Source organism: Bradyrhizobium sp. JYMT SZCCT0428 (assembly GCF_018131075.1).
Taxonomy (GTDB): domain Bacteria; phylum Pseudomonadota; class Alphaproteobacteria; order Rhizobiales; family Xanthobacteraceae; genus Bradyrhizobium.
Genome location: NZ_JAFCLS010000025.1, coordinates 1 through 114955 on the forward strand (window position 1 = coordinate 1; position 114955 = coordinate 114955).

Genomic DNA, 114955 nt, shown 5'->3' on the forward strand with positions numbered 1-114955 from the left:
AGGCGCTCTTCCAGAATGCCGCGTGCTTTCATGAGTGCGTAAGCGCCGACCTTTTGATTACCCATGCGCACTACCTTTCCTGCGCGATGGCGATGCTCGGTGCGGCTGAGACCAGCACTAGCGCCGCCAAAGCCGCAAAGCCGAGTGCCCGACGTGTAATCCTGCGCATGACGATGGTCCTCCCTGATTTCACTAGGCGAAGTAGCGCTTCGGGTTGCCGCTCAGCGAACGACGAACCCAGATTATTAGCTTCTTGAACATTCCATGGCGCTGCGATCCTGAACCAGCGGGGCCAATGTCCGAGTTGGGTCATTCGCGTCGGTTTGGCCGGACCACAGCGACTTCCCATCTAGCCCGGTGAACGGACTCGCAGGATAGGCGGGCCTGTCTCAAAAGTGCGACCGGTTGCTCGTTCACTCAATTACCTTATCAGCACCCACGAGGAGCGCAGGAGGTACGGGAAGTCCCAGCTGCTTGGCTGTCTTGAGGTTGATGGACAACTCGAATTTGGTTACCTGGTAGATCGGGATGTCGCCGGGCTTTGCTCCTCGGAGAATTGCGTCGATGTTATTGGCGACACGCTTATACAATTCGATCAGATCGAAGGAATACGCCATTAAGCCCCCGGCCTCGACGGATTCGGTAAACGGGAAAATCGCCGGAAGAGTCGCGTCGCCGAGCAGCTTAGCGATCAAAGAGCTGTTTTGAAAGACCTGAGGCGACTCGAGGATCATGACCGCATTTGCACCGCCGCGGGAGATGCTCTCCACTGCCGCCCGAATGTCTGCTTCGCTGGTACCAAATTCTAGTAAAGACACAGCGAGAGGGAGGCCTGCCGTTTCGGCCGCTGCGCGGAAAGCGCCTGCGTTCGGCTGATTCCATTGCAATCGAACAGCGAGGCAGCCAAGTTTCGACATCGTCGGAACCATCTCGCGCAATAGTGCGATCCGTTTTCCATAAATGGATGAACCGGCGTCGACGGTCACTCCCGTGAAATTGCCGCCCGGGTGAGCCAGACTTTCGGCGAGCCCTTGCCTAACGGGGTCGCCAGTTATCCCTACGATCGGAATACGCGATGTTAGCTTTTTGAAGATGACTGCGTAAAGGGCAACGACGAAGATGACATCCGGGTTGCTCCGAACGACTTCCGTCGCCAGGGCTTCGGGATCGGACGTGTTCTGCTCTCGGCCGTAACTTTCGACCTTGAGGTTTTGTCCCTCGATCCACCCCAACCGTCGAAGCGCCGCGAATAAGGCTCGTGCAGATTTGCTTTCGCTATGGTCATGCAAGTGCGCGCTTGGCTCTGCTGGGCTGAAGATAGCAAGACGCTTGCTATTGGTGCTCTGCTGTGCCGCCGCAGAGAGCGGCCATGCCACCGCACCACACACGACACTGAGAAAAACCCGCCGCCTCATGGCTGCACCGGCTAAAGATAGATGATCGTCTGACGCAAGTTTAGCACCCCGGAGATGGCCCGGATGCTTAATTAGGCGACCAATGCCCGCTAAGGGTCAGTAGGGAGCATCCAGCGGCAGGCGGCTGAGGTCCGTTAAGGAACCTCAAATTGCCCATGCTCAACGTCCTCTCGGGCGTCAATAGCGGTCATCGGCGGGGCGCGGCCGCAGCAGCGCTGAAGAGCCAAGCTCCGCGATCGTAGTTGCCGTTGTTCGAGACGGTTTGCCGTTAATCTGCTGTTTTAGGATCGCCGAGGGTTTGAATACCACGACCCTGCGGGACGAAATGGTCGCCTCAGTTCCAGTTTTTGGATTGCGGCCGACGCGCTGGTTTTTCTTGCGCACGATGAACGAGCCGAACGACGATAGCTTAACGGTTTCGCGCTTCACCAAAGTATCAGTGATCTCGTTGAGCACCAATTCAACCATGGCCAACACTCGGCTCGCGGAAAGCCCACGGTCTGGTAAACGGCTTCGCAGAGATCGACGCGCGTGACGTTCTTTCCTGTCATGGATCTCACCATATGGTTTCAACCCTTTTATCACGCCCGGCTCGAGGCTCAAATGAGGTGTCGCTACGCCCTGTCCCGCATAGGGGTGTAAACTCGACAAATCCGGGCATTCCCGGGCCTCTAAACACCCCGATGGTAAGCAGTTTTTTGATGCAGGTCCAAGGCCGTCCATGTCCGGGTCGGATCAAAAGCGGTAATCGTCCTTGCGGTGGATGTCTGCGTTGTCCGAGCAAGCGGACATCATTTGCCTCTAACGTCGGATACTGGACAAGATCGATCCGGCCGGGATCAACCTGTTAGTCCGGAAAGAACCCTGTCGGCGCAGCGCTGGCAGATAGGCACACGGCCAAACATGGGATGCGGGCGGGTGGTTACGGCGGGATTGTCGCACTTGGCGAACCATGCACAGACCTCTTTGGTCGCAGGGCGATCAGCAATCCGCTCGGGCACCGGCTTGCCCGACAGGTCCGACCATTCGCCAAGCCACTCCATAACCGACAGCCGGTCGGCGCTGAAGACCGCCACGGACGATGAGAGCCAGTTCGATGCATCGCCGTCGCGGAAGTAGTAGTGGCCTTTGCCACGTGCCAGCTTCTCGGCGATGCCGCGCAACCGCAGTTCGCGGTTCACCTCTGCGACACGATTGGCCATCGTTTCAAACCCCCGCCCTGGGTGCTGCCCGGTTTCCTGCCCGCTCGGTAGAATGTCGTGTGTCTCGACGCTTGCCAACCCATGCGTATGATTACACGGGGGCGTCACCTTGGACAGGCAGACTGGGCTAACGCTTGGGCCGCTTGCTACAGCTTGAGGTCGCGCCCTTTCGGGCAGTAGTTACGCAGGGCGTCCTCGGGGTTGGCCTCTTGGTCACAGATTTTCTGGCACAGGTCGAACAGCTGCGCACGAGCGGGCCCATCATCGCAATTCCATTTCCCAGACCCGTTATCGCGACAGTTTATATCACCCCAATCGTTCGGGTATTTTTTTGGAAGTCTTAGAAAGTCGGGGCCGCCCCGCGCGCCGCTAGGCACGCCGCACCGCGTGAAGATTTTGGGGGCGAGCACTAAGGCGCAGCTGTCGAACACGCGCCCGATCCCATCGCACTCCTCGGGGGTGTAGTCGATGGCCAGAGCTGGCGTGGCGAGCAGTCCCAGGATCAGAAAAGCGTATTTCATCCCACCCTCCTTGGTTTTTGTGAAGCTACGGCTTGGGCCGCTTGCTCAGACTTATTGAGGGCATCGCGCGGGGTCTCGTCGCAGTTTTTGAGCATGTTCTCGACAGAACTGCACATCATAAACTGCCTCGACGGCGAGCCAGCTGCGGCTGGGTGATGAGCAGGCACAGGAAAACGACACCACGCAACATGGCAAAACCTCTCGGGGCGAACTTGAGAGGACGGTGTTGTGGTTACCGAGCGAACTATTGAGCTGCCCCTAACTTTGGAATTCAAAAAGAACGGGCCTCAGTATGCCTGCTCGCTGAGCTTGTTGCATACGTCGCATCCCTGCTATCGGCCTCCCGACTGCAACTTCCTTATCGCCTGGGTAGCATCCAGAATGCGAGGGAACACTGCCCATATTTCTTCGAATGTGAGACGATTGTGAAAATGCGTAAACAAGGGCTCAAGCTTTGTGTGCTTAGCTGCACTGTATAGAAGTACTGTGCCTGCGCGATGATGTTGTGGGATACGGTTGGGCTTGTTGGCAGCCCAACAAGACGCGCGCTGCTTGTACCGCTTGGCTTGATTTTCCTTCAATGTGTCCCCGAGGTGCTTGACCTCAATATGCAAAGCAAACTTGTCCTTGGGATTTCTGAAGAAGATGTTGAATATGTCAGTTTCGCGTCCTCCGACGCACCCTTCGCAGCCGCAACTCACGTGATGATTGTGTCGCCACCAAAACGGAGGATGGTGCCGTTCCCGCTCGATCTGCTCGTGCATTGATTGACAATCTGCGTCCGCCACAAATCGCGTCTTGGCGATAAACCAGGATCGAAATGTAGGATTATGGGCCAGCATCTCGGCGATTGGCTGAGCATGGGCAAATTCTTCACCGGTTGGGATGATATTGATCATTTTTCAACGATCCTTTGCATCTAAATTGTTGATTCATCCGGTGAACCGTTACCGAACTTGCTAACTTGATCGCTTCGCATCTGAAGCTGGTTCAAGAAGAACTGCTTTTCTCGTTCGCGTATCTGTTTCGCTTCAATTAGCCGGAGTTGAAACTTCTCCTTAAGTCGTCGACAGCTCGACGAAAGCGATTCGCGGATCCAATCATTGAAGAGCGCGATTTCAAGCTCTGGCCAAAATCCCAGCGGCAGCTCTTTTGGATTAGAATGAGGACCAGTTTTCGGCACCAAGTTTTTCCCATAGGAGTGGTGGCTGTTCGCAGAAAGAAAGTCCTGCATGACTTTCTCCAGCGTGGAAGCATTGACCGGCCACCAATAAACGGCGAACTCGTGGGATTGATGACCAAGGGTTTCAAGCTGAGGTCCCATGTCTAGACTTCTGCCAAATTCCTCAGACGCGTTGTGCAGCGCCTGCCAGCCCTGCTTGTTGCCTAAGCCGGCAAGAGAATGCCAACCATCATCGAGCCGGACTCCCACAGTGGGCCGGTACGACGACCGCACTAACGGATTGGCCTCTTCGTCGAAAGTGAAACCTGCCATGGGAACAATCGAGTATGGGAACGTAGTTGGACGATCGCGCTTCAAAATCTCCAACTCAACCCACGCACCAGTTTCAAACATAGCTTCGATATCTTGTTTCGATTTGCTCGGACCAATTACCAATCGCAGATCCGAAAAAACATCAACTCGCGCGTTTACCCTATGGAAGTTCTCAAGGGGTTGTTCGGGAAGCGCCCATTGCTCCTCCCTTGTTGGGCTAATCAGCTTAATTACTTCATTTATGGTGCTGTTCACGTCTGCAATCGGCTTCCTAGACACGTATAATGGACCATCGAAACTGTGACGCCTGGATCTAAACAGCGGAATGCGGGGGAGCGGAAATTGTATCCATGCTAGTTCTGCCTCGCCTAGGAGAACACCCGAGGAACCCGCTCCTTCCATCAATAAGCGCATTGCCCCTGCAAAATTGCCACTAACCTCATCATAGGTGCCTCGGACAGTCCCGACTTCTCGGAAAAACGCTTTCAAGTCTTCCGACTTAACCACGCTGTCCGCAACCAGATTGATCCATGATGCCAGTTCAGACGCGAGATCATTCGCAACTGTAGGTTCTTCAATCTGGCAATCCTTAAATGCCGCAAAAAGGACTTCATCGTGCGGCCGCTCCAAAACGTCGGCGAGCGCTTCCAGCAACCAGACATATTTTTGAACCTTCTTTGATACCGCGTCAGAGCCTTGTCGGCGAAGTAGCTCCGCTTTTGCTTGTTCACGGCCCCTATTCTCGTGCTTTAACCTCAGACGCTCCCAATGAGTTAAGTTGCCGCGTCCAGCTGCCTGCAATGCGCGTTTGACGTTCTCAGCGGTCTTTCCAGACTTTGGCAAATCCTCGCGTATTAAGCGGTCGATATATAGCGCAGGGCCAATTGGGTCGTACAAATCACGGAATTTTTTAGCAACTCTAACTGCTGCCACCAATTTGCCCTTCTGCAAAAAGTCGTCGTCAAGGGGCTTGCGAGTTTTCATGTCGATGACCTTGTGTCCTTCGGTATCGCTCATCGGGACTTCCTAACGATATGGCCGCGGTGACCCGAAGGATATCTCCAGCCCAAGCGGCGCCGGGTTTGATGTTTAACCGTGAGAAGGGCGCCGTCTCCCGCCTCGATGATGGTGATGCCCACCAGAGAGCTTTCACCTGCCGTACTCGCGACCATCCGGCTGACGCTGATTTGGCGGCAACCCTTTGCGGCAGGCTTGTCGATATCAGCGAGATGTAAGAGCTGGGCCACTCGACATAGTGGGATGCCTCGCTGCTGGCATCGCTTTCGTGCATGGGCGGTAAAGATGGTCATTTGCACCTCCTCGACTTCTTCGAGAAGGAATGCCTGAGAATATTGGGAACGTTAATCAAAAATAATGGGAAACGAACTTAGAAAAATTGGATTTTCGCCCGCCCGTCGTCGCTCCTAATAGCTTGACCCAACCTTGTAAATCGTTCTCTATTCGTTCACGTTACTGTTATCGTGGGACGAATGATGCCGGACAGCGGGAAGACGGCGTGGTCCGGTGCGATCAGGAGGTGGGGCAGTACATGCTTTAGGAGATAGCGGGGGAAAAGGCGAAATTGTTTCTTGTAAACAATCAGTTAACTACGTCACACAATGGCTACGCACGACTTTATTTTTTCGCAGGGAAATTGAACTTAGATGGCGGCTCAAGTATCTACTTAGTCAGGCTATGCCTGTAGGTCTTCCGTATGGGGGCCGCGCCGAAGGTCGGGTAACACCCGGCCTTTTGTGTTTTTAGGGTGCCTTTTCTGATTGAAGCTTTTTATTCCAAGAATTCCTGCCTTTTCGGCTGGTACTTGGTCCGTAATGAGTCTGCCGGCCTTCGCGATTTGATCGTAAACGTCATAGCCAGCCTCGTAACCTCCCCGCGCTATCGAGTAAATGTAGCTATTGGAGATTTGCATCAACGTGTTTGCTTTGTCTTTTCCTTCGATAGAAAGGAGGGTGTAAGCAAACTGCTCGGTTGTCATTGGTTCGTACTTCGCTGAATTTTTTTCATCGAAGGCAAGTCCGTTGAACCTCAAGTTGACGTAATAACTTTTAACTCGCTGGTTAGTGCCCGGATCGTCCATCTCGAAATAAGTTAAGTCGTCGTCCCTGCATTCGAGCAAGCTTCGCTGATCGCTCTAGGAGAATGTCGAAAGCGCTCCTACACAGGAGCCACTTAGTATCCCCCTCGCGCTTGCCATATCCACGACCGATGTAGCCAGGGCGGTCGATAACGCACGCCGTTCCTGAAACGGGCATATCGGCCAAGAACGTTCTGTAGGACGACCAAAAGCGGTTCAGCTCTTTTTGCTCCAACGTTCCCAGCCACGCAAAATTCTTCTTTTTCGCCCGCATGTCTGTGAAGTGGAGCGGCGCTTTGATTTTCGGCCATTGCTTTTTGAAGTCAAGAATAGCCCGCTTTACCGTCGCTAAATCTTCATCTGAGGATTCCGCCCAGAGCAAACCAGTCGTTTCCGTGCTTAGCTTCCGTTCCGGGCTTGTCAGGATGACGGGGCCGGACTCGTCAATGTAAAGATGAAGTAGCGGGTCTTTCGGTTTTCGTCGGCCATCGGCTTCTCGGTCGTACATGCGCACCTCGATAGTTGGCACTACAGTCATATAAACCAATGCGCCAACCGCTTCTGCAAATAACCTTTCCATTGCCGGGATACCGGATGCTGCAAGACAGCATCTGCAGTCATCAAATACTGTTGCTGACGCGGCGATTATTTTCACGCCACGCCTTTTCTCGGGCACAAGCTGACAGGTACAGACCTGCGCCATGGTAATGAATGCGGTACAGCGAACTTCGCCGCAATCTCAGCCGCCTTACCGTTGCTTGGCCAACTGCGCCTTCAGCGCCATCAGATCGGGCTTCTGTGCCGCCAATTCATTATTGAGCACGTCTGCCAACCATTGCAGTACCCAGCTCAGCACCTTCTGTAATTCGGCATCGCTTAGATCCGGATGTCGCCTGCGCAGTTCCTGCATGCCGTATGCTTGGGCGGCGCCAGAGAAGGTGAGCCGCAGCCCCGAAGGTAGCGGGTTCGCGAAGTATGGTCCTTCTGTCCGATTGATGGCATCAAAGCAGCCAGCGCGGCTCACCCACCATATTGGGGCAAGCTCGGCGATCGAATCTGCGAACTTATCGGTTGCCTGGGTAGTCAGCCCTTGCCCAATTGCTTCACAGAACGCGTGCGCAAAGGTCAAAGCAACGTCGGCGATAACGGTGCCGAGCCGCCGCTCGGCACGATTACCATCAAATCTGCACGCGCCGCCCGTTAAGTCTGGAAAACCATGGTGCTCTTCATAAGTGGCGATGGCGATGGCGGCACATCGAATTGGAAAGTCGCATGTGGTGCTGGTGGGCGCTGCTAGTTGCTGTCCCGCGTTGTTGAATATCCTGCAGACGTAAATAGAGCTGCCGTCGGCGCGCAAAGCTTGATTATAAAATGCGTATCCCACCTCGCGGTCGGTCTCGACGTGCTTGATCAGGAAGTAGTCTAGCTCTGGTTCCGGTCGATAGTGCATCGTCACGATTTCGTTCCTAATAGTTGGCAGTTCTTACCTTCACACCTTGAAAGGCTGCCGAGCGGCAGTCTCACGTGTCTCGCCGTCCCACCATAGTGGTTTCGCCTGAAACCCTGCGGTTGTAGCACTTGTCTCACTAGTCCCGGTTGGGGCGGCAGGCGGCGCGATAATGGCTCGCTCCATCTCCCCTGCCGATTATTTGGTGCAGTTCTCTGGTATTCAAAATCTGCTGGGACAACTGAGACAGCTGAGACAAACCCTTGATATGCGCGCTCATTTGCGTGAACCCCGGGTGGGTCAGACCTGAGACGGCCGGGACAGGGGTATGGCCTAGCCCCCAACGAACGAAAAGCTTCATTGCCGTACTCCTAGCCGTACATCGATCTTCAACTGCCACTCCTCGCCGGTCGGCACGTAGTAACCCCAAGGTCGGCGCCCAGTCGCACCCCCTGGCTTCAATTGCGGCGAACGTGCCTGTTTGTTTGGCCTGATCATCTCGCTTATGCGCTCGTTGAGCACTTCGTCGTACTCTCTGGGCTCTCCAACATCCTCAATTCTCTGCGCCTCGCCGATATCTAGGACCGTACCGTTTAAGGGGAGCCGTCTCCGCGGCCCGAACATTTCCACACACGCCTTGCCAAAACTGACCTCACTTACGGGACGCAGCCCCTGCTGCCTGCAAAAACCGCTGTAGGCGGTGCGCAGGTCTTCGGATGCGATCAGCTTGCTCAAATCGTGCGGGGCTGGCCCATATTGCCCCTGGACCCCAATCACCGCGTCTGCAACCACGCATGCCTGTGCCCACTGAGACACGCTGTCACCGCTCATGCGTTGCTGCTCGGCAGTCTCCGCTGTCTTGATGGTCATGCGAGGGTGCCAACTCCCCAATCGCAAATTCAGCAGCAGCCATAAAAACTCGCTCGTGCCGCCGTCGTCGAGGTCTCGATAAAGCGCGTCAAAATAAAATCCGTCGCCAACGTGTTCATTGCTCACGTCGTAGACGACATAGCGGCGATCCCGAACGCCGGCCGCAACGGCATGATCGTGGTTCGTAGTGGCGATAACTTTCAGGTGGTTTGGAACTTGACGGCAACTGCCAAACTTGCGTTCGATTTGAAGTACGTCGCCAGTGACCATCGACTTCATTTTGTCGGCAGACTTCAAGTCTCCTGCGAACAGGATTTCTTCGGCGAGCACAAAACATGCCGTTTCAAGCCAGTCGGTGAAGCGGCCGAGCAGACGATCCTTGTCGTCGACGAGATAACCATGCTGGTCAAAGACATCGAGCATTACCTTGCCAACCGTGCTCTTGCCGGTGCCTTGTTCGCGGCTTTTCAACACGAGCACGACACCAGCGTGCTTGGCCGGGTTTTGCACGGACCAAGCAAGCAAATGCATCAAGTACCTGAATTTTGGCTTGTCGCGTCTGCAGACTACCCTGTGCAGATGCCGTAAGAACCGGCGCTGCTTTTGCCATCCTTTGCGGGCGCTGACACCGAAGCCGCGCCAGAGATTGAATTCGTGCGGGCCAGCTGTGCCGCCGGGCTTGAAAACGAGTTCCCGCTCGTGCCGCTGCGAACTCTGTTTCCAATATGTCTCCGCCGGCGCCGGCTTTGCGACACCACGCCGGACAAAAATATTCTGAACCTCTAGCTTGAACTGTTCGTTCGGGGTGAACGTCGCCGATCCATCGTCGTTGATGCGAAAGATCGCGGTCTCCTGTTTGCTCTTGCCGATGAAGAAGTGTGCATTTAGCAGCGCGATTGCATTCGCCTCGGAGTAACTGCCGCCTTTTAAAAGTGGGCGGTTAACTGCCGGCGGCGAAGTGGCGTCGAGCGCACTGCTGCTCGTGAGCACAGATGCGAGGTTCTCGAATCCTTCTGCCGGGGCTGAAATCAATTCAGATTTTGCGAAGAGGCCGGCAATCAAACTATCAAAGGGAGCATGTTGCTGTACTTGGTCAGCAAGCAGCGCTGTTCTGGGGGACTTCTGCGCAGCGACGGCTATGGAACGGAAGGGACTGGTCGTCATTGCAGTGTTCCATCGTCGCCGGGAATGCATGCAGGGAGGTCGAAGTCCTTCACCAGTCGATGGTCGGCACCTAGATCGATTCGAATTACGAATCTCCCTCCGGCTGAGGTCGATTTTTCGGGCGAGCTACAAGCAACCTGGCGCAGTTCCTTTGCGGCTTCGATGCGGTGCCGGGGGGAAATCGCCTCGTTGTGCAGGATTTCGCTGAGGACGGACGGCGTATTGGCGAAGTGCCGCTGGGCGGCCTCTCGCGCTGCCTCACCATTGTGAATACGCCGTTCTCGTTCAGCTTTGATCGCATCCAAGAGCGGTGCATTCTTGCTCAGCTGAGACCACCTGTGCTCATCTAAGCCCCAAGTTTCCTTCAGCTCTTGGTCCGACCGCAAACCTTCGATATTGCGTACACAGTCCGTAACAAAGTCGGCATTGATTTCATCCCCGAGGTCGACGTTGTTGCCGAGGATGCGAAGGTGCTCGACCTCACTTGCGCCGGCAGCCTGAACCGTCCCGCGAGCCGCAGAAATAGGGCCGTCGCCAGATGATCCAACGTTGGCGCTGACGGTTAGCCCTTTTGGGTCAGCCCAATCGCCCGTAATATTTTCTCTAGGCGGGCTTTGGTGGACCGATCGCAGACTGGCGGGACCCTGCTTGCTCATGGCGTCCGCCCGGCACTCCCGCATGCCCTCCTCTCCGCCCGATCCGAAGTGGAAAGGATCCGTGGGCCAAGTTTTTCAAGAACCCAGGCATCAAGGTCATCCGGGCAATACAGCGGCACGCGGTTTAGGCGTCGAAAAGGTGGGCCCCCGCCGACACACGCCAGTTTGGCGAGCGTGGCCGGCGCTCGGTCTAAGCCGTAGTTTTCATGCAGATAGGCCGATGCTTGCTTCCGGCGGAGAAATCTCTGAGTGGTCATACGTCACCAAAGTCTGGGAATGCCCGGCGATAGGCGGGCGGTGACGTACGTCGTACTCGGCAATGGTTAGTTAAGGGTTAGAAAGGAACGGTTTGGTAACCATATTGTGAGCGGACGGGCGATTCAGGCGTTGCAGCCGAGTTTACCAATTCGGGAGTTCAAGCGGGACTGGCGCCGCCTACTCCGTAACGAAGTGGGATAATTTCAGCCTTTGTTTTTCCGTTGAGCGCAGAGGCGATGCGAGCTGCAACCCGATCGGCCGCAGCGACCAGTGCTGAGTCAGGCATGTGAGCGTACCGCGCGGTAATTCCCGGAACGGAGTGTCCCAGAAGTCCGGCAATAGTCAGTTCCGAAAAGCCCATCTCTGCCGCGGTGGCCGCAAAGGAATGCCGGAGCACGTGGACAGTGACGCCGGATAGGCCGGCCTTCAAGCAGATGCGCCTCAATATTTTTGGCAGGCCAATCAGATGGCCGTCACCGTGAGAGGCGGGGAAGATCCAAGGACAACCGTCCCGTACGGGCCGTGCCGCTATAAGTTCCAAGGCTTTCTTTCCGATCGGCCGAAGTTGTGCGCCGCTCTTTGTGTCCTCAAAGCGTATGCATCCGGCGCGGCTGTCTACCCATGAGCGGCGAAGCCCTAGGCATTCCATGCGACGCAAACCCGTCAACAAGAGTAAACGAATCGCCGACAGAGCAATTGCGTTCCCACCCCTAGCCTCGGCTTCGCGGATCGTCTGGCCGAGCTTGGCCATTTCCTCGATTGTCAGAAATCGTCGCTGTTTACGATCCGGTGGCTTGATTACGCCGCGCGCGGGATTTTCCTTGATGAGTTTGAGGGACCTTCTGGCGTATTCGAGGATCGTTGCCATCATTCCCAATGTGCGAGCGGCCACACCGGCACCTCCGGTGGCGACACCTCCGCGACCTTCCGTCTTGCGAGGCTTCGCGGTCTTGCCGGCGATGATGTCTGCCTTCATCCGTTCGATATCGGCGGTGGTCAGGCTGCGCACCGTAAACCGACCGATGAGCGGCTTTACATGGGTCTCAATCCTGCTTTGGTCCGCTGCCCAGGTGGATGGTTTGATCCGACCCTTAGACCCGGCCACGTACACGTCGCATAACTCTGAGACCGTCACGGCGCCGCGTACAGCATGACGTTCGGCCGACGGATCGCTGCCCTTGGCCGCCGCCCTAAGGGCGTCGCTGGCGAGAGTGCGTGCCTCGTCAGGCGTTAGCGTGCCGACCTTCCCGATCACGAGGCGGCGCGTTCGCCCCTCCTTGTTGCGATACTGCACCAAATAAGAGGCGGCGCCGCTCGGCTTCATTCGAATGCCAAACCCCTTCAGGGCACCGTCGCCGGCGTCCCAATGGAAAATGTCCTTACCACTCCGATCCGGTCGAAGCGCATCAACGGCACGCCTAGTAATCTTGGGCACCGGGGGCTCCTACGGTTGCTTCCCCAGCGCCGTGAATATTTCGGGGAAGCGAGGGGGAAGCGCGGGGAAGCAACAATAAGTAGAAGCTATAAATTTCCGGAACCCCTCGTCAATTAGAATAGCTCTTAATAATCAATAGCTAGTAAGCTTCGGTAACCTCGGGTAACCAACGGTAAGGGCATGACCCTAACCTTGCCAAGGTCGGGGTCGAGGGTTCGAGCCCCTTCGCCCGCTCCAAGATTTCTCGCATGCCAAAGCAATGATCGAACGACAAGCCGCCGTCAGGCGGCTTTGTCGTTTGTGGTGGCGGGCGACCTGCCGCCGCGGCCTGCTTCTTTCCACCGAACCTGCATGCCATCTTCCGGTACCAAGGATTGCAGCGTCGTATTGTGCCACGCCGCAAGGATCGTGACGCAAGCGGGGCTGACAATTGTTCGAACGTGGATATCGGCAGCGCCTCGAGGCGGACCTCGTCAAATGGGTCGCAGAGGGCGTGATTTCGGGCGACGCGGCCCATTCCATCCGAAAGGCGCGATTTGGCGAAGAGGCGGTATCGCGCCTGCCCGCCATCTTCGCGATGCTTGGCGCCCTGATGCTGGCGGCCAGCGTCAGCGCCTTTGTTGCCGCCAACTGGCAGGAGATTCCACGCCTGGTCAGGCTGGTCGGCATTCTCACGCTGATTGCGGCCTGTTTTCCCGTTGCCCTGCTACTCGGCCGACGCGCGATTCCCTGGGGTGCCGATGCCGCCGTGACGTTCGCCACGCTCTGCTTTGGCGCGGGCGTGGCGCTGGTCGGCCAGATGTATCATCTGCCGGGCGACTGGCCGGCTGGCGCGATGCTGGTGGCGATCGGCGCGCTCATCGCGGCCGCGTTGACGGGCAAGAGCGGGCCGCTGGTGATTGCCTTTGCGGCGATGACGGCCTGGTCGTTAGGAAGGTTCGACGACGCGGAATGGCGCGAAATCCACTGGCCTTTTTTCCTGCTGTTCGTTCCGGCGTTTGCGTTGGCGCTGGGCCGCGAAAATCGCCTGGTGGCGCATGCTGCAGCTCTGGCGCTGGGCGTCTGGCTGGCCACAATGATGTGGGCGCCGGCGGATCGCCTGATCCATGGCGGCATTGCGTTCGCGGTAGCCTACATCGCGATCGGGCTGCTGGCGCTGGACCGGGACTGGCCCGCCGAGTTCCGGGCGCTCTTGCCATGGGGCGGCTGGGCCTTCGGCGTGTTTCTCTGCTTTGAAATCGAACTCATCCTGGAAAAATCAGAACGCTTCGCGCACGCCATCGATGCGCATGTCGGCCTTGGCTATGCCGCGGCGGTGCTCGCGCTGGCGGCCCTCGCGGTACTGGCGCGGGACAGGGACAAGGGGCGGCTTGTGATCATCGCGGCCTGCGCCATTGGCTTGACGATTCCGCTGATGCTGGCGGGCGGCCCCGCAATTCCGAGCCGCGTGCTGATTCCCATCGCCGTGCTCGTCAGCGCGGTGGCCTTGATCGCAGGTGGCCTGCTGGTTGGCTTGCGGACATTTGTCATGGTCGGCTACGCGGTGTTCGGCGTTTCGATATTGATCCTGCTCTGGCGCACGGTCGGCACATTGCTCGACCAGTCCCTGTTCTTCCTTGCAGCCGGTGTCGTGCTGCTGGGCCTCGCCCTGGGGGCGCGCAAACTCGCAAGCTGGTCAAGACATGCCAATGAGCAACCCTCAGGGAGTGCAGCCTGATGAGTACCGTCGACAGCCTGATCGGGCGCGTGCCGTTGCTCCCGCGCTACATTCTCGCCGTGCTGCTGCTCTGCGGACTGATCCTCGCGATGGTCTATCAACGCGCGGAAATATTGCGAAACGGCCAGGAAGTCCGGCTCGAGATCGTGCCGGTCGACCCGCGCGACCTGTTTCGCGGCGATTACGTCATTCTCGATTATCAAATCTCGTCAGTTGACTTGCCAAAGGACGCAACGAGCGAGTTCAAACGGGGACAAAAAGTATTCGTGACCCTGCGGCCCGACGAGACCGGCAAGGCGAGGGCGGTCGCGATCTCATCCGAGCGGCCGGCGGTGTCCGGCGCGGATATCGTCATTCTGGGCAAGGTGGACGCGGGATCGGTCTGTCCGCCCAACGAGGCGGGGCTCAGGGTCTGCAAGCCCGGAATCCGCGCCGCGCTCGTGAAATACGGGCTCGAGAGCTATTTCGTACCGCAGGGCGAGGGCAAGAAAATCGAGACGACCGAAAAGGCGCGGCTCGAGGTGGTCGCGGCTGTGACGCCTTCCGGCCAGTCTGCGATCAAGCGTCTGCTGATCGACGGCAAGCCCGTCTATGCCGAGCCGCCGTATTGACGGGCGGCGCCCTGCCCGCGATATGCTTCTCTATTCGAAGAGAACGTGGCAACCTCTAGTACCGTAGGTTGCATGTTCAATTCATGCCGCGGGCGAGGCATGTCCCATGAGCCGAAAAATCATTCTGCTGTCCGACGGCACCGGTAATTCCGCGGCAAAAGTCTGGCGCACCAATGTCTGGCGCACCTTCGAGGCGCTGGATCTATCCGGCAACGACCAGGTCGCGTTCTATGACGACGGTGTCGGCACTTCCTCGTTCAAGCCGATGGCGATCCTCGGTGGTGCGTTCGGTCTCGGCCTGCGCCGCAACGTCATTGCGCTCTACAAGTTTGCCTGCCGGAATTATCGCGACAAGGACGACGAGCTGTTTGGCTTCGGCTTCAGCCGCGGTGCCTTCACGATCCGGATCGTGATGGGGCTGATCGACAGCCAGGGGCTGGTCAAAGCCGATAACGAAGCCGAACTGCATAGTCTCGCGAGTGCGGCCTACCGCGCCTATCGCCGGGATCGCTATCATGATCTGAGGCTGGAAGCGCCCTACCAGTGGTTCCGCAACAAGTTCGGTCCGCACTACCCGCCCAAGGAGGTTCGCAGGAACGTCAAGGTCAGGTTCATCGGCGTCTGGGACACGGTTGCCGCCTACGGCATGCCGGTCGACGAAATGACCCGCGGCATTCATAAATATCTCTGGCGGCTCGAGCTGCCGGGCAGGCATCTGGCCGCGGGCGTCGCGCGCGCCTGCCAGGCGCTGGCGCTCGACGAGGAACGCACCACCTTCCACCCGCAGCTCTGGGACGAGACCGCCGACACCAATGGCGGCGCGGCGGTGGCCGATCCCACAGCAAAGCGCTTCATCAAGGACGAACGCATCAGCCAGGTCTGGTTCGCCGGCGTCCATACCAATGTCGGCGGCGGCTATCCCGACGATGCGCTGGCCCACATCCCCTTCGTCTGGATGATTACCGAGGCGAGGCGCTGCGGGCTCAAATTCAAGTCGGATTATGCGGGCCAGCCGCCGAGCCCCGACCACATGATTGCCGATCCCGATACATTCAAGAACGCGATCTCGAAGCGAGACAAGGACGGACGGCTCTATGATCCGCGCAAGGGCCTTGGCGGATACTATCGCTACGGGCCGCGCAAGCTGGTGCCGGCCTTCTATCCGAAGAAGCTGGAAGACGACGAGGTCGACGTCATCAGCGCCAAGATTCACGAAAGCGTCTTCCGGCGCATCGAGAACAACGCGCATGGCTACGCGCCGGTCGGCCTGCCGCCATATTACGACGTCGTCAAGGAGGACGGCGAGATCGTCGCGCCCGACACGTTCAGCATCGCGCCCGCCACACAACCGTTTGAAACGAGCGCCGCCGCGGCGCAACGCGCGCTGGCGCAGGAGCATGTCTGGAATTGGGTCTGGCTGCGCCGCATCACCTATTTCGCCACCGTCGGCGCGACGCTGTGGCTGCTCGTCTTCCCGCTCCTCAGCAGCGCGCAACGCTACGATGAATATACCAGTCCGATCCGCTGGGTGTCCCACCTCGTGCGCTTTGTCGGCGGGTTCCTGCCGGACTTTGCGACGACCTGGATCGACGGTTACGCGCGCGCGCCGGGCTGGTTCGCCTTCATCGCTGTCCTGGTCTCAGGCCTGCTGGTTCTGTCCTCGAAGATCGCAGGCCGCACGTCGAACCTGATGGCCTCGATCTGGCGCAAGTCGCAGGAAGCGCCGCAAGGGCTCCCTGACAACTGGATCTATGATCTGCGCAGCAGCCCGCTTTACATCCGCATCCAGGACACTTTGAAGCAAAGGATCGCTCCGGGCTTCTTCGCAGCGGTGTTCGTCTATCTCGGATTTGCGCTTGTCAGTCATCTTGCTTACGACGGCTGGGACATGGCGGGATATACCTGTGTGCATCGCGATGGCGATCCAAAACCCGTGGTGCTCGCCGTCAACCAGACCGCGCGCGTCGAATTCAAGACGTCGGATTTGTGCAAGGCGACGGGCATCCTGCTGCAGCATCGCGGCCGCTATTATGTGACCATTCAAGCCGGCGGCAAAAATGGCGAAGACAAGCAGTGGTTCAATGGCCTTGCCCGCATCGGCACGCCGGTCGGGGGCTTTTCCAGCAAAGAGCGGCCGCAATGGTACGAGCGTGTCTATCTCTCGCTGTTGCTGCCGATGCGGCGGGAATTATCCAAAGACTGGTTTCGCATCGTGCTGCGATTTGGCAATGTCGGCGGCGAGGAGGACTCCTACGAGCCCGATCCCTATGACGACATCATCCAGTTCAATATCACGCCGACGATTGCGCCAAACGGCAAGGAAGAGTTGTTCGTCTTCGTCAACGACGCCGTGATCGGCATTCCCGGTCTTTACGATTTGCTCTACCGCAACAACCATGGCACCGCCGTGCTGTCGGTAACGCGAAGAAGGTAACGGGACGGTCGCGCGCGAGGTGGACCACGATTTCGGCGATCCGACGACGCCGGCAATCGGCGTCACGCTAAATTGACCAAGCTTCGTCGCGGGCGGACGTTCGCTTGCAACAAATATTGCGGTGCAGCGCGCACCTTGCAAAAGTCCGAAAACAAAACCCGACGAAGAAAATTTTGCACTCAATCTAATTTCGTCTGACAGGGTAGCGCAGCCCGCGCTTTTCTCCTGAAATAGATGTGCTACCATTTTACGGTCTATTCCACCTCACCTGACCAAGTTCGTCTCTCGAACGTTCAAAATAATAACAGGCGCAGCCCCCAAGGCTGCATAGGGAGTGACGCGATGAAATCGGCTTTCCATCGATCTGTTCTTGCGCTCACGGCGATCCTTGTTGTCGCGGCGGCCAGCCAGGCCAACGCGCAACAGGCGCTGAAGAAATACGAATCCGGCACCAAGGAGTTCTGGACCAACCCGCCGCCCGACTGGTTCCTCGGCGACGAGACCGAGGCGCAGAAGGGACAGGCGCCGCCGTCCGGCCCGCCGACCGGCGCGACCGACGCCGAACTCGCCAAGCTGATCCCGAAGATCAAATTGCCGGCGGGCTTCAAGATCGAGGTCTACGCCTCGGGCGTGCTTGCGGCGCGGCAGATGGCGTGGGGCGACAAGGGCACGCTGTTCGTCGGCTCGTTCGGTCTCGGCAACGTCTATGCGATCAAGGACAATGGCGGCAAGAAGGAGGTCAAGACCATCCTGAAGGGCCTCAACATGCCGACCGGCCTCGCGTTCCGCGACGGCGCGCTCTACGTCATCGCGGTCGACAAGCTGATCCGCTACGACAACGCCGAAGCCAATATCGACAATCTCGGCGCCGGCAAGGTGGTGTATGACGACATGCCGTCCTACGCCGCGCATGGCTGGAAATACATCGCGGTCGACAAGGAGGGCTGGTTCTATCTGCCGTTCGGACCTCCCTTCAACATCGGCATTCCCCCGACCAGCGTCTCGCAGATCCGCCGCGTCGATCCCAAGACCGGCAACGCCGAAATCTATGCGCTCGGCGTCCGCAACAGCGTCGGCGGCGACGTCGATCCGCGCACCGGGCGGCTCTGGTTCACGGAAAACGCCCGTGACTGGATCAGCGACGACTTGCCGAGCGACAAGCTCAACATGATCACGAAGATCGGCGAGCATTTCGGCTATCCCTATTGCCACCAGGGCAATATGCCGGATCCGAAATTCGCGATGGGTCACAAGTGCTCGGAGTTCACGCCCCCCGTGCTCAATCTCGGCGCGCATGTGGCGCCGCTCGGCATGAAGTTCTATACCGGCAGCCAATTCCCCGCCGAGTACAAGAACAACATCCTGATCGCCGAACACGGCTCCTGGAACCGGAAAAAGTACCAGGGCGCCCGGATCAAGCGCGTAATCGTCGGTCCCGACGGCAAGAACGCCAAGCAGGAAATCTTTGCGTCCGGCTGGCTCGAAGGCGACCAGGGCTATCTCGGCCGTCCCAACGACATCATCCTCGACAAGGACGGCTCGATCCTGGTGTCCGACGACTGGGCCGGTGCGATCTATCGCATCAGCTACGCGAAGAAGTAGAGCGAAGAAAATAGTGGCTGCGGTTGCTCGGGAACGAGTGGCCGCAGCTTCGCGTTTGTGAAGAGAGTAATGGAACACGCTCTGTCATGCCCGGGCTTGACCCGGGCATCCATCAAACAAGATTCTCTTGGAGGCCGATGGATTGCCGGGTCAAGCCCGGCAATGACAGCAGAGGATTTGAAATGCGACTTGCATTAGCCGGGACCCTACTAGCAGCAGCGATGATCTGCGGCCCCACCCATGCCGCCGATATCGTCGCCGGCAAGGCGAAAGCCGAATTGTGTGTCGGCTGTCACGGCGAAAACGGCATTTCGCAGATGGAAAACATTCCCTCGCTGGCCGCGCAGCCGGACATGTTCATCCAGTGGCAGTTGGTGTTCTACCGCGCCGGTGCCCGCAAGAACGAGCAGATGCAGCCGATCGTCGAGCAGCTCAACAACGAGGACATCCGCAATCTCGGCGCCTATTTCGCGCAGCTCCCGCCGCCGAAGGCGCCGCCCGACGACAAGCCGGATCTGTCGAAGAAGGGCGCGCAGGCGGCCGTGGGCGGGCGTTGCGCGTCTTGCCACCTGCCAGACTACGCCGGCACCAAGGCGGTCGCCCGCGTCGCCGGGCAGCGTCAGGATTATCTCAGCAAGGCGCTGCACGACTACAAGTCAGGGGTGCGGTCCGGCGGTGGCATGGCGGCGATGGCGAGTGTCGCCTATTCCCTCAGCGAAGAAGAGATCGAGGCGCTGGCGCATTATCTGGCGCATTTGTGATTGCTGTCGTCCCGGCGTTCGCCGGGACGACAACGAATAAAACCTCACTCCCGCTGCTTTTCATACGCCTTGAGATGGGTGTAGGCGATGCGCAGTTTTGGCACTGGAATTTTCGCGGCGTCGGCGCGGGCGACGAGGTCGCCGATGACGTGATCGGCTTCGACCGGAAAACCTCCCTTGATGTCGCGGAACATCGACGCTGTCATCGGCGAACCTTCGGCGGTCAACAGGCCCTGCGTACGCTGGAAGAACGGGCCTGCAGGCTCGTGACCTGCGGCCTTTGCGATCGCGCTGGTTTCATCGAGCATGCCGAGCAGGAAATCCCTGCCGCCCGTCACCGCCAGGATGTTGCCCACGGACGTGCGCATCAGGCAGGTCGAGGCCGCGAGCGAGGCGAGGAATACCCACTTCTCCCACATGTCCTGCATGATGTGTTCGCTCGCAACAGCGCCAATGTTGCCGCTGGTGAAGATTTCAGAGATCGCACGGACGCGATCCGACATCTTGCCGTCGCGTTCGCCGAAATTGAGTGACTGCATCGGCGCCAGCTGCACCACCTCGCGCGCCTCGTTGAGCGTCGCGGCAATCGCGCAGAGGCCGCCCAGCACACGCTCCGCGCCAAATCTTTCGTCGAGCACGTTCAAGTGCAGCATGCCGTTGAGCAGCGGGATGATCGAGGTATTTGGACCAACCGCCGGCGCAAAGGACTTGATCGCGTCCTCGAGGTCGAACGCCTTGCAGCTCAGCAGCACCACGTCGAATTTTTCCGCGAGCTTGTCGGCCTGCACCGTCGGCGGATTTTTCAGCGTGACGTCGCCGGCAGGGCTCTTGATGACGAGGCCGGCGGAGGCGAGTTCGGAGGCCCGCTTCGGCCGCACCAGGAACGTCACGTCGCGCCCGGCCTGAAGCAGCCTGCCGCCGAAATATCCGCCGATGGCGCCGGCGCCGACCACGAGAATGCGCATTCTTAAACTCCTTCTTGTTCTTGCTTACTTGAGCCAGAGCGCCCGAAACACACTCTCGTCATGCCCGGCCAGCAGCGCGAAGCGCGTCTTCGCGCTAGTTCCCGGGCATCCACATCTTAACACTGCAGAAGCAAGCAAGACGTGGATGGCCGGGTCAAGCCCGGCCATGACGAATTACCACTTCTCCCCGAACGGGCGAATCTCCAGCTCGAACGTCCAGGCGCTGCGCGGCTGCTGGTAGAGCTGCCAATAGGACGCCGCGACCGAGGCGGGCGGCATCAGCAAATCCGGATTGTCGAGGGCTTCCTTGCCCCAGAGCGCTTCGCGGCGCTCGCGCACCCAGGCGGTATCGACGCCGGAATCGATGATCAAATGCGCGACATGGATGTTCTTTGGCCCGAGCTCACGCGCCATCGATTGCGCCACCGCACGCAGGCCGAATTTGGCGCTGGCAAAGGCCGCAAAACCGCTGCCGCCGCGCAGGCTCGCGGTGGCGCCGGTGAAGAAGATGTTGCCCTGGCCGCGCGGCAGCATCAGCCGCGCCGATTCCCGGCCCGCGAGGAAGCCGGCCCAGCAGGCCATTTCCCAGACTTTTCGAAACACGCGGTCGGTGGTCTCAAGAATCGGGAAATTGACGTTGGCGCCGACATTGAAAATGCAGACCTCCAGCGGCGCGTGCGCGTCGGCGTCGTTGAGGAAGGCACCAACCTCGTCCTCCTTGCGCGCATCGAGCGAGCGCGCTACGATCGACCCGCCGGCTGCCTCGATCTCCTTCATCAGCGGCTCCAGCTTGGCGCCGTCACGCCTTCCGGCGAACACGGTGAAGCCTTCGGAAGCGAATTTCTTGGCGATCTCGCCGCCGATGTAGTCGCCGGCGCCGATGACAGCGACGGTGGCGTTTCGTTTTTGCATTGGTGAACTCCACATCTGATTCTGTGGCGCCGTCATTCCGGGGCGATGCGAAGCATCGAACCCGGAATCTCGAGATCCCGGGTTCGCTTCGCGCCCCGGGATGACGATTACGTCGTCATCTGCCCGAAACCATCTCCTCGACTTCGCGCAACTGTTCCTTGCCGAAGAACATCTCCTTGCCGACAAAGAACGTCGGCGAGCCGAATGCGCCGCGCTCGACCGCGGCCTGCGTGTTCTCGATCAGCTTTGCCTTCACATCGGCGTCCTGCGAACGGACGAGGAGTTTCGCCGCATCGAGGCCGGAGGAGGCCAGCGCCTTCGCCGCTATTTCCGGGTCGTCCATCTTCTTCGGCTCGACCCACATGTGGTGGAACGCGGCCTCGATATATTTTTCAAATACGCCTTCCATCTGCGCGGCGACCGCTGCTCGCATCAGGTTCAGCGTGTTGACGGGAAAGAACGGGTTCCAGATGTAGGGCTTGACGCCAAAGCGCTTGACGAAGCGTTCGGTCTCGATCGCGTGGAACTCGCGCTTGTTCTTGACGCCGGCGAGCGTCTCGGCCGGCGACTTGTTGTTGGTGGCCTTGAAGATGCCGCCGAGCAGCACCGGGATATATTCGAACTTCGCGCCGGTGCGCTTCTCGATCGCCGGGATCGCCTCATGGCTGAGGAAGGCGTTGGGGCTGCCGAAATCGAACAGGAATTGCGGATTGGTACTCACGGCGTTCTCCTGACGGCTTCTTATATGATTGTTATCATCCAACTGAGCCTAGCGGGTCGATGCTGTGAGATCAACAGATAGAGGGGACTGACGCCGTCAGCCCGCTCTATCGTTTTCGTGAAGTCATGTTCCCTGCGCGGCCTGGTCGCCGTAGGCGAGCCTGACGATGTGGTCGCGCACATCCACCGGCCAATCCGCGATCAGTCCGGCAAAGCGTCGCCGGTCGTCGGCGAACAAAGCGCGCGACGCTTCCTCGAAACTGGCGAGATTGCCGGCCATCGCAGACATGAAGTGGTAGGCCGCATCGCGCGCCGCGCGCAGGCGGTCACGATCGCCGCTGATGCGGCGGGCTTCATCCACCAGCTTGCGCAAGGCGACCGACGCGCCGCCGGGTTGGGTGTTCAGCCATTCCCAGTGCCGCGGCAACAGCGTCACCTCGCGCGCCACCACGCCGAGTTTGGGCCGGCCGCGGCCGCGCGGCTCCGCCGGCCCAGCCTCGGGAGCAGGGGCCGCGGGCTCGGCGCGTGGAAGCCTGGCGACGATCTCGTCCTCGCTGCCGCGCAGGTCCAGATCGAGCGGGCGGCCGCTGGCGTCACTGAAGATGTGAACCGCGCCAGACGGCCGGCCCGCGCGTTTAATGGCGAGCGCCACTTGGGCAAGGGAGCCGGTAATGAAGCGCCGCTCGCCCTCGAAGGCGGTAAAGCTTTGGGTCATTTTGCGTTTCCGAAAGGGCCACATGGGGTATTTATACCCGGGTATATTTAAAAGGTCAATATTACCCGGATAATTTTTGACCCTTGGCCCGACGTGGCGTCCTTTTGCCTAATGACTGGCAAGTCGCAAAACCTGCCAAGGCCTGATAGGGGAACATCCGCAATTCCCGGAGGGACAGCCATGCTGACGGTGCACCATCTCAACAATTCCCGCTCGCAGCGTGTGCTGTGGCTGCTCGAAGAGCTTGCCGTGCCCTACGAGATCGTGCGCTATCAACGCCAGGGCGACATGCGCGCGCCGAAAGAGCTGCGCGCCATTCACCCGCTCGGCAAGTCGCCCGTGATCACCGACAACGGCAACACCATCGCGGAATCAGGCGCGATCGCCGAATACATCATAGGCACTTATGGCAACGGCAGGCTTATTCCCCCAGCGAATACGCCGGAGCGGCTGCGCTACACCTACTGGCTGCACTATGCGGAAGGCTCCGCGATGTCGCCGCTGCTGCTGAAACTGCTGTTCACGCTGATGCCGAAACGCGCGCCGGCCCTGTTGCGGCCACTGGTGCGCAAGGTCTGCAATACCGCGCTGACCACGCTGGTCAATCCGCAGCTCAAGCAGCACATGGATTACTGGGAGGGCGAATTGGCGAAAAGCGAATGGTTCGCCGGCAACGAATTCTCCGGCGCCGACATCCAGATGAGCTTTCCGCTGGAAGCGGCCGCCGCGCGCGGCGGGCTGGAGGTCGGTCACCCCAAGGCAATGGCGTTCCTGGAACGCATCCACGCCCGTCCGGCCTATGCCCGCGCGCTGGAAAAGGGCGGGCCGTATGTGGTGGGGAGGTAGAGTTCTTACCTCTCCCGCTCTTGCGGGGTCGAGACGAGCGAAGCTCGCTCTTAGGTCGACGCGTAGCGTCGGGTGGGGGCTCTCTCCACACGAACAGTCTGAATCGCGGCGACACCCCCACCCCGGCCCTCCCCCGCAAGGGCGGGAGAGGGAGAAGAACTAAGGCCCCACCGCCGCGATACCAACCTGGCGAGCCCTCTGGTGTCGCCGGTCGGATCGACGTTGTCGCCGAGGCGCACGATGACGAGACGCTGTGACGGCATGATCACGATACGCTGGCCGAGATCGCCGGCCGCAAAGAAGGCGTCGCGGGGAATGCCGGATCGCACGCGTTCTTTGGCGTGTTCATGCTCGCTGCGATTGGTCCAGAACCCGGCGCCGTAGTCGGTGTCGAGTGTCGCGGCGGCCGAGAAATCCACCCAGTCCTCGTGCAGCAGGCGTTTGCCGCCGACAACGCCGTCATTGACAAACAGCAGTCCGAACCGTGCCCAGTCCCGTGCGCTCGCCAGCATGTAGGTCGATCCCTGCAGCGTGCCTGTCGCATCGAATTCCAGCGTGACGTTGCGCATGCCGAGCGGATTGAACAATTCGCGCCACGCAAACGCCAGGCTCTGCTCCGGTCCGCCGACGGCATCGCGAATGATCCGCGCCAACAGTTGCGTCGTCGGGCTGGAATAGGCCCAGCGCGTGCCCGGCGGCGCGACAAGCGCAGCCTTGACCGCGAAGCCGGCCATGTCGTCCTGCAGGTAGATCATCTCGCTGAAGCTGTTGGTTTCGTCGAGCGCCAGCCCGGTGGTCATGCGCAGGAGATGCTCGACCTCGATCTCGCGCCTGGGATCGCCGCGCCACTCCGGTATTGGCGCGGGCATCGAGGGGGTGACAAGGCCTTGCTGGGTCAGCACCCCGATCAAGGCATTGATCACCGACTTGGTCATGGAAAAGCCCGGCAGCGGGGTGTTGACGCCGATGCCGCTGGCGTAGCGCTCGGCGATCACCTTGCCGTCATGCACCACGACGACAGCCTTGGTGCGCCGGAACGGCGGTTCGGCCGACTCCTCGAAGGCGTGATCGAGCGCGGCTTTCAATGCGGGATTGGCCGGCGCCACGACATCGGGGCCGGCAATCTCGCCCAGCAACGGCGGCGATTTGGGTACCTTCAATGCGTCAATGTCGCTCCTGAGGATGTACGGCTCATTCGTTCCGTGCCGCAGCACACAGCCGAGCCCTTCATGATAGACAGCGCGGCTGCCAAACATCCACGCTGCCGACGCATCGACCGTTCCGGCCGTGCGGTCGACCCTGAACTGCAGCAGCGCGCGCACGCGGCGCAGCGAGGCACGCTCGATGGTTTCCGAAAACACGGTTTGCGGATCGAGCCCGGATACGAAGGTCTTGGCGCAGACACTGTGCGCGACCACGCCGGTGGCGACGCGGATCCTGCGATCGGGACGAAGCATGATGATGCAAGCCGCCCCCGTCACGGTCAGCAGCAGTCCGACAGTGGTCCAACTTCGCCAGCCCACACGCCTCTCCGTTGCCCGTCAGGTCCCGGCGCTAGGGCTTCGCGGCGGCGACCGAGGGCAGCGCCTGCACGGTGACACCGGGCGGCGGGACATCGTCATCGGGCACGAAGAAGTCCGGCATCAGCGGCACTGACTTGTCGACGCGGTAAGGCTCGAAATCGCGCACGCCGCTGGCGTAGAGTACCTTGTCGTCGATGCAGAATTGTCCCGTAAATTCGCGGGAGGGTTTGGTGAAGATGACGTAAGCGGCGTCGCCCATGATTTCAGGCGTGCGGCTGGCGCGCATCATCGCGTCGCCGCCGAGGAGATTGCCGACCGCGGCGGTCGCGATCGTGGTGCGCGGCCACAGCGCGTTGACGGCGACGCCTGCGGATTTCAATTCGCCCGACAGCCCGAGCACGCACATGCTCATGCCGAACTTGGCTATCGTATAGGCGGTGGAATGCTCGAACCATTTCGTCTTCATGTCGAGCGGCGGCGACAGCATCAGGATGTGCGGGTTCTCGGCCTTTTTCAGATGCGGGATGCAATATTTCGACACCAGGAAGGTGCCCCGCGTATTGATGCCCATCATCAGGTCGAACCGCTTCATGTCGGTCATCTGCGAATTGGTCAGGCTGATGGCGCTGGCGTTGTTGACGCAGATGTCGATGCCGCCGAACTCGGCCACGGTCTTTTCAATCGCTGCGATCACCTGCGCTTCGTCGCGGATGTCGCACAGCACCGGCAGCGCCTTGCCGCCGGCGGCGCGCACCTCGTCGGCGGCAGTGTAGATGGTGCCCTTGAGTTTTGGGTGCGGCTCCGCGGTCTTGGCCGCGATCGCAACATTGGCGCCGTCACGCGCGGCGCGCAGCGCAATCGCGAGCCCAATGCCCCGGCTGCCACCGGAGACGAACAGTGTCTTGCCTTTGAGGGATGTCATGGGAGCACTCCATTATCGACGCACGGTTAGGGACGCGCAAATGGTCATGCTCCCTCCCCCCTTGCGGGGGAGGGTCGGGGAGAGAGGTGGCGTCATCGGGACCGCCCGTGTGAACCCCTCTCCCTAACCCTCCCCCGCAAGGGGGGAGGGAACGCACCTTTGTTCGCGGCGACGCTTCAGAAAATCAATCCTACGCCGATGCCTTGATCAGGCAAATCGTCATCCCGGCGAAACCTACTGCCCCGCGGCTTCCGCGCCGCGGGTGCGCGGATCGGGGGCGCCGAGCAGGCCGGTGGGCGTCACGGCGATGGAATTGGCCGAGGTCTGGCCGAGCGGCACGATCACCTGATGCCCTTTGGCCTTCAGCGCGTCGAGCGTCTCCTGCGGAAAGCCGCGTTCCGCCCGCACTTCGTCGGGCATCCATTGATGATGCACGCGTGGCGCCGCCACGGCCGCCGCAACATCCATCTTGTAATCCAGCGCGTTCACGACGACCTGCAGCACCGCCGAAATGATGCGGCTGCCGCCGGGCGTTCCCGTCACCAGCACCGGCTTGCCGTCCTTCAGCACGATGGTCGGCGACATCGACGAGAGCGGCCGCTTGCCGGGGCCGGGCAGATTGGCCTCAAAACCCACCAGCCCGAAGGCGTTGGAGGCGCCGGGCGCGGCGGTGAAATCGTCGAGCTCGTTGTTGAGCAGCACGCCGGTGCCGTCGGCGACCAGGCCGACGCCATAGGGGAAGTTCAGGGTATACGTGTTGCTGACGGCGTTGCCACTGGAGTCGACAACCGAATAATGCGTGGTGTTGCTGCCCTCGCGTTGCGGGGTGACTTTCAACGCATCGGCCGACGGCGTCGCGCGTTCCGGGTCGATGCTGGCGCGTTGCCTCGCCGCATAATCCTTGGCGAGCAGGACCTGCATCGGCGCGTTGACGAAATCGGGGTCGCCGAGATAGCGGGCGCGGTCGGCATAGGCGCGCTTCATCGCCTCGATCATGACATGCAGCGAGGGCACGGAGCCCTGCTTCATGTCGGACATCGGAAAGCCTTCGAGGATATTCAGCGTTTCCAGCAACACCGTGCCGCCCGACGACGGCAGCGGCATCGAGACGATGTCGTAGCCGCGGTAATTGCCGCGCACCGGCGCGCGGAGCAGCGCCTGATATGATTTCAGATCGTCCGGCGTCATGATGCCGCCGGCATTGCTCACCGCCTTCGCCAGTTTTTTTGCGACCGGTCCTTCATAGAAGCCGCGCGGGCCCTGTTCGGCGATCGCGGTCAGCGTGGCTGCCAGATCAGGCTGGATCAGCCGGTCGCCGTCACGCAGCTGCTCACCATCGGGACGGGAGAAAGATTTGGCGGAATTCGGCCAGCGCGCCATCCGGCGATACATGTCGGAGAGCGTGTCGGCCATGTCGTCGGCGACAATAAAGCCGTCGCGGGCCAGTTCGATCGATGGCTGGATGATCTGTGCGAGGGTGAATTTGCCGGAGCCGTATTTTTCCAGCGCCAGCGCCAGGCCCGCCACGGTGCCGGGCACGCCGATGCCGAGCGCCGAATTGCGCGATTTGTCGGTGTCGGGTTTGCCGTCGGCGCCGAGATACATGTCGCGCGTCGCAGCGGATGGCGCGGTCTCGCGATAATCGATCGCGACGTCTTCGTTGCGCTCGGCGGAATGAATCACCATGAAGCCGCCGCCGCCGATATTTCCGGCGCGTGGATAGGTCACGGCCAGCGCAAAGCCGGTCGCGACCGCGGCGTCGACCGCGTTGCCGCCCTGCCGCAAAATGTCGGCGCCGATGCGGGCCGCGAGTTTTTCCTGCGCCACCGCCATGCCGTGCTGGGCGGATATGGCGCGAACCGTGGCAAGGTCCGGCGGTGTATAGAGGCGGCGTTGCTCCTGCGCATAGGCCGTTGTGCTTGACGCAACGACGAGCGTGATGGTCACCAGCGCGCTACGCCACTTATTCGTGCAGAAAATCATCCAAAATCCGCCGCAGTTGAGCCGGTGTGCCGCCTGGCAATAGCACACGCATGATAATCGCATGCTATATGGGTTCGAATTCGACGGGCAAAACGCCTTGTCGTGATCGATGAAGGAAATTCCTGCGTATGACGGTGATTGCTCCTCAGGCATCTGGCGCTGATATTCCAAGAACATATCCGCCCCGCGCCGCCGTCGTCAGCTGGATCTTCTTCGATTGGGCAGCCCAGCCCTATTTCACGCTGATCACCACCTTCGTGTTCGCGCCGTATTTCGCAGGCTTCGTCGCGCCGGATCCGGCGATCGGGCAGGCGCTGTGGGGATTTGCCACCGCGGCCGCGGGCCTGATGATTGCGCTGATGTCGCCGATCCTGGGCGCGATTGCCGACGCCAGCGGCCGTCGCAAGCCGTGGATCGCGGCATTCGGCTTGCTGCTGGTGATCGGCTCCAGCCTGATGTGGTTCGGAAAGCCCGGCGATCCCAGCATTATCCCGACACTGCTGCTGTGCTATGCGATCGCGAGCGTCGGCGTCGAATTCGCCACCGTGTTCAACAACGCGATGATGCCCACGCTGGTGCCGCCGGACAAGATCGGCCGGCTGTCCGGCACCGGCTGGGCCACCGGCTATGTCGGCGGTATCCTCAGCCTGATCCTGGTGCTCGGTTTCCTCGCCGCCAATCCGCAGACCGGACGCACGCTGTTCGGCTTCATGCCGCTGTTCGGCCTCGACCCGGTGACGCATGCGGGCGACCGCATCACCGGACCGTTGACGGCGCTGTGGTTCATGCTGTTCACGCTGCCGATGTTTTTGCTGACGCCGGATTATCCGGCGAAGCTTCCGGTGCGCGCGGCGTTGCGCGAAGGTTTGAGCGAGCTGAAGCAGACGCTGCGCGAATTGCCGAAGCAGAAATCGCTGGCGACGTTCCTGCTTGCCAACATGATCTATACCGACGGGTTGGTGTCGCTGTTTGCCTTCGGCGGCATCTATGCGGCGGGCACCTTCGGCTGGCACACGATCCAGATCGGCACCTTCGGCATTGTCGCGGCGATCGCGGGCGTGTTCGGAGCCTGGTTCGGCGGCAAGCTCGATGACCGCGTGGGGCCGAAGCGCGTGATCGCGATCAGCCTCCTGGTGTTGCTGCTGGCGCTCGCCGCCATCCTGCTGGTCGACAAGGATTCGATCCTGTTCGTGAAGGTGGACCCGCCCGTGCCCGGCGGACCATTGTTCGCCGGTGCTGCGGAGCGCGCCTATCTCATCCTCGGATGCCTGATCGGCGGCGCCGGCGGTCCGCTGCAGGCGGCGTCACGCACGCTGCTGATTCGCCTCGCGCCGCAAGATCGCATCGCGCAGTGTTTCGGGCTGTTCGCGCTGACCGGGAAGGTCACCTCGTTCGTCGGCCCGCTGCTGATCGGCGTTGTTACGGCGGTGACCGCGAGCCAGAAAGCGGGGATGGCGCTGCTGGTGGTGTTTTTTGTCGTCGGGCTGGCGCTGCTGTTGCGGGTAAGGGAATTACCCACTCGTCATGCCCGGGCTTAACCCGGGCATCCATCAATTTTGAAAATCTTTTTGCGTAGCGGATGGATTGCCGGGTCAAGCCCGGCAATGACAGGTGTGGCTCAATGCCGGAAATGCCGCACGCCGGTGAACACTATGGCGATACCGTGGTCGTCGGCGGCCTTGATCACTTCATCGTCGCGCATGGAGCCGCCGGGCTGGATCACCGCGGTGGCGCCGGCCTCGATGCAGGCCAGCATGCCGTCGGCGAACGGGAAGAACGCGTCTGACGCGACCACTGAACCCTTGGTCAGCGGTTCGGCGAGCTTCAGTTCAGCCGCCGCGTCCAGCGCTTTGCGCGCGGCGATGCGCGCGGAATCCACCCGGCTCATCTGGCCGGCGCCGATGCCGACGGTGGCAAGGTCCTTGGCGTAAATAATCGTGTTGGACTTGACGTGCTTGGCGACGCGGAAGGCGAATTTGAGATCGCGCAATTCGGCGTCGGTCGGCGCGCGTTTGGTTGCGACCTTCAGCGCCATGTCCTCGATCACGGCGTTGTCGCGGCTTTGCACCAGGAGGCCGCCGGACACCGTCTTGGCGGTCAGGCCCGGCTTGCGTGGATCGGGCAGGTCGCCGACCAGCAACAGCCGCAGATTCTTCTTTGCGGCGACGACAGCGATGGCTTCCTCTGTCGCGTCCGGCGCGATGATGACCTCGGTGAAGATTTCGGTGATGGCGCGCGCAGCGTCGGCGTCGAGCGTGCGGTTGACTGCGACGATGCCGCCGAACGCCGACGTCGAATCGCAGGCCAGTGCCCTTTTATAAGCGCCGAGCAGATCGCTGCCCTCGGCAACGCCGCAGGGGTTGGCATGCTTGACGATGACGCAGGCCGCGGTGCGGGCCGGGTCGAACTCGGCGACGCATTCATAGGCCGCATCGGTATCGTTGATGTTGTTGTACGACAGTTCCTTGCCCTGGAGCTGGCGTAAGGTCGAAACGCCCGGCCGCTTGTCGGGCGTCGCGTAGAACGCCGCGGTCTGGTGCGGGTTCTCGCCGTAGCGCAGCGACTGGATCAGCTTGCCGCCAAAGGCGCGGAAGTCAGGCGCGTCGTCTTTCAACTGCAGCGCAAACCAGTTCGAGATCGCGGCGTCATAGGCGGCAGTGCGGGCATAGGCCTTTGCCGCGAGACGGCGGCGCAGTTTCAGCGAGGTGGCGCCGTTGTTGGCGGCGAGCTCGTCGAGCACGGACTGATAGTCGCTGGCTTCGACGACGACGGCGACGTCGTCGTGGTTCTTCGCCGCGGCGCGGATCATCGCCGGACCGCCGATGTCGATGTTCTCGATGCAGTCTTCGTAGCCGGCGCCTTTGTCGACGGTCGCCTCGAACGGATAGAGGTTGACCACCAGCAGATCGATCGGCGCGATGCCGTGCGCCTTCATCGCATCCGTGTGTTCCTTGTTGCCGCGGATCGCGAGCAGGCCGCCATGCACCTTCGGATGCAGCGTCTTGACCCGGCCGTCCATCATTTCGGGGAAACCGGTGAGGTCGGAAACGTCACGGACCTTCAGCCCTGCCGCCGCGATCGCCTTCGCGGTGCCGCCGGTGGAGACCAGATCGACGCCGTGGCCTGCGAGCGCGCGGGCGAATTCGATCAGGCCGGTTTTGTCGGAAACGGACAACAGAGCGCGGGTGACGCGGCGGGGATGGTCAGTCATGGGCAAGATCCTCGGTTAAAGGGGGTGCCCAGGCGCGCGGCAGCTAGTCCCGCGCTTCCCGATGGTACTCCATCCAAGGTCGCCAGTCGCGCGAGCAGGGCTCGGTTAGCAGTTTTCGGCGCGTTTCACAACGGCAGGATCGGTCGTTTCTACAACGGCAATTCCGGCTCGCGGCGGGCGTTGCGGCGGGCGTTGGTGGCGGCGGCCGAGGTCGAGGAGCGCACAAAATTCCAGCGGATCGAGGTCGCCTGCCCTGAGTCCTGCCGGATCACGATCTGGGCGGTGCGGCGGGGGCCGTCATTGCCGGCCAGGAACACGCTGTCCTCGAGGTCGACCTTGTCGTCGAGCGCCTCGAAGGTCCAGACGTCGCGGTTGGGCAGCACCAGCATGACGCCGCGGGCGTCGGAAAGCCGGCTCGCCTTCACGGACGGGTGCAGGTGAAACCGCAAGGCAAAGTCGGTGCCGCTGCCCTTGAAGCGCGAGCCCGGTGCCGGCGACAGCGTGTCTTCGCCGTCGAGCCGCGCGCCGTCAGGCGCCATCATCAGCACGCGGCGGTGCACGACGCCGAAGCGCGGCAGATAGCCGTCATGCGATGTGGTCAGCATATCGCCGTTCTCCACAGATTCGCGATAGCTCTCCACATTGGCCGGGCCGCTGGTCACCGGCGCCCCCTGCAACAGCCGCTTCATCGCCGATATCTCGACGAACTGGCACGACGACGTCTCGTGATAGGTCAGGGTCGAATGCGCTGGGGTGCTGCGCGCAAAGGCGCGCCAATTGTCGCGGCCGGTCGAGGGCATTCCGCAATTGACGACGATCCGGCTCGGCCCGGAGGACAATTCGAACGCCAGGCAGCCGGCGTGCGCGTCCTGGCTGATATTCGGCGGCGGCGGCGCGCCGGTGTCCATGATGACGGTGGTGGTGCCGGCATCGAGGCGCTGAAAGCCGGTATGCGGCATGTGCGCCATCGGCACGCCGTGGGTGTCGTCATAGGCCAGCAGCGTCGCCACCAGATCGTTCGGCGCGTTGCTCATGCCGTTGAACAGCGCAAAGGCGCCGTCGCCATGGCGGAAGAAGCGCAGCATCGGCATCATGCGGTCGATCGCGTTCAATAGCGCCGGCGGCGGCGCGATGTTTCGAGCAGCAAAAGTTTGGCGCAGCGGCAGCATGTCGCTGAGCAGTTCGACAAGCGCGCCGGGATTGCGCGAGATGTGCCCGCCGTCGGGAAGGATCTGCCGCTGCAATTCGTCGGACAGCCGCCGGCTCGCGGAGCGGATATGTTTTGCCTGGTTGGCGAGGCACAGCGAGGCGTAGCAAAGCGCGATCAGCACCTGCACCCGCGGCACGCCGTCGGCGATGTCGAGCATGGTGTAGCGCAGATAGCGGATCTCACGGGTCAGCCCGCGCAGATATTTGCGATAGAACTTGCCGTCGGTGTCTCCGAGCACCAATGGCGCCTGCGACAACAGCGAGATGACGCGGCGCGCCAGCACATCAGCGCGGCGCTCGAGCGGCCGCTTGCGGCCGGGATTCGAAATCCAGTCGTCGACCAGCGAACGGGCGTTGGCGCGGGTCAGCGCGGTGTCGGCCGCGCGCAGATGGCGCAGCCAGCCGAAGCCGAGCAGCGCCACTTCCCAATCTTCCGAGGGCGGCTCGAGATCGAAGATCGAGCGGCCGTGACAGGTCACGATCTTGCCGGCGAACACGAAACGGCCTGCGTAGATTTCGGCGGCACGGGTGGCGTCGGCGGTGCGCAGATCATGCGGCGCGATGATCAGCCGGTCGGCGCGGCCCGGCCACAGCCGCGACAGCCCGACGGTACTGCCGCTGGCGCGCGCCATCACGCCCCGCGCAAAGCGGCTCGCGACCAGCGTCGTAATGCGTCTGCGTTGAGCGACCGACACGCCTAACCTTGATGGGAGGAGATCTTGTGGCGAATCCTTTGTAATCCGGAAACGCGCCCAAAACACCATCTTGAAAGTGCGCGAATCACCCGATGGTCGCGAAAAACAGGTGCAAAATCAGGATTTAACCAGCCGCGCGGCGTAAAATCCATCCAGCCCGCCAAGCCGCGGGTCGTCGTGGGGCAGATGGCAGGGCAGGGTACGCAGATCGCCGTCCGCCGTGACGATCTCGGCAAGGCCAGCGACTTCGCCGGCGTCGACCGGCGCGCGGCGCACGCCTGATTCGGTCGCGAGCAGCGCCGAGACCGCCTGCTCGCCTTCTTCCGGTTCCAGCGAGCAGGTGCAATAGACCAGCGTCCCGCCTGGCTTGAGCAGCGCGACCGCCTTCTTCAGCAAGCGGATCTGCAGCGCGCTCAGCGCCGCGATGTCGGTTTCCTGGCGCAGCCAGGCCACATCAGGGTGGCGCCGGATGGTGCCGGTCGAGGTGCAGGGCGCGTCGACCAGGACGCCGTCGAACGTGCCGTCGCCGCCGGGCCATTCGGCGCCATCGGCCACCACGTCATTGGCCTCAAGCGACAGCCGCGAAAGATTGTCGCGCAGCCGTGTCATCCGCGGCGCCGAACGATCGACCGCGGTGACGCGTGCGCCGCCTTGCGCAAGCTGGGCGGTCTTTCCGCCGGGCGCGGCGCAGAGATCGACGATGCTCTTGCCGTTGAGGTCGCCGAACAGCCGCGCCGGCAGTGCGGCGGCGGCGTCCTGTACCCACCATTGTCCTTCGGTGAAGCCGGGCAGCATCGTCACGGAACCCTGCAACAGGGTGCGCACCGTCCCGGTCGGCAGCGTTTCGCCGTGCAGACGGGTCGCCCATTGCGGCGCGTCCGACTTCACGGTGATGTCGAGCGACGGCTCATGGCCGATCGCAATGGCCATCTCGCGCGCCGTGGTCTCGCCATAGGCCGCGATCCAGCGCGCCAGCAGCCACGGCGGAATGTCCAGCGTCTGCGCCTTGACTTCGTCGATCAGTGGCTGGCCTTCGCGCGCGCAACGCCGCAGCACGGCATTGACGAGGCCGGCATATTTCGCGGCGCGTCGGTCCGATTGCACCAGCCGCACCGACAGGTCGACGGCGGCATGATCGGGCACGTCCATCCAGAGAATTTGCGCAGCGCCGATCAACAGCGCGCTTTGCGCGCGCGGCGCGTCGGTCGGAACGCCGCGATCGAGCAGGCGCGACAATAGATGACCGAGCGTACCGAGCCGCCGCAGGATCGTAGCGACCAGCCGCCGCATCAGCGCGCGGTCGCGATCGGCGAGCGATTTCAATCCGGGATGGGCGCCGGCCCCGTCGAGCTGCTCGTCGAGGGTGCGGTGCTTGTGCAGCACGCCGTCGAGAATGTCTGCCGCGATACGCCGCGCCGCGAGACCGGGAACTTCGGCAGGAACTGCGAATCTTGAAGGAGGCATGGAGAGGGAATATCTCGGAAGGTGCTGAACAGGGTTTCGGCGCATGCCATCGAAGTGAAGAACTTGGAAATGAAAAACTCCTTTGGCATGCGAATATGCCAAATGTAAGAATCACGCCGACGATTTCATGATTGTGATGTCGGCGTTGCGATCATCCGTTTGCTAATGAGATGCGCCGCAGGAAAGTTTTGCCGGAAATTTTGCCATGACCGACGAGCCCCGATCACCGTCTGCAGTTCTTCCCGGCGCCGCCCCCGGCAAGGTGCTGACGCCGGCCGCCCAGCGTGCGCTCGCCGAGGCCGAAGCGCGCCGGAAAGCTGCCGAAGCCACCACCGCTCCGGCGGCACAGAAGGAATTGCAGGGTCCGAAGGGGCCCGAACCGACCCGTTACGGCGACTGGGAGCGCAAAGGCATCGCCTCGGACTTTTGAGGTGAATTCGTCCTTGCCGGAATAGCCGACTCAGCCCACCATATTGGGAATATGTCCCCATATAAAAGAATAAATACTTATTGGACGCAGCATCGAAGTGGCCGGCGGCGCCGGTTCTCGGCGGCTTTGCCCTGGGTATTCGTGTTCGCGATCGCTGCGGCGTCGATACTGCCGCTGCGGCATTGGGTGCATTGGCCGTTCCCGCCTGCGGCTGACAGTCAGGCGGCGCGCGACGCCGAGACGATCTGGAAGAGCGCCGGCCGTCCCGACGTGCGCCACGCCGTCGACGTGATCCGGACCGTCGACGGCGACACCTTCGAGGCACGGGTGCATTTGCCTGACGGCCTTGCGCTGAACACGCGGGTCCGCCTGCGCGGCATCGACACGCCGGAATTGAAGGCGGCCTGTCCGCAGGAATTGCAGATGGCGGAAGCTGCGAGCGACGCGCTGCGCGGCCTGCTCCGCGAAGGCGCGGTCACGATCTCGAATATCGGGCCGGACAAGTATGGCGGCCGGGTATTGGCCGACGTGGCGACGAGGAAGACCACCAGCGTCTCGGCTGCGTTACTGGCCGGTGGTCATGGGCGCAGGTACAGCGGCGGTCATCGCAACGGCTGGTGCGCGAACGCGGGTGAATAGAAAAAGCCGCGCGGTTGCGCGGCTGATTTATCCGTTTGTCATTCCGGGATGGTCCGAAGGACCAGACCTCAGGTGCGCAATTGCGCACCGGGGAATCTCAAGATTCCGGGTTCGATGCTTCGCATCGCCCCGGAATGACGGAGACTGGTATCAGCGCGTCACCGTCACCTGCGTGCCGACCGAGACGCGCTGGTACAAATCGGTGATGTCAGCGTTGAGCATGCGGATGCAGCCATAAGAGACAAAGCCGCCGACCGAGCCCGGTGCGTTGGTGCCGTGGATGGCGTATTCGCCGCCGGCCAGCGTCATCGCCGCGACGCCCATCGGGTTGCTCGGCGAACCGCCGGGAATGACGTTGGGCATGTTCGGCTTGTCGCGCTTCACTTCGGCGGGCGGCGACCATGCCGGGTTCTGATACTTGCCGTCGATGCGGGTGGTGCCTTCCCACTGCTTGCCGGCGCGGCCGACGCCGACCGGATAGCGCACGGCGCGGCCCTGATCGAGAATGAGATAGAGGCGGCGCTCGCCGGTCTTCACGACGATCGTACCCGGCGTGTAATCGCCGCGGACGCCGACGATCTCCGGCCGCGCTTCTGCCGCCGACGACATCAAAATGCTCGCACCGATGGTGGCGGCCAGCGCCACCGCAATCCTCATCGACATCAATTTCTCCCGCCCACTCGCCCCCGTCAGGGGGTCCTCAAATGCCAACGCAAACCTATCAGAAATAGTGGTTTGCCGTCTCACCCACGCATTTTTAACCGCGTGTCTTAACCGGATGGTTTCCAAGCCGGCCGTGAGACCCGTTTCGATGGCGGAACCAAAGGAAATGTTGGAATTAAAGTAAATGACTTGAAAACAACACTCGTCTGGAAACGTCCCGGGGAGCGGTCGCCGCCCTGACGATCGCGTGAGCCGGCCAGGTCCGGGCGGCAGGGGCCTCGCCCAAAGGAGCGGCAGCAAGGGCGTCGGGCGGTATCGGGCCCCCAAACATGACGAAAAATTAAACCGGGAGCCCCGAACGCGGCGTCGCGACGACGCGGCTACTGGCTGCGGCCCATTTCCGGGGCGCAGGAGTTCGTCCCATGCGAGCGCTGGTTGAGATCATTTTGCTGCGCCGAGGCGTCCGCGCCGGCGGCGGTCGCCTCACAGCAATACTGGCCGCATTGCTGCTGGGGCTATCAGTGCTTTCGGCGAGCGCCGTGGCGCAACCCTCCTACGATGTGAGGGAGGAAGTTCGCGACGAACCGGTGCAGGCCGAAGCCCGCGCGGTGCTGTCGCAGTATGGACGCTTCGTTCAGCACGCCCGCTTCGGCGAGGTGTGGGTGCCGACGGTGACGCCGCGAGGCTGGCATCCCTACCCGCCGTGCCAATGGGTCAAGACCAAACAATATGGCTGGTACTACGACGACAAGACGCCGTGGGGCCAGATCGTGCACCACTATGGCCGCTGGTTCTGGGATCAGCAGATCGGCTGGGCCTGGGATCTCGGTTCGGAGTTCAGCCCCGGTTGGGTGGTGTGGCGGTCCAGCGCCGAATGGACCGGCTGGGCGCCGATGCCGCCGGACCAGGCGTTCCCCAACATGTCGTCCGATCAGTTCAACAACAGCGATCAGTGGATTTTCGTCGAGACCGCGAAGTTCAACGCGGGTTGCGACGCGACGCAGATCGCTCCGGTCGAACGCATTCCGGTAATTCTGCGCCAGACCAAATGGATCACGGCGTACGAATTCGTCGACGGCATCGTCGTCATCGTGCTGCCGCCTTACCTGATCGGGCCGTTCGTCCATGTGCAGATCGGATTGGGTCCGTGGCCGGCGTGGTTCATGGTCCAGATGATGAAGAACTCCAATTTCGTATGGCAGAAGACGTTGAACGCCAACGTCGCGCAAGTCTGCGCGCCGTCGAACGCGAAGTGAGGGAGCAATCATCATGACCCTCGCTCGGAAAATCTCGATCAACACCAGGACGATGCTCACGGCGATGTTCGTCGCAGCGCTTGCCGTCCTCGTGCTGTCAGCATCGGCGCCATCAGCCTTCGCACAAGCGCCCGCGCAGAGCTCTGCCCAAGACTCTGCGAACGTCGTGCCACAGCAAAGCGCGGCCAAGATGCAGGACGAATTCCGCGGCGTGCTCACGCAGTACGGACGCTTTGTCCAGCACGCCAAATACGGAGAGGTGTGGATTCCCACGGTGACGCCGCAGGGCTGGCGTCCCTATCCGCCCTGCAACTGGGTCAAGACCCCAAAATATGGCTGGTACTACGACGACAAGACGCCGTGGGGCGCGATCGTCCATCACTATGGTCGCTGGGTGTCGGACGCACAGCTTGGATGGATATGGACGCCGGGTGCGGAGTTCAGCCCGGGTTGGGTTGTCTGGCGCACGTCGCCGGAATGGGTCGGCTGGGCGCCGATGCTGCCGGACCAAGACGTCCAGACGGTTTCCACCGCCGACTTCAGCAGCGCTGCTTACTGGATCTTTGTCGAGACGCAGAAGTTCGCGCAAGGCTGCGACGGCGCGGCGCCGCCGCAGCAGATCCCGGTGCTGCTGACGCAGACGACCTACGTTACCGACGTCAGGCTCGTGTATGGAATCACTGTGATCGTGTTGCCGGGATACGTGGTCGGCCCGTGGATCGATATCGACATCTTCTTCTCGCCGTGGCCGGCCTGGTTCCTGGCGCAGAATTTGATCGACTGGAATTTCATCTGGAACAACCTCGCCGTCATGAGCGCGGTGGCTCCGGACTGCCCGCCGGTGAGCCCGAAGCAGGGCGGCGGAGCAAAACCGTTGCCGGTCCACAACCCCGTGTCGCCGCTGCCGCCGCGTCTTGATCAGCCGATCGACAATGGTCCGCCTGTCGTCATCGTGGTCCCGCCGGTGTGCCCGCGCGGCACAATCATGGATCATGGTGTGTGCCGGTTGCCGGATTTCTGCCGCCCGGGAATGGTGCGGGTGGGCAATCTGTGCGTCCTCCCGACGAGGCCCGATCCGTTGCCGAAGCCGCCGGTGACCGAAAATCCCTGCGCCGGGCTCACCGGCGTTGCGCTGCGGCGCTGTATCCACGCGCACCGGCCACATGGCGGTGACGGCAAACCGCCGGTGACGGGCCCGGTTACGGGTACCGGCGACGGCCGGCCGGTCGGCAATCCACCGTCGTCGAACGGCGGCCATACCGGACACAACCCGATTGGCGGCGCATCCGGGGCAGGCAAACCTGAAGTGCGGATTCCGAACGTGATCCGACCCAATGGTTTGGGTGACAATGTGCGGATCAAGGAGCCGGTGCAGTTGCCGAACCGGCTGCCGCCAACGACCTCAGCGCCGCAGCGGCCGAATCCCAGTCCGGTGGTGATGGCGCCGAGCGGCGGCCTCAACAAGACGACCGTGGGCTCCGCGCCGCAGACGTCGCATCGGCCGGTCACGTTGCCGGAGAGAAAGACGCTCGGACGGTGAGTGCAGACTGAAATGAAAAAGGCTCCGGTTATCCCGGAGCCCTTTGTATTGATTGCAGCCCTCCCACAGACGTCATCCCCGCGCAACGGCTTTGCCGTTGTCGCTGGAGGTGCGAGCGAAGCGAGCCTCGAAGGATGGGCCACGGGCCGTCTATCCTTCGAGGCGCGCAAGAGCGCGCACCTCCGGAGCGAACGCAATTGCGTTCGTCCGGGGATGACGGGTGTCAGAGCGAGTTAGCTGCTGCAGCCTAACTCGCCACGCGCTACGCCCCCGCGCCCTTCTTGTTCTGCCGGTTGTGCACGAGATCGTCGACCACGGCAGGATCGGCCAGGGTCGAGGTATCGCCGAGGCTCGACGGTTCGTCCTCGGCGATCTTGCGCAGGATGCGGCGCATGATCTTGCCGGAGCGCGTCTTCGGCAGGCCCGGGGCGAACTGAATGAGATCCGGCGAAGCGATCGGGCCGATGTCCTTGCGCACCCAAGCCACCAGTTCCTTGCGCAGCGCTTCGGTCGGCTCCTTGCCGGTCATGAGCGTCACATAGGCGTAGATGCCCTGGCCCTTGATGTCGTGGGGATAGCCGACCACGGCAGCTTCCGAGACCGCCTCATGCGCGACCAGCGAGCTTTCGACCTCCGCGGTGCCCATGCGGTGGCCTGACACGTTGATGACGTCGTCGACGCGGCCGGTGATCCAGTAATAGCCGTCGGCGTCGCGGCGGCAGCCGTCGCCGGTGAAGTACTTGTTCTTGTAGGTCGAGAAATAGGTCTGCTCGAAACGGGCGTGGTCGCCATAGACCGTGCGCATCTGGCCCGGCCAGGATTTGGCGAGGCAGAGATTGCCTGAGGTTTCGCCGTCCAGCACCTTGCCGTCGGCATCGACGATCTCGGGCACCACGCCGAAGAACGGCCGCGTCGCTGAACCGGGTTTAAGTTTTGTCGCGCCCGGCAGCGGCGTGATCAAAATGCCGCCGGTCTCGGTCTGCCACCAGGTGTCGACGATCGGGCAACGCTCGTCGCCGACCACGCGGTGATACCATTCCCAGGCTTCCGGATTGATCGGCTCGCCAACCGAGCCGAGCAGACGCAGACTCTTGCGCGAGGTTTTCTTCACCGGCTCGTCGCCGCCCTGCATCAGCGCGCGGATCGCGGTCGGCGCGGTGTAGAAGATGTTGACCTTGTGCTTGTCGATGACGTTCCAGAACCGCGAATTATCCGGATAGTTCGGCACGCCTTCGAACATCAGCGTGGTAGCGCCGTTCGCCAGCGGTCCATAGAGGATGTAGCTATGGCCGGTGACCCAGCCGACGTCGGCGGTGCACCAGTAGATGTCGCCGTCGTGATAGTCGAACACGTATTGATGCGTCATCGACGCGAAGACGAGATAGCCGCCCGAAGTGTGCAGCACGCCCTTGGGCTGGCCGGTGGAGCCTGATGTATAGAGGATGAACAGCGGATCTTCCGCGTGCATCGGCTCGCACGGGCATTCCGTCGTCACCATCTTGGCGGCTTCGTGATACCAGAAGTCGCGGGTCGGATTCATGTCCACTTTGCCGCCGGTGCGCTTGACGACGACGATCCAGTCGACGCCGCCGCTCTTGGCGATTGCGGCATCGACATTGGCCTTGAGCGGCACCTTCTTGCCGCCGCGCAGGCCTTCGTCGGCGGTGATGACGACCTTGGACTGGCAGTCGGTGATGCGCTGGGCGAGGCTGTCAGGCGAGAAGCCGCCGAACACCACCGAATGAATGGCGCCGATCCGCGCGCAGGCCAGCATCGCATACGCCGCTTCCGGGATCATCGGCAGGTAGATGGTGACGCGGTCGCCCTTCTTGACGTTCCTGGTGCGCAGGATGTTGGCCATCTTGCAGACTTCGTCGTGCAGCTGGCGGTAGGTGATATGTTTGGACTCATTGGGATCGTCGCCCTCCCAGATGATCGCGGTCTGGTCGCCGCGCTTGTCGAGGTGGCGGTCGATGCAGTTCCAGGCGACGTTCAGGACGCCGTCCTCGAACCATTTGATCGAGATGTTGCCGGGAGCGAAGGAGGCGTTCTCGACCTTATGGAACGGCTTGATCCAGCCAATCCGCTTGCCCTGTTCGGCCCAGAAGGCATTGGGGTCGGCGACCGAGCTCGCATACATCGCGCGATATTTGGCGTCGTCGATCAAAGCGCGCTTCGACCAGTCTGCCGACACGTCGTAAATCTTCTCGGACATTTTCCCCTCCGCTGATTGCGAGCCCTACCCGTAAGCGGTCGCAAGCCGTCTTGATTATTACGATGATTAGGCGTCGCAGGGGGCCCGGACAAGGCGGAAACATCTGCGACCTTGGTCGGTTCCCGCGCTCCCGCAGCGCCCCGGCCGGCCCGGTCGGGCCATCACTTTCGCGTTTGGGTGCGACCCAAAATCAACGTTATCGCGCGAATGGCTCCCATGACCGGTATCTAATAACCGGTAATCGCGGAATCGGGACTCGCAAAGGGGTTCGTTACCCCCTAAATGGCGTTTCCGGGGTGACAGGGCCCCGCCGGAACCAAGCCGTATCAAGCGGCATTACCGGAAGAACAGGCGGAGCAGGACAACGACGGTCATGATGGATCAGGTGAATTTCGAGGCTACGCGGCCCAATTCCGCTGATCCTGCCGTCGCTTTGGCAGAGGCGCTTGGCCAATTGCCGAAAGCGCCGCTGAAGGCGCCCGCCAAGATCCCCTCGCCGAAAGAAAAGCTCGCCAAGCATGAGCCGAAGATTACCGTCGAGTCGCTGGCGCAGGAACTCGGCCTCAAGCTCGGCGACCAGAACGAGCTGACGATCCGCCGCGTCAAGCGTGGCAAGACCTATTCATTTGTTCGCGCCAACGGCACGGCGATCCGCCACGCCGGCACGATCCGGCGCCTGAACTCGATGGCGGTGCCGCCGGCCTATCAGCAGGTGCGTTATTCTCCCGATCCGACCTCGCATCTTCAGGCGGTTGGCGTCGATGCCGCCGGCCGGCTGCAATACCGCTACCACGCCGATTGGGAAAAGGTCCGCGAGCAGCGCAAGGCCCATCGCCTGGCGCGCCTGGTGGCGGCCTTGCCGAAGATCCGCCGCAACGTCTCGATGCATCTGTCCGGCGACGAGCCGACGCGCGAGTTCGCGCTCTCGGCCGTGATCGAACTGATCGCGCGCACCGCGATCCGGCCGGGCAACGAATCCTACGCGCGATTGAACGGCACCCGCGGCGCCACCACGCTGCTGAAGTCCAACGTCACGCTGGAAGACGACAATCTGGTCCTGACCTTCAAGGCGAAGGGAGGCAAGGCCGTGCGCAAGGAATGCGACGCGGCCAAGCTCGTGCGCGCGATCGGCATCCTGCGTAGCGTGCCGGGCAAGCGCATGTTCCAGTATCGCGACAATTCCGGCACCGTGCGTACCGTCTCGACGACGACCGTGAACGGCTTCCTGCGCGAAATCGCCGGCATCAAGATTTCGCTGAAGGATTTTCGTACCCTGATGGCCTCGGCCGTGGTGCTGGAATCGCTGTCGCGGATTTCCCCGGCGGCCAGCGCCCGCGGCCGCAAGAAGCAGGTGCTGGAGGCGGTTCGGGCTGCTGCCGACGAACTGTCGAATACGCCGGCGATCTGCCGCAAGAGCTACGTCCACGATACCATCGTCACCGCCTTCGAGGACGGCATCCTCGAGCGCTTCGCGGCGACGATGAAGGGCTACCGCTCTCAGTCGAAGCGCGAAGCGCTGCTGGCGCAAGTGGTGACGGCTGCCGCGGCGGCGTAGTCGCGGCTGCCGCAGGGTGGGCAAAGCGAAGCGTGCCCACCATTTGCGATAATCACATGAGATAGATGGTGGGCACGGCGCAAAGCGCCTTTGCCCACCCTACACGCGCAGCCTCGGCTGCACGGCAACGGCCTGCGCGTCACGCGCGTCCTCGCCGGCCGTATGCGCATTCGACAAAAACACAATATTCCTGCCGCCGCGCTTGGCGTCGTAGAGGGCGTCGTCAGCCCATTTGGCGACCATTTCAGGTGCGGCACCTTCCTGCGCGAACGCAATGCCGAGGCTGATCGTCACCACGCAGGTCGAATCGTTGGCGGGATGGATTCCGGGATTGACGATGCCGAGCGCCTCCACCGCGCCGCGGATGCGTTGCGCGATCGTCCAGGCCAGATCGGGCGTGGCATGCGCGAGAACGACGAGGAATTCCTCGCCGCCATAGCGGAACACTGCATCGAGGCCCAACCGGACCGAGTCCTCGATCGTATCCGCCACCCGCCTGATGCAGGCGTCGCCAGCGGCGTGGCCGGCGGTATCGTTCAAGTGCTTGAACAGGTCGATGTCGGCCATGATGAACGCGATGCTGGCTTTCGGGACCGTCGGGTCGCGCCAGAGCCGGTCGATCAGATCGGTCGCCGAACGGCGATTGCCGAGGCCGGTGAGCGGGTCGCGCGTCGCCAGTATTTCCAATTGATGGTTGGCGCGCCTCAGCGCGTCGCTGCGATACTGGTTGCGCAAGGACAACAAGAAGGCCTTTTGACCGAGGATCGACTGGGTCTTGCGCGCGATCGTCGCCGCATACATGCCCATCGCATAGAAGATCGACGTTCCGATTGCTTCCTTGGATTCGATCGCGGGATTGAATACCTCAAAGCCGAAGAAGATCCCGATCGAGCAGATCATCAAAGACAGCGTCCAGATATAGTCGACGCTGAACACCACGATCGCGATCGTGTTGACGTACATGATGCAGGTGAGGAAGCGCTCGTAATTGCCGCCGGCCGCCACCGCGAGGAAGCCGTAAGCAATCATGACTGATGTCATCAACAGCAGCAGCGACAGGCCTTCGACCTCGGCGCTGCGCGGCTTTCGCCAGACCAGATAGGCACAGCCGTGCATCGCCGGAACCAGCAGGCCGCTGATGACGGTGGTGTGCATGATGAAGTCGGGCGCGAGCAGGTAGCTGATCGGAACGAACGCCATGCTGATCAGCCCGACCCAGACCATCCACGCGCGCGCGATCTTGCTGCGTTGCGGCCAGTCCTTCCTGCGATACGCGCGAACCATCTCGGGAGAAAACCGGATGTCCCGGGTGCGCTGGGACAGCAGCCGCTCGGTCTCGGCTTCGAGCGCCGGCGTCACGAGCACGTCCGCCGCGTCGTCGAGCGGCGTCGCGTTCAGGCTGCTGGAACCCGATCTCAAGGCGTATCTCTCCCGCTGGCGTGCTTGCCGCACGTCCAGGAGTTAGCGCCCGAAATGCTAAATTTCCCCTGCAAAAGCGATCGGGGAGGATTACGGGATAAGGAATGGTTAAGTTCCTAGATCGCGGTGCTCCAATACCTTTCAGTGGCGGTCCCGATACTTTGCATGGGGTTGTTTTCGCGATTTTGTGTCCGGCCCCGCCAGGTTCCGCCGATAGCGCGTCGGCACAGCGCGCAGCTTCCGAGAGGCGTTACATTCCGCCCATCTTGCAGACCATCTTCCATTCGTCCGCGGTGACCGGCTGCACCGACAGCCGCGAATATTTCACTAGCGCCATCGCGGCGAGTTTCTTGTCGGCCTTGATCGCGGCCATTGTCACCGGGGTCTTCAGCGGCTTGTCGGCCTTGATGTCGACGCAGACGAACTTTCCGGTCTTGTCGGTCGGATCGGGATAGGCCTCCTTGATGATCTCCGCGATGCCGACGATCTCCTTGCCCTCGTTGGAGTGGTAGAAGAAGGCGCGGTCGCCTTTCTTCATGGCCACGAGATTCTGCCGCGCGGTGAAATTGCGCACGCCGGTCCAGGCTTCGCCCTTGGCGCCCTTTGCAACCTGCATATCCCACGACCACACCGAGGGCTCGGACTTCACCAGCCAGTACGCCATTTATTCCTCCGCCTTGAACGGCCGCGTCAGCAGGCCCTCGATCGCGGCATCGATCGTCACCTTGCCGGCCAGGATCGCCGCGACCGCATTTGATACCGGCATGTCGACATTTTGCGAAGCCGCCAGCTCGATCAGCACGGGCGCGGTGAATGCGCCCTCCGCAAGCTTGTCGCGCGCGGGTTGCTCGCCGCGCCCGAGCGCGATGCCGAGCGCGAAATTGCGCGATTGCAGGCTGGAGCAGCTCAGGATCAGGTCGCCCAATCCGGAAAGCCCCGCCAGCGTTTCGGGACGCGCGCCGCAGGCGCGGCCGAGCCGGGCCAGCTCGCTGAAGCCGCGCGTGGTCAAGGCAGCCAGCGCCGAGGCGCCGAGCTTGCGTCCTTCAACGATACCGGCCGCGATCGCCAGCACGTTCTTCGCCGCCCCGCCGATCTCGACGCCGCGGATATCTGTGGTGTGATAGGGCCGGAAGGTGGCTGAACCGAGCGCCTGCACCAGCGCGATCGCCAGCGCTTCGTCCTTTGCCGCCAGCGTCACGGCGGTCGGAAGTCCGCGCGCCACATCGTCGGCAAAGCTCGGTCCCGACAGGATCGCAGGTATCGCGTCGGGGGCGGCTTCCGCGATCACTTCGGTCATGAATTTATGCGTGCCGCGCTCGATGCCCTTGGCGGTGGCGATCACCGGCGTCGCCTTCTTCAGATGCGGCGCCAGCGCCAGGGCCGCTTCGCGCAAATTCTGCGCGGGCGTTGCGATCAGGATAATGTGGGCGCCGGCCGCGGCCGCGATGCGGTTGGTGATTTCGATGCGCTGATCAAGGCGCATGCCCGGCAGCCGCGGATTGGCATGCGCCATCTTCATCTGCGCGGCGTTTTCGGCGTTGCGTGCATAGAGGATGACATCGCGGCCCGCGCGCGCCGCGACGGCCGCAAGCGCCGTGCCCCAGGCGCCCGCGCCGATCACCGCGACGGTGTTCTCAGACGGCATCTCTAAAATCCCGCCCTGGTGTTGGCGTAGCCCACTGGCGCCGCGGCATTGGCATCGAGCAGCCAGCGCGCGCGCGGCGGCGCATCCATCGTATCGGTCAGTCCGAGCGCCATCCGCTCGGCGCCGGCCCAGGCGATCATGGCGCCGTTATCGGTGCAGAGCGCCGGCGGCGGAATGATCAGCGTGGTCTGCGCTTTCGCCGCCACATCCTGCAGGGCGTCGCGGATCGCGTGATTGGCGGCGACGCCGCCGGCCGCGACCAGCGCGCGCGGCGGACCGAATTGCTCGTGGAACAGCCGCAGGCCGACGCTCAATCGATCGGCGGTGGATTCCAGCACCGCGGCCTGGAAACTGGCGCAGAGATCGCTGACATCCTGCGGCTCCAACGGCATCATCCGGCTGGCCTCGTTGCGCACGGCGGTCTTCAGTCCCGACAGCGAGAAATTCGCATCCGGCCGCCCGAGCATCGGGCGCGGAAACGCAAATCGTTTTGGATCGCCGCCGGCGGCCGCGCGCTCGACCTCCGGCCCGCCGGGATAAGGCAGCGACAGCATCTTTGCGACCTTGTCGAAGGCTTCGCCCATGGCGTCGTCGACGGTGGTGCCGAGGCGGACATATTTGCCGACGCCGACGACCGCCACGATCTGGGTGTGACCACCCGAGGCAAGGAACAGGCAATAGGGAAACGCCAGCGCGCAGGTCAGCCGCGGCGTCAGCGCGTGGGCCTCGAGATGGTTGACCGCGATCAGCGGCGTGTCGTGCACCATCGCGATCGCCTTTGCGGTGGTGAGGCCGACGATCACCCCGCCGATCAGGCCGGGACCCGCGGCGGCCGCGACCGCCGACAATTGCGCGTAGCCGATGCCGGCCTCTTTCATCGCGCTATCGACAATGCCGTCGAGCAGATCGACATGGGCGCGCGCCGCGATTTCCGGCACCACGCCTCCGAAGCGGGCGTGCTCGTCGGTCTGCGAGCGCACGATATTGGACAGGATCCGGCCGCTGCCGTCGCTCGCCCGCTCGATCACCGCCGCCGCGGTCTCGTCGCAGGTGGTCTCGATACCCAGCACCAGCATCGGCGTGTCGTTATCCAATTTGATCCCTTGCGTATCAGGTCAAAACAACGCTTCCGTAACCCGGTAGCATTACGAGGTCGCTAGGTGCAATCGCCGGCTAAAGCCGAAATATTTTGCGCCAAGACATTTTTTGGAGATCTGAGGCATGGCCGTTCTCGTCACGCGCCCGCATCCGGACGATGAGGCCACCGCCACCGCCCTTCGCACCCGGGGGTTTGAAGTGCTCCGGGCGCCGATGCTGCGATTTGAGGCGGTGCCGTTCCATGACGATGCCGATGCCCGTTACGGCGCCATCATCGTCACGTCAGCCAATGCGCTGCGCGCCATCGCGCCGCATCTGGCCGATAGCCGGCTGTTGAAACTGCCGCTGTTCGCGGTCGGTGAACACACCGCCTCGGCCGCCCGCGACGCTGGTTTCAGCGAGGTGATCGCGGCCAGGGGCGACGCCGGCGCGCTGCGCGATCTGGTGCTGGGAGCTGTGAAATCGAAGCAACTGAAGAAAGCCAGCACGCTGCTCTATCTGGCCGGCGCCGATCTCGCGCGCGATCTCGCGGGCGAATTGGGCGAGAAGGGATTTACCGTCGTGACGCACACGACCTACCGGATGATTCCGGCGTCCAGCCTGCCGCAGGAAATATGTGACGCTTTCGTGGCGAACCGGGTCGAGGCGGTACTGCATTATTCTCGCCGCAGCGCGCGCGCCTTTCTGAACGCGGCGCGGTCGGGCGGTGTCGAAATATCGGCGCTGGCGCTGCCACAATGCTGCATTTCCGCGGCCGTTGCCGCCGTCCTGCGCGATGCAGGCGCGACGCAGGTCACGGCGGCCGCCCAGGCCGACGAAAATGCCTTGTTCGAGGCTTTGAGCCGTGCTTTGCGGACCCGATTGGCCTAACCCCGTCCGATTCTGCTAGGTTCAGGGTAACTCACGCTAAGGGAACCGCTGCGATGGTCGACGACAGGCCCGGAAATCAGGGATCAGTGCCCGAATCGGAGCGGCCCAAGCGCGAGCCGCCGACGATCGATCTCGAGGCGTCCGAAGTGACCAGCGAGACCGCGAAAGCAGGCGATACAACGAGGGCGGATACCGCGGCGCCCGAGACCGCAGCGTCTGAGACCGTGGCTTCTGAGGCCGCAGCGTCTGAAGCCGCGGCGGCCGACACCGAGACTGCAACCGCGGCGGAACCGGCGCCGCAACCTGTGCCTGCGTCGGCGCCCGTCTCGCCCTGGATCGTTGCGCCCGTCTCCGGCGCGGTGGCGGCCGCGCTCGTGATCGGCGTCGGCTGGATGCTGGGCTGGCCCGCCGTTCAGCCGGCGGCAGCACCTCCTGCGCCGCAACTCAACGCCGCGCTCGACGGTCTCACCACGCGTGTCGCAGGCCTGGAGACGAAAACCAGCAAGCCTCCCGCGCCGGTGGCCGATCCCGCTTCCCTGGCACGGATTGATACGCTGGAAAAATCACTCACCGCGCTGCGCGGCGAACTCGCAACCGCGCGCACGCAGAACGAAAAACTTGCTTCCGCCGTCAACGAGGTGAAATCCGCACCGCGCGCCGACGGCGCACCCGCAGACGCGCCCGATCTTTCCGGGATCAACGAACAGATCGCGAAGATTGAAAGCGCCGTACAGGCGCAGGCCGCGGAGATCGCGCAGCAAGGCAGCAAGATCGCCGACAAGCCGGTCGATACGAAACCTGCCGACGATCTGCCGCTGCGCCGCGTGGTGGCGGCGGCGTTGCTCGATGTTCTCGTTCGAACCGGCGATCCCTATCCGGCGGCGCTGACCACCGCGAAAGCGCTGGCGCCCAACGCCGAAGCGCTGAAGGCGCTCGAGCCGTTCGCGGCAACGGGCGTGCCGAGCGCCGGCAAGCTCTCGGGCGAATTACTGACGCTGGTGCCGAAATTGTCGCCGGCGTTGCCGCAGGACACCGCCACGACTGGTTCGGGCATCGTCGAGCGGTTGCAGGCCGGCGCCGCCAAACTGGTCCGCATCGAACGCACCGATGTCGCAGGCAATGACCGCGGCGCGGTGGTAGCGCGGGCGACCGCGGCGGCGTTGCGCAACGATGCCAATGAAGCGCGACGCGAACTGAAAACGCTGGCGCCGGCCGATCGTGCCCTGGCGCAAGCCTGGCTCGACAAGGCCGACGCGCGCGATGCCGCGCTGGCCGCCTCCCGTCAATTTGCGGCCGACGCCATGGCCGTGCTCGGCAAACCGGCGCAATAAGGAATCCGATGGTCCGGATCATTCTGTTTCTGTTGTTGATCGCGCTCGGAGCATGGGGCGCGGCCTGGGTTGCTGAACAGCCCGGCGATGTCGTGCTGTTGTCGGGCAATCTGAAGATATCGACCACACTGCCGAGGTTCGTGGCGGGGCTCGGCATCGTCATCGTTGCGGCCGTCATGCTGTGGGCGATCCTGCGCGGATTGTGGCGCACGCCGGCGCGTCTGCGTCGCAATCGGCGCGAGAAGCGTCACGCTCGCGGCCGCCACGCGATCACGCAAGGATTGCTCGCCATCGGTCACGGCGATTCCACCGCCGCCCGCGCGCATGCCGAAGTCGCGCGGCGCCATGCGGCAGAGGATCCGCTGGCGCTGCTGCTGGAAGCGCAATCGGCGCAGCTCGATGGCGATCGCGAAGGCGCGCAGCGCGCTTTCCACGCCATGGCCGAGCGTGAGGATACGCGACTGCTCGGCCTGCGCGGCCTGTTCATCGAGGCGCAGCGCGCGGATGATCCCGTCGCCGCCGTGATGGTCGCCGAGGAAGCGCTGAAACTGTCGCCGTCATCGTCATGGGCGTCGCATGCCGTGCTCGGCTTCTGCTGCGCCAAGAGCGACTGGACCGGCGCGCTCCGCATCCTCGACAACAACCAATCCTCGGGGCTGATCGACAAGGCGACCTATCGCCGTCACCGCGGCGTGCTGCTGACGGCGCGTGCGCTCGAACTGGAGAAGGTCGATCGCGATCTCGCGCGTCAAAGCGTGATGGAGGCGGTCAAGCTGGCGCCGACGCTGGTGCCGGCCGCGGTGCTCGCGAGCAAATTTGAAAGCGAGGCGCATCAGGTGCGGCGTTCGATGCGCCTAGTCGAAACCGCGTGGCTGGCGCAGCCGCATCCTGATCTCGCCGATGCCTATGCCCATGTGAAGCTCGGCGATTCCGCGCGCCAGCGGCTGGTGCGCGTCGAAACGCTGGCGGCGAAAGCGCCCGGCCATATCGAGGGCGCGCTCGCGATCGCGCGCGCCGCGATTGACGCCTCCGAATTTACCAAAGCGCGCGAAGCGCTGGCGCCGTTCATGACAGCCCCGACGCAGCGCGTGGCGCTGCTGATGGCGGAGATCGAGCGCACCGAACATGGCGACAGCGGCCGGGCGCGGGCGTGGACCTTGCGCGCGGTGCGCGCGCTGCACGATCCGGCCTGGACCGCGGATGGCTATGTCAGCGATCGCTGGCGGCCTGTCTCGCCGGTCACCGGCCGCCTCGACGCCTTCCAGTGGCAGACGCCGGTCGCGGCCTTGCCGTCCGACAAGGGCCCCGCCATCGAATCCTCGCCATTCGAAGAGGCGATGCTGGCGACGCCGCGCCGCGCGGTCGTGCTCGAGCCGCCGGCTCCAGCCCCGGTCGAAAGCGCGCCGGCGGAACCGGCAGCACCCGTCGCGCCGGAGCCTGTTGTCGCGCCCGCAGCCGCGGCCGCCCAGGACAACGCGCCGCCGGCCGCCAGCGTCGAACCGGAACCGGCCCCTGCCGCGGAGCCTGAGCCGGCACCCGCACCGGCCCCGCCGCCCGCCCAACCGGCGCCAGCCGTCGCCGCGCCACTGTTTCGCGCCCGCCAGGACATCCCGAAGGCGGTTCCGGCGCCGATTCCGGCCGTGATTCCCATTGTCCGGGCGCCGGACGACCCGGGAATCGACGAGGACGGCCCTCCGGACGAATTCGCCCAGCAAATCGGCCCGCCCAAGGCCCAGGCCGGCGGCTGGCGGGGATTTTTGTCACGCTGGGGCGGGGAGTAGGCCCGGGGGCTGCGTTTTTCTTGCCAAGCCGGGCGCTGCCCGATATCAGGTGGCACGCGTTTTCGGCCCAGTTGCCGAACGCTTCGTCTGGTCCGCCGCAATAGCTCAGTTGGTAGAGCACGTCATTCGTAATGACGGGGTCACAGGTTCGAGTCCTGTTTGCGGCACCAGTCAACTATTTGAAATTGTTTGACTTACCTTGACCATTAAGTCGAAGCTTCGCGTGCCGAGTTTAAATGGAACCACCGCGTAACCACGGCAGGTTGGTGACCCGGCAACACGGCAAATAGGAAGCTTAGTGCCATCATCTTTTTTTCTAAGCTCTTTCGGGGTGTGACCCGCTCGCCAAGCTTTCCAAAAGCATGCAATCTGCGGCAGGGGCTGCTCACTGCATGACACCTACGGTTAACTTCGGCTTTTTGTCTACCCACGATCCAATGCTGGTTCAGCTTGGGGGACAGGCGGAGCGTTACTTCAGAGACGACCCTGCCATTTCATTATTCAAGCTCCGGCAGTTTGCTGAACTCCTCTCGAAAATCATGGCTGCGCGGCACGCTCTATATCGTGATGAGCGCGAGACGTTCGAGGAGACACTCCGAAAGCTCTATTTTGCAAATGTGATGCCTAAGGAAACGGCTGACGTTTTTCATTTTCTGCGCAAGGTTGGAAACACGGCTGTTCATGAGGCGAGAGGAACCCATTCGGACGCTCTCGCGGCCTTAAAATTTGCTCGACAGCTCGCAATTTGGTTTCACCGGACCTTACGGCAAGCAGTCGAACTTTAAGCCGGGACCCTTCGTTCCTCCACCAGAGCCGACTGATAGTACGGCGGAGCTTAAGGCAAGCATTGAAATCCTACAGCGAAGAATCGCTGACATTGAGAAGGCTTCTGAGCAGGCGAGGCGAGCCGCCGCCGAACATGCGAGCGCCCTCGAAAGTGCAGAGGAACGTCTAAGGCGCGAAGCCGAAGAGCGTGCGGTATGGGAAAGTCTTGCTCAAGAATTAGAAGTGGACAAAGTTCGACTTACCAATCGTCTGGCAGAGCTTCAGAAACCGCCGCCCGCGGCGTTTCAGGAAAGCGTGGCGCGGGATGCCCTCGTTCCGCGTCCGCGTCTTTCGGACGGAAACTTCTCGTCGTTTCCAAAGAGGCTTTCGGAATTGTCCAATTCCTTGAGGCTCAACAAAGCGACGGAATCAATCGCTGACCAGGATCAGGTTGCCGAGAGACTTTCCGCGTTACAAATCGAAGCCGAGAAAGTCCCGAAGACCGAAGTGCAAGCGCTTGTCGACCGAGGAGAGCGCGCTGCCGCTCAATACGATCTCGACGAGTCCGCGACACGGGCATTGATCGACCAGCAACTTCGGGATCGCGGATGGGAAGTCGACTCCAAGGCGCTTCGCTATGCTGAGGGGTCACGCCCTGTCAAAGGGCACAATCTAGCAATAGCAGAATGGCCCACGAAAAGCGGACCCACCGATTATGCCCTATTCTGTGGACTCACGCTGGTTGCCGTTGTTGAGGCAAAGCGCAAACGTAAGAATGTATCCGCAGCGATAGATCAAGCAGAGCGCTATTCGGTTGGGTTGGTCGAAAGCGCCGACTTCGTGTTCGCTGGTGGACCTTGGGCAGATCACCGTGTGCCCTTCGTCTTCGCAACAAACGGTCGCTCCTATCTAAAGCAGATTGAGACCGAGAGCGGCATCTGGTTCCGGGATACGCGCCGTGCCGCCAATCATCGCCGTGCACTTGTCGATTGGCCCACGTCTGACGGCCTTGGGGGCCTCCTTGCCATCGATCAGGATGCCGCCACACAAGCCCTCAAAACCCTTGGGACTGTGATCAAAGGCAAGCCGTCCAGCCCCGCCCAAGTCTTTACGATTGTCATGGAATCGATGTGTGGCTACGACTTCAATCGTGTGCTTGGGAAGACACTGACAGTGCCCGTGGATGTTGATGACGACGGACGCATGACTACGGGCTTCTGCCACATGATAGATGTTAACGACCCCAAGCGGCGCTGAATTTGATGACCTGCCGTTAACCCTTCATTAACCATGTCGGCGCACCCTGCGCTGTCCCTTCTGGAAACGAGTGTGCGGCGATAAGCCGTCTCCGCTGTCCCGGTGACGGCTTTGCCATTCCGAACCGTGGAGTAGAGCCATGTCTGAACCGGGCAAGGTGCAACTGGGGGTAAATTTGCTTTCCGCATTCACATCGACAATTGCCGTTGCCCTGGTCTTGGGCTTGCCAATGGCGGTCGCTATTATCTGGCTTTGCTCCTGATTTCTTCGCCTGGCCAGAGGGCAAGGCAGTGTTTGACTGGTGGAAATCGAAAAAGCCTTCGACGAAGTCCGCCGACCAGGGGCGCGCTGGCGGATCGCACGCGATCCTTGAAGAAATACGTAGCCGCGTTCCGCGATACCTCGACGATGCCGATAACGGCAAACTGATCTATCCGGCCTGCAAGCGGGCGCTTTCGGATCTGGATGGCGATATCGGCTCGGTCTGGGATCACACCCGACTCGAAGCGATGCGGTATGTGACGATGGTGCCAAGCCCGCAATTCGAGTTGCTGACCGGTGCGGAACGCCAGATCGAGATGATGAACGCCTACTTGTTTCAGCGCCCTCACGACGAGACCGTGATCGATTTCACTGGAGCTGCGACGACCGATTTTGCGATTGCTATTTTGGCCGGACTCAATTGGCTGACACATTGCGCCCAATTGTCCGGCGTTGAACCCAGCAAGCAGTCCGGCACGATTCGTAACTTTCGAAGGATTGTCACGTTGGCGCACCAATGGTGGCTCACCGAGGGAGCCGGCGAACGCGCCAGCCAATTGCTTGATAATGGCGAGCAGCCACCGCTGATGTTCTATTTGATTTGGAACGACTATACGCAACTCGCCAAGCACGTCGCGGCAGCCACCGTGTTTGGATCGTCCGCCAACCGTGCAGCAAAGCTGGTTGCACTTCCCGCCGGCCTCATTCCCCGTTTTGAGGCCGCGCAAGATCCGCTGGAGCTGGCCGACGACGCAGCACGGCCCCGCTAGTGGTTTGCGCGCCGACTGATTCGAATGCTGCTTGCGGCCGCCCCCGCGCACCGCACGTCCTTGCGTGACCTATCTCACATAACGATCCGCGGTCCTCGCCTAGTTTTCCCGCCACCAAAAACGGGAGAGACATCATGCGCAAAATCATTCTGATCGCAGGGTTCGTTTTGGCGTCTGCCGCCGCGCACGGAGGGGACAACCGGAGCCTCTCGCTGGCCGGAAGCGGCCTGCAGACGACTGCCCCGGCACCCGCCGCCAAGGCAAACACAGTTTCGCAGACCGCCGAAGCCCCGCGCGTTGCGGAAGTCCCGCAGGCAGCCGAAGCGCCAAAGGCGGACGCGCCGAGGACCGAGGCTCCGAGATATGTCGAGCGTCCCGCGATCGTCGAAGCCAAGCCTGACCGGTATCGCGACGAGCCGCGGTACAAGGACGAGCCCCGTTACAAGGACGAGCCGCGATATCGCGACGAACCGCGCTACAAGGATGAGCGGCAATACTTGGACTCGCGTCGATATGATGATGGTCCGCGATACGACAAGCCCCGCAGGTCACGCTACTGGACCGAACGGCGTATCATCAACGCGCTGCATCGACACGGCATTTACTGGTAATTCCAGAAAGCAAAACGCGCCCGCGGGATTGAGCCGGGGCGCGTTTTTGTTGTGGGCTTGACGCCGGCGGCGCCGACGCCTGACTACTCCTGAGCCGTCTGCACCACGCTGGCGATCGGGCGGCTGGCGACGGTCGGGACCTTGAGGTCCTTGACCAGCATCGCGTCATACTCGGCCAGGGTCTCGAGCTGCGCCTTGGCCTTCATCAGCACGACCTTGTAGCCACCGGCCTTGAGGCGGCGCAGCAGCGTCGGCAAGGCGGTCGCCGTATGCTTCTGCAGGTCGTGCATCAGGATGACGCCCTTGCCCTGCTTGTCGAGCTTGGTCATGACGTTCTGGATCACCTGGTCGGGACCCGAGGATTTGAAGTCGTTGGAATCGACGTCGACCGAGAACATCGAGATGTTTCGCGTACCGAGATAGGCCAGCGTGGGTTGGGTGTGTCCGAGCCCGGGGAAGCGGAAGAACGGCGCGGGTGCAGCGCCGATCGCCATCTTCACGGCACTAAAGCCCTTCTCGATCTCTTCCTTGGCCTGCGCTTCCGTCATTTTCTTGCTGTCGAGATGCGCGTGCGACCAGGTGTGCGAGCCGACGGTGTGTCCGGCGACGAAAACCTGGCGGAGGATTTCCGGATGATAAGTCGTGTGCTTGCCGACCGGGAAGAATACCGCCTTGGTGCATTCGTCCGCCAGCGCCTTCAGCACTGCAGGGGTGGTCGGCCACGGACCGTCATCGAAGGTCAGCACGACCTCTTTCTCGGTCAGGAAGTCGAACTGCTTGTATTGCAGGAAGCCGAACCCCGGTCCGCCCGTGGTGTCGATAATGACCGTGCGGCTGACGCCGAGCGCATCGGGATTGGCGCAAACCGGTTTTGCGGCCACCGGCGCAGCAGGTGCGGGCGGCGGGGCCGGTTTCGTGAGCGAAGCCGTTACCTCGACGTCATCCTTCGGCTTGGCAGCGGTGGCCGGTAACGGCTCGGCCTTGCGGGCGGCGACAGTTTGAGGGGCCGCATCAGCGCGCGGCGAAGAGGTCCAGAACCAAACACCGGCGATCACAGACGCCGAAACAACAGTGGCCAGCATCAGGCCTAACGCATTACGCATCGCTACACTTTCCACATAACGCAAGGGACACAACGCAACGGGCCATTAATGCCAATAAGGTCTTAACGCCTCCCCAACACGGCGCCGGGAGCCCAAGAAAGTTAGGGGCTTATCTCTGTGTGATGGACGTCACAGCGGGGTCGGGAACCCGGGTGCATGGTGCGGTCATCAACAACGGGCCCCGCATCCGCGGCGCCAATGGGAGCCGAAAATGACCGCTTTCTTCACCACCGTTCGCAACGTCAGTGTCGTGCTGGCCGTTGCCGCCTCGCTTTCCGCAGTTACTTCGACCGCGAGCTATGCCTTCAGCGAAGAAGCCCGCTCGCAGTGCACGGGCGATGCCTTCCGCCTCTGCAGCTCCGAAATCCCGAACATTCCGAAGATCACCGCCTGCATGGTCAAGAATCGCGCTAATCTTTCCGGCGGTTGCCGCGCCGTGATGGACCGCGATTTCGCCGCGCAGAAGTCCAGCAAGGTCGCCGCGCAATAATCCCATTCCGCCTCGGCTCTCGAAAAGCGCTTGCGTCGATGCGACGCAGGCGTTTTTTCGTTTCCCGGGCGCCGCTTTTGCCCGACCAGAGCCTTTTCCGTTCCGATTGAATCGGAACGGGGCTCTATCTTTTGTTCTGACGCGTTTTCTTCACGCGAACCGGGGGGCCACTTCGCTGGAAAACGCTTTGGGGGTCCGGGCTGGCTTTCGCCTGAAAACGCGATAGAAGGCGGGGATCGTTTATTGCTGTGTGTGAAGGCAACTAAGATGACCAGATTTCTTTTCGTTATTCCCTTGGTTCTGATGACCTCAATGGCTTCGGCGCAGCAGCCGGGCCATGACGCCTGCGCCCGCGACGTCTCGCGCTTTTGCCGCGCCCAGATGAATGACGGCGACATGGTCGTGCTGGCCTGCCTGCAGCAGAACCGCGCCCGTATCAGCAAGGGCTGTCAGCAAACGCTGGCGAGCCACGGGCGATAGTTAGTCTCTCCGTCATTCCGGGGCGTGCGAAGCACGAGCCCGGAATCCATTCATCCGCGTAACCTGCCGCCCAATGGATTCCGGCTCATCGCTTCGCGATGCCCTCAGATGCGCAATTGCGCATCGGGGAATGACAATCACGTACTACTCCCCGCCACGGTGGCGACCGGCAACACCTCGTTGGCGGCGCGGTCGGGCGTATCTTCCTTCCAGCGCACCGATCCGAACGGCCGCTCCAGCATGCGGCGCACGCGGATCGGCTCGGGTCCGAGGTGGAAGTCGATCGCGCGCTGATGCAACGCGCGTTCGGATTGCGTCGCGCGGTTGCGCTGGCGCAGATAATCCAGCCAGGTCGGGCAGTGATAGCGTTCGGTCCACAATTCGGGATCGGCGATGTCGCGCGCGATCGACCAGCCATAGGCGCCGTTGCGCTGGCGGCTCAGCTGCACTTCCTGCATCACGTTGTGGAACAGCCGGGCGTTGTCCTGCGCCACGCGATATTCGATCTCGACCACCAGCGGTCCGCTGCGTCCGGTCAGCGACAGCCGCACTTCGGGATCGGCCAGCACTTCGGTGGCGGCCTCGTTGCGCGCGCCGACCGGCGGCATGCGCAGCCAGATGCCGAGAACAGGCGAAACCAGCATCAGGCCTGCGGAGACCAGCAATGCGGTCTCGACGCCGGCGTAGTCCGTCAGATGGCCCCAGCCCCAGCTTCCGACCGCGATGCCGCCGGCGATCGCGGCCTGGAAGGCTGCCAGCGAGCGGCCCGCGACCCAGCGCGGCGCCGAGAGCTGCACGCCGATGTTGAACAGCGCGACCGCCAGCATCCACACGCCGCCGGCGAGCACGAGGGCCGCTGCGGTCAGCGCCGCGTTCTTGCTGAATGCGACGGCGGCAATCGCGCCGGCCATCGATATCGCGCAGGCGCGCACCGCGGCTTCGCCGCTCAGCCGCTTGCGCACTTCGGTGATGTTGAGCGCGCCGATAACGGCGCCCATGCCGAAGGCGCCTAACATGATGCCGTAGGTTTGCGCGCCGCCATGCAAGAGATCGCGCGCCACCAGCGGCATCAGCGCAGAGACCGAACCGCCGATCAGGCCGGTGACCAATGTTCGTATCAGCACGATGCGGATCGACGGCGAGTTGGCGATATAGCGCACGCCGGAGACCATCGCGCGGTTGAGACGCTCGCGCGGCAGGCGTGAGGGCTCGTGGGTCCGGTTCCACAGAAACAGCACGACCATCAGCGGCAGATAGAGCACCGCGTTGACCGCAAACGCCGCGACCGCACCCGCGGTCGCGACCACGATGCCGCCGACCGCCGGTCCAAAGCTGCGCGCGATGTTATAGCTGATGCCGTTGAGCGCGACGGCCTGCGGCAGCGTTTCTGCCGGCACCTGCTCGCTGACCGAGGCCTGCCAGGCCGGCCCGAACAACGCCATGCCGCAGCCGACGATGAAGCACAGCGCCAGCAGCACATTCGGGGTGACGAGGTTGAACCACGCCAGCACGGTCAGTGCGGTGGCGCCGACCAGTGCGATTGACAGCGAGACCAGCGCCACGACGCGCCGGTCGTGCATGTCGGCGATGGCGCCGGCCGGCATCGAGATCAGCATGATGGGGAGCATCAGCGCGGTTTGCACCAACGCGACCTTGTCGGCCGAGGACGTCATCTGCGTCATCGCCCAGGCCGCGCCGACGCCCTGGATCAACAGACCGAGGTTGGAGACCAGGCTGGCGAGCCAGATCCGCCGGAACACCGCGTGCCGCAGCGGCGCTGCGATGCTGTCGGCGGCAAAACGCGAGCGCTTAGGCTGGTCGGTCATGGTCCGTTCCGCCTGTCCCCTGTCACCGATTTGATTCCATTTGCATTTAGAGAGATGCCTGCGAAAACCCTGCCCTGTCCAGTAGTTACGCCGCCCTCGGTGGTGCTAGGACACAGCTAAAGTACTGAAAAGTAACGGAAGGTCATAAAATGAGCCTATCGCGGCGATCGATCCTGAAAAGTGCCGGCGCGCTGCCTTTGCTGGGTAGCCCCTTCGGATTCGGGGCGATGGCACAGGCTGCGCCGGCCGTGCCCGCCGCCACCGATATTCCGCCGATCCTGTTCGTGCATGGCAATGGCGATCATGCCGCGCTCTGGATCACCACGCTGTGGCGGATGGAATCGAACGGCGTGCCGCAAGAGCGGATGTTCGCGATCAATTTCACCGATCCCCTGGCGCGCAGCGACGACAAGGTGGAGCAGCCGAACCGTTCGTCGACCGAAGACCAGCGCCGTGAACTTGGCGAGGCGATCAAGGAACTGAAGCGCCGCACCGGTGCGCCGCGCGTCGCGCTGGTCGGCAATTCGCGCGGCGGCAATTCGATCCGCAACTATGTCAAGAACGGCGGCGGCGGCGATGTCAGCCATGCCGTGCTCTGCGGCGTTCCCAACCACGGCGTCTATGACTGGGATGACGGCCTCGGCGGCGAGTTCAACGGCCGCGGGCCTTTCCTGCGCGGCCTGAACGAGGGCGAAAACGAAGTCACGGTTGGCACGGGATTTCTGACGCTGCGCAGCGACGGCATCGACAAATTCGCGCAAGCCGACGGCCGCTTCGTCGGCAAGCCGGGCACGCCAACCGGCGTGACCGCAGAAGGTCCGGCGCTGAAAGGTGCAACCAATCTGGCGCTCGGGGCCATCGATCATCGCGAGACCGCATACCATCCGCGCGCCTTCCGCGAGATCTACAAATTCATTGCCGGCCGCGAACCGTCGCGTCTCGATATCGTGCCGGAAGCGCAGGTCAAGCTGAGCGGGCTGGTGACGGGCACTCCGACCGGCGTTCAGACCAACCGTCCGGTATCCGGCGCAACGGTCGATGTCTATCGCGTCTCCGCCGAGACCGGCGAACGCAATGGCGGGCCGATTCATTCTTCGCAGACCGGCGCCGATGGCCGCTGGGGTCCGGCGCAGGTCGACCCGAGCTGGTATCTCGAAATCGTGCTGACCTCGCCGCACGCGACCACGACGCATTTTTACCGTTCGCCATTCCCGCGCTCCTCCGACATCCTGCATTTGCGGGCCGCCCGGCCGCTCGGGTCTGCCGATTCCGGTGCCGGCGCTGTCGTGCTGATGTCGCGGCCGCGGGGCTATTTCGGCCTGCCGCGCGACGTGGTGCTGTTCGACGGCAAGGAGCCCAAGGACGTGAAAGCGGGCGTGCCGACCGATTCGGTCACCACCTTGCGGCTTCCGGCCGAGGAGGCAGGCCGCGCCGTGGTGGCGCTGTTCAACCAGGAGCGAATCGTGGCGCGGGCCTGGCCGGCAGCGGAAAACCGGATTGCGGTAGCTGAGCTGACTTATTAGCTGTTTTCTCGACCATTACCGGTGCCGGCGCCTTTGTCATGCCGGGATCGGAGACATAGATAGATCTTGGATAGATTTTGGCCCGCATGAGCGCAGCGATATGCGGGGCTTTGGCACCATCCCGGATATCGCTTCGCTCATCCGGGCTACGAAAGTGGCGCCTATGAGCATTGCCGAAGCCTACGACATGCCGGTCGCGCGACCGCTGGTGCCACCGAGCCCGCCGCGTGCGCCTGACGACATGACGATGCTGCGGCGGATCAAGGCGATCCGCGAGAACGTGATCGGCAGCTGGGGCCAGCGGGCCTATGAAGAGGACATCGTCCGCGGCCGCTTCTTCAGGCGCAGCACTTTCATCCTGAACACGCCAGACGCGATCCGGCATGTCCTGGTCGACAACTACGAGAATTATACGCGCACGCCGGCCAGCTTCCGGGTGCTGCGGCCGCTGGTCGGCGACGGATTGTTGACCGCCGAGGGACGCGCCTGGAAACATCAGCGCCGAACGCTGTCGCCGGCCTTCACGCCGCGCGCGGTGACGACGCTGGTTCCGCACATGCTGTCGGCAACCGATCAGACCATCGCCAAGCTCAGGGCCGCCAGCAATGCGCCGGTCGATTTGCGCCAGGCGATGCAGCGGATGACGCTCGAGATTGCCGGACGCACGATGTTTTCCTTCGGTATGGACCGTCACGGCGCCGCCTTGCGCAATTTCGTGACCGAGTATGGCGAGCGGCTGGCGTCGCCGCATTTTCTCGACATGCTGCTGCCGCCGCGCTGGCCAAGCCCGCAGGATTTCGCGCGCGCCCGCTTCCGCAAGCGCTGGACGGCCTTTGTCGGCATGCTGATGGAAGAGCGCCGCGCCGCCGGCAAGACCGAAGGCGCCCCGCCGCGCGATCTGTTCGACCTGATGGGCGCGGCGCGCGATCCCGAAACCGGCGAGGCCTTCACCGACGAACAGCTCGGCGATGAAGTCGCAACCATGATTCTCGCCGGCCACGAGACGACTGCCACCGCGCTGTTCTGGTCGCTCTATCTTCTGGCGCTCGACCCCACGACCCAGGAGCAGGTTGCGGCCGAGGTACAGGGCGCGAGCGTCAATGGCGAGCTCGCCACCGTAAACGGGGCGGTTGACATCGAACGCTTGACATTCACCCGCGCGGTGGTCGACGAGACCATGCGGCTTTACCCGCCCGCTTTCCTGATCATTCGCGCGGCAGCCGGGCCGGATACGATCGGCGGCATGCCGGTGAAGAAAAACGATGTCGTACTGATCGCGCCATGGCTGCTGCACCGGCATGAAAAACTGTGGCGTGATCCGAACGCGTTCGTGCCCTCGCGGTTCATGACGGGGACGCCGCCCGATCGCTTCGCTTATCTGCCGTTCGGCGTCGGCGCGCGCGTCTGCATCGGCGCGCATTTCGCGCTGGTGGAGGCGGTGCTGGCGCTGGCCAAGATGATCGGCGCGTTCCGTGTCAGCATGGTCGACAAGGCGCCGGTAATGCCGGTCGGCGTGGTGACGACCCAGCCGGACCGCTCACCGCTGTTTGCCATCGTGCCGCGGTGATGCGCATGGCGCATTGCCTGGCTTGGAGGCCCGCCCAATCTGCTCTAGGCTGCGATCATGAGTGACGTCAAAGCGCAATTTTCCATGCTCAATCAGACCGCCGATCCCGCGGTGGCCGATGCGATCCGGCTTGCGGTCGAGAACGGCCAGGATCATGAGCTCAACCGTATCAACGTGCTGGATTTTGCGAAACGCACCGGGCTGGACGAAGAGCGGGTGATTTCGGGCTTTCTGCACGCGTCGCGGCTTGGATTGTTCGACCTGACCTGGAACGTGTTGTGTCCCGGTTGCGGCGGCGTGCTCGGCGCCCACAGTACGCTGAAATCGCTCAGTCCGGACGACTACCATTGCGGTCTTTGCGCCTGCGGTTACGAGGCCTCGGTCGACGAGCAGGTCGAGGTGGCATTTACCGTCAGCCCGCGCGTTCGGCGCATCGCCGCGCATGATCCCAATACGCTGCCGGTCTGGGAATACTACAAGCAGATGTTCTGGAGTTCGGGCATCGATTTCGACGCGGCTGATATCGCGACGCTGGCCGACGAGGTGACGCTGGATACGCTTGAACTGCCGGCGGGCGAGAAGGCGGTGCTGTCGCTGCAATTGCCGAAAGAATTCATCATCGTGTTCGAACCGGTGACGCATTCGGCTGAGTTCATCGACGTTCAGGGCGAGCCGACCAAGGAACGCCAGCAACTGTCGCTGGTCTACAACAAGACCCCGACGCCGACGGGCGGAACCAGGATCCTGCGTCCGGGACCGCTGCGATTGTCGCTCGACAATCAGGCCGATGTGCGGACGTTGCCTACGGTCTTTATCGCTGGCGATGTGATGCATCACCTGATCGGCAAGCGGAAGCCGTTTCTCACGGCCAAGCGGATGCTGTCGAACCAGACCTTCCGCGACGTGTTCAAGGCCGACAATCTCAGCGTCGATCAACGCCTCAAGATCACGTCGCTGACCTTCCTGTTCACCGATCTGAAAGGATCGACTGCTCTGTACGAGCGGGTCGGCGATCTCGCCGCGTTCGACCTGGTGCGCGCGCATTTCCATGCGCTGCTGGAAATCATCTCGTCGGAAAAGGGCGCCGTCGTCAAAACGATTGGCGATGCCGTGATGGCGACGTTCATCAAGCCCGAACATGCGATCGTTGCGGGCTTGCGCATGCGCTCCGCGATGGACGCCCTCAATGCTGCGCGCGGCACCGAGGACCTCGTCGTCAAGATCGGCATTCACGAGGGCCCGTGTCTTGCCGTCATGCTCAACGAGCGGCAGGACTATTTCGGCCAGACCGTGAATATCGCCGCCCGTGTGCAGAGCCTGTCGACTTCGCAGGAAATGCACATCACCGGTCCGGTGATCGAGTCGCCTGCGGTTGCTGGCATCCTCGAGAGGGAAGCGATCAAGCCGATCCAGAAACAGGCGGCGCTGCGCGGCATCGCCGACAAGATCGTGGTGTACGAAATACCGTAGGACAGGTTCCGTCGTTGCGAGCGAAGCGAAGCAATCCATTCCTCCGCTCGCACCGCTATGGGTTGCTTCGCTTCGCTCGCAATGACGCCGTAGGGGCAATAGATTGCCTAAACGTAATGCTTCCCCGGCTGCTCCCGCGCATTGCACAGCCTGATTTTCCACGCCATATAACCGCTACCAATCTTCGTTCCACAGAGGTGTCGATGCTCGACGGACTTCGCCAATTCATCGCCGACATTGTCTCCCCCGATGCGAATCAGGATCGGGCGTTCGACGATACCGGGTATCTTCTGGCGGCGACGGCGCTGCTGGTTCACGTCGTCTCGCTCGACGGCGAGCCGACGGCGCTGGAGAAGCGCAAATTGCACAGCCTGATCGAGAGCCGCTTTGAGCTCGATCCGGGCACCGCGGACCGATTGATCGCCTCGGCGACGCGGGTCGAAGGCGACGCGGTCGATCTCTATCATTTCACCAGCGTCATCATGCGCAGCGTGAATGAGGAGGGCAGGCTCCGCATCGTCGAGATGATGTGGGAAATGGTCTATGCCGACGGTGATGTCACCGAGTTCGAGGATAACGTGCTCTGGCGCGCCGCAGATCTCCTGGGCGTCTCGTCGCGCGACCGGATCGATCTCAAGCACCGTGTCGCGGAGCGGCAAGGAAATTCTGAGGGCAAGTCTGAAGGCAAGCCCCTCGCGGGCGCGTCGAAGGCGGCCGACGCGACGACGTAAGCGGTGCGCCTGGTCGCAGATGACGAAACTTTAATGTGGAGCGCGGCCCGCCATCCCGGCGTGCGATAGGCCCTGAAAATACTGGACTTCGATTCAGTAGGCGCGTGCCTTTGCATGGCGATATGCTTGCGGGGTGGCTTGCGTCACACCACAAGCCTATGCTCTCGTTCTTCCGTTGGGCGGCATTTCCGTAATTCATTTAAGAGCATTCCATCGTGACTGAGCGTGTGGCGCTGATTACCGGTGCATCGGCGGGCATAGGCACCGAACTGGCGCGCGTGTTTGCTTCCAGGGGTCATCGTGTGGCGCTGGTGGCGCGGCGCGCGGACCGGCTGACGGCGTTGGCAGCTGAGATCACGGCGGCCGGCGGTGCTGCGCCGATCGTGATTCCCTGCGATCTCACCCAAACGGGGGCAACCGACCAGATTGCCGACGCACTGACGGCGGCCGGCGTCGAAGTGGAATATGTCGTCAACAATGCGGGCTTCGGCGTGTTCGGCAAGGCGATCCAGCGCGATCGCGCCGATCAGCTCGACATGATCACGGTCAATATCCGTGCGCTGACGGATCTGTCGCTGCGGTTTGCCGATCAGCTGATCCGCCATCGCGGCGGGCTGCTCAACATGGGCTCGGTCGCGGGTTTTCTGCCGGGCCCGGGCATGGCGGTCTATTACGCATCCAAGGCCTATGTATTGTCCTTCACCGAAGCGATGCGGGCGGAACTGGGACCGCGCGGCGTGCGCGTGACCGTGGTGTGTCCCGGCCCGGTGCCGTCGGAGTTCCAGGCCCGCGCCGGCTTCGCGCCCGGATTTGATTCGGTGATCCTCAACGTCCTGCCCGCCGATGTCGCCAAGCAGGCCTATGACGGGCTGATGGCCAACAAGCGCGCGGTGTTGCCCGGGCTTGGCATCAAGATCGTGCCGTTCCTGCTCCGGTTCTTCCCGCGCTCGTTCATCCTGGGGGCGGTCGGCCGTTTCCAGCTGCGCAAGCGCTGAAATGGCGGCGTGATACGCCTCACAGACGCTCTGGCCCGCGATTTGCTTACAGATATTTGCAAATATCTGCAGGCCCCGCATGAACTCACCTGAAATTAAGACTCACTTAGGTATGGTTTTGGTTTGAGGCCCTGAGCACGTCGATGTCGTTCCGGTCGCGAAAAAATGGCGAAAACGTCCTGCCCTTTCCGGGGCGAAGGGCGCTGGCTGCCGCACCGGAAACCCTGCTGCCACCTCTGCTGCCCGTCCTGATCGTCCTACACCAAGAGAGTTCGACGCCGGGCCGGGTCGGCAACGCGCTGCGTGCGCTGGGGCATACCCTCGACATTCGCCGCCCGAGGTTCGGCGATCCCCTGCCGGCGACGCTGGATCTGCATGCCGGCGCGGTGATCTTCGGCGGCCCGATGAGCGCCAATGACAGCGACGAATATGTGCGCCGGGAGATCGACTGGATCGAAATTGCCCTGCGCGAGCAGCGGCCGTTCCTCGGCGTCTGCCTCGGCGCCCAGATGCTCGCCAAACAATTGGGCGCGCCGGTAGCGCCCCATCCGCAAGGCCGTACCCAGATCGGCTACTACCCGATCCGCCCGACGCAAGCCGGCCAGGCGGTCTGCCCGAACTGGCCGGATCAGGTTTACCACTGGCACCGCGAGGGGTTCGCGCTGCCGGCCGGCGCCGAATTGCTGGCGGAGGGTGACGACTTTCCGGTGCAGGCATTCCAGTCCGGCCATGCCTTCGGCTTCCAGTTTCATCCCGACGTGACCTACGCGATGATGCATCGCTGGACCACGCGCTGCGAGACAATGGATTTGCCGGGTGCGCGGGCGCCGCATTCGCACTTCGCCGATCGTGCGGTGCATGACGTCGCCGAGCGCGCGTGGCTGCAGCAATTCATCGCCGGCTGGCTCAAGCGCATGCCGATGTCGATCATGTCGGAAGCGGCCGAATAGCCGCCACGCGGAATTTCCTCGCGCCTTCACGCGCCTTTCAAAACCATCAGATGTGCTAGTCTGTCCGCATGGCGTGGCCGAAAGGCGCGCGCGCGAAATTCAACAACAGAAAACAACGGGGAGATCGCGGTGACCTACCAACACATTCTATACGAAGTGAGCGACAAGGTCGCGACCATCACGCTCAACCGGCCGGACCGCATGAACGCGTGGACCGCGATCATGGAGCGCGACGTGCGCCATGCGATGGAAACCGCTGCTGCCGATGACAATGTGCGCGTCATTGTGCTGACAGGCGCGGGCCGCGCGTTCTGCGCCGGCGCCGATATGGAAGGGCTGAAGGGGATCGATCCCAACGAAATCAGGCGCGGCGAGAACACGCCGTTCGACATGAACCGGCGCGCCGACTGGCAGACGCGCTACGCTTATTATCCGGCGATTCCAAAACCCGTGATCGGCATGCTGAACGGCGCCACCGCCGGCATCGGCCTCGTGCATGCGCTGTATTGCGATCTGCGCTTTGCCGCGGACAACACCGTGTTCACGACCGCGTTCTCGCGCCGCGGGCTGATCGCCGAGCACGGCATCAGCTGGATGCTGCCGCGAATCGTCGGCCACGCCAACGCGCTCGATCTGCTGATGTCCTCGCGCCGCGTCTCCAGCGAGGAGGCGCTGCGCATCGGCCTCGTCAACCGGCTCTATGCGCCGGATCAATTGCGCGAGCAGACCTACGCCTATGCCCGCGACCTCGCCGATTTCGTCTCGCCCAGCGCGATCTCGGTGATCAAGCGCCAGCTCTACGACGTGCCGTTCCAGACGCTGGCCGAGGCCACCATCGACGCCAACCGGGAAATGCAGATCGCGCTCAAGGGCAGCGATTTTAAGGAGGGTGTGGCGAGTTTCATGGAGAAGCGGCCGCCGCGGTTTACGGGGAAGTGAGGGGGTTGTGTGCTTGTGGAACCAGCCCGCCGTCGCCCTTCGGGCTATGGCGCGGCAGCCTTCGCTAGCTTCGCTACGAGAGGGCACGGCAGGGCTTGCCGAGCCGTAGCTTGCGAAGCAAGCGAAGGCTGGTGGAGCCAGGCGGGATCGAACCGCCGACCTCGTCATTGCGAACGACGCGCTCTCCCAGCTGAGCTATGGCCCCATCGCGGCCGCCCAAACTGAGAACAGGCGACCGACAATCGTCGCCATTTACAATCCGGCCCAAGGTCAAGTCAAGAACGGTTAAAGCGCCGATTCCGGGGTCTTTTTGATGGGAACTTCCCTTGTTTGCGGGGGGATGAACCGATATCTAGCAGGTTACCCCACCTGCGAGCCCCCTCCATCATGCGCGCTGTCCTCGACATCATCTCCATCGTCCTCGACCTCTATATCTGGCTCTTGATCGCCTCCGCCATCCTGTCCTGGCTGATCGCCTTCAATGTCGTGAATACGCGCAACCAGTTCGTCGCGGCCGTGGCCGAATTCCTTTACCGGATCACCGAGCCGGTGCTGGCGCCGATACGTCGGATGTTGCCCAGTCTGGGCGGCCTCGATATCTCGCCGATTATCCTGATCCTGATCATCATGTTCATCCAGCGGGTGATCGCCTACTACATCTATCCCAACGTGATCTGATCGAGGGCGCCGCGAATTGATGGATCCTTGGCGTTATTCCACCGAGGGCATCAGTGTGGCGCTGCGGGTCACGCCGCGCGGCGGCCGCGACGACATCGACGGGATTGAGACGCTCGCCAACGGGCGTTCCGTGGTCAAGATTCGCGTTCGCGCCATCGCCGAGGGCGGCGAGGCCAACCGCGCGGTCACCGAGTTGATGGCGAAGGTGCTTGGCGTGCCCAAGGCCAGGGTGAAAATCCTGTCGGGCGCGACATCGCGCCTCAAGCAGGTTGCCGTCGACGGCGACCCCAAATCACTGGGCGACACCTTGCGCAAACTGACCGCAGTCAAACCGGATACGAAGGATTGAGATGACCGCCCGCATCATCGATGGAAAGATCATTGCAGCTGAGCTCCGCGGCCGCGTTGCCGGCGAGGTCGCGCGGATCAAGGCCGCGCATCAGATAATTCCGGGGCTCGCGGTGGTGCTGGTCGGCAGCGACCCGGCGAGCCAGGTCTATGTCCGCAGCAAGCACAAGCAGACCCAGGAAGCCGGCATGGCATCGTTCGAGCACGTGCTGCCCGAAGACGTCGCGCAGGCGGACTTGCTGGCGCTGATCGCGCAACTCAATCGCGATCCCGCCGTGCACGGCATCCTGGTGCAACTGCCGCTGCCGAAATCGCTGCATACCGAAACCGTCATCAATGCGATCGATCCCGCCAAGGATGTCGACGGGCTGCATCCGAACAATGCGGGGCGCCTCGCCGGCGGCTTTGCCGCGCTGTCGCCGTGCACGCCGCTCGGCTGCATTATTCTCACCAAGAGCGTGCATGCCTCGCTCGAAGGCATGAACGCCATCGTGATCGGCCGCTCCAACCTGGTCGGCCGTCCCCTGGTGCAACTGCTGCTCAACGAAAACGCGACCGTGACGATCGCGCATTCGCGCTCGCGCGATCTGGCGCAATTATGCGCCCGCGCCGATCTGGTCTATGCGGCCGTCGGCAAGCCGGAACTGGTGCGCGGCGACTGGATCAAGCCAGGCGCTACCGTGATCGATGTCGGCATCAACCGCCTGCCGGCCGCCGACGGCAAGACGCGCCTGGTCGGCGACGTCGCCTATGCCGAAGCGCTCAACGTCGCCGGTGCGATCACGCCGGTGCCGGGCGGCGTCGGGCAAATGACGGTGGCGTGTCTGCTGGTGAACACGCTGCGCGCGGCGTGTGCGATTCACGGGCTGCCGAAGCCGGCGGTGTGAGTTCTCCCTCGCCCCGCTCTTGCGGGGAGAGGGTTGGGGTGAGGGGCTCTCACCGCGAATGCTCGTGCCAATTGATACCTGTACCCCCTCACCCGATTGCTTCGCAATCCGACCTCTCCCCGCAAGCGGGGCGAGGTTAAGAAACGGAGCGCCCGTCACCCCGCCGCGTTCTCGATCAGCCGCCGATAAAACCGGATCATGTCGGCATAGCCGTCAAGGCTGAGGCGCTCGTTGGTGCCGTGGAAGCGCTTCAGATCGTCGGAATTGGCGCGCACCGGCGAGAAGCGGAAAATCTTGTCGGTGATCCCGGCAAAGTGACGCGAATCGGTCGCGCCCACCATCAGTCCGGGCGCCACGATGACGTCAGGAAAAACCTCGCGGATGGTACGGTTGAGCATCTGGAACGACGGGCTCGCAGTGCCCGTCACCGGTGGCGGATCGGTGTTGCCGGGGAATGGTTTGATCGAAATGCGATCGTTGCGGATCGTGCTGCGCACATGGTCGGTGACGCTGGCCTGGGTGTCGCCCGGGATCATGCGGAAGTTGACGGTGGCTTCGGCGTTGCCGGGCAGCACGTTGTCCTTGTCGCGGCATGGAAAATCGTCAGCGCCGTCGTGGTGCGGATTGTCGCCTCGCTCGGGCCGTTCTTCTCGAACTCGCGGAGCAACAGCGGCTTGAACAGCCACAGGTTCGACAGCACGACGCGGTTGAAACCGTTCATCTCCGGCGCCAGCGTGTCGAACATTTCGGCGACCGTGCCGCGAATATGCATCGGCAGGCGATGGTCTTCGAGCCGCGCCAGCGCCGCGCTCAGCATGCCGATCGCGGTGTCGCGCGGCGGCATCGAGGAATGACCGGGCGTTGCCTGCGCGCTCAGCACCAGCGAGGCGTAGCCCTTTTCGGCAACGCCGATCAGCGCCGCTGATTTGTCAAGGCCCTTGATCATGCCTTCGGTGATCAGGAGGCCCTCGTCGACGACGAAATCGAGGCGGACACCACGCGAGGCCAATAGCGCCGCGATGGCCTTGGCGCCCGCGGTGCCGGCAGTTTCCTCGTCATGGCCAAACGCAAAGTAGATCGTTCGCTTCGGGCGGAAGCCGCCCTTGGTCATCGTCTCGGCGGCCTCCAGCATCGAATAGAGGTTGCCCTTGTCATCCCAGGAGCCGCGGCCCCAGATGAAACCATCGGCAATGACGCCATCAAAAGGCGGCTGCTGCCAGTCCTTCTCGGTGCCGGGCGCGACCGGCACCACGTCCTGATGCGCGAGCAGCGCGATCGGCGGCATTTTATGGTCGGAGCCTTCCCAGGTGTAAAGCAGGCTGTACTGGCCGACGATCTCGCGCTTCGCCGCGGCGTGGAACGCCGGAAAGCTCTTCTCGATATGCGCCTGCATGCCGCGCAAGGCCTCGGCGTGCTGGTCGGGCTTTTCGTGGCTCGAAATGGTGCGGAAGCGGATCGCCTCGCTGAGGCGCGCCGCAACGGCTTGCGCGTCAATCGCAACGCGCGGGATCGCCGCCACCTGAATTTGCCGTGAGCCATGTTTGACGACGTTGAAGACCAGCACGCCGGCGAGGATCACGATAGCAGCGATCAGAAGCAGCGCGAGGTTGCGGATAAATCTGATCAGCCGTCGCATGGGACTCTCCGTCATGGCCGGGGCATAGCCGTCGGCGCGTGACCAAAGACGTGGATGCCCGGCACAAGGCCGGGCATGACGAGATTTATCACAAAGAATTGGTCCCGGGGCGCTAACCGCCTACTTCTTCCCCTGCGCCCGTTCGATGCCTTCGATGATCAGCCTTTGGGCGTCGTTGGCATCGCCCCAGCGCAGCACCTTGACCCATTTGCCGGGTTCGAGATCCTTGTAATGCTCGAAGAAGTGCTGGATCTGCTGCAGCGTGATGTCGGGAAGGTCGTCGTAGTTTTTCACCTTGTCATAACGCTGAGTCAGTTTCGACGTCGGCACCGCGATGATCTTCTCGTCACCGCCGGCCTCGTCTTCCATCAGCAGCACGCCGACCGGCCGTACGCTCATGACGGCGCCCGGCACGATCGCGCGTGTATTGGCGACCAGCACGTCGCAGGGATCGCCGTCGCCGGACAGCGTGTGCGGGATGAAGCCGTAATTGCCGGGATAGCGCATCGCCGTATAGAGGAAGCGGTCGACGACCAGTGTGCCGGCCTCCTTGTCCATTTCATATTTGATCGGCTCGCCGCCGACCGGCACTTCGATGATGACGTTGACGTCATGCGGCGGATTCTTACCGATTGAAATGGCGTCAATGCGCATGGAGGGCTCCGTGGTTGCTTGGCGCAGTCGTGTTTCGACTGGCTGGATGGTCATGCCTGGCAGATGCGCCAAGCGCGGGTTCCGCGCTGGATCCCCGGCGCATCCATCGCATGCAGGCGGCTTTAGAAATGATGGAAGGCAAGGTCAAGCCATACTGAAGGCGCGAGTCGCGCTTTCGTCTGATATGACGATCAGCCCGAAAAATGGGCGTTTCAGGCTTGGTTCAGTTGGTCCAGGCGAAGGCGACCTTGTCGAGCGATTTGGGCCCGAACTTCTCCGACGAGCGGGCGACCATGCGGCCGCCGAGCGCGCGATAGAACTCCGTCGCGGGATCGTTGTCGGACAGCGCCCAGATCACCATGCTCTTGAGGCCGCTCTGCAAGAGATCGCGGCGGGCGGAGGTGAAGAGGCGGCGGCCGAAGCCGAGACCCTGGAATTCCGGACGCAGATAGAGCTCGTAAATTTCGCCTTCGAAATGCAGGCTGCGGGCGCGGTTGCGGCCGTAGTTGGCATAGCCCGCGACCTTGTCGCCGAACACCAGCACGCTGACGCGGCTGCCCTTGCGGATTGCGCTGTCCCACCATTGCGGGCCACGACGGTTGATCAGCTTTTCAAGTTCGGCGCCGGGAATGATGCCCTGATAGGCCGAGCGCCAGGCTTCGTCATGGGTGGACGCCACCGCGGCTGCATCCGCAGCTTTGGCCGGCCGAACCTCGATCAGGGTTGTGCTCATGACCCCAATCAAAGCAAGTCAGCGCGTTGTCTTCAAGGTCCATCGTTAATTATCGGTTAACCTGTGGATTTTCTGCATCAGTTTCCGGTCCGGTTGTACCGAAAAAGGACAAGAGGCTGACTTTACCGGCATTTCGTTGATCCTCGGCCGGGCTAAACCATGCTCAGAATGATATCCGGGAACGTCTCCAGGAATTCCGGCACGGAAAAATGCGCTGGATTTGATTCGCCGCCGGTATTCTGTTGTCGAATTCGGATTCCCCATCCTTCGGCTGCGTCAGGCCAATCCATGCATCCGGCTAAAGTGTTAATCGCAGTGGTTGTGCTTGCCGCGCTCGGTGTGAAGCCCGGTGAGGCCCAGCAAAACCTCGGCGCGCAAGGCACCGAGGGCGAACCTAATCGCCTGCAGCAATGGCTGGTGCCGTCGCCTGACTTCGGTCCCCCGTCGCATGCGGTGTTGTTTCGTCCACCGGGCGCCGGCCCGTTTCCGCTCGCGTTGATTGCGCATGCCACCACCCAGAACGTGTTGCGTCGCGCGCAAATGCCGCAGCCCGAATACCGCGCGCTCGCCGCGTGGCTGGTGGCGCGCGGCTTTGCCGTTCTGGTGCCGGAGCGTCCAGGCCATGGCGCCACGGGCGGCAAATACCTTGAAGACCAGGGCGGCTGCGACGAGGCTGATTACGCCAGGTCAGGCCGCGTCACCGCTGATGTGATCGCGGCGGCAACGGGCTTCGTGCGCAAGCAACCGTTCATCCGGTCAGACGGAATGATCGTGATCGGGCACTCGGCCGGCGGCTGGGGCGCGCTGGCGCTGGCCAGTGAAGACCCGAAGGACGTTGCCGCCATCATCGCCTTTGCGCCCGGCCGCGGCGGCCGTGCCAATGATTTTCCGGGTCAGGTCTGCGCGCCGCACACGCTGATGGCCGCCGCACGGGAATTCGGAAAAACCGCGCGCGTGCCCGTCACATGGCTGGTGGCGGCCAATGACAGCTATTTTTCGCCTGTTCTGTCGCGGCAACTGGCGGACGCGTTCCGCAGCGCCGGCGGCAAGGTCGATTTCCGCGTGCTCGGGGCCTATGGCAGTGAAGGGCACTGGCTGCCGGAAACCGAAGCTGGTGTAACAAGCGTCGCCAATGAACTCGATCGCGCCCTGAAGCTGCGCGCGCAAAGCCCGGCCAAAAAACGATGACGCAACGATGACGCTGTATTTCGCGATCAAATATCTGCACGTGCTTGGCGCCATCGTCATTCTCGGCACCGGCAGCGGCATCGCGTTTTTCATGCTGATGGCGCATCGCAGCGGTGACGCTTCCTTCATCGCCCGCACCGGGTCGACGGTGGTGTCGACATGCTGTTTACGCTGACGGCGGTGCTGCTGCAGCCCGTCACCGGCGGTCTTTTGATGATGCTGTCATCGACGGGCCTTAACGAACTCTGGATTTCGGCCTCGCTCGGGCTGTACGCGGTAGCGGGACTGTTCTGGGTGCCAGTGATTTTCATGCAGATCGAGATGCGCGATCTCGCGCGCGCAGCCGCCGCGCAGAGCACGCCGCTGCCGCCGCGGTATTTCGCGCTATTCCGGCGCTGGTTTCTGTTCGGTATTCCAGGCTTTGGTTCGGTCATGGCGATCCTGTGGCTGATGATCGCGAAGCCGGTTTAGGTGGGGCAAATGAACGCGGAAATTTCATCGCGCAAAATCCTCGTCCTCGGCGCTTCCGGCCTGATCGGCAGGTACATCACCGATGATCTGCGATTGCGGGGCTTTCAGGCGATCGGGATCGCGCGGCATTTCGAGCCGTCGCAAAAAATCAGCGCCTCCGACCTTGAGCTTCCGATCATGTCGATGGACGCAGCCTCGCTGGCGCGGTTGATCCGCGAGCGCGAGATCGATGTCGTGATCAATTGCCTCGGCGTGCTGCAGGACGGCCCCGGCAGCGACACCCGTGCGGTGCATCGCGATTTCGTCGAACGGCTGCTGGCGGCGATCCGCGACAGCGGCCGCGCGGTGCGCTTCGTTCACATCTCGATCCCCGGCACCGCCGATGACGACCGCACCGCCTTCAGCACGACCAAGCGCGAGGCCGAGCGGCTGATTGCCGCGTCCGGCATTCCTTACGCGATCCTGCGGCCGGGCTTTGTCGTGGCTCCGGCGGCCTATGGCGGCAGCGCGATGCTGCGCGCGCTGGCGGCATTTCCGCTGCAATTGCCCGGCGATGAATCGGCGACGCCGTTCCAGCCGGTCGCGGTCGAGGATATCGCGGCGACCATCGCCTGGCTTGCCACGCGCGACATCGGCGATCCCGCAACAAATGCCGTGGCGTGGGACCTGATGCAGCCGCAGCCGATCACGCTTGGCAATGTGATCGATCAATTCCGCTGGTCGCGCGGCACCTCCCGCATGCCGCGGATCACGCTTCCCGGTTTCCTGCTCAATCTCGGTGCCAGGTCGGGCGACCTCGCCAACAGGCTGGGCTGGATGCCGCCGATGCGCTCCACGGCGATCGCCGAACTGCGCCGCGGCGTCACCGGCGATCCCGCAAGCTGGGTGGCCGCGACCGGCATCGTGCCGAAGACGCTGGCGCAGGCGGTGGGCGGGCATGCCGCCACCATCCAGGACAAATGGTTCGCGCGACTGTTCCTGGTCAAGGCGCTCGTGATCGCCAGCCTTGCGGTGTTCTGGGTGGTGTCCGGGTTCATCTCGCTGGTCATCTCTTTTACTGCCGCCGCCGATATTCTGCGGGCGCACGGTTTTCCGTCGTGGCTGGTCAATCCTATGACTGCTGTCACCAGCCTGATGGACATGAGCATCGATCGCCTTCCGTCGCACAGCGGCGGCGGGGTTGATCGCCGGCATCGTCGTCGCGCTGGGCTACATGGTCGGCGCTGCGATCCTGACGCCGGATCTCTGGATCGAGCCGCTCGGCGCGCTGGTCAAGACGGGGCCGGCAATCGTGCTGATGTTTGTGGCGCTGCTGACGCTGGACAATAGATGACGGTATGGCCGGACGATGACGTGATCCTCTACGACGGCGTGTGCATCTTCTGCTCGCGCTGGGTCCGCTTCGTCGCCACGCGGGACGTTGAGCGCCGTTTTCGCTTCACGCCGATCCAGTCCGGCTACGGCACGCGGCTGGCGCAGGCCTTCGGCATCAATCCTGACGATCCCGATACCAATGCCGTCGTTCATGGCGGCGTCGCTTATTTCAAATCCGACGCGGCGCTAACGGTGCTCGGCGCGTTGCCCGGCTGGGGATGGACGCGCGCACTGTTTGCGGTGCCGAAGCCGTTGCGTGACGGCGTCTACAGCCTCGTCGCACGTAACCGCTATCGGATTTTCGGCAAGTATGAGCAATGTTTTGTGCCCGATGCCGATATGCGCGCTCGGGTGATGGAGTAGATTCGCATGACTGGCGCCATTGCGCATCCAAGACACCACGTCCCGGAGGGTGAGGATTTTCTGCTGCTGTCGCCGACCGAGCAGGCCTACGCCTATCGCAATGTCGATCGCATGTTCGTGACGCGGGCGATCCGCCGCGGCACATCAGTTCTTCCACTGCAGCGCGGCGAAGAGATCTCACCGCATTATCAGGCCGATGGGAAAACGCACGGCGTCGATGCGTATTTCGGCCGTGCCAATGTTGCGGGGTTGCTTGTCATCAAGGACGAAAAAATCGTTCTGGAACGCTACGCGCTCGGGCTGGAGGAGAACGTTCGCTGGTCCTCGATGTCGATGATCAAATCGCTGACATCGACGCTGATCGGCGCCGCCTTGCAGCAGGGCGCCATCGGCAGTCTCGACGACGCGGTTTCGAAATATATCCCGGCATTGCGCGGCTGCGCCTATGACGCCGTCACCATTCGCCACCTGATCACGATGTCCTCCGGCGTGCGGTGGAATGAGGATTACACCGACCGGAATTCCGACGTGAACCGCTACAGCAAATCGCTCGGCGACAAGGTCCCCGGCGGCGTGCTGGCGCTGATGCGCAGCCTGAAGGCCGAACACCGGCCCGGCAGTCACTTCAACTACAACAGCGGCGATACCTATCTGCTCGGCAGCCTGCTGACGGCCGCGACAGGGAAAACGCTGACCGATTACATGTCGGAGACGATCTGGTCGCCGCTCGGCATGGAATTCGACGCGTTCTATACGCTGGAGTCCGAAGGCGGCCAGGAAATCGGCGGCAGCCGTGCCGGAATAGCTTTGCGCGATTTTGGCCGCTTCGGCGTGTTTCTCTTGCGCGGCGGCGTGATCGATGGTGCGCCCATGCTGCCATCCGACTGGATCGAAAGCGCCGCCCATCCCGCCTTCGTCCTCGATCCCGAAACCAATCGCTACGGCGCACGGGGATACGGCTACAGCTGGTGGATCGATCCCGACGGTTCGATGGTCGCCCTCGGCTTTGCCGGCCAGGCGCTCTACGTCAACCGGAAAGCGCGAGCCGTGATCGTCACGCTATCGTGCCAGCCGCAGCCGCCTTATGCGGCGAGCTATGGTGTTGATCTCAAGGCGGAGCAGCATCTGTTCAAGAATGCGGTGCTGGCGGAGTTGGGGTGATCAAAGACTGACTTGTTCTGACGCTCTTTGATCCGTCATTGCGAGCGAAGCGAAGCAATCCATTCTTTCTTTGTCGCGGCATGGATTGCTTCGTCGCTTTGCTCCTCGCAATGACGCACGAAGCCATCACTTCGCCAACGTACCCAAAACCTCCCCCGCCGCCCGCTCCCCCGAATCCCTTGCCCCATGCGCGGTCGAGAAAAACCCCGGCGAGGTTGCCTCTCCTGCAAAGAACAAGCGTCCATCCACGGGCGCGGCCAGCAGCGCGCGGTCGCCGGCGTGGCCGGGCAGGGCGTGGGAATACGAGCCGCGGGCGAAGGGGTCGTGGGCCCAGCGCGATTCCGCGAGCGGCTTTAATTTGCGGCGGAAGTCGTTGCCGAGGAAGCCTGCAATCTCGTTGATGCTTTCGGCGGCCAGTGCGCCGGGGCCGGCATCTTCCAGCGATCGCGCAAAGCGGCCGCCGAAAAAGCCTTCGATGCAGGGCTGGCCGAACGGTCGCAGATGATAGGTGCCCATCGCCGTGCGCATGGTGGCGCCGCGCAGGCTGCCGTCCTTCGGCAGGTCATCGCCATCGCTGAGCGCCAGCATCACCTTGTCGGCGAGACCAAGCGGTAGGCCGCACGCGGCGTCGAGCTTTGCCGGCAGAGCGGGATGAAAGCGGATGGCTTCATCCGCGATCAGGTTGGTCGGGACGGTGACGATCACCCTGTCTGATATCAGCGTGCCCTGCGACGTCTCGATACGAATGCGTTTTCCCGAATGGTCGATCAGCGTCACCGCGCAGTTGAGCGCGAGCGGGATCGAGGCGCCGTAGGCTGTGACCAGCGCGCCATAGCCGCGACGGACGCGCCAGTTGATCTCGGTGTCTTCATAGGCGTCCATGTCCAGGATCGAGACCTGATCCAGTTCGCAGCCGTTGACGTAGGTCGAGATCGCATCGATCATCGGGTTCCAGCGATTGCCGGGCTCGAGACAAAGATCGGCGGCGCTGTCGCGACCGCTCTGCCCGGCCTGCTGCGCGGCTTCCCCGGCGCGGTCGTAGAAGGCGTCGAGCGCCTTCAGGAACTCCGCCCGCTGCTCAACCGGAAACGCCTTGTTGTGCGCCTGCTCGCGCCAGGGCGGGCGGTTCCTGTCGATTGCGAACTTCAGTTGCTCGGCGATCGCGACGAATGAATTTTCATCCGCCGAATGCAGCCAGCCGCAGCCGAGGTCGAAGGTGACGTCTGGTGCTGCCTGAATCGTATGGGCGCGGCCGCCGACGCGGTCGCGCGCTTCCAGCACGACGCAGGAGAGCTTGGACGCCTTCAGTGCATGCGCGGCACCGAGGCCAGCGGCGCCGGCGCCGATGATGGCAACATCGACTTCGGAGGGGAGGGTCGTCATATCCGAGCCTCTAGCACGTTCGCCAGGGGGCCTGAAGCCGGTCCGCAGCGGGCTGCCGGTCCATGGCAGGCAGGGGAGGGATGCGGTTTTCGCATCGATCGGCCGGTCTCGGCCATGGCCGGCGGGCGATGCGACATCTTTGCGAAAAAGAGCGACTTGTTTCTCCCCTTGTAGTTGTGTTGAATGGATCGTTCTCCTTGACGTCATTTCAGGTCTGGATTTCAGCCATGGCCGAATTCGATCCCGCCACCGCGCGGAAGAGAACCGCGATCCTTGTCGTTCACGGCATCGGCAGCCAACGCGCGCTGGAAACGGTGCGCGGCGTCATACGGGGCGTCTGGCTGGACGAGAAAAACCCGGCCGACAAAGGCAAGCGGATCTGGACGCATCCGGAAAGGGACGGCTCCGACATCGACCTGGCGGTGATGACGACGAACACGGTGCCGGATTCGCCCGATGGCCGCCTTGTCGATTTCCACGAATTATACTGGGCTCACCTGATGAGTGAGACCAAGGCCGTCGCGGTGCTGCTCTGGCTGTACGAGCTGGTCCGGAAGGGGCCGATCATGAAGCTCGGCATGAACGGGCTTTGGTGGGCCGCGGCCATTTTCCTGTGCCTGATGAATCTCTCCTTCGCGGTGCTGGTGTTGCAGGGCATTCTGCTGTTTTCGGGAAACGTTGCGCAGATCATGCTGGTCGCGCCGTTCCTGCTGCTGTTCGCCAGCCTGATCGTGGGCCTCGTTGTCGCGGCGAAATGGAAGGCCTTCCGCCTCATCAAGCTGCTCGCACTTTTTTGCGTCATCGGGATTGTCGTCATTGCGACTTACTTCATCGTCGAGAAGTTTTTTCCGGGCGATCGCAACGTTCCTGACGGGGCTGAACTCTTTACGCTGGTCGCACTACCCACGCTGATTGCGCTGCTGGCGAGCTTTATGCTCATGGGCCGTCAGGGCTTGCGCGCTTTTTGCCGCGCGCTTGTGATTTCAGTGGTCGTGTTTGGCATCTTTGTCGGCACCGACCGGTACTGGCATCCGGACACCTCCCTTGCCGTTACCATGGTCAAGGCCTGGGTATGGGGACTGAACTCGCCGTGGAGCGTCGCGGCGGCGTCGGCCGTGATCGGGCTCTATTTGATCGTCAATGCCGCATTCCTGCAGCCGTATCTCGGCGATGCCGCGCGCTACTTCCGCAATTCACCGGCCAACGTGGCGGTGCGGCGGGCGATCAGGAAAGAGGCCGTGGATCGGCTTGCAAACCTCCACGCGTCCGGCCAGTACGATCGCGTCGTCGTCGTCGCGCACAGCCTCGGTACCGTCGTCGCCTACGACATGCTGCGCGCCTATTTCAGCCGGGTCTGCAATGAGTTGCCGCCTGTCGAAGAACTGGGCGCGGATTTTGACGCCATCGATAGCGCCACATGGCAGCCGGAAGACGCCAAGGCAACGATCGAGGACAAGAAGGCGTTGCGGATCAAGGCGCGCGCCACGATCGCCAGCATCGCCGCTGCCGCGGCGAAACCCACGCCCCAGCAGCAAACGCCCAAAAGCTGGCTGGTTACCGACTTCGTTACGCTGGGAAGCGCGCTGACCCACGCTTACTTCCTGATGTGCCTGGGCAAGACCGCGGCGGATCTGAAAGCCGAGGGAAGGCTGAATACCGAGCAGGATCTAAAGGATGATTTCGCCCGGCGCGTCGGGGAAAGAGAGTTTCCGACCTGCCCGCCGAAACGGCTCGATCGAGACGGCTTGCTGACCTTCACCAATCCGAAGACGCACAGGAAGCAAATTCATAACGGCGCGTTGTTCGGATTGACCCGGTGGAGCAACATCTATTTTCCCCGGCGTCAGCTGTTCTGGGGAGATGCCATCGGCGGCGCGCTATCGCCGATCTTCGGCTATCACATCGTCGATCTCGCGGTCTCGACCAGGAAGGCAGGGGGTGACGACTTCTTCACCCACACGGCCTATTGGGACGTGCGTCGTGCGCCCGACACCTGTCAGGCGCCGCATATCGTCACGCTGCGCAACGCCATCGATCTGGCCGAAAATGCCACCGCCGCCATCGACCTGGTCGATGACGGCGACGATCCGAGCACGCACGAGGGGAATTGACGCCAGAGCGTTTTCCGGAGAAGTGGACACCGGTTCGCGTGAAGAAAACGCGTCAAAACAAGAAATCTAGAGCCCCGTTCCGATTCCATCGGAACGGAAAACGCTCCAGCCGCTTGCGCGGGCGGTGCTTACGCCACCGCCTCCTTGGCTTTTTCCGCGCGCTTGCGGTCGTTGGCGTCGAGGAACTTCTTGCGCAGGCGGATCGACTTCGGGGTCACTTCCACGAGCTCGTCGTCCTCGATATAGGCCAGCGCCTTTTCCAGCGTCATGCGGATCGGCGGGGTCAGGCGCACCGCTTCATCCTTCGAGGTGGTGCGGATGTTGGTGAGCTGCTTGCCCTTGAGCACGTTGATCTCGAGGTCGTTGTCGCGGGTGTGCTCGCCGACGATCATGCCCTTGTAGACCTTCCAGCCCGGCTCGATCATCATCGGGCCGCGGTCTTCCAGCTTGAACATCGCGTAAGCCACCGCTTCGCCCTGGTCGTTGGAGATCAGGACGCCGTTGCGGCGGCCCTGGATGTCGCCCTTGTAGTTGGCATAGCCATGGAACAGGCGGTTCATGATCGCGGTGCCGCGGGTGTCGGTGAGCAGTTCACCCTGGTAGCCGATCAGGCCACGGGTCGGCGCGTAGAACACCAGCCGCAGGCGGTTGCCGCCGGACGGACGCATCTCGATCATCTCGGACTTGCGCTCGCTCATCTTCTGCACGACGACGCCGGAATGCTCCTCGTCGACGTCGATCACGACTTCCTCGATCGGCTCCTGCCATTCGCCGGTGATTTCGTCCTTCTTCAGCACCACGCGGGGGCGCGACACCGAGAGTTCAAAGCCTTCGCGGCGCATGGTCTCGATCAGGATCGCGAGCTGCAATTCGCCGCGGCCGGAAACTTCCATCGCATCCTTGTCGGTGGCTTCCACCACGCGCAGCGCGACATTGCCCTCGGCTTCGCGCAGCAGGCGGTCGCGGATCATGCGGCTGGTCACCTTGTCGCCTTCGGTGCCGGCGAGCGGTGAGTTGTTGACGATGAACGACATCGACACGGTCGGCGGATCGATCGGCTGCGCCACCAGCGGGGTTTCAACAGACGGATCGCAGAAAGTGTCGGCGACGGTGCCCTTGGTGAGGCCGGCGATGGCGACGATGTCGCCCGCTTCGGCTTCCTCGAGCGGCGTCCGCTCGATGCCGCGGAAGGCGAGGATCTTGGTGATACGCCCGCTTTCGATCTGCTTGCCGTCAGCGCCGAGCACCTTCACGGCCTGGTTCGGCTTGATCGAGCCCGAGGTGATGCGGCCGGTGATGATGCGGCCGAGATAGGGGTTGGCTTCGAGGATGGTGCCGATCATCCGGAACGGGCCTTCTTCGACCGTCGGCGGCGCGACATGGCGCAGGATCAGGTCGAACAGCGGCTGCATGCCGGCTTCGTGCGAGGCTTCCGGGCTGTCGCCCATCCAGCCCTGCTTGGCTGATCCATAAAGAATCGGGAAGTCGAGCTGCTCTTCGGAGGCGTCGAGTGCGGCGAACAGGTCGAACACTTCGTTGATGACTTCGGTCGGCCGCGCGTCGGGACGGTCGACCTTGTTGATGACGACGATCGGCTTCAGGCCGACTTTGAGCGCCTTGGAGACCACGAACTTGGTCTGCGGCAGCGGGCCCTCGGCGGCGTCGACCAGCACCAGCGCGCCGTCCACCATGTTCAGGATGCGCTCGACCTCGCCGCCGAAATCGGCGTGGCCGGGGGTGTCGACGATGTTGATGCGGGTGTCTTTCCACTGCACCGAGGCGGCCTTGGCCAGAATGGTGATGCCGCGCTCGCGCTCCAGGTCGTTGGAATCCATCGCGCGTTCGACCACGCGCTGGTTGTCACGGTAAGTACCGGATTGCTGCAGCAGCTTGTCGACCAGCGTGGTTTTGCCGTGGTCGACGTGGGCGATGATGGCGACGTTACGAAGGTTCATGGCTCTTCTTCTGGTCGTGCAATGGCTGGAGCGCGATCTCGCCGGAAAACCGGGACCCACTTTTCCGGATCGTGCTCAAAACCTGAAATGCGAAAGGGGCAATGGCCTCGACCTTGGCCCCAAAAAGGAAGCCCGGCCAAAAGGACCGGGCACACCTTACGCGTTGCGGCGCAATATAGTCAGAAAACGCCAAAAAACAATGATTTGTTTGGCATTTGGTTAGCTGATTTTCGGGCAATAGCCGGCCTAATTGCCCTTTTCGGGGTCCGGATAGACCCCCCGCAAAACCTCCTCGAAATGGCCCTTCACCGCCTCATTGCAGAGGCAGGACCGGATTCGCAGCGCATCGGCGTTGCGGACCAGGATCGAGCCGCGGCGGGTCTCCACAATGCCCTCGGCCTTGAAGGTCTGGATCACCCGGCTGGTGTAGCTGCGGCCGACCCCGAGCAGGGTCGCCAACTGCTCATGGGTCAGCGGCACGATTTCGTCGCCGTCGGTGCGTTCCATCGCCGCCATGATCCATTTTGCCGTGCGCTGTTCGATCGAATGGATCGCGTTGCAGGCCGTGGACTGGAATATTTGTGCCAGCATGCAGTCGGCATAGCGGGCGAAGATGTTGCTGAGCGTCGCTGATTGCTTCTTGGCGACGTCCAGCTTCGAGACCGGGAGCCGCACGAACGGCCCGGCGAATTTGACCATGATGCGCGTATAGGCCGGCAGGAAGCCCTGGCTGACGATGCCGCCGACCGCGCCTTCGCGGCCGATCAGAATGGTCTCGACATCGCGGCCATCCTCGTTGGGGACCAGGTAGGAGACGAGGCTCGGGCCGCAGGGGAAGTGGACGATTTCAACGTTGTCGCCGGGGCTGTAGAGCACATCGCCGGCGCTGGCATCGACCTCGGCCAGATGCGACGCCACCAGCGCGAAATCGGCATTGTTCAGGCGGCGCAGCAGATTGTTGAACGGCCGTACGCCGGCCGGCTCCTCGCGTCGCGCCTGCATCCAAGGTTCCTCTGTTCCTCGGGCGCACAATAACGAATCTGTGCGCGTTTTTATGTGCACTAGTGAACAGACAGCATAACGACGGTGTGGTGGTTTCAGTTCCGGAACCGATGGCCGCGCTTCAAGGCGTCGTCGGGCCTCCTTCCGGGGCTTCGGCCCGGCAACCGGACAAAAAACAGTGAACCTGGGACTGACGCGTACAATGCAACCCGTCGCCGACGGCATGCCCAATGACGTCCTGATCGTCGAGGACGACCCGATCATCGCGCTCGATTTCGAGGACACGATTCTCGGCTTTGGGGTGAAAACGGTTCGTACGGCCCAAAGCGTGGCCAAAGCGCTCGCCATGATCGCCGAACGGCCGCCCGATTTTGCGCTGCTCGACGTCAGCCTCGTCCGTGAAAAGAGCTTTGCGATTGCCGAACGGCTGGACGCGCTGAAAATTCCCTATGCCTTCGTCACCGGTTATGGCGCCGAAGTGAGGCTTCCGGCAGCTTTCGCAAACACGCCGCGGCTGGCGAAGCCCTATTCGACCGAGGCGTTGCTCGCGCTGCTGAACGTCAGTCGCTGAGACGCCAACCAGCGCGTCTGATCTGTCGGCGGCGGATGCGTTCCCTTCCGCTCGAAAACGCTACGTACGCTTCGGATCGAGCGTCGTCGACCAGAGTGCGACGTCGGCGCGATCGCGCAAGGTTACGATCATCTGTCCGGTGGCCCCGTCGATCTTGACGTGGCCGAAGAACTGCATGCCGGCCGACGGCGGCAGGTTCTGCTTGTCCGGCCCCGGCGCCTTGATGAACTTCACCTCGGGCCCAAACGTGTTGTCGAGTTCGTTCGGCCCGAACGTGCCGGCATGCAGCGGGCCGGCGACGAACTCCCAGAACGGATCGAAATCCTGGAATTGGGCTTTGTCGGGGTTGTAGTAATGCGCGGCGGCGTAGTGCACGTCAGCCGTCAGCCACACCGTGTTGACGACGCCTGATGTCTTGATGAAGCGCAGGATATCGGCAATCTCGAGTTCACGCCCGCGCGGCGGGCCGTCTCCTTGCGCGAACGCCTCGGAGCCCTTTTTATTGGCGGCATCGTCATAGACGATGATGCTGAGCGGCATGTCGGAGGCGATCACCTTCCAGGTCGCGCGCGAGTTCAGCAGTCCGCGCTTCAGCCAGGCGAGTTGATCCGGTCCGAGGAAATAGCTTTCGGGGCCGTAGCTGTCTTGCAGGTTGGGACCATTGGGGCCGCGATAGGTGCGCTCGTCCAGCATGAATACGTCAAGATGCGGGCCGTAATGGAGCGTTCGATAGAGCCGGCCAGGCTCCACAATGCTTTCCCGCATCGGATACATCTCGTGGAACGCACGGCCGGCCCGGGCGGCGAGCAGGCTGATGTCGCGCACCTTGTAGGTCGGAGGGAGCTGTTTCGACAGCGACCAGTTGTTGGTGACCTCGTGGTCGTCCCATTGCACGAAGATCGGCACCTCGGCGTTGAAGGCGCGGACATGCTCGTCCATGAAATTGTATTTATGGGCAGCACGGAACTCGTCGAGCGTCTCGGCCACCTTGGCCTTTTCTTCGATGGTGACGTTCTTCCACACTTTGCCGTCGGGAAGCTTCACCTCGGATTTGATCGGGCCGTCGGCATAGACGGTGTCGCCGGAATGCAGCAGGAAGTCCGGGCGGTGCTTGCGCATGGTGGCGAAGGTGAACATGCCGCCGTCGTCGGGGTTGATGCCCCAGCCCTGTCCCGCGACATCGCCGCCCCAGACGAAGCTGACGTCGCGGCGATCGGCCGGCGCGGTGCGGAAGCGGCCGACAACGGCCTCGCTCGCGATGTCGATATGCGACAGATCGCGAAACCGCACGCGGTAAAAGATCTCCTGTCCCGCGGGCAGGTTTTCCAGCAGCATTTTTGCAGTGAAATCGCTTTCGGGGAGGGCTGCGATCGGCGGCAGCGCCCGCGCATTGGCAAACGACTCCGTGGTCGCGACCTCGACCATCATCTGCGAGGGACGGTCGGCGCGCGCCCAGACCACGCCGCCATCGGCGCCGACGTCGCCGGATTGCACGCCATGGCTGATGACCGGCCGGTCGCCGGCGCGGCTGAGATAGGGCATAGCGATGACGCCCAAGCCCGCTGCGGTGGTGGAGGAGAGAAACTTTCGGCGGGAAATTCTAGCGGTCATGCGACCCTCGGTGTGCGTCTGAATAACGCGTATCGAGGACTTCGTCATTTCAGGTTCGATGCTTCGCATCGGCCCGAAATCACGGAATCCTCTCGTCGCGTGAGCTGGCTTTAGAAAAATTCCATGACGGCCGAATTACAGGAATGCCGGTTCAGGCGCCGGCGGCCCGGAACTGCGCGCTGGCCCGTTGCAGGTTCTGCGGCATGCTCATCAAGAGCGTCTTACGGTCGGCGACCGCGTTGTGGAACTGCTCGAGCGCGATGTTGAAGGTGGTCAACGCGCCATCCTCGACGGCGCCGTGCTCGAAACACTCCAGCATATGGCGCAGGATGCCGTCGGCCTCCGTCTGCATCTGGTCGAGCTCTTCAATTGAGTCGCAGTTGCGTGCCGCGGCGAGCAAATCGAGCAGCCGGTCGCGCTGCGAATTGCTGGCAATGCGCTCGTCCTTCTTCAGGTAGCCCGCGAACCAGGCGCCGGCCGAGCCCATCGCCGAGAGCCCCATCAGGCCCCACCAGATGAAATCGCTGTAGCGTTCGAAGAAGGTTTTTTCCTCGCCATCGACAAAGGCGGCCGCGCCGGGATGCACCGGGATATTGGCATCCTTGTCGGTGTCCGGCGTCTCGATCTTGGCGGCGAGCGGAAAATCGTTCTTCAGCGTTTGCCGGATCGCAAACAGCTGCCGGGTAAAGATCGCGATGGTGGAGTCGGATACGCCCTTCCGCGCCACGATGTGATGCGAGAAGCTGATGGTCTTGACTTCCTCCTCCGGCTTGGCCGGCGCGCCGCCAAAGGTCCCGGCGGGAATCTCGGAAGACTCGTAGGCCGGATGGTTTTGCGCGATCGCTTCCGCCGAATCGATCGCCAGGAAGGTCGGCGTGCCGCCGTCGCGCATCGAAGCCGCGATCGCATCGGATGTGATCTTGCTGTTGAGCGGGCCCGCCGCGAGATAGACGTCCGCCTTCTGGTTGCGGATGGCCTCGACGGCCTCAGTGACCGGAAACTGGACGATCTCGACCTTCGCCGGATCGAGGCCGTATTGCTCCAGGATCACCTTGAGCAAATTGACATTGGCCTCGGTGCGGCCGACGACGCCGACGCGATGTCCGGCGAGCTGCGTGATTTTGGTGATCGCGGGCGCGGCCTTCTTGCCCTTGGCCTTGGCTTTACTTGCGGGCGGTACCCAGAGCACCACGACGTTCTTGCGCAGCGTCGCCACGGCCTGCGCGTTCTTGGGCACGTCGAGGTCGCCCCGGATGATGGCGAGATCGGCCTTGCCGTCGCCGAGCAGCTTGGCGCTCGCCTGCGCGCTGTCGGTCTGTGTCGGACGTAGCCGAATTGGACCGTGCGGCTGGTTGTTGAGGGCTTGCGTCAGCGCCTGAACCACCTTGAGGTCGTCGCTGTTGGCCGGGCCGACCGCGATCCGCAACGTCACCGGGCGCGTCGCAATGTGATAGCCGGCCGCCGCCACGCCGATGATCGCCAGAACGCCGGCCAGCATCACGAATGCCAGCCGCCGTCGCGCCGAACGGGGCGAGGGGGGAGGCAGTGCTGCTTCGGCGGGATGAGGGCCGTCGGTCATCAATTCCTGAACAATCGTTTGAGGTTCGATCTTCGGTTGCCAACGTGCTTACACCGGGCATTCTAGCAAATTCCTCGCCGGACCGTGGTGACATCTCCGTCATGGTTACCGGCACCCGAGCGGCCATTGGACGCGCCTTTGTCCTCTTTGCGGCCTTATTTTGGGCGGGGATCCAAGGGTGCCTGCGGGTGTTAGGGTAAGGCTACTCAAAAAACGTGGAGGCGATCATGGCGGAACGGCTGTCGGCGGAAGCGAGAACGGCGTCGCTTGCGGAACTTTCGGGGTGGTCCGAGGTATCCGGCCGCGAGGCAATTGCCCGGACGTTCATCTTCAAGGACTTCAACGAAGCCTTCGGCTTCATGTCCCGCGTGGCGCTGGTGGCGGAGAAGAACGACCATCATCCGGAGTGGAAGAACGTCTACAAGACGGTGGAAGTGGTGCTGGCGACCCATGACGCCGGCGGCGTCACCAAGTCGGATATCCAGCTTGCCAAGGCCATGAACGGGATCGCAAGGCAGCTTGGTGTCGCCTGAAGCTTGGGGCAGCGATCTTGCGGCGGCGGCCGGACATCCCCAATTCCTAGGCAGCCAGCCGCGGCGATCCGCCGCGCCGGTCTTGAGGGAGCGCCGTCATGGCAACGTCCGAACACAGCGTGGGTTTTGAACCGGCCGATCGGCTGGCGCAGGACCGCGAAAGCGTGCGCCGGCGCTTCTGGAGCAAGCTGAAGCGGGTGGTGGCGAAGCTTCCCTTCGCCGAGGACCTGCTCGCCGCCTATTATTGTGCGTTCGACAAGCAGACGCCGCGCCATGTGCAGGCGGCGCTGCTCGGCGCCATCGCCTATTTCGTCCTGCCGTTCGATTTCGTTTCCGACGTGCTGCCGGTGCTCGGCTTCACCGACGACGCCGCTGTCCTGGCCACCGCCATCCGCATGGTTTCCAGCTATATCACGTCGGAGCACCGCGACGCCGCGCGGGCTGCGCTGAAGCGAGGCGTCGGGAAGGACGACGACGCGGAATAGTCCCGCGTCGACGTCCGCCGCCGGGCATCGCTTGCGGCGATCCCGATGGCGTCTGAGGTTTCCTACTTCTGCGATCCGGAGCGAACTTGCGCGCGCGCGTTGCGCTCGGTTTCCCAAGCCTGGAACTGCTTGAACAGCGTCTCGCGGTCGGCATCGGTCTTGATGTTCGCCGCGGTAGTTGGGCTCTGCTTCAGGAATTCATCGAACCGGGTACGCGCGACCGCTTCGACGTTGTGGGATTTGAGCCATTGCTCGGCGACCGGCAGCCGTTGCCAATCGGGCAGCGGCGCCGACAGCGAGACTTCCCTCCACTTCGGATGGAAGGGCGGGTTCTGGAACGTCGGGAATTTTGTGAAGAACGCATCCACGAACTGCGACAGCTTGCGATAGCGCTCGGTGTTCGGCGCCCAATTATACGCCGCGAGCACCGCTGGCACCGCGATGGTGTCGACGCGATCGTCGCCCGAAATCAGGTTGGGATAGTCCTTCGACGACAGGCTGGCGGGCAGATAATCCTTCTGCAGCGGCTTCTCGTAATTCACCGTCACCAGATGGAAGCGGTCGTCCTTGAACGTGCTGACGGACTTGTACGGTTTGCCGCCGCAGACGATCACGGCGTCGATCTCGCCGGCCTTCAATTTCTCCAGCGCGATGCGTTGCTCGACATAGACCACCTTCGGCTTCATCCCGAGCCGTTCGAACACGGTCAGCGCAGTGACGAACGTGCCGCCATTGGGAAGGTCGACGCTGACGGTCTTGCCTTCGAGGTCCCTCAAGCTGCGGACCGATTTCGACGCGATCACGTGCATCTCTTCATTGTAGAGCTTGGTCACGTAGGTGAACTGCTTCTTGATATCCTTCGCAAAGCCCTTGCGTTCGAGATAATCGAGCGTGTCGGAGCGGACGATACCGAGATCGACACCCTGCAGGAACAGGATGTCCGCCACGCTCTGCACGGAACCGCGCCCGACGATGGGCAGTACGCGCAACTTGTTGCCATCGTCGAGCACGGAAGCAAGGTCGGCACCGAACTGCACATAGGTGCCGCCGATCGTCCCCGACATCAGCGTGACCGTGTTCGAGTTCAGGCTCTGCTTGGTGGCGACAGAACCGAACTGGAAAATAGCCTTCAGGCTCTCGCTGACCTTGGCCGGGTCGTACTCGGTTTGCTGGGTTTGGGCCTGGGCCGTTAGGCCGCAAGCCATCATGATGGCAAATACGGCCATTCCAAACAGTCGTCGCATTTGTTGTTTCCCTGCGTGATATCAGATGTCGCGTGATGCGCGGTCGTAAGTGATGCGTGCCGGTGATGACCGGTTCTGAAGCTGACTAGTTTTGGACCTGACTGAGACGCCGCTTGGCGTCGGCCGAGCCGAGCTGGGCGGCCTTCTGGTACCAAAGTCGCGCCATCGCCGGATCGGGCGTGATGCTGCGCGTGTCCTGCTTGCCCAGCACCTGCGGATCATAGGTCCCCGCCAGCATCAGCGCGGCGTCGGCTTCCTGCGCGTCCGCCGCACGCTCGAGCAGCAACCGGGCGGAGGTAATGTCGCCGATCGCGAGCAGGCCCTTCGCCCGCTTCAACAGGACAGCCAGTTCTTCCGGATCGATGCGCCGTGCCGCTGGTGCAGGTTCGGGGGCCGTCGGCTCGATCGCCACAACCTTGGTCTTGATGGCGCTCTGGTAGGCCGCGGTGATTTCGTCGCGTGACGGTGAAGCGGATGCCAGCGCAACGGGCTGCTGTGCGGTTGCCGCTTCCGGCGTTGCCGGCGGTGCTTCGGGACCAGCAGGCTGTGCCGCGATGCGCGGTGCCGGCGGCGCGGCGTCCTGTTGTGCCGCGCCTGACGGGGCGGGCGCTGCGCTGGCCAACGACGCCTTGGCGTTGACGATGACCGCGCGTGTCGAATCGAAGGAAAGCAGCGCGAGAACGGCGGCCACGATGGACAACGCAAGCGCACCGGTCACGATGCGCGATGCGCGCGCTCTTCGTTTCTTGCCGCCTGCGAAGGAGTATTCGGGCGGTTCTTGATAGAAGGGCAGATCCTGATAGCGCTCTTCCGGTTGATAGCGCTCATCCTGCCGATGGCGCGCATCCTGCTGGCTGGCAAGAAAAAGCGGCACCGGGTCGTCTGCCAGATGATCTTGTCGAACCAACGGGTCGGGCTTGCGTGCTTCCGACCGCAGAAATTGATGCGTCGCATACAATCCGGGATTATCGATCGCTTCGCCTAATCTTGCGAACGGATCTCCAGATTGAACCTGCCTTGTACTCTCCACCATGGCGATGCTTCCCCGCTACCAAAACGCAACGACGGGAGGCCGGCATCTTTTTCTTGTTGTTATTGGTGTCCGGGAACCCGTTTACTGGGCGGTCTATTCGCATGCCGAATGGGATGAAAAAACGACGCCGGCCCGCTCGAATCGGGAGACATTTTGTTCTGATTGCGGCGAGCTGACGCAATTCAGAGATTTAAAATTGCATATCGTTAACGCACAACCGCCTCGGATGAAGGCATTTTCAGCATCCTACGCCGAGCAAGGCGCATGCGCGCCAATTGCCAAAACGGGCCGCGTTGCGCGCGGCCCGTTCGATGTTTTGCCGAACGATGATCGTTCAAAACAGAAGAGACGTTGAATGAAGCGCGACCTTTGTCGCGCAGCATCACGGATGCAGAATCACCTTGCCCATCGCCTTGCGGCCGGCGAGCACTTTCAGCGCTTCGGCGGTTTGCGCCAGCGGGAAGGTGCGGTCGACATGCGAGGAGATCTTGCCTTCCGCGGTCCACTTCACGAGCTTCTCCAGATTGGCGCGGTTCTTCTTAGGGTTGAGCCGGGCCCAGGCGCCCCAGAACACGCCGCGGATATCGCAGCCCTTGAGCAACGCCAGATTGAGCGGCATTTTCGGAATGTCGCCGGCGGCGAATCCGATCACCAGGAAGCGGCCTTCCCATGCGATCGAGCGTAGCGAGGCCTCGGCGTAGGTGCCGCCGACCGGATCGAAGATGATGTCGACGCCCTTGCCGCCGGTGAGGCGCCGCAAGCCCTCCTTGAGATCTTCCTTGCTGTAGTTCAGGCCAAGCTCGGCGCCGTGCGCTTTCGCAAATTCGAGTTTTTCATCCGACGAGGCGCAGGCGATCACCTTCAGGCCCATCAGCTTGCCGAGCTCGCAGGCGGCGAGGCCAGTGCCGCCGGCGGCGCCGAGCACGGCCATGGTTTCGCCGGGCTTGAGGCTGGCGCGATCTTCCAGCGCATGCAGCGCGGTGCCGTAGATGATGAAGATGCCGGCGGCGCGATCGAAGTCCAGATTGTCCGGAATCTTCACGATCGAGTTGGCCGGCAGCGCGATCTTTTCGCGCGCGCCATTGTGGCCGCAGGAGGCTGCCACGCGGTCGCCGACCTTCAGATCGGTGACGCCGCTGCCGACGCTCTCGATCACGCCCGCGACTTCGGCGGCCGGCGAGAACGGGAACGGCGGCTTGATCTGGTACTTGCCCTGGATCATCAGGATGTCGAAGAAATTCAGCGCCGCGGATTTGATCGCGATCACAGCCTCGCCCGGGCCGGCGACGGGATCGGGCACATCGGCCAGCACGAGGTCGTCAGGCTGGCAATATTGCGAGCAGAGAATGGCTTTCATGGACACACCTGATTTTCGGACGCACAAGGAAAGGCTGAATGCTTCTTGCCGGATTTGAGGACGGGCTACAATCCGATTCGGATGGTCAAGCAGACTGTCATTCCGGGGCGCGCAAAAAGCACGAACCCCAGATGTGCAATTGCACATCGAGGAATCGTGACGGATGAAACGGGGAAGGGATTCAAACGATGTTTGAAAAAGGCCTGCTGGCGGGAAAGCGCATTCTGGTCACCGGTGGCGGCTCCGGGCTTGGCGCCGCGATGGGGCGGCGCTTTATCGAGCTCGGGGCGGAACTCATCATCTGTGGCCGGCGGCTCGAATTGCTGGAGGCCACGGCAACCCAGATGCGCAATGAGCTCGGTGGCAAGGTTTCCGTGACGCGCTGTGATATCCGCGACGGCGCGGCGGTCGATGCGATGATGGATCAGGTCTGGCGCGAGGCGCCGATCGACGTGCTGGTCAACAATGCCGCCGCGACTTTCCTCGCGCAGACCGAACATCTGTCGTTCCGCGCGGCGGATGCGATATTGGGGCCGACGCTGCATGGCACGATGTATTGCACGCTCGCGGCCGGCAAGCGCTGGATCGAGGGCCGTCATAGCGGCGTGGTGCTGAGCATCCTCTCGACCTCGACCATCACCGGCCGCGCCTTCACGGTGCCGTCGGCAATGGCGAAGTCCGCCATCCTGGCGATGACCAAGAGTCTGGCGGTCGAGTGGGGGCCGAAGGGCGTTCGCACGGTCGCGATCGCGCCCGGTGCCTTTCCAACGCCGGGTGCATCTGGCCAGCTTCGCCCCGAGGGCCGCGACGAGGGCTGGGCGCACCGCAATCCGCTCGGCCGCGCCGGCGAGCACAGCGAGCTCGCCAATTTGGCGAGCTTCCTGATTTCCGACCAGGCCGGCTACATCAATGGCGAGATGGTGGTGCAGGATGGCGGCTCGCATTTGCGCAGTTCCGGCGCCGAAGACCTGCTGCAATGGACCGACGCGCAGTGGCAAAAGCAGCGCGAAGGCCGTACCAAAGGCTAACTCCGCGAGAGGCGCGCGATACCTCCAACATGACCGTGGATACAGCGGCCGGATAGCTCGTAAGTACCTTCCCAAAAAGGCGTTTCCCGGTTATCCATAGTTGACGGCCCGACCCGTCGCCGGGCCATCTTCCAGTCACAATGATGAGGGAACCAGTTGTCCGTGCGGCAGATACTGACATCCCTTGTTCTGAGTGCGTTGCTGTGCGGGGCTTCCAACCTTGCGCAGGCGCAGAGTGCTGCGCCGAAGGGCGCCAAAGACGCGGCCAAGCCAGCGGCAGCGGAAAAGCCCGCGGCGGCTGCCAAGTCTGCCGCCAAGCCTGAGTCGGCGGCAGCAGCCGCGGCCGGTGGCGCGGAGCCGACCCTGATCGGCCAGTTCGGAACCTGGGGCGCCTACACGGCGACGCCGAACGGCAAGAAGGTGTGCTTTGCACTGGCCAAGCCATCGTCGTCGAAGACCAATCCGCCCAACCGTCCGCGCGATCCGGCCTATGCCTTCGTCTCGACGCGCCCGGCGGAAAAAGTCATCAACGAAGTCTCGGTCATGATCGGCTACGCGCTGAAGCCGGGCTCGGAATCCTCGCTCGAGGTCGGCGGCGCGTCGTATGCGATGTACACGCAGGGCGACGGCCTCTGGATCAAGAACGCCGCCGAGGAAGAGCGGATGGTCGATGCCATGCGCAAGGCCGCCGACGTCACCGTCAAGGGTGTCTCGGCCAAGGGCACCGAGACCACCGACACCTTCTCGCTGAAGGGGCTGTCGCAGGCGCTCGACAAATTGGCGCAGGATTGCCGGCGTTAGGCGGTTTTAGCCGAAAATGACGTTGTTTGTGCGCCCCGGAAGGCCTATTTGAGTGCTACCTGTAGGGTGGGCAAAGGCGCATGGCGCCGTGCCCACCATTAACGCTTGCGGTGGGCACGCTTCGCTTTGCCCGCCCTACGTATCCCAAGAACAGAAACACGATGACCGTCGCTTCAATCGAGAGCAGTTCCTCGGCTCAGGTTCCCCTCGAAAAGATTCCGCTCGAAACCTATGTGCCGCCCGCAAAACCGTCGCTGATCGGCCTCTCTCGTGCGGAAATCGCCGACCGGCTCGGCGAGATCGGCGTGCTGCCCGCACAGCGCAAGATGCGCACCCAGCAGCTCTGGCACTGGATGTATGTCCGCGGCGCCAAAGATTTTGATGCGATGACCAGCATCTCCAAGGAAATGCGCGCGCAACTGGTGCAGCATTTTACCGTCGATCGTCCGGAAGTGGTCGCCGAGCAGATTTCCAACGACGGCACCCGCAAATGGCTGCTCCGGCTGCCGAGCGGCAATGCCCTCGAGAAGGCGCATGAAGTCGAGTGCGTCTATATCCCCGAAACCGATCGCGGCACGCTGTGCGTTTCCTCGCAGGTCGGCTGCACGCTGACCTGTTCGTTCTGTCACACCGGGACGCAGCGGCTGGTGCGCAATCTCACCGCCGGTGAGATCGTCGGCCAGATCATGGTGGCGCGCGACCGGCTCAACGACTGGGCCGATCGCGAGACCCCGACCGGCAGCCGCCTCGTCACCAATGTGGTGATGATGGGGATGGGCGAGCCCTTGTACAATTTCGACGCGGTGCGCGACGCGCTGCTGATCGCATCAGACAATGAAGGCATCGGCATTTCCCGCCGCCGCATCACGCTGTCGACCTCGGGCGTGGTGCCGAACATCGTCCGCGCCGGCGACGAGATGGGCGTCATGCTGGCGATCTCGCTGCATGCGGTGCGCGACGAATTGCGCAACGAGTTGGTGCCGCTCAACCGCAAATACCCGATTGCCGAATTGCTGCAGGCCTGCCGCGATTATCCGGGCTCGTCCAACGCGCGCCGCATTACCTTCGAATATGTGATGCTCAAGGGCGTCAACGATTCCATGGACGACGCTAAGCTCTTGGTAAAAATGCTCAAGGGCATTCCGGCCAAGATCAATCTCATTCCGTTCAACCCGTGGCCGGGCACCAAATACGAATGCTCGGACTGGGACCAGATCGAAAAATTCTCCGAGTATATTTTCAACGCCGGCTATTCCTCGCCGGTGCGCACGCCGCGCGGCCGCGACATCCTCGCCGCCTGCGGCCAGTTGAAATCGGAAACCGAAAAATTGTCCGCGCGCGAGCGTCAGGCGTTGCGCGCGATGGCGATGACGGATTGACTAGGGTGCAATTGATGTCTCGTCCGTCATTGCCTGCGACAAACGCGAAGCGTTTGCGCAAGGGAGCGCGAGCGACGAAGACAATCCATGTCTCAGCAAGCGGAGAGATGGATTGCTTCGCTTCGCTCGCAATGACGGTGGGCTAATCTAATGGCGCTGATCGGCCGCTTCTTCGTCATCCTGTTCGGATTCCTGTTCGCCTGCCTGGCGGCGGGGATGATCGTGGTCGGCGCGGTGCTGTATCCCGAGTTCAGCGATCTTGGCGCAGGGCCGATCGATCAGGGCGCGATCAATGTCGTGCTCGGGTTCGGATTCATCTTCATCTCGGGTTTTGCGCTGCTGCCGGCGCTGATCGTGGTTCTGATCACGGAGGCGTTTTATGTCCGGGGCGTGCTGACCTATGCGATCGGCGGCGCGCTGGTCGGGTGCGCCTGCTATCTCGGTCTGGTCCCGTTCGATCCCGAAACGATGCGCTTTGACGGCATTGTCCGCCGCCATCTCGAAATCATGACCGGGGCGGGTATCGTCGCGGGCCTGGTCTACTGGATGATCGCGGGCCGGACCGCGGGTGCATGGCGCGAACCGCCAAAACCCTTGCGGCCGCCACCGCCGCTGCCGGCGCATTCGCGGCCGCATCCGTGAGCCTTTTCAAGGCCCATCCCCTCGGCTAAACACCGCGCCATGAACCGGACCGGACTTTTCATCGCGCTGGGGCTGGCGCTCGTCATCGGACTGCTGTTCGGGATTTTCCCCGAACTCGATCTCAAGCTGGCGGCGTTGTTCTACGATCCCGCGACCCATTCGTTTCCGCTGAAGCAGAGCTGGATCGCCGTCATCGCCCGCGACGCCGCGATGTGGATCGCGTGGGCGCTCGCATTGCCGTCGCTCGCGGCCATCGTGGTGAAGATGGTGCGTCCGGATTTGCCGATGTTCATTCGCGCGCGTACCGCCGTATTCCTGCTGAGCACCATTTTGCTATCTGCGGTCGTTCTCACCAACCTCACCTTCAAGAGCTATTGGGGCCGGCCGCGGCCGGTGGTGGTGACGCAGTTCAATGGGCCGCAGGAGTTCGTGCCGTATTGGGATCCGCGCGGCACGTGCGGACGCAACTGCTCGTTCTTCTCCGGCGAGGGCGCCACCGCGTTCTGGGCTTACGCGCCCGCGGCGCTGACGCCGCCGGCGTGGCGGCCCTTGGCCTATGTGGCGGCGACCCTGTTCGGGATCACCACCTCTGTGCTGCGGATGGCGTTTGGCGGGCATTTTTTCACCGATGTGGCGGCCGCCGGCCTGGTGAGCTTTCTGGTGATCTGGCTGGCCCATGGCTGGCTGTACCGCTGGCCGGCGACCCGGGTCTCGGATGCGGCCGTCGAGGCCGCGCTGGCACGCCTGGCCCGGCCCTGGAACCGTCTGACCAAGGGCTCGCGCCAGCCGGGCTGAGCCATCCCGGCCTGCCTCTGCCTCGTGCTATTAAAGGCGTGCCGACAAGCGCAAAGTTTGATATTCGCGCACCCAAAGCCGCAAACGACATCCACCATTTCGACCGATTGGAAGCACGATGAGCACGATCCTGAAGAGCCTGCCCAAAGGGGAAAAAGTCGGCATCGCTTTTTCTGGTGGCCTCGACACCTCGGCGGCGCTGGTGTGGATGAAGCAAAAGGGCGCCCGCGTCTTTGCCTATACCGCCAACCTCGCCCAGCCTGATGAGGCCGACTACGAGGAAATTCCGCGCAAGGCGCTCGAATTCGGCGCCGAAAAAGCCCGCCTGGTGGATTGCCGCACGCAACTGGTGCACGAAGGCATCGCCGCCATCCAGTCCGGCGCCTTCCACGTCTCGACCGGCGGCAACACCTATTTCAACACCACGCCGCTGGGTCGCGCGGTAACCGGCACGATGCTGGTTGCGGCGATGAAGGAGGACGGCGTCAACATCTGGGGCGACGGCTCCACCTACAAAGGCAATGATATCGAGCGGTTCTATCGCTACGGCCTTTTGACCAATCCAAGTTTGCGGATTTACAAGCCCTGGCTCGACCAGCAGTTCATCGACGAGCTCGGCGGGCGCGCGGAAATGTCAGCGTTCATGACCGCCAACGGCTTTGCCTACAAGATGAGCGCCGAAAAGGCCTACTCGACCGACAGCAACATTTTGGGCGCCACCCACGAGGCCAAGGATCTCGAGAGCCTCGACAGCGGCATCAAGATCGTCAATCCGATCATGGGCGTGCCGTTCTGGCGCGACGACTGTGCCGTCAAGGCCGAAAAGGTCGTCGTGCGTTTTGCGGAGGGCCAGCCCGTCGCGCTGAACGGCCAGACCTTCGCCGATCCGCTGGCGCTGTTCCTCGAAGCCAACGCCATCGGCGGCCGGCACGGTCTCGGCATGAGCGACCAGATCGAGAACCGGATCATCGAGGCCAAGAGCCGCGGCATCTATGAGGCGCCCGGCATGGCGCTGCTGCACATCGCCTATGAGCGCCTGGTCACCGGCATCCACAACGAAGACACCATCGAGCAATACCGGATCAGCGGCATGCGCCTTGGCCGGTTGCTCTATCAGGGGCGGTGGTTCGATTCGCAGGCCCTGATGCTGCGCGAAACCGCCCAGCGCTGGGTGGCGCGCGCCGTCACCGGCGAGGTCACGCTCGAGCTGCGCCGCGGCAACGACTACTCGCTGCTCAACACCGAAAGCCCGAACCTGACCTATCAGCCGGAGCGGCTGAGCATGGAGAAGGTGGAAGATGCGGTGTTCACGCCGGCGGACCGTATCGGCCAGCTGACCATGCGCAACCTCGACATCACCGATACCCGCGCCAAGCTGAAGCTTTATTCGGACACGGGCCTGCTATCGAGCGGGGACGGTTCCGAGATCTTCAAGCTCGGTAACGACAAGAGCTGAATCCGCGGGGCCGGATTTTTCGGCGCCTCGGCACCGCTGCGCGCGGCCGTTACATAGATGTCATCCGGGGCGGATAGATGTTGGCCGCTTTCACTTCTTGCAGAGCCGCGGCTGTCGCTGCCCTGCAGGCAAGCACGCGCGGAGCCCCAGATTTTGATCAAGCCAGTCACCGTCATCACCCTCGCCGCCCTGCTCTCGGCATCGCCGGTTGTTGCCCAAACAGTCTATCCGATCGACCGCGCCGAAATTCTCTCCGGCGCGCGGTTCGACTTCAAGGTTGAATTCCCTGATCGGGTCGACCCGGCGAAACTGAAGGTAACGGTCAACGGCCAGGACCATGCCGCCGTGTTCGGCCGGGCCGCAACGTTTATCGAGCGTGAGGACGGCAGGGACCAATCCGCGCTGATGCTTCGCGATGTCGAGCTGGCAAAGCCCGGCCCGGTCGTTGTCGAGGTCAGTGACGGCACGACGAGCCGCAAGGTGACGTGGACGGTCTACGGCACCGGGCCGCGCAAGGCGAAGAACGTGATCCTGTTCATCGGCGACGGGATGTCGCCCGCCCATCGCGTCGGGGCGCGGCTACTTTCCAAGGGCATTGCGGAGGGCAAGAGCCTCGGCAAGCTTGCGATGGACGACATGCCGCATACGGCGCTGGTGGCGACCGCCGGCTCGGATTCGATCATCACCGATTCGGCAAACTCGGCGAGCGCCTATTCCACCGGCCACAAGAGCGCGGTCAACGCGATGGGCGTCTATGCGGACCGCACCAGAGACGCGTTCGACGATCCCAAGGTCGAAACCATCACGAGCCTTGCCCAGCGCCGGCTCAAGATGAGCATCGGCATCGTGACCACCACCGAAGTCGAGGACGCCACGCCTGCGGCGATGGTGGCGCATACGCGGCGCCGGGCTGCCTATGACGAGATTGTCGAGCAGCTTTTTGTGGCAAGGCCCGACGTGTTGCTGGGCGGCGGCAGCGCGAACTTCCTGCCGAAGTCGGCGGCCGGATCCAAGCGCAAGGACGAGGTCGATTATATCGCCCGGTTCCGCGAGGCCGGCTATGCCCTGGCGACGACCGCCGGCGAGCTCAATGCGCTGGCGGCCAAACTCGATACGCGCCAGTTGCTCGGGCTGTTCGCCACGGGAAATATGGACGGGGCGCTGGATCGCAAATTCCTCAAGGGCGGCGGCGTCAAGAAATTTCCCGAGCAGCCCGACCTGACCGAGCAGCTCCAGGCCGCGCTGAACGTGCTGTCGAAAAACGAGGCCGGCTTCTTCCTGATGGTGGAATCCGGATTGATCGACAAATACGCGCATGCCCTCGACTTCGACCGCGCCGTCTACGACACCATCATGCTCGACAATGCAGTGCGTCTCGCCCGCGACTGGGCGAGCAAGCGCGGCGACGACACCCTGATTCTGGTGACGCCGGACCATAACCACCCCAACGCACTGGTCGGCACCATCAATCACGACATGAGCACGACGTCGGAAGCGCCGATGCGCGAGCGCGTCGGCGTCTACGACAAGGCCGGCTTCCCGAATTACCCGGCGCCCGATGCCGACGGCTATCCCTCGCGCGTCGACGTCAGCCGGCGGCTCGCCATCTTCTCGGCCAGCCTGCCCGACCATTACGAGACCTTTCGCCCCAAACTCGACGGCCCGAACGACCCGACCATGAAGGGAGACGATGACGGAACCTTCAAGGCCAACGACAAGTACAAGGGTGTTCCCGGCGCCGTGCTGCGGCCCGGCAATCTGCCGGCGATGATGAACGCCAGCGTGCATTCCGGCGAAGACGTCATCCTGACCGCGACCGGACCCGGCAGCGAACGGGTCAAGGGCTCGATGGACAATACGGAAGTCTTCCGCGTGATGGTCGACGCGCTGGGGCTCGCCGCGGCGAAACCGTAGTAGAACTCTCATCGTCGTCCCTGCGAACGCAGGGACCCATACCGCGTGATCTGCCGATAGGGCAGCGTGGGAGATGTTCTTTTCTCACAACAAAATCCTGTGGCTATGGCTCCCTGCGTTCGCAGGGACGCCGGGTTGGACGAAAGCGTACCAAAACAAAAATGGCCGGGATTGCTTCCGGCCATTTTCATATTGTGCTGACCGATCTCAGCGCCGCGGCGGCGCGGTGCCGGGCGGGGGCGGCGGCAGTGCCGCCTGGCCGCCATTGAGCAGCGGGGTGATGCGGCGGACCGTGACGCGCCGGTTGATCTCGCTCGGTCCGTCCGTCTGCTCCTTCGGATACTGCTCGCCATAACCCTGCGAGGTCAGGTTCTCCGCTGGCACGCCGAACTGCTGCGTCAGCAGCGTTGCGGCGGATTCTGCGCGGCGGTCCGACAGCGAGAGATTGTCGATGTCGGAGCCCACCCTGTCGGTGTGCCCTTCGATCAGGAACACCTCGCGCGGGTTGGCCTGGATCGCGCGGTTGAGGCCGTCGGCGATCGCCTGCAGCTTCGCCGCCTGGTCCGGCGGGATCTCCCACGAACCGGTTGCGAAGTTGATCGAATTGACGTCGATGCTCGGCATCTGCATCCGGACATTGGGGCTGTAGCGGATTTCGTCGAGCGAGTAGCGCCGGTCGATCCGTTGTACCGGCGGCGCCACCATGGTGTCGTAGATCACTTCCGGGGTCGCTTCGTCCGCGCTGACGATGTAGCGGTCGTAGGGCATGTTGACCACTGGCGGCGGCAGATCGACATAGAAGCCGCCGACCGCGCGCGGATCGCGGTAGCTGTTGTCGATGATGATGACCTCGCGGCCCCGTTCGTCGCGGCGGATCCGGCGCAGCAGCCGCCCGTCATTGCCGACCACGGTGATGATCCGGCTGCCGTCCGGACGGATCACGACGGTGCGGGTTTCGCCGCCGACGGTCTCGGTCTGGATGTCACGCGCACCATAACGGAAGCGATAGAGATCGTTGCCGCGGACGTATTGCTGGCCGCTCGGGTCGCGGATGATGATCCGGTCCGGCTCGGTGTAGATGGTGCGACCGCCTTCGATGGTTTCGCGCCGCTGGCTGTGCATGTTGGCGATGGTCGCGCCGACCACGGCGCCGGCCACCACGCCGGCGCCGATCGCAAGTGGCGTCATGTTTTCCCGCCGCGGCGGTGGCGCTGACGGCAGTTGCGTTGTGACCGTGGGTGCTGCCCGGAAGGCCGGTGCAACCGTCGGCGGAGCGTTTTGCGATCTGCCGGGCGGTGCTGTTGCGGCTGCCGATCCAGGGACGGTACTTGGGGCCGGGGCGCCGGCGGGAGGCGCGGGCGGAATGGCCGGGCGTCCCTGCTGGCCGGGCGTCGGTGCTCCGGCTGACGGAGGTGCGCCGGCAGGCGGCGTCGTTCCGGCGGCGGGCGGTGCGCCAGCAGGCGGTGTCGTTCCGGCAGCCGGCGGCGCGCCGGGTGGCTGACCGGGGCGTGGCGGCTGACCACCCGGAGGTGTCGTCGTCGCGCCACCCGGGGCGGGCGGCGTTGTTGCGCCAGGACGCGAGGGCGCTGTCGGTGCTGCGCCGGCAGGAGGCGTCGAAGGCGTTGCCGCGGCCGGAGGCGTGGTCGGCGATGGTGTCGCGGTCGGCGTTGCCGTGGGACCTGCGCCCGGCGCTCCCGGCACACGCTTGGTGCCAGCCGGGGGCGTGCCCGTGCCCGGGCGCGGTGGCGCGCCTGGAGGTGTCGTCGTTGTGCTGCCTGCCACGGGCGGCGATGCGGTCGGCGCAGGCGTGGTGGTTGCCGCCGGCGGAGGCGGCGTACGCGCGGGCGGAGCTGCAGCAGGCGGCGGCGTTGGTGTCGGACGCGCGGGTGGAGCCGCAGCCGGCGGCGGTGTGGGCGTCGGACGCGGAGGCGGCGCAGCGGCGGGCGGTGCCGGTGGCTTCGGCGCAGCCGCCGGGGGTGGCGCGGGAGGAGGTGTCGGCCGCGGCGGCGGCGCCGCAGCGGGTGGTGCCGGCGGCGGTGCGGGACGCGGCGGAGGAGCCGCAGCAGGCGGCGGAGCCGGCGGAGGTGTCGGGCGCGGAGGCGGAGCCGCAGCCGGTGGCGGCGCGGGTGGTGTCGGTGGCTTCGCGGCCGGCGGCGGCGCGCCCTTTGGCGGCGCCTTGGGCTTTCCATCGGGACCGAGCTCTTCCCTGGCCTGTGCGACGACCAGTGGTGCGCTCTGCGCGTGCGATGCGGATGTCGCGATCTGCGTCACGGTCAGAGCGGTCGTGGCAAGCAGCACGATGCGAAGGTTTGTCATGATGTTCTTGGTCCCTGGAAAGGTTCTGGCAGTAGAGGAATCGTTTGGCGGGTCGATCAACGGCTAATCGTTAGGCCGGATTGTGGCGGGCTGGAAAGCGCGAAGGCCTTTTATTTCGAGGGCGCAACGGGTTGCATGCGCAATTGTTCATTGCATATTCAGGCGGCGCTTTCAGATCAAAGTCAAATTGCTCCCTGTGGCCGATCTGTGGCCGGATTAGGCGTCGAGGGCCCGCTCGGCCCGCGCACCGGCAGTTCATCCGGCGTCTTGCCCGGCAGTTCCTGCGGCGGCGGCGGAGCGCCCGGCTCGCGCATCGGTGGCGGCACCTCCGGACGGGGATTGCCCGGAGGATCTTCGCGCGGTGGCTCGGTTGGTTTTCCCGGCGTCGGCGGCGGGATTTCGGGAGGTTCGATCGGCATCTACATTGCGACCTTGCGATTGTCGCCGATCTCGGGCCGCGTCCCGGTCACCGCGGCTGCGGCCATTTTGACGTAGCTGATGACGGTGCCCGGCGAATCCCAGAATTCGGCATCGTCGGGTGTAATTTTCAGGACGCGGATGTTCGCGTCGTCAGCCGAATCCCACCAGGCTTTCGCCTCCGTCGAGAACAACTGCTTGATCTTGGCGCGGTCGTTCGAGACGACCGCGGTGCCCGTCACCGACACATATTTCTGATCGCTGGCGTCGGCGAACGACAGGTTGATGCCGGGATTCTTGGCGATTTCCTCATCCTTGTGGCGCCGCGCATCGGTCAGGAAAAAGACCGCATTGCTGTCGCGCTCGAGATACGCGCTCATCGGCCGCGCGCGCAGTTTGTCACCGTCACGGGTGACCAGCATCGCAAAGCCGATCTTCTGCATCAGCTCCCAGGCACGATCGACATCGCGTGCATTATCATTAGCCATATTTCGCTCCATTACTGCCTTGGCGATAACGGAACTGATGCCGTGATGTTCCCAACGTAATCGGAAGGGAACCGCCTCATCCCGGTGCGTCAGTCACCCCGGCGTGTGGCAGACCGCCTCGATGTTGTGGCCGTCGGGGTCGAGCACGAAGGCGCCATAGTAATTCGGGTGATAATGCGCGCGAATTCCAGGCGGGCCGTTGTCGCGCCCGCCGGCAGCCAAAGCGGCGTTGTAGAAGGCATCGACGGTGGCGCGGTCCTTGGCAAGGATCGCGACATGCACCGGCTTGTTCAAGCCGCCTTCGCCGCCGATCCAGAAATCCGGCTTGCCGCCAGCGCCAAAGCCGGCGGCGGGATCATGGCCGGTCTGTTCCTGCGTCACTTCCATGATAAGCACATAGTCGAGCGGCGCCAGCGCCTTCACATAGAACTCCTTGGCGCGCTCATAATCCGAAACCGGAAAACCGATATGGTCGATCATCGAACTCTCCCTTGGTTAGAAGATGGTCGGTTCAGCCGCGCACCAGCAGCGTATTGCTGCGGGTCTTGCCGGTCTCGGCATAGCCGCGGGCGCGCATGTCGGCGATGCAGTCATGCTGCCATTCATTCGATGACAAATGTTCGATCACGACCGCGCGCGGCCACAGCGCCTGCGGGGCTTCCTTGAAGAAGCCGGTCAAGACGCGGTCCTCAAAACCTTCGACATCGATCTTGAGCGCATCGACATGCGATACGCCGGCTTCGTCGAGGATGCGCTGTAGCCGCAGCGACGGGACCTTGATCGCCTTGGCTGAGGCCTGTCCCGACACGATGTGGCTGGCGCCGAGATTGTCGCCATCGGTCTCGATCATCAGCTCGCCATCGGCGGGACCGGCGGCGGCGGCCACCAGTCTGGTTTGGGCAAAGCCGGAGGCGGCGTTGTTGAAGGCGAGCCTTGCATGGGTGACCGGATGCGGCTCGATCGCGACCACTTTGCCGCTGGCGCCGACATGGCGCGCCAGCGCCAGCGCATAGGTGCCGACATTGGCGCCGACATCGACGAACACGCCACCAACAGGCGTATGCGCGCGCAAGAAATCCAGCTCCTCGATGTTGTAGTCCGGATTGAACAGCGCGCCGCGCTCGGTGGCGCTGGCCTGATGATAGAAACGAAACGATGCGCCCTGATAGGACACGTCCACCGGCCCCGCGCGCAGCACATTGAGCAGCCGCGACAGCATCGGCCGGAACGCGCCGCGCTTCAGCCGCGAGCGGTGCGCCAGCGCAATGATCGCGGCCTGCGCAGCATTCGGGGCGAACGCGCCGAACGGCGCGGGCGTGGGGTCGTTGTCGGGCTTCAAACGGATATCCTCGGTGGAAAGCGGCGCATGAATAGCCGGTTTTGCGCGCGGCTCCAACATATCGTAGCCCCTGCGAACGCAAGGGGCCCATAACCACAGGGAAAAGTTTTGCGAATGGACTCTGCTACCGAGCTTCATCGACAGGTCACGCGGTATGGGTCCCGGCGTTCGCCGGGACGACAGCTAGCGTCACGCCGCCTTTTTTGCCGGCGGCTTGCGATGGCGCAGGAAGCGGCCGAGCAGGCGGCGTTTGCCCTTGCGCGGGATCAGGTCGACGTCGCTGACGAGTTTGGCGCCGCCCTTGCGCCGTTCCAGCACGATCTTGCGGCTATGGAAGGCTTCCAGCTCGACGCGATGGGCGACGCTGACGATGGTGGCCTTGGGAAGCTCGCGCGTGACCATCTCCATCATCTTGTCCTGGCTCTTCTCGTCGAGCGCGGAGGTCGCCTCGTCCAGCACCACGATGTCGGGGTTGTGCAGCAGCAGCCGCGCGAACGCCAGCCGCTGCTTTTCGCCGCCCGACAATGTCTGGTCCCACGGCGCCTCTTCCTCGATCTTCTCCTTGAGATGATCGAGGCCGACCTTGTGCAGGGCTTCGCGGAACTGTTCGGGATTCCAGTCCTCGGCGGCGCCGGGATAGGCGATCGCGCGGCGCAGCGTGCCGGTGGGAATGTACGGCTTCTGCGGCAGCATGAAGAGCCGGCGGTCGGGATGGAAATTGACGCTGCCGCCACCCCATGGCCAAAGGCCCGCAATCGCGCGCACCAGGGTGCTCTTGCCGGTGCCGGATTCGCCGGCCACCAACAACCGTTCGCCGGGTTCAATCACGACTTCGGTCTCGCCGACCACGGCGGTGCCGTCGTCGAGCGTTACCGAGAAATCGTTGAGGCTGAGCATGGCCTCGCCCTCGGTCTCGCCGCGCTTGATGCGGCCGAATCCGTCGCCGCGCTCGGCCCGCTCCAGCCCGTCGAGCGACATCATCAGCGAGGCGATCCGGCGCGCGCAGGCGTTCCAGTCGGCAAGGCGCGGATAATTGTCGACCAGCCAGCCGAACGCGGTCTGCACGATGGTGAAGGCGGAGGCTGCCTGCATCACCTGTCCGAGCGTCATGCTGCCGTCGAGGAATTTCGGCGCGCACAGCAACAGCGGCACCACGGGCGCAATCAGGCCGGATCCCTGCGACACCAGCGTGGTGCGCATATGCTGGCGGGCGAGCTGCGACCATTGCCGCAGCACGTTCGAGAAGTTCTTGTCGATGCCGTCGCGTTCTTCCTCCTCGCCGCCGAGCAGCGCGATGCTCTCGCCGTTCTCGCGCACGCGGGTCAGCGTGTAGCGGAATTCGGCCTCGGCCTGGTTCTTGTCCTCGGACACCTGCACGAAGCGGCGGCCGATGGCCAAGATCGAGCCGGAGGCGATCGCGGCGTAGACGACCGCGGCAATGACGAGAAAGCCGGGGATCGTCACAACAGATCCGCCGAGCGTCACCGTCAGCGCGCCGCCGATGGTCCAGAGCACGACGATGAAGGTCGCGGCTGATAGAAACGCCGAGGTGACGCCGGCGACGAAATCCACCGGCGAGTCGGTGGAGATCCGCAGATCCTCGGCGATGCGGTGTTCCGGATTCTTGTGATCGCCGCCGACGAGGTTGAGCTGGTAGTAACGGCCATTGGCGAGCCAGCGCGTCATGACCGAGCTGGTCAGCCAAGCCCGCCAGCGCCGCTGGATGCCCATCCGCGTGAACACCTGCGCGACGCCGAGCAGCACGCTGCCGATCGCCAGCGGGAAGAACACCCCGGTGAGATAGAAGACGGTGGCGGATTCGCGCTTCTCGATGGCGTCGAAGATCGCCCGGTTCCACACATTGATGCCGTATTGGAATCCGACATTGACGACGATCAGGATCAACAGCCCGATCGAAAACACCCATGCCAGCCGGTCGCCGCCTCGGCCCCAATGACCGCGCGCGCTGATCCAGAACCGCGTCAGTAGATAATCTTTACGCGCCTCCTCAGCCTCCTCCGGCGACAATTTAGGGTTGGGCTCGACCACCTCCGGCGGCGGCGGTTCAACGTGATCGCCGTCTTCCGCGACGACATCGACAATTTCGGCCTTTTCTGCCGCTGACTCTTCGGAAGCGGCTTCTTTCCCGGCAGGCGATTTCTTCGCGGCAGCGGATTTCTTCGAGTCGGATTTCTTCGAGGACGGCTCGGACTTTACGGCGGGCTTCGTATCGGACTTACTATCACTCTTGGCCATGGCCCGATAACGCGAAGGAAATCAGAAGGTTCCGACACGGTTCCGCGCGGCGCTGTAAAGCGCGTCTCCAAGGCTCACGACGCGCGCGTCGCGGCGGCGCGTTTCATCATGCGCCAGCGGGCGACCGCGTGCAGCACGCGCGAAAGCTGTTCCATCGAGTACGGCTTTTGCAGCAGCTCCAAACCGTCGCTGCCGCTTTCTGACAGGCCGTGGCTGTAGCCGCTGGTCAGCACGACCGGCAGATCGGCATGGTAACGGCGGATTTCCTGCGCCAGCTCGATGCCGGTCATGCCCGGCATCACGACGTCGGTGAACACCACGTCGTAGCGGTCGGCGCCAGCAGCCAGTTCTTCCAGCGCGTGCGTGGCGTTGTCGACCAGGGTTGTGCCGTAGCCGAGTTCGGCCAGCGCGTCGGTGGCGAATTTCCCGACCTCGATATTGTCTTCGACCACGAGCACCGACATGCCCCTGCCGTCGAGCGGCGGAGCATCTTCCACCGTTATCTGCTGCGGCTTGCCGTCGCCGGTGGCACGCGGCAGGTAGAGCGTGAAAACGCTGCCTTTTCCCATTTCGCTGCCCACCACAACTTCGCCGCCGGATTGTCTGGCGAAACCGAACACCTGGGACAGGCCGAGCCCGGTGCCCTGGCCGACCTCCTTGGTGGTGAAGAACGGTTCGAAGATGCGGCCATACTGCTCCTGGGGAATGCCGACGCCGGTATCCTCGACGGAGACGGCGACATAGCCGGTGGGTTTCTGGCCGGCGCGATTCTGGCCGATGGACTCTTGGTTGCGGGGATTTGGCGAACCTGCGGCGGCGCCGGGCAATTCGGTTGCCGTGTGCACCGTGATGGTCAGCCTGCCGCGGCCGTCCATGGCGTCGCGGGCGTTGACCGCCATATTGATCATCGCGGTTTCGAACTGCCCGGCATCGGCATTGACGACGCACGGTTCGGTCGGCCCATGGATCTCAATCTCGATCCGCGATCCGATCAGCGTCTTGATCATCTCGCTCAGCATTTGCACGTTTTGGCCGACGTCGAACAGTTCCGGCTTGAGTGTCTGACGGCGTGCGAACGCCAGCAGCTGGCTCGTCAGTCGTGCCGCGCGCGTGACCGTGTCCGAGATCGCGTCGATGTAGCGCAGCCGGCGCGGCTCTGGCAGGTCCGGCCGCCGCAACAAATCGACGGAGGCGCGGATTACGGTGAGCAGATTGTTGAAGTCATGCGCGACGCCGCCGGTGAGTTGCCCCAGCGCCTCGAGCCGCTGGCCATGCTTCAGCGCTTCTTCGGCCTCCTGCCGCTTGGCAGCCTCGGCATAAAGATGCCGCGTTCGACGCAGGGCGAGGGCGAGCAGGAAAAACAACAGGGCGGTGGCCGGCGCGCCGAAGATGAGGTGCTGGCTCATGGAGGAGAACCAGCGCTGCCGGATTGCCGAAGTCTCAAGGCCGGCGCTGATATAGATCGGATATTCGGCGAGCCGCTGGTAGCCGAGGCGGCGCTCGATGCCGTCGGTGGGCGACGTCACGGTGATGAGGCCGGCCTTGGGGTTCGCCGCGATCTGTTGTCCGACCGGTCCCGAGAAATCGAGCCGGGCTTCCTGATCGACGGTCGGAAAGCGAGCCAGCACCGCGCCGTCGGTCAAAGCGAGCGCAAAGAAGCTGCCGGGCTCGCGGCCGATCCGGGCGTAGAAATTCTCGAAATATTCCGGCAGTACCGACGCCTGGATCACGCCGGCAAAGCTGCCATCCGCGTTTTGCCGCCGCCGGCTGAAGCCGAAAAAAGGCGCGCCCTGATAGGGCGGCCGCGGTATCAGCGCTTGGCCAATATAGGTTCCGATGTCGCCGGCGACATGGACCTTGAAATAATCCCGGTCCGAGAAGTCGATCTCGGGCGGGGGCATGACGAGGCTGTTGACGAGCGCGTGGCCCTTGGCGTCGAAGACCCAGGTCGATTTCACCTGCGGCAGCGACCCGACGAGCTGCTTCAGCCGCTGATGCAGCGCTTCCTCGCGGGAAGTAATGCCGGCGTCCGGAATGCCCCGGATGACCTCGGCGATTTCCGAGATGCTGCGATCAATGGTCTCGAACACTTTCAGCGCGTGCTCGTGCACGACATCGAGCGAGCGTTCGATTTCCCGGTCGGCGGTCTCGTTGATCGAGATCCAGGAAACCGCGGATGCAAAGATGAACAGCGCCAGCGGGAGGGCCAGCGAGGCCGCCATCATCCATTGCAACAATCTCAGCGAATTGCGTTGTGCGGTCTGCACGGGCGCTCCTGCTCCGGAGCGAATCTTACGTCAAACCTGTATCGGAACAAAGCGGCGCAGAAGCTGAAACTTTGCCCGATGCCGGGCGCGGCCGTTTAGCGGGATACTCGGCACAAATTAGCTAAATTTGCCGCTCTACCAGCTTCAGCTTGAGTTCGGCGATGGCTTCCGACGGGTTGAGACCCTTCGGGCACGCCTTGGCGCAGTTCATGATGGTGTGGCAGCGGTAGAGCCGGAACGGGTCTTCGAGATTGTCGAGCCGCTCGCCGGTGGCTTCATCGCGCGAATCGGTAACCCAGCGCGTCGCCTGCAGCAGTGCGGCGGGGCCCAGGAAGCGGTCGCTGTTCCACCAGTAGCTCGGGCACGAGGTCGAGCAGCAGGCGCACAGGATGCATTCGTAGAGGCCGTCGAGTTTTTCGCGGTCCTCATGGCTCTGCTTCCATTCCTTCTGCGGCGTCGGCGTGGTGGTCTTCAGCCACGGCTCGATCGAGGCATATTGCGCATAGAAATTGGTCAGGTCAGGCACCAGGTCCTTCACGACAGGCTGGTGCGGCAGCGGGTTGACCTTGACCGCGCCGTCTTTGACGTCGTGCATCGACTTGGTGCAGGCCAGCGTGTTCTGGCCGTCGATGTTCATGGCGCAGGAGCCGCAGACGCCTTCGCGGCAGGAGCGGCGGAAGGTCAGCGTCGGATCGATGTGGTTCTTGATCCAGATCAGCCCGTCGAGCACCATCGGCCCGCATTCGCTGGTATCGATGTGATAGGTGTCGACGCTCGGATTCTTGCCGTCGTCCGGATTCCAGCGATACACCCGAAACTCGCGCGTTTCGGTCGCGCCCGCCGGCTTCGGCCAGGTCTTGCCGCCGGTGATCTTTGAGTTCTTCGGAAGCGCGAATTCAACCATCTATCTTGCCTCTGCGGTTCAGTTCGTCATTGCCGGGACAAAAGCGCGAAGCGCGTCTTCCCACCAGTATCCGGCAATCCATCTTCTTCGAAGAAAGATGGATGCGCGGGTCAAGCCCGCGCATGACAAGTAGAGATCAATACACCCGCGCCTTCGGCGGGATGTACTGCACGTCGTTGGTCATCGTGTAGTCGTGCACCGGGCGGTAATCGATCGTGGTTTTGCCACGCCCGTCGATCCACGCCAGCGTGTGCTTCATCCAGTTCTTGTCGTCGCGTTCGGCGAAATCCTCGCGGGCGTGGGCGCCGCGGCTCTCGGTGCGGTTGGCCGCCGAGTCCATCGTCACCACAGCCTGCACGATCAGATTGTCGAATTCGAGGGTTTCGATCAGGTCGGAATTCCAGACCAGCGAGCGGTCTGATGTCGCGACGTCGCCGATGCCGCCATGCACCTTGTGGATCAGGTTCTGGCCTTCGCTCAGGACTTCGCCGGTGCGGAACACAGCGCAATTGCTCTGCATCACATGCTGCATGCTGTCGCGCAGTTTTGCGGTCGGCGTGCCGCCGGAGGCGTAGCGATAATGATCGAGCCGGCCGAGCGCCAAATCGGCGGAGCCCGCCGGCAGTTCCGGCTGCTTGCCGTTCGCGGTCAGTTTTTCGGCGCAGCGCAGCGCCGCGGACCGGCCGAACACGACAAGGTCGATCAGCGAGTTGGAGCCGAGCCGGTTGGCGCCGTGCACGGAGACGCAGGCGGCTTCACCTAGCGCCATCAGGCCGGGCACGGTGGCGTTGTCGTCGCCGTCCCGCTTGGTCAGCACTTCGCCGTGATAATTGGTGGGGATGCCGCCCATATTGTAGTGCACGGTCGGCGTGATCGGGATCGGCTCGCGGGTGACGTCGACATTGGCGAAGATCTTCGCCGATTCGGAGATGCCCGGCAGTCTTTCCTGCAGCACCTTGGGATCGAGATGATCGAGGTGCAGATAGATGTGGTCTTTCTTTTTGCCGACGCCGCGGCCTTCGCGCATCTCGATGGTCATCGCGCGCGAGACCACGTCGCGCGAGGCAAGATCCTTGGCTGATGGAGCATAGCGCTCCATGAAGCGCTCGCCTTCGGAGTTGACGAGATAGCCGCCTTCGCCGCGCGCGCCCTCGGTGACCAGGCAGCCCGAGCCGTAAATGCCGGTCGGATGGAACTGGACGAATTCCATGTCCTGCAGCGGCAGGCCGGCACGCAGCGCCATCGCGCCGCCGTCACCGGTGCAGGTATGCGCCGAGGTGCAGGAGGCGTAGGCGCGGCCGTAGCCGCCGGTGGCGAGGATCGTGGTCTGGGCGCGGAAGCGATGCAGCGTGCCGTCGTCGAGCTTGAGCGCGATGACGCCGCGGCAGACGCCCTGGTCGTCCATGATCAGGTCGATCGCGAAGAACTCGATGAAGAACTCGGCCGCGTGGCGCAGCGACTGGCCGTACATCGTGTGCAGCATGGCGTGACCGGTACGGTCGGCGGCGGCGCAGGTGCGCTGCGCCTGGCCCTTGCCGAAATCCATGGTCATGCCGCCGAACGGGCGCTGGTAGATCTTGCCGTCTTCGGTGCGGGAGAACGGCACGCCCCAATGTTCGAGCTCGTAGACCGCCTCGGGCGCGTTGCGCACCATGTATTCGATCGCGTCCTGGTCGCCGAGCCAGTCCGACCCCTTGACGGTGTCGTACATGTGCCAGCGCCAGTCGTCCTGATGCATGTTGCCGAGCGCCGCCGAAATGCCGCCTTGCGCGGCGACCGTGTGCGAGCGGGTCGGAAACACCTTTGTGATGCAGGCGGTGCGCAGGCCCGCCTCGGAGCAGCCGACCACGGCGCGCAAGCCCGCGCCGCCGGCGCCGACCACGACAACATCGTAGGTGTGGTCTTCGATCGGATAGGCTTTTCCGTTGGTCGCAGGACCACTTCCTGGACCGCCACTGCCGTTGGTGGCCTTGCCGTTACCTTCAGCAGCCATGGGCTACACTCCCGATGACATTTTGAGGATCGCGTAAATCGAGGCGAGCGCCACCGCGATACAGAAGAAATTATTGGCCATCACGCTCGCGAGCTTGATCTTCTCATTGTGCACATAGTCTTCGATCACGACCTGCATGCCGATCTTCATGTGCCAGGCACTGGCGAGGATGAAGAGCAGCATGATGATCGCGATGGGCACCGAGCTGAAGATTTGCTTGGCGCCCGCCTGGTTGCTGCCGAGCAGCATCAAGACCACCACGATGACAGGCACGATCAGCAAGGTCATCGCGACAGCGGTAAGGCGCTGACGCCAGAAATCGGAGGTGCCGGAATGCGAGGAGCCGAGGGCGCGGACGCGCGCGAGCGGCGTGCGCATCGAAGGCTTGGGCGCGTTCATCGTCCGCCTCCGATGGTCATGTAGGCGACGATCCAGACCAGGATGGTCAGCGAAATGCCGCCGATCAGCGCGCCCCAGGTCAGGGCCTCGCGCTCATGGGCCTTGAAGCCGTAGCCGAGGTCCCAGACCAGATGCCGCAGACCTGACAGCAGATGATGCATCAGCGCCCAAGTGTAACCGAACACGATCAGGCGTCCGATGAAGCTGCCGGTAAAAGCCTGCACATTGGCGTAGGCGCCGGGGCCGGAAGCGGCTGCGATCAGCCACCAGGCCAGCAGCAGGGTTCCGAAGTACAGCGCCACGCCGGTGGCGCGGTGGACGATGGACAGCGCCATCGTCAGCGTCCAGCGGTAGGTCTGCAGATGGGGAGAAAGCGGTCGTTCGATCCTGGCGGTCATCGGCGGCTTTGAAGTTGGCGGGACGTGGTGCGGCCCATCGGGGATCGCGTTAAAGCAATTCTATTTACGTAGTCGAACCAGCGAGCGCAACGATCAAATGCCACGAAATCGAACGGTCGTTCATTACTTAGATTGAGGATGAAACGAGGGCGATCAGCGGCTTGGTATACCACGCCTGCACTCGCCCGAGGAAAGAACGAATCATTGTTCGCTTGTTGTGGTGAGCTGTCGCTGCCTGCGCGTATTAAAGGGTCCGCGGTGGCGTGGCCGGCGGCCCGAGGTCGTGGAGCAGGCGGCGTCCGTTCGCGGCCGTTCCCGGGCGCGTCGAGGCTATTCCCCCAGAGCCGACCGGATATGCGAATCCACCGCCCGCTTTGGCCGCGCGTCCTCGGCTTGAAGCCTTGCATTTCAAGCCTTGCATTTGATCGCGGGGGCTGCCGCCCGGGCCGCAATGGTCGCGCCCCGATTCGTCGGGTAACGCTGCGTTGTTCCTCAACGCGCGGGCGGGATGGTGATGGCCGGACTTAATCTCGTCGAGCTTGTCGAACTGGCGCTGATGCTGGTTGCGGTCGGCGCGGTATCCGGGTTCTTCGCCGGCATCTTCGGGATCGGCGGCGGCGCGATCCTGGTGCCGGTGTTCTATGAGTGCTTCCGGCTCGCGGGGGTGCCGCTGGAGGTGCGGATGCCGCTCTGCATCGGCACTTCGCTCGCGATCATCATCCCGACCTCGATCCGTTCGTTTCGCGCCCATCACGCCCGCGGCGCGGTCGATCTCGGCGTGCTCAAATTGTGGTGGCTGCCGATTATCATCGGCGTCATCGCCGGCAGCATCACCGCGCGTTACGCGCCCGAGCGGCTGTTCAAGATCGTCTTCGTCGGCGTGGCATGGTCGGCCGCCGCGCGCCTGCTGCTGGCGCGCGACAACTGGAAATTCGGCGACGACATCCCCAAGGGCCCGCTGATGCGGCTCTATGGCTTCTTCATCGGTCTGCTGTCGACCTTGATGGGGGTCGGCGGCGGCCTGTTCGCCAATCTGCTGATGACGTTCTATGGCCGTCCGATTCATCAGGCGGTCGCGACCTCCTCGGCGCTGGCCGTGCTGATCTCGATCCCCGGCGCGCTCGGTTACATCTATGCCGGCTGGCCCGCGGCGGCGCGCTATCCGGATGTCACCGCACTGCAGCTGCCGTTCGCAATCGGCTTCGTCTCGCTGATCGGTGCCCTGCTTGTGATGCCGACCAGCCTTCTCACCGCGCCGCTTGGCGTGCGCGCGGCGCATGCGCTGTCAAAGCGCAACCTGGAGATCGCCTTCGGCTGCTATCTCTTCATTGTCGGCAGCCGGTTTGTGATCAGCCTGCTGTAGGAAACATCATCGACATGAGGTGGTGCGTGCGCGCCCTCAGCGATTCAGCGCGACTTCCCTGAACGCCTTGACGAGCGGGGCTTCCAGCTTGCCGTGCATGGAGCCCAGAATTTCATAGGCTTGCGCGCGCGGCATTGCGGGTCGGTACTGGCGAAATTCGATCAGCGCCGCAAAAATATCGGCGATGGTCAGGATCCGGACCAGGTCGGAAATGCTTTCGGCGCAAAGCGCATCGGGGTATCCGCTGCCGTCGAGATATTCATGGTGGTGCCGGACCGCGTGCAGGATTTCCGCCGAGATGCCGCGCGTCCCCTTCAGGATGGTGTGCCCGGCTGCCGGATGGGTTTCGATCAAAGCGCGCTCGCCCGGCTCCAGACGGCTGGGCTTGTCGAGCACCGCGAGGGGAATCCTGGCTTTGCCGATGTCGTGGAACATCGCCGCCGAATACAGCCGCTCGATGTCAGCTTCGGCCAATCCCAGGCTCAGTCCAAATGCGACCGCCGTTCCCGTCACCAGCAGGCAATGCTGATAGGTGCCCTCATGGTGGCGGCGGACGACTTCCAGCCATTCGGAGAGACCTTCGTCGGCAACGCAATTGGAAATCTTGCAGGCGGCCGATTTGGCGTCCGCGACATCGATCGGCTGGCCATGCAGCACCGCGGCGAACATCAGCGCCAGCGAGGCGGCGCCGGCAGAGGCCGCGCCCCGCGCGCCCTGGCCGGCTTCCTGGCCGCCGGTGTCGTCAGTGAGTTCGATCGAACTGGGGTCGATCAGCACCGCAAGCAGCGAGCGCGCGGTGACCGGATTGAACAGCACGTGCGTGGCGACAAGCGCATAGGCCTGCGCCGCGAACAGTCGCGCCTTCTGATCGAGGATGAAGATCTTTCGCTTGGCACCCTTGAACTTCGCCGAAAGCTCCTTGAGCGCGACGATGTTGTCGGCGCTTCGAAGATCGACGCTGACGATGGCCGCGTCGCAATTCTTCGGGACGTTGTGTTCCTTGCGGAGCAGGGACGAGCTGACGCTGAACTGCGCCCCCAGCAGCATGCTAAGCGTCGAGATTCGGTCCGGTTGATCTGCGACGACGTGCAACAACATCGATAACATTACCTGGAAGGCGGTTTGGCCTGATCGCCATCGCTTCCGAAAATCAAACCGGCTCGCCGTTTCAAAACGACCGTAATATTACGGGAGTTACAACGAGCCATTCGTCACGCTATCCGCGAAACGGAATTTTTCGGTTAAATGCCAATGCCCAAAAATCGTTCACATGCGCCGCGCGCCATGGAACTCGCCATCGCAGAACTCAGCATTGTTGGAACTCGTCATCGCGGCTTCGTCGGCGCAGGCACAGGCGTCGCCTCACCCGGACAGGGGATGGCTCTATTTTGCGTAAATCTTTGCGTAAGTATCCC

104 protein-coding genes, 2 tRNA genes, 4 pseudogenes and 1 riboswitch (1 of these 111 cut by a window edge) are annotated in these 114955 nt (G+C 62.8%); of the genes and pseudogenes, 54 read left to right on the top strand and 56 right to left on the bottom strand.

From position 1 onward, the window contains the following. Nucleotides 1-257: hypothetical protein (locus tag JQ575_RS24315; RefSeq protein ID WP_212035684.1), on the top strand; the 257-nt coding region annotated here is incomplete at its 5' end. 156 nt (nt 258-413) lie between these two features. Here JQ575_RS24315 and JQ575_RS24320 read toward each other — a convergent pair. The 13 genes and pseudogenes from JQ575_RS24320 to JQ575_RS46150 all read right to left on the bottom strand — a co-directional run bounded on the left by JQ575_RS24320 (nt 414) and on the right by JQ575_RS46150 (nt 12558). After that, nucleotides 414-1415 (bottom strand): ABC transporter substrate-binding protein, encoded by a 1002-nt coding sequence (locus tag JQ575_RS24320; RefSeq protein ID WP_212035685.1) that lies wholly within the window; start codon nt 1413-1415, stop codon nt 414-416. Nucleotides 1416-1592: 177 nt separating this feature from the next. Then, nucleotides 1593-1978: pseudogene (locus tag JQ575_RS24325) on the bottom strand (integration host factor subunit alpha). A 276-nt stretch (nt 1979-2254) separates the two neighbouring features. Then, nucleotides 2255-2617: a hypothetical protein gene (locus JQ575_RS24330; protein ID WP_212035686.1), complete on the bottom strand. Its 363-nt coding sequence runs from the start codon at nt 2615-2617 to the stop codon at nt 2255-2257. Nucleotides 2618-2763: 146 nt separating this feature from the next. After that, a complete protein-coding gene (locus tag JQ575_RS24335; RefSeq protein ID WP_212035687.1) occupies nt 2764-3138 on the bottom strand; it encodes a hypothetical protein in 375 nt (124 codons plus the stop codon). 332 nt (nt 3139-3470) lie between these two features. Next, entirely contained in the window at nt 3471-4037 is a 567-nt protein-coding gene (locus JQ575_RS24340) for a hypothetical protein (RefSeq protein WP_212035688.1), read from the bottom strand. Between the two features lie 20 nt (nt 4038-4057). Further along, nucleotides 4058-5650 carry a hypothetical protein gene (locus JQ575_RS24345; RefSeq protein ID WP_212035689.1) on the bottom strand — a complete coding sequence of 531 codons (1593 nt, stop codon included), beginning with the start codon at nt 5648-5650 and terminating at the stop codon, nt 4058-4060. Further along, nucleotides 5647-5943 carry a hypothetical protein gene (locus JQ575_RS24350; RefSeq protein WP_212035690.1) on the bottom strand — a complete coding sequence of 99 codons (297 nt, stop codon included), beginning with the start codon at nt 5941-5943 and terminating at the stop codon, nt 5647-5649. Before JQ575_RS24350 ends, JQ575_RS24345 begins: the two co-directional genes overlap by 4 nt. 383 nt (nt 5944-6326) lie before the next feature. After that, nucleotides 6327-6629, bottom strand: coding sequence for a hypothetical protein (locus JQ575_RS24355; protein WP_212035691.1), 303 nt, complete (start codon nt 6627-6629; stop codon nt 6327-6329). Nucleotides 6630-6711: 82 nt separating this feature from the next. Beyond that, nucleotides 6712-7383, bottom strand: coding sequence for a hypothetical protein (locus tag JQ575_RS24360; RefSeq protein WP_212035692.1), 672 nt, complete (start codon nt 7381-7383; stop codon nt 6712-6714). Nucleotides 7384-7476: 93 nt separating this feature from the next. Beyond that, nucleotides 7477-8184 carry a hypothetical protein gene (locus JQ575_RS24365; RefSeq protein WP_212035693.1) on the bottom strand — a complete coding sequence of 236 codons (708 nt, stop codon included), beginning with the start codon at nt 8182-8184 and terminating at the stop codon, nt 7477-7479. A 348-nt stretch (nt 8185-8532) separates the two neighbouring features. After that, nucleotides 8533-10209, bottom strand: a complete 1677-nt coding sequence (locus JQ575_RS24370) for a primase-helicase family protein (protein WP_212035694.1) — start codon at nt 10207-10209, stop codon at nt 8533-8535. Next, nucleotides 10206-10865 carry a hypothetical protein gene (locus JQ575_RS24375; RefSeq protein WP_212035695.1) on the bottom strand — a complete coding sequence of 220 codons (660 nt, stop codon included), beginning with the start codon at nt 10863-10865 and terminating at the stop codon, nt 10206-10208. Before JQ575_RS24375 ends, JQ575_RS24370 begins: the two co-directional genes overlap by 4 nt. Before the next feature lie 415 nt (nt 10866-11280). Continuing rightward, a complete protein-coding gene (locus JQ575_RS46150) occupies nt 11281-12558 on the bottom strand; it encodes a site-specific integrase (RefSeq protein ID WP_212035696.1) in 1278 nt (425 codons plus the stop codon). Between the two features lie 430 nt (nt 12559-12988). Here JQ575_RS46150 and JQ575_RS24385 point away from each other — a divergent pair, with 430 nt between their 5' ends. The 5 genes from JQ575_RS24385 (at nt 12989) to JQ575_RS24405 (ending at nt 19683) form a co-directional block, all read left to right on the top strand. After that, entirely contained in the window at nt 12989-14275 is a 1287-nt protein-coding gene (locus JQ575_RS24385; protein WP_212035697.1) for a DUF2157 domain-containing protein, read from the top strand. Then, on the top strand, nt 14275-14886 hold the full coding sequence (locus tag JQ575_RS24390) for a GDYXXLXY domain-containing protein (RefSeq protein ID WP_212035698.1): 612 nt from the start codon (nt 14275-14277) through the stop codon (nt 14884-14886). Before JQ575_RS24385 ends, JQ575_RS24390 begins: the two co-directional genes overlap by 1 nt. A 106-nt stretch (nt 14887-14992) precedes the next feature. Next, a complete protein-coding gene (locus JQ575_RS24395; RefSeq protein ID WP_212035699.1) occupies nt 14993-17320 on the top strand; it encodes a DUF2235 domain-containing protein in 2328 nt (775 codons plus the stop codon). A 342-nt stretch (nt 17321-17662) separates the two neighbouring features. Next, nucleotides 17663-18922 carry a sorbosone dehydrogenase family protein gene (locus JQ575_RS24400; RefSeq protein WP_212035700.1) on the top strand — a complete coding sequence of 420 codons (1260 nt, stop codon included), beginning with the start codon at nt 17663-17665 and terminating at the stop codon, nt 18920-18922. Nucleotides 18923-19104: 182 nt separating this feature from the next. Beyond that, entirely contained in the window at nt 19105-19683 is a 579-nt protein-coding gene (locus JQ575_RS24405) for a c-type cytochrome (RefSeq protein WP_212035701.1), read from the top strand. Nucleotides 19684-19727: 44 nt separating this feature from the next. Here JQ575_RS24405 and panE read toward each other — a convergent pair whose 3' ends face one another. From panE to JQ575_RS24425, 4 genes are all read right to left on the bottom strand, one after another. Further along, a complete protein-coding gene (gene panE / locus JQ575_RS24410) occupies nt 19728-20648 on the bottom strand; it encodes a 2-dehydropantoate 2-reductase (RefSeq protein WP_212035702.1) in 921 nt (306 codons plus the stop codon). Between the two features lie 174 nt (nt 20649-20822). After that, nucleotides 20823-21560, bottom strand: a complete 738-nt coding sequence (locus JQ575_RS24415; RefSeq protein WP_212035703.1) for an SDR family oxidoreductase — start codon at nt 21558-21560, stop codon at nt 20823-20825. Nucleotides 21561-21675: 115 nt separating this feature from the next. Further along, nucleotides 21676-22281: a 2-hydroxychromene-2-carboxylate isomerase gene (locus JQ575_RS24420; RefSeq protein ID WP_212035704.1), complete on the bottom strand. Its 606-nt coding sequence runs from the start codon at nt 22279-22281 to the stop codon at nt 21676-21678. A gap of 123 nt (nt 22282-22404) precedes the next feature. Further along, entirely contained in the window at nt 22405-22995 is a 591-nt protein-coding gene (locus JQ575_RS24425; RefSeq protein WP_212035705.1) for a DUF2239 family protein, read from the bottom strand. Nucleotides 22996-23175: 180 nt separating this feature from the next. Here JQ575_RS24425 and JQ575_RS24430 point away from each other — a divergent pair, with 180 nt between their 5' ends. Continuing rightward, entirely contained in the window at nt 23176-23841 is a 666-nt protein-coding gene (locus JQ575_RS24430) for a glutathione S-transferase family protein (protein ID WP_212035706.1), read from the top strand. A 50-nt stretch (nt 23842-23891) separates the two neighbouring features. On the opposite strand, the gene JQ575_RS24435 is transcribed toward JQ575_RS24430, so the two are convergent. From JQ575_RS24435 to ggt, 3 genes are all read right to left on the bottom strand, one after another. Then, nucleotides 23892-25364 carry a serine hydrolase gene (locus tag JQ575_RS24435; protein ID WP_312016014.1) on the bottom strand — a complete coding sequence of 491 codons (1473 nt, stop codon included), beginning with the start codon at nt 25362-25364 and terminating at the stop codon, nt 23892-23894. A 31-nt stretch (nt 25365-25395) separates the two neighbouring features. After that, complete coding sequence (locus tag JQ575_RS24440; protein WP_212035707.1) at nt 25396-26286, bottom strand: NAD(P)-dependent oxidoreductase; 891 nt, start codon at nt 26284-26286, stop codon at nt 25396-25398. 234 nt (nt 26287-26520) lie between these two features. Continuing rightward, on the bottom strand, nt 26521-28269 hold the full coding sequence (gene ggt, locus JQ575_RS24445; protein ID WP_212035708.1) for a gamma-glutamyltransferase: 1749 nt from the start codon (nt 28267-28269) through the stop codon (nt 26521-26523). Nucleotides 28270-28397: 128 nt separating this feature from the next. Here ggt and JQ575_RS24450 point away from each other — a divergent pair, with 128 nt between their 5' ends. Then, nucleotides 28398-29807 carry an MFS transporter gene (locus JQ575_RS24450; protein ID WP_212035709.1) on the top strand — a complete coding sequence of 470 codons (1410 nt, stop codon included), beginning with the start codon at nt 28398-28400 and terminating at the stop codon, nt 29805-29807. Nucleotides 29808-29887: 80 nt separating this feature from the next. Here the strand turns inward: JQ575_RS24450 and purH are convergent, their stop codons facing one another. The 3 genes from purH to JQ575_RS24465 form a co-directional block, all read right to left on the bottom strand. Next, nucleotides 29888-31480, bottom strand: a complete 1593-nt coding sequence (gene purH, locus JQ575_RS24455) for a bifunctional phosphoribosylaminoimidazolecarboxamide formyltransferase/IMP cyclohydrolase (RefSeq protein ID WP_212035710.1) — start codon at nt 31478-31480, stop codon at nt 29888-29890. Between the two features lie 19 nt (nt 31481-31499). Then, nucleotides 31500-31580: riboswitch (ZMP/ZTP riboswitch) on the bottom strand. Nucleotides 31581-31629: 49 nt separating this feature from the next. Further along, complete coding sequence (locus tag JQ575_RS24460; protein ID WP_312016015.1) at nt 31630-33384, bottom strand: heparinase II/III family protein; 1755 nt, start codon at nt 33382-33384, stop codon at nt 31630-31632. A gap of 117 nt (nt 33385-33501) precedes the next feature. Next, a complete protein-coding gene (locus tag JQ575_RS24465) occupies nt 33502-34848 on the bottom strand; it encodes an RsmB/NOP family class I SAM-dependent RNA methyltransferase (RefSeq protein WP_212035712.1) in 1347 nt (448 codons plus the stop codon). A gap of 205 nt (nt 34849-35053) precedes the next feature. On the opposite strand from JQ575_RS24465, the gene JQ575_RS24470 reads away from it, so the two are divergent. Together JQ575_RS24470 and JQ575_RS24475 are read left to right on the top strand one after the other, a co-directional pair. Beyond that, nucleotides 35054-35278 carry a DUF1674 domain-containing protein gene (locus tag JQ575_RS24470; protein ID WP_212035713.1) on the top strand — a complete coding sequence of 75 codons (225 nt, stop codon included), beginning with the start codon at nt 35054-35056 and terminating at the stop codon, nt 35276-35278. A 51-nt stretch (nt 35279-35329) separates the two neighbouring features. Continuing rightward, nucleotides 35330-35917: a thermonuclease family protein gene (locus tag JQ575_RS24475; RefSeq protein WP_212035714.1), complete on the top strand. Its 588-nt coding sequence runs from the start codon at nt 35330-35332 to the stop codon at nt 35915-35917. Nucleotides 35918-36067: 150 nt separating this feature from the next. Here JQ575_RS24475 and JQ575_RS24480 read toward each other — a convergent pair whose 3' ends face one another. Beyond that, complete coding sequence (locus JQ575_RS24480) at nt 36068-36580, bottom strand: L,D-transpeptidase (protein ID WP_212035715.1); 513 nt, start codon at nt 36578-36580, stop codon at nt 36068-36070. 422 nt (nt 36581-37002) lie between these two features. Between JQ575_RS24480 and JQ575_RS24485 the strand changes: the two genes are divergently transcribed. Continuing rightward, nucleotides 37003-37836: a DUF6600 domain-containing protein gene (locus JQ575_RS24485; RefSeq protein WP_212035716.1), complete on the top strand. Its 834-nt coding sequence runs from the start codon at nt 37003-37005 to the stop codon at nt 37834-37836. Nucleotides 37837-37849: 13 nt separating this feature from the next. Then, a complete protein-coding gene (locus tag JQ575_RS24490; RefSeq protein ID WP_212035717.1) occupies nt 37850-39376 on the top strand; it encodes a DUF6600 domain-containing protein in 1527 nt (508 codons plus the stop codon). A 262-nt stretch (nt 39377-39638) separates the two neighbouring features. Here the strand turns inward: JQ575_RS24490 and acs are convergent, their stop codons facing one another. After that, complete coding sequence (gene acs, locus JQ575_RS24495) at nt 39639-41591, bottom strand: acetate--CoA ligase (RefSeq protein ID WP_212035718.1); 1953 nt, start codon at nt 41589-41591, stop codon at nt 39639-39641. Between the two features lie 373 nt (nt 41592-41964). Between acs and JQ575_RS24500 the strand changes: the two genes are divergently transcribed. Further along, on the top strand, nt 41965-43146 hold the full coding sequence (locus JQ575_RS24500; protein ID WP_212035719.1) for a DNA topoisomerase IB: 1182 nt from the start codon (nt 41965-41967) through the stop codon (nt 43144-43146). A 99-nt stretch (nt 43147-43245) separates the two neighbouring features. On the opposite strand, the gene JQ575_RS24505 is transcribed toward JQ575_RS24500, so the two are convergent. The 4 genes from JQ575_RS24505 to tsaD form a co-directional block, all read right to left on the bottom strand. Then, nucleotides 43246-44565, bottom strand: a complete 1320-nt coding sequence (locus JQ575_RS24505; protein WP_212035720.1) for a GGDEF domain-containing protein — start codon at nt 44563-44565, stop codon at nt 43246-43248. 250 nt (nt 44566-44815) lie between these two features. Further along, nucleotides 44816-45229 (bottom strand): EVE domain-containing protein, encoded by a 414-nt coding sequence (locus JQ575_RS24510; RefSeq protein WP_212035721.1) that lies wholly within the window; start codon nt 45227-45229, stop codon nt 44816-44818. Then, a complete protein-coding gene (locus JQ575_RS24515) occupies nt 45230-46210 on the bottom strand; it encodes an NAD(P)H-dependent glycerol-3-phosphate dehydrogenase (RefSeq protein WP_212035722.1) in 981 nt (326 codons plus the stop codon). Between the two features lie 2 nt (nt 46211-46212). Beyond that, nucleotides 46213-47286, bottom strand: a complete 1074-nt coding sequence (tsaD, locus tag JQ575_RS24520) for a tRNA (adenosine(37)-N6)-threonylcarbamoyltransferase complex transferase subunit TsaD (protein WP_212035782.1) — start codon at nt 47284-47286, stop codon at nt 46213-46215. A 145-nt stretch (nt 47287-47431) separates the two neighbouring features. Between tsaD and JQ575_RS24525 the strand changes: the two genes are divergently transcribed. The 8 genes from JQ575_RS24525 (at nt 47432) to JQ575_RS24560 (ending at nt 54954) form a co-directional block, all read left to right on the top strand. Continuing rightward, entirely contained in the window at nt 47432-48178 is a 747-nt protein-coding gene (locus JQ575_RS24525) for a uroporphyrinogen-III synthase (RefSeq protein WP_212035723.1), read from the top strand. Nucleotides 48179-48231: 53 nt separating this feature from the next. Continuing rightward, a complete protein-coding gene (locus JQ575_RS24530; protein ID WP_212035724.1) occupies nt 48232-49509 on the top strand; it encodes a COG4223 family protein in 1278 nt (425 codons plus the stop codon). 8 nt (nt 49510-49517) lie between these two features. Next, on the top strand, nt 49518-51290 hold the full coding sequence (locus JQ575_RS24535) for a heme biosynthesis protein HemY (protein WP_212035725.1): 1773 nt from the start codon (nt 49518-49520) through the stop codon (nt 51288-51290). 94 nt (nt 51291-51384) lie between these two features. Next, nucleotides 51385-51460, top strand: a tRNA-Thr gene (locus JQ575_RS24540). 222 nt (nt 51461-51682) lie between these two features. Beyond that, a complete protein-coding gene (locus JQ575_RS24545) occupies nt 51683-52075 on the top strand; it encodes a DUF4145 domain-containing protein (protein WP_212035786.1) in 393 nt (130 codons plus the stop codon). Beyond that, nucleotides 52017-53312 carry a type I restriction endonuclease gene (locus tag JQ575_RS24550; protein WP_249166873.1) on the top strand — a complete coding sequence of 432 codons (1296 nt, stop codon included), beginning with the start codon at nt 52017-52019 and terminating at the stop codon, nt 53310-53312. Before JQ575_RS24545 ends, JQ575_RS24550 begins: the two co-directional genes overlap by 59 nt. A gap of 206 nt (nt 53313-53518) precedes the next feature. After that, nucleotides 53519-54343: a hypothetical protein gene (locus tag JQ575_RS24555; protein ID WP_212035726.1), complete on the top strand. Its 825-nt coding sequence runs from the start codon at nt 53519-53521 to the stop codon at nt 54341-54343. A 134-nt stretch (nt 54344-54477) separates the two neighbouring features. Beyond that, nucleotides 54478-54954, top strand: a complete 477-nt coding sequence (locus JQ575_RS24560; RefSeq protein ID WP_212035727.1) for a hypothetical protein — start codon at nt 54478-54480, stop codon at nt 54952-54954. An 83-nt stretch (nt 54955-55037) separates the two neighbouring features. Here JQ575_RS24560 and JQ575_RS24565 read toward each other — a convergent pair whose 3' ends face one another. Further along, nucleotides 55038-56057 (bottom strand): polysaccharide deacetylase family protein, encoded by a 1020-nt coding sequence (locus JQ575_RS24565; RefSeq protein ID WP_212035728.1) that lies wholly within the window; start codon nt 56055-56057, stop codon nt 55038-55040. A gap of 211 nt (nt 56058-56268) precedes the next feature. Here JQ575_RS24565 and JQ575_RS24570 point away from each other — a divergent pair, with 211 nt between their 5' ends. Both JQ575_RS24570 and JQ575_RS24575 read left to right on the top strand, forming a co-directional pair. Further along, the gene (locus JQ575_RS24570) at nt 56269-56547 is read left to right on the top strand and encodes a hypothetical protein (protein WP_212035729.1); all 279 of its coding nucleotides are present in this window, start codon (nt 56269-56271) and stop codon (nt 56545-56547) included. Between the two features lie 267 nt (nt 56548-56814). Next, nucleotides 56815-57027 (top strand): hypothetical protein, encoded by a 213-nt coding sequence (locus JQ575_RS24575; RefSeq protein ID WP_212035730.1) that lies wholly within the window; start codon nt 56815-56817, stop codon nt 57025-57027. 137 nt (nt 57028-57164) lie between these two features. Here the strand turns inward: JQ575_RS24575 and JQ575_RS24580 are convergent, their stop codons facing one another. Continuing rightward, nucleotides 57165-58853: an MFS transporter gene (locus tag JQ575_RS24580; protein WP_212035731.1), complete on the bottom strand. Its 1689-nt coding sequence runs from the start codon at nt 58851-58853 to the stop codon at nt 57165-57167. 149 nt (nt 58854-59002) lie between these two features. Here JQ575_RS24580 and JQ575_RS24585 point away from each other — a divergent pair, with 149 nt between their 5' ends. The 7 genes from JQ575_RS24585 (at nt 59003) to JQ575_RS24615 (ending at nt 67028) form a co-directional block, all read left to right on the top strand. Further along, a complete protein-coding gene (locus tag JQ575_RS24585) occupies nt 59003-60376 on the top strand; it encodes a hydrolase (protein WP_212035732.1) in 1374 nt (457 codons plus the stop codon). 163 nt (nt 60377-60539) lie between these two features. Continuing rightward, nucleotides 60540-61943 (top strand): cytochrome P450, encoded by a 1404-nt coding sequence (locus tag JQ575_RS24590; RefSeq protein WP_212035733.1) that lies wholly within the window; start codon nt 60540-60542, stop codon nt 61941-61943. A 57-nt stretch (nt 61944-62000) separates the two neighbouring features. Continuing rightward, nucleotides 62001-63413 (top strand): adenylate/guanylate cyclase domain-containing protein, encoded by a 1413-nt coding sequence (locus JQ575_RS24595; protein ID WP_212035734.1) that lies wholly within the window; start codon nt 62001-62003, stop codon nt 63411-63413. Nucleotides 63414-63616: 203 nt separating this feature from the next. Beyond that, nucleotides 63617-64144: a TerB family tellurite resistance protein gene (locus JQ575_RS24600; protein ID WP_212035735.1), complete on the top strand. Its 528-nt coding sequence runs from the start codon at nt 63617-63619 to the stop codon at nt 64142-64144. A 215-nt stretch (nt 64145-64359) separates the two neighbouring features. Further along, the gene (locus tag JQ575_RS24605) at nt 64360-65139 is read left to right on the top strand and encodes an SDR family oxidoreductase (RefSeq protein ID WP_212035736.1); all 780 of its coding nucleotides are present in this window, start codon (nt 64360-64362) and stop codon (nt 65137-65139) included. A gap of 143 nt (nt 65140-65282) precedes the next feature. Beyond that, complete coding sequence (locus JQ575_RS24610) at nt 65283-66089, top strand: glutamine amidotransferase (protein WP_212035737.1); 807 nt, start codon at nt 65283-65285, stop codon at nt 66087-66089. Nucleotides 66090-66218: 129 nt separating this feature from the next. Further along, complete coding sequence (locus tag JQ575_RS24615) at nt 66219-67028, top strand: enoyl-CoA hydratase (RefSeq protein WP_192739395.1); 810 nt, start codon at nt 66219-66221, stop codon at nt 67026-67028. Nucleotides 67029-67157: 129 nt separating this feature from the next. Here JQ575_RS24615 and JQ575_RS24620 read toward each other — a convergent pair. Further along, nucleotides 67158-67233, bottom strand: a tRNA-Ala gene (locus tag JQ575_RS24620). A gap of 182 nt (nt 67234-67415) precedes the next feature. On the opposite strand from JQ575_RS24620, the gene JQ575_RS24625 reads away from it, so the two are divergent. From JQ575_RS24625 to folD, 3 genes are read left to right on the top strand one after another with little or no spacing between them, the layout of a single operon-like run. Further along, nucleotides 67416-67706, top strand: coding sequence for a YggT family protein (locus tag JQ575_RS24625; RefSeq protein WP_192739394.1), 291 nt, complete (start codon nt 67416-67418; stop codon nt 67704-67706). 19 nt (nt 67707-67725) lie between these two features. Beyond that, on the top strand, nt 67726-68055 hold the full coding sequence (locus tag JQ575_RS24630; RefSeq protein WP_409364812.1) for a DUF167 domain-containing protein: 330 nt from the start codon (nt 67726-67728) through the stop codon (nt 68053-68055). 1 nt (nt 68056) lies between these two features. Next, a complete protein-coding gene (gene folD, locus JQ575_RS24635) occupies nt 68057-68941 on the top strand; it encodes a bifunctional methylenetetrahydrofolate dehydrogenase/methenyltetrahydrofolate cyclohydrolase FolD (RefSeq protein WP_212035739.1) in 885 nt (294 codons plus the stop codon). Between the two features lie 155 nt (nt 68942-69096). Here the strand turns inward: folD and JQ575_RS24640 are convergent. The 3 genes and pseudogenes from JQ575_RS24640 to JQ575_RS24650 all read right to left on the bottom strand — a co-directional run bounded on the left by JQ575_RS24640 (nt 69097) and on the right by JQ575_RS24650 (nt 71964). Beyond that, nucleotides 69097-70577: pseudogene (locus tag JQ575_RS24640) on the bottom strand (M20 family peptidase). Between the two features lie 120 nt (nt 70578-70697). After that, entirely contained in the window at nt 70698-71231 is a 534-nt protein-coding gene (ppa, locus tag JQ575_RS24645; protein ID WP_212035740.1) for an inorganic diphosphatase, read from the bottom strand. Between the two features lie 223 nt (nt 71232-71454). Beyond that, a complete protein-coding gene (locus JQ575_RS24650) occupies nt 71455-71964 on the bottom strand; it encodes a GNAT family N-acetyltransferase (RefSeq protein ID WP_192739389.1) in 510 nt (169 codons plus the stop codon). Nucleotides 71965-72252: 288 nt separating this feature from the next. Between JQ575_RS24650 and JQ575_RS24655 the strand changes: the two genes are divergently transcribed. The 5 genes and pseudogenes from JQ575_RS24655 (at nt 72253) to JQ575_RS24675 (ending at nt 76521) form a co-directional block, all read left to right on the top strand. Continuing rightward, nucleotides 72253-73152, top strand: coding sequence for an alpha/beta fold hydrolase (locus tag JQ575_RS24655; protein ID WP_212035741.1), 900 nt, complete (start codon nt 72253-72255; stop codon nt 73150-73152). A 7-nt stretch (nt 73153-73159) separates the two neighbouring features. Continuing rightward, nucleotides 73160-73623 (top strand): annotated as a pseudogene (locus JQ575_RS24660) (DUF2269 family protein). Between the two features lie 9 nt (nt 73624-73632). Then, nucleotides 73633-74956, top strand: a pseudogene (locus tag JQ575_RS24665) (SDR family oxidoreductase). Then, a complete protein-coding gene (locus JQ575_RS24670) occupies nt 74953-75360 on the top strand; it encodes a thiol-disulfide oxidoreductase DCC family protein (protein WP_212035742.1) in 408 nt (135 codons plus the stop codon). The pseudogene JQ575_RS24665 and the gene JQ575_RS24670 overlap by 4 nt, the downstream one beginning before the upstream one ends. Nucleotides 75361-75366: 6 nt before the next feature. Next, complete coding sequence (locus tag JQ575_RS24675) at nt 75367-76521, top strand: serine hydrolase (RefSeq protein WP_212035743.1); 1155 nt, start codon at nt 75367-75369, stop codon at nt 76519-76521. Between the two features lie 126 nt (nt 76522-76647). On the opposite strand, the gene JQ575_RS24680 is transcribed toward JQ575_RS24675, so the two are convergent. After that, a complete protein-coding gene (locus tag JQ575_RS24680) occupies nt 76648-77904 on the bottom strand; it encodes an NAD(P)/FAD-dependent oxidoreductase (RefSeq protein ID WP_212035744.1) in 1257 nt (418 codons plus the stop codon). Between the two features lie 227 nt (nt 77905-78131). On the opposite strand from JQ575_RS24680, the gene JQ575_RS24685 reads away from it, so the two are divergent. Then, entirely contained in the window at nt 78132-80015 is a 1884-nt protein-coding gene (locus JQ575_RS24685) for a hypothetical protein (protein ID WP_212035745.1), read from the top strand. Nucleotides 80016-80143: 128 nt separating this feature from the next. Here the strand turns inward: JQ575_RS24685 and typA are convergent, their stop codons facing one another. Further along, nucleotides 80144-81970 carry a translational GTPase TypA gene (gene typA / locus JQ575_RS24690; protein WP_212035746.1) on the bottom strand — a complete coding sequence of 609 codons (1827 nt, stop codon included), beginning with the start codon at nt 81968-81970 and terminating at the stop codon, nt 80144-80146. Here typA and JQ575_RS24695 point away from each other — a divergent pair. Continuing rightward, on the top strand, nt 81969-82193 hold the full coding sequence (locus JQ575_RS24695) for a hypothetical protein (protein ID WP_192739380.1): 225 nt from the start codon (nt 81969-81971) through the stop codon (nt 82191-82193). The genes typA and JQ575_RS24695 overlap by 2 nt on opposite strands. 23 nt (nt 82194-82216) lie before the next feature. Here JQ575_RS24695 and JQ575_RS24700 read toward each other — a convergent pair whose 3' ends face one another. Continuing rightward, on the bottom strand, nt 82217-82972 hold the full coding sequence (locus JQ575_RS24700; protein WP_212035747.1) for a Crp/Fnr family transcriptional regulator: 756 nt from the start codon (nt 82970-82972) through the stop codon (nt 82217-82219). 202 nt (nt 82973-83174) lie between these two features. On the opposite strand from JQ575_RS24700, the gene JQ575_RS24705 reads away from it, so the two are divergent. Further along, a complete protein-coding gene (locus JQ575_RS24705) occupies nt 83175-83543 on the top strand; it encodes a response regulator (RefSeq protein WP_212035748.1) in 369 nt (122 codons plus the stop codon). Between the two features lie 60 nt (nt 83544-83603). Here the strand turns inward: JQ575_RS24705 and JQ575_RS24710 are convergent, their stop codons facing one another. Together JQ575_RS24710 and JQ575_RS24715 are read right to left on the bottom strand one after the other, a co-directional pair. Then, nucleotides 83604-85154, bottom strand: coding sequence for an alkaline phosphatase (locus JQ575_RS24710; protein WP_212035749.1), 1551 nt, complete (start codon nt 85152-85154; stop codon nt 83604-83606). A gap of 151 nt (nt 85155-85305) precedes the next feature. After that, on the bottom strand, nt 85306-86733 hold the full coding sequence (locus JQ575_RS24715; RefSeq protein ID WP_212035750.1) for a TAXI family TRAP transporter solute-binding subunit: 1428 nt from the start codon (nt 86731-86733) through the stop codon (nt 85306-85308). Nucleotides 86734-86960: 227 nt separating this feature from the next. Between JQ575_RS24715 and JQ575_RS24720 the strand changes: the two genes are divergently transcribed. Then, entirely contained in the window at nt 86961-87266 is a 306-nt protein-coding gene (locus JQ575_RS24720; RefSeq protein ID WP_212035751.1) for a 4a-hydroxytetrahydrobiopterin dehydratase, read from the top strand. 98 nt (nt 87267-87364) lie between these two features. Further along, the gene (locus tag JQ575_RS24725) at nt 87365-87751 is read left to right on the top strand and encodes a YkvA family protein (RefSeq protein ID WP_192739374.1); all 387 of its coding nucleotides are present in this window, start codon (nt 87365-87367) and stop codon (nt 87749-87751) included. A gap of 62 nt (nt 87752-87813) precedes the next feature. Here JQ575_RS24725 and JQ575_RS24730 read toward each other — a convergent pair whose 3' ends face one another. Then, a complete protein-coding gene (locus tag JQ575_RS24730; RefSeq protein ID WP_212035752.1) occupies nt 87814-88995 on the bottom strand; it encodes a TAXI family TRAP transporter solute-binding subunit in 1182 nt (393 codons plus the stop codon). A gap of 85 nt (nt 88996-89080) precedes the next feature. Further along, the gene (locus JQ575_RS24735) at nt 89081-89869 is read right to left on the bottom strand and encodes a hypothetical protein (RefSeq protein WP_212035753.1); all 789 of its coding nucleotides are present in this window, start codon (nt 89867-89869) and stop codon (nt 89081-89083) included. Between the two features lie 157 nt (nt 89870-90026). Between JQ575_RS24735 and JQ575_RS24740 the strand changes: the two genes are divergently transcribed. Then, a complete protein-coding gene (locus tag JQ575_RS24740; RefSeq protein ID WP_212035754.1) occupies nt 90027-90383 on the top strand; it encodes a hypothetical protein in 357 nt (118 codons plus the stop codon). Nucleotides 90384-90410: 27 nt separating this feature from the next. Here the strand turns inward: JQ575_RS24740 and JQ575_RS24745 are convergent, their stop codons facing one another. Beyond that, nucleotides 90411-91385 carry an NADPH:quinone oxidoreductase family protein gene (locus JQ575_RS24745; RefSeq protein WP_212035755.1) on the bottom strand — a complete coding sequence of 325 codons (975 nt, stop codon included), beginning with the start codon at nt 91383-91385 and terminating at the stop codon, nt 90411-90413. A gap of 188 nt (nt 91386-91573) precedes the next feature. Between JQ575_RS24745 and JQ575_RS24750 the strand changes: the two genes are divergently transcribed. The 7 genes from JQ575_RS24750 to JQ575_RS24780 all read left to right on the top strand — a co-directional run bounded on the left by JQ575_RS24750 (nt 91574) and on the right by JQ575_RS24780 (nt 99400). Next, complete coding sequence (locus JQ575_RS24750) at nt 91574-92413, top strand: SDR family oxidoreductase (protein ID WP_212035756.1); 840 nt, start codon at nt 91574-91576, stop codon at nt 92411-92413. A 162-nt stretch (nt 92414-92575) separates the two neighbouring features. Next, a complete protein-coding gene (locus JQ575_RS24755; protein WP_409364813.1) occupies nt 92576-93214 on the top strand; it encodes an invasion associated locus B family protein in 639 nt (212 codons plus the stop codon). A gap of 161 nt (nt 93215-93375) precedes the next feature. Beyond that, entirely contained in the window at nt 93376-94593 is a 1218-nt protein-coding gene (gene rlmN, locus JQ575_RS24760) for a 23S rRNA (adenine(2503)-C(2))-methyltransferase RlmN (RefSeq protein ID WP_212035758.1), read from the top strand. A gap of 150 nt (nt 94594-94743) precedes the next feature. Next, on the top strand, nt 94744-95235 hold the full coding sequence (locus JQ575_RS24765; protein ID WP_212035759.1) for a hypothetical protein: 492 nt from the start codon (nt 94744-94746) through the stop codon (nt 95233-95235). 39 nt (nt 95236-95274) lie between these two features. Next, on the top strand, nt 95275-96030 hold the full coding sequence (locus JQ575_RS24770; protein WP_212035760.1) for a phosphatase PAP2 family protein: 756 nt from the start codon (nt 95275-95277) through the stop codon (nt 96028-96030). 118 nt (nt 96031-96148) lie between these two features. Further along, a complete protein-coding gene (gene argG, locus JQ575_RS24775; protein WP_212035761.1) occupies nt 96149-97486 on the top strand; it encodes an argininosuccinate synthase in 1338 nt (445 codons plus the stop codon). A gap of 150 nt (nt 97487-97636) precedes the next feature. Next, the gene (locus JQ575_RS24780; protein WP_409364817.1) at nt 97637-99400 is read left to right on the top strand and encodes an alkaline phosphatase; all 1764 of its coding nucleotides are present in this window, start codon (nt 97637-97639) and stop codon (nt 99398-99400) included. Nucleotides 99401-99607: 207 nt separating this feature from the next. Here the strand turns inward: JQ575_RS24780 and JQ575_RS46540 are convergent, their stop codons facing one another. After that, the gene (locus JQ575_RS46540) at nt 99608-100588 is read right to left on the bottom strand and encodes an OmpA family protein (protein WP_409364814.1); all 981 of its coding nucleotides are present in this window, start codon (nt 100586-100588) and stop codon (nt 99608-99610) included. Between JQ575_RS46540 and JQ575_RS46545 the strand changes: the two genes are divergently transcribed. Both JQ575_RS46545 and JQ575_RS46550 read left to right on the top strand, forming a co-directional pair. Further along, entirely contained in the window at nt 100587-100901 is a 315-nt protein-coding gene (locus JQ575_RS46545; protein WP_409364815.1) for a hypothetical protein, read from the top strand. The two genes, JQ575_RS46540 and JQ575_RS46545, sit on opposite strands and share 2 nt — an antisense overlap. Before the next feature lie 267 nt (nt 100902-101168). After that, nucleotides 101169-101783, top strand: coding sequence for a hypothetical protein (locus JQ575_RS46550; protein WP_409364816.1), 615 nt, complete (start codon nt 101169-101171; stop codon nt 101781-101783). 115 nt (nt 101784-101898) lie between these two features. Here JQ575_RS46550 and JQ575_RS24790 read toward each other — a convergent pair whose 3' ends face one another. From JQ575_RS24790 to sdhC, 10 genes are all read right to left on the bottom strand, one after another. Next, a complete protein-coding gene (locus JQ575_RS24790; RefSeq protein WP_212035764.1) occupies nt 101899-102135 on the bottom strand; it encodes a hypothetical protein in 237 nt (78 codons plus the stop codon). Next, on the bottom strand, nt 102136-102621 hold the full coding sequence (locus JQ575_RS24795; RefSeq protein ID WP_212035765.1) for a pyridoxamine 5'-phosphate oxidase family protein: 486 nt from the start codon (nt 102619-102621) through the stop codon (nt 102136-102138). It abuts the gene before it with no gap. Nucleotides 102622-102714: 93 nt separating this feature from the next. Continuing rightward, a complete protein-coding gene (locus tag JQ575_RS24800) occupies nt 102715-103101 on the bottom strand; it encodes a VOC family protein (protein WP_212035766.1) in 387 nt (128 codons plus the stop codon). 31 nt (nt 103102-103132) lie between these two features. Then, entirely contained in the window at nt 103133-103960 is an 828-nt protein-coding gene (locus JQ575_RS24805; protein ID WP_212035784.1) for an FkbM family methyltransferase, read from the bottom strand. Nucleotides 103961-104149: 189 nt separating this feature from the next. Continuing rightward, the gene (locus tag JQ575_RS24810) at nt 104150-106216 is read right to left on the bottom strand and encodes an ABC transporter ATP-binding protein/permease (protein ID WP_212035767.1); all 2067 of its coding nucleotides are present in this window, start codon (nt 106214-106216) and stop codon (nt 104150-104152) included. 74 nt (nt 106217-106290) lie between these two features. Then, nucleotides 106291-108483 carry a hybrid sensor histidine kinase/response regulator gene (locus JQ575_RS24815; RefSeq protein WP_212035768.1) on the bottom strand — a complete coding sequence of 731 codons (2193 nt, stop codon included), beginning with the start codon at nt 108481-108483 and terminating at the stop codon, nt 106291-106293. Nucleotides 108484-108604: 121 nt separating this feature from the next. Further along, nucleotides 108605-109387 (bottom strand): succinate dehydrogenase iron-sulfur subunit, encoded by a 783-nt coding sequence (locus JQ575_RS24820; RefSeq protein WP_192739357.1) that lies wholly within the window; start codon nt 109385-109387, stop codon nt 108605-108607. Nucleotides 109388-109523: 136 nt separating this feature from the next. Further along, nucleotides 109524-111380, bottom strand: coding sequence for a succinate dehydrogenase flavoprotein subunit (sdhA, locus tag JQ575_RS24825; protein WP_212035769.1), 1857 nt, complete (start codon nt 111378-111380; stop codon nt 109524-109526). Nucleotides 111381-111383: 3 nt separating this feature from the next. Then, a complete protein-coding gene (gene sdhD / locus JQ575_RS24830; RefSeq protein WP_211994682.1) occupies nt 111384-111758 on the bottom strand; it encodes a succinate dehydrogenase, hydrophobic membrane anchor protein in 375 nt (124 codons plus the stop codon). A 17-nt stretch (nt 111759-111775) separates the two neighbouring features. Further along, nucleotides 111776-112177 carry a succinate dehydrogenase, cytochrome b556 subunit gene (gene sdhC, locus JQ575_RS24835; RefSeq protein WP_212035770.1) on the bottom strand — a complete coding sequence of 134 codons (402 nt, stop codon included), beginning with the start codon at nt 112175-112177 and terminating at the stop codon, nt 111776-111778. A gap of 508 nt (nt 112178-112685) precedes the next feature. Between sdhC and JQ575_RS24840 the strand changes: the two genes are divergently transcribed. Then, complete coding sequence (locus tag JQ575_RS24840) at nt 112686-113540, top strand: sulfite exporter TauE/SafE family protein (protein ID WP_249166875.1); 855 nt, start codon at nt 112686-112688, stop codon at nt 113538-113540. Nucleotides 113541-113576: 36 nt separating this feature from the next. On the opposite strand, the gene JQ575_RS24845 is transcribed toward JQ575_RS24840, so the two are convergent. Both JQ575_RS24845 and JQ575_RS24850 read right to left on the bottom strand, forming a co-directional pair. Further along, nucleotides 113577-114638, bottom strand: coding sequence for an HD-GYP domain-containing protein (locus tag JQ575_RS24845; protein WP_212035771.1), 1062 nt, complete (start codon nt 114636-114638; stop codon nt 113577-113579). Nucleotides 114639-114923: 285 nt separating this feature from the next. After that, a protein-coding gene (locus JQ575_RS24850; RefSeq protein WP_212035772.1) for a malonyl-CoA synthase crosses the window boundary here: on the bottom strand, nt 114924-114955 show its final stretch. The gene runs 1495 nt beyond the window's last position; 32 of the gene's 1527 nt are visible here — the last part of the coding sequence; its start codon lies off the right edge, out of view; its stop codon occupies nt 114924-114926.

Bases quoted from the DNA above. Each gene is read 5' to 3' on its own strand.
- JQ575_RS24320 (WP_212035685.1), bottom strand. From the start codon at position 1,415: ATGAGGCGGCGGGTTTTTCTCAGTGTCGTGTGTGGTGCGGTGGCATGG.
- JQ575_RS24330 (WP_212035686.1), bottom strand. From the start codon at position 2,617: ATGGCCAATCGTGTCGCAGAGGTGAACCGCGAACTGCGGTTGCGCGGC.
- JQ575_RS24335 (WP_212035687.1), bottom strand. From the start codon at position 3,138: ATGAAATACGCTTTTCTGATCCTGGGACTGCTCGCCACGCCAGCTCTG.
- JQ575_RS24340 (WP_212035688.1), bottom strand. From the start codon at position 4,037: ATGATCAATATCATCCCAACCGGTGAAGAATTTGCCCATGCTCAGCCA.
- JQ575_RS24345 (WP_212035689.1), bottom strand. From the start codon at position 5,650: ATGAGCGATACCGAAGGACACAAGGTCATCGACATGAAAACTCGCAAG.
- JQ575_RS24350 (WP_212035690.1), bottom strand. From the start codon at position 5,943: ATGACCATCTTTACCGCCCATGCACGAAAGCGATGCCAGCAGCGAGGC.
- JQ575_RS24355 (WP_212035691.1), bottom strand. From the start codon at position 6,629: ATGACAACCGAGCAGTTTGCTTACACCCTCCTTTCTATCGAAGGAAAA.
- JQ575_RS24370 (WP_212035694.1), bottom strand. From the start codon at position 10,209: ATGACGACCAGTCCCTTCCGTTCCATAGCCGTCGCTGCGCAGAAGTCC.
- JQ575_RS24375 (WP_212035695.1), bottom strand. From the start codon at position 10,865: ATGAGCAAGCAGGGTCCCGCCAGTCTGCGATCGGTCCACCAAAGCCCG.
- JQ575_RS24390 (WP_212035698.1), top strand. From the start codon at position 14,275: ATGAGTACCGTCGACAGCCTGATCGGGCGCGTGCCGTTGCTCCCGCGC.
- JQ575_RS24395 (WP_212035699.1), top strand. From the start codon at position 14,993: ATGAGCCGAAAAATCATTCTGCTGTCCGACGGCACCGGTAATTCCGCG.
- JQ575_RS24400 (WP_212035700.1), top strand. From the start codon at position 17,663: ATGAAATCGGCTTTCCATCGATCTGTTCTTGCGCTCACGGCGATCCTT.
- JQ575_RS24405 (WP_212035701.1), top strand. From the start codon at position 19,105: ATGCGACTTGCATTAGCCGGGACCCTACTAGCAGCAGCGATGATCTGC.
- panE (WP_212035702.1), bottom strand. From the start codon at position 20,648: ATGCGCATTCTCGTGGTCGGCGCCGGCGCCATCGGCGGATATTTCGGC.
- JQ575_RS24415 (WP_212035703.1), bottom strand. From the start codon at position 21,560: ATGCAAAAACGAAACGCCACCGTCGCTGTCATCGGCGCCGGCGACTAC.
- JQ575_RS24425 (WP_212035705.1), bottom strand. From the start codon at position 22,995: ATGACCCAAAGCTTTACCGCCTTCGAGGGCGAGCGGCGCTTCATTACC.
- JQ575_RS24430 (WP_212035706.1), top strand. From the start codon at position 23,176: ATGCTGACGGTGCACCATCTCAACAATTCCCGCTCGCAGCGTGTGCTG.
- JQ575_RS24440 (WP_212035707.1), bottom strand. From the start codon at position 26,286: ATGACATCCCTCAAAGGCAAGACACTGTTCGTCTCCGGTGGCAGCCGG.
- ggt (WP_212035708.1), bottom strand. From the start codon at position 28,269: ATGATTTTCTGCACGAATAAGTGGCGTAGCGCGCTGGTGACCATCACG.
- JQ575_RS24450 (WP_212035709.1), top strand. From the start codon at position 28,398: ATGACGGTGATTGCTCCTCAGGCATCTGGCGCTGATATTCCAAGAACA.
- purH (WP_212035710.1), bottom strand. From the start codon at position 31,480: ATGACTGACCATCCCCGCCGCGTCACCCGCGCTCTGTTGTCCGTTTCC.
- JQ575_RS24465 (WP_212035712.1), bottom strand. From the start codon at position 34,848: ATGCCTCCTTCAAGATTCGCAGTTCCTGCCGAAGTTCCCGGTCTCGCG.
- JQ575_RS24470 (WP_212035713.1), top strand. From the start codon at position 35,054: ATGACCGACGAGCCCCGATCACCGTCTGCAGTTCTTCCCGGCGCCGCC.
- JQ575_RS24475 (WP_212035714.1), top strand. From the start codon at position 35,330: ATGTCCCCATATAAAAGAATAAATACTTATTGGACGCAGCATCGAAGT.
- JQ575_RS24480 (WP_212035715.1), bottom strand. From the start codon at position 36,580: ATGTCGATGAGGATTGCGGTGGCGCTGGCCGCCACCATCGGTGCGAGC.
- JQ575_RS24485 (WP_212035716.1), top strand. From the start codon at position 37,003: ATGCGAGCGCTGGTTGAGATCATTTTGCTGCGCCGAGGCGTCCGCGCC.
- JQ575_RS24490 (WP_212035717.1), top strand. From the start codon at position 37,850: ATGACCCTCGCTCGGAAAATCTCGATCAACACCAGGACGATGCTCACG.
- acs (WP_212035718.1), bottom strand. From the start codon at position 41,591: ATGTCCGAGAAGATTTACGACGTGTCGGCAGACTGGTCGAAGCGCGCT.
- JQ575_RS24500 (WP_212035719.1), top strand. From the start codon at position 41,965: ATGATGGATCAGGTGAATTTCGAGGCTACGCGGCCCAATTCCGCTGAT.
- JQ575_RS24510 (WP_212035721.1), bottom strand. From the start codon at position 45,229: ATGGCGTACTGGCTGGTGAAGTCCGAGCCCTCGGTGTGGTCGTGGGAT.
- JQ575_RS24515 (WP_212035722.1), bottom strand. From the start codon at position 46,210: ATGCCGTCTGAGAACACCGTCGCGGTGATCGGCGCGGGCGCCTGGGGC.
- tsaD (WP_212035782.1), bottom strand. From the start codon at position 47,286: ATGCTGGTGCTGGGTATCGAGACCACCTGCGACGAGACCGCGGCGGCG.
- JQ575_RS24525 (WP_212035723.1), top strand. From the start codon at position 47,432: ATGGCCGTTCTCGTCACGCGCCCGCATCCGGACGATGAGGCCACCGCC.
- JQ575_RS24530 (WP_212035724.1), top strand. From the start codon at position 48,232: ATGGTCGACGACAGGCCCGGAAATCAGGGATCAGTGCCCGAATCGGAG.
- JQ575_RS24535 (WP_212035725.1), top strand. From the start codon at position 49,518: ATGGTCCGGATCATTCTGTTTCTGTTGTTGATCGCGCTCGGAGCATGG.
- JQ575_RS24545 (WP_212035786.1), top strand. From the start codon at position 51,683: ATGACACCTACGGTTAACTTCGGCTTTTTGTCTACCCACGATCCAATG.
- JQ575_RS24560 (WP_212035727.1), top strand. From the start codon at position 54,478: ATGCGCAAAATCATTCTGATCGCAGGGTTCGTTTTGGCGTCTGCCGCC.
- JQ575_RS24565 (WP_212035728.1), bottom strand. From the start codon at position 56,057: ATGCGTAATGCGTTAGGCCTGATGCTGGCCACTGTTGTTTCGGCGTCT.
- JQ575_RS24570 (WP_212035729.1), top strand. From the start codon at position 56,269: ATGACCGCTTTCTTCACCACCGTTCGCAACGTCAGTGTCGTGCTGGCC.
- JQ575_RS24575 (WP_212035730.1), top strand. From the start codon at position 56,815: ATGACCAGATTTCTTTTCGTTATTCCCTTGGTTCTGATGACCTCAATG.
- JQ575_RS24580 (WP_212035731.1), bottom strand. From the start codon at position 58,853: ATGACCGACCAGCCTAAGCGCTCGCGTTTTGCCGCCGACAGCATCGCA.
- JQ575_RS24585 (WP_212035732.1), top strand. From the start codon at position 59,003: ATGAGCCTATCGCGGCGATCGATCCTGAAAAGTGCCGGCGCGCTGCCT.
- JQ575_RS24590 (WP_212035733.1), top strand. From the start codon at position 60,540: ATGAGCATTGCCGAAGCCTACGACATGCCGGTCGCGCGACCGCTGGTG.
- JQ575_RS24595 (WP_212035734.1), top strand. From the start codon at position 62,001: ATGAGTGACGTCAAAGCGCAATTTTCCATGCTCAATCAGACCGCCGAT.
- JQ575_RS24600 (WP_212035735.1), top strand. From the start codon at position 63,617: ATGCTCGACGGACTTCGCCAATTCATCGCCGACATTGTCTCCCCCGAT.
- JQ575_RS24610 (WP_212035737.1), top strand. From the start codon at position 65,283: ATGTCGTTCCGGTCGCGAAAAAATGGCGAAAACGTCCTGCCCTTTCCG.
- JQ575_RS24625 (WP_192739394.1), top strand. From the start codon at position 67,416: ATGCGCGCTGTCCTCGACATCATCTCCATCGTCCTCGACCTCTATATC.
- JQ575_RS24630 (WP_409364812.1), top strand. From the start codon at position 67,726: ATGGATCCTTGGCGTTATTCCACCGAGGGCATCAGTGTGGCGCTGCGG.
- folD (WP_212035739.1), top strand. From the start codon at position 68,057: ATGACCGCCCGCATCATCGATGGAAAGATCATTGCAGCTGAGCTCCGC.
- ppa (WP_212035740.1), bottom strand. From the start codon at position 71,231: ATGCGCATTGACGCCATTTCAATCGGTAAGAATCCGCCGCATGACGTC.
- JQ575_RS24650 (WP_192739389.1), bottom strand. From the start codon at position 71,964: ATGAGCACAACCCTGATCGAGGTTCGGCCGGCCAAAGCTGCGGATGCA.
- JQ575_RS24655 (WP_212035741.1), top strand. From the start codon at position 72,253: ATGCATCCGGCTAAAGTGTTAATCGCAGTGGTTGTGCTTGCCGCGCTC.
- JQ575_RS24670 (WP_212035742.1), top strand. From the start codon at position 74,953: ATGACGGTATGGCCGGACGATGACGTGATCCTCTACGACGGCGTGTGC.
- JQ575_RS24675 (WP_212035743.1), top strand. From the start codon at position 75,367: ATGACTGGCGCCATTGCGCATCCAAGACACCACGTCCCGGAGGGTGAG.
- JQ575_RS24680 (WP_212035744.1), bottom strand. From the start codon at position 77,904: ATGACGACCCTCCCCTCCGAAGTCGATGTTGCCATCATCGGCGCCGGC.
- JQ575_RS24685 (WP_212035745.1), top strand. From the start codon at position 78,132: ATGGCCGAATTCGATCCCGCCACCGCGCGGAAGAGAACCGCGATCCTT.
- JQ575_RS24695 (WP_192739380.1), top strand. From the start codon at position 81,969: ATGGCTCTTCTTCTGGTCGTGCAATGGCTGGAGCGCGATCTCGCCGGA.
- typA (WP_212035746.1), bottom strand. From the start codon at position 81,970: ATGAACCTTCGTAACGTCGCCATCATCGCCCACGTCGACCACGGCAAA.
- JQ575_RS24700 (WP_212035747.1), bottom strand. From the start codon at position 82,972: ATGCAGGCGCGACGCGAGGAGCCGGCCGGCGTACGGCCGTTCAACAAT.
- JQ575_RS24705 (WP_212035748.1), top strand. From the start codon at position 83,175: ATGCAACCCGTCGCCGACGGCATGCCCAATGACGTCCTGATCGTCGAG.
- JQ575_RS24710 (WP_212035749.1), bottom strand. From the start codon at position 85,154: ATGACCGCTAGAATTTCCCGCCGAAAGTTTCTCTCCTCCACCACCGCA.
- JQ575_RS24715 (WP_212035750.1), bottom strand. From the start codon at position 86,733: ATGACCGACGGCCCTCATCCCGCCGAAGCAGCACTGCCTCCCCCCTCG.
- JQ575_RS24720 (WP_212035751.1), top strand. From the start codon at position 86,961: ATGGCGGAACGGCTGTCGGCGGAAGCGAGAACGGCGTCGCTTGCGGAA.
- JQ575_RS24725 (WP_192739374.1), top strand. From the start codon at position 87,365: ATGGCAACGTCCGAACACAGCGTGGGTTTTGAACCGGCCGATCGGCTG.
- JQ575_RS24730 (WP_212035752.1), bottom strand. From the start codon at position 88,995: ATGCGACGACTGTTTGGAATGGCCGTATTTGCCATCATGATGGCTTGC.
- JQ575_RS24740 (WP_212035754.1), top strand. From the start codon at position 90,027: ATGGCGATGCTTCCCCGCTACCAAAACGCAACGACGGGAGGCCGGCAT.
- JQ575_RS24745 (WP_212035755.1), bottom strand. From the start codon at position 91,385: ATGAAAGCCATTCTCTGCTCGCAATATTGCCAGCCTGACGACCTCGTG.
- JQ575_RS24750 (WP_212035756.1), top strand. From the start codon at position 91,574: ATGTTTGAAAAAGGCCTGCTGGCGGGAAAGCGCATTCTGGTCACCGGT.
- rlmN (WP_212035758.1), top strand. From the start codon at position 93,376: ATGACCGTCGCTTCAATCGAGAGCAGTTCCTCGGCTCAGGTTCCCCTC.
- JQ575_RS24765 (WP_212035759.1), top strand. From the start codon at position 94,744: ATGGCGCTGATCGGCCGCTTCTTCGTCATCCTGTTCGGATTCCTGTTC.
- JQ575_RS24770 (WP_212035760.1), top strand. From the start codon at position 95,275: ATGAACCGGACCGGACTTTTCATCGCGCTGGGGCTGGCGCTCGTCATC.
- argG (WP_212035761.1), top strand. From the start codon at position 96,149: ATGAGCACGATCCTGAAGAGCCTGCCCAAAGGGGAAAAAGTCGGCATC.
- JQ575_RS46545 (WP_409364815.1), top strand. From the start codon at position 100,587: ATGTTTTCCCGCCGCGGCGGTGGCGCTGACGGCAGTTGCGTTGTGACC.
- JQ575_RS46540 (WP_409364814.1), bottom strand. From the start codon at position 100,588: ATGACGCCACTTGCGATCGGCGCCGGCGTGGTGGCCGGCGCCGTGGTC.
- JQ575_RS24790 (WP_212035764.1), bottom strand. From the start codon at position 102,135: ATGCCGATCGAACCTCCCGAAATCCCGCCGCCGACGCCGGGAAAACCA.
- JQ575_RS24795 (WP_212035765.1), bottom strand. From the start codon at position 102,621: ATGGCTAATGATAATGCACGCGATGTCGATCGTGCCTGGGAGCTGATG.
- JQ575_RS24800 (WP_212035766.1), bottom strand. From the start codon at position 103,101: ATGATCGACCATATCGGTTTTCCGGTTTCGGATTATGAGCGCGCCAAG.
- JQ575_RS24810 (WP_212035767.1), bottom strand. From the start codon at position 106,216: ATGGCCAAGAGTGATAGTAAGTCCGATACGAAGCCCGCCGTAAAGTCC.
- JQ575_RS24820 (WP_192739357.1), bottom strand. From the start codon at position 109,387: ATGGTTGAATTCGCGCTTCCGAAGAACTCAAAGATCACCGGCGGCAAG.
- sdhA (WP_212035769.1), bottom strand. From the start codon at position 111,380: ATGGCTGCTGAAGGTAACGGCAAGGCCACCAACGGCAGTGGCGGTCCA.
- sdhD (WP_211994682.1), bottom strand. From the start codon at position 111,758: ATGCGCACGCCGCTCGCGCGCGTCCGCGCCCTCGGCTCCTCGCATTCC.
- sdhC (WP_212035770.1), bottom strand. From the start codon at position 112,177: ATGACCGCCAGGATCGAACGACCGCTTTCTCCCCATCTGCAGACCTAC.
- JQ575_RS24840 (WP_249166875.1), top strand. From the start codon at position 112,686: ATGGTGATGGCCGGACTTAATCTCGTCGAGCTTGTCGAACTGGCGCTG.
- JQ575_RS24845 (WP_212035771.1), bottom strand. From the start codon at position 114,638: ATGTTGTTGCACGTCGTCGCAGATCAACCGGACCGAATCTCGACGCTT.